Genomic DNA, 115343 nt, shown 5'->3' with positions numbered 1-115343 from the left:
CCGGGCCCGCGCCCGCCGCCGCCACCGCGGCTGAGCCCACCGCCCGCCCGGGTCCCGGGCGCTGTCGGCGGCGCGGATTAGGCTGAGAGCCCGTCCCTCGTCGGAGGGCCGGGCGACGAAGGGTGAGGGAGTGCCATGGCCGAATCCGAGCAGAGCCAGCGCAGGAGCCGTCGCGACGAGGTCGACGAGGAGCTCAGCGAGCTCCCGACCACCGACACGGCGAAGAAGGACGAGCTCGACGCCGACGTCGATTCCCTGCTCGACGAGATCGACGACGTGCTTGAGGTGAACGCCGAGGAGTTCGTCCGGTCGTTCGTCCAGAAGGGCGGCCAGTGACCGCCACCCGCGCGCACGGCTCCGGGGCCGGGCTGCCGGCCGCATTCCTGCGGGCCGGGTCGAGCTCGTTCACCGAGTTCGTCGCCGAGGTGTCACCCGAGGTGCTCCCCGGCCGCCGCCTGGCCGGCACGGTGCCCGGACCGGCCGCGACCGGCTCGGCCGGTGAGCTGAGCCCGCACGCCACCACGCTGATCGCCGCCAGCTACGACGGGGGCGTGCTGATGGCCGGGGACCGACGGGCCACGATGGGCAACCTGATCGCCCAGCGCGACATCGAGAAGGTCTTCCCGGCCGACGAGTACTCGATGATCGGTTTCGCCGGCACCGCCGGCATCGGCATCGAGATGACCGGGCTGTTCCAGGTCGAGCTCGAGCACTACGAGAAGATCGAGGGCGCTCCGCTGTCGCTCTCAGGCAAGGCCAACCGGCTGGCCACGATGATCCGCGGCAACCTCGGGCTGGCCCTGCAGGGGCTGGCGGCGGTGCCGCTGTTCGCCGGCTGGGACGAGGCCGAGGAGCGTGGCCGGATCTTCTCCTACGACGTGACCGGCGGCCGGTACGAGGAGCACCAGTTCTACTCGGTCGGCTCGGGCTCGATCTTCGCCCGCGGGGCACTGAAGAAGCTCTACCGGCCCGACTTCGACCTCGGTGCCGCCGCGGTCGCGGTGATCCAGGCGCTCTACGACGCCGCCGACGACGACTCGGCGACCGGCGGCCCGGACCTGACCCGGCGGATCTACCCGGTGATCCTGTCGGCCTCCGCCGCCGGGGTCGAGCGGATCGCCGAGGCCCAGGTCGCCCAGCTGGTCGAGGCGGTGGTGGCCGAGCGGATGGAGCGTCCGGACGGACCCCGCGCGCCGCTGCGCTGAGCGCGAGAGTCCGGAGCGGTGACGCCGTGAGCCTCGACGACCTCGACCACCGGTTGCTGACCCGCGCCGTCGAGCTGGCCGAGGAGGCGGTCGACGCCGGTGACGAGCCGTTCGGCTCGGTGCTGGCCGGCGCCGACGGGACGGTGCTGGCCGAGGACCGCAACCGGGTGGTCAGCACCGGCGACCCGACCGCTCACCCCGAGATCGCGCTGGCCCGCTGGGCCGCGCTGCACCTCGACGCGGACGCCCGGGCAGCCGCGACCGTCTACACCTCCGGGGAGCACTGCCCGATGTGCGCGGCCGCGCACGGCTGGGTCGGGCTCGCCCGGATCGTCTACGCCAGCTCGACCGCGCAGCTGCAGGCCTGGTCGCGGGCCTGGTCGGCCGGCGACGTGGCCGCCGAGGGCGTCCCGGTCGTCGTCCCGCTGCCGGTCCAGCAGGTCGCGCCGCGGGTCCGCGTCGAGGGTCCGGACGACCGGCTCGCGCCCCGCGTCCACGCCCTGCACGAGCGGTTCCGCCGCTCCTGAACCGGGCCCGGGCCGCGGACAGGTCGTCGGTGGAGTCGGTCCCAGGTGGTTGACTGGCCGCGTGAGCATGCCGTTCTACGTGGCCCCCGAGCAGCAGATGAAGGACCGGGCCGACTTCGCCCGCAAGGGCATCGCCCGGGGCCGGTCGGTGGTCGTGCTGCACTATGCCGACGGCATCCTCTTCGTCGCCGAGAACCGGTCGCAGGCGCTGCACAAGGTGAGCGAGATCTACGACCGGATCGGCTTCGCCGCGGTCGGCCGCTACAACGAGTTCGAGAACCTGCGGATCGCCGGCATCCGGCACGCCGACCTGCGCGGCTACAGCTACGACCGCCGCGACGTCACCGGCCGCGGGCTGGCCAACGCCTACGCCCAGCTGCTGGGCACGATCTTCTCCTCCGGCGGCGAGAAGCCCTACGAGGTCGAGCTGGTGGTGGCCGAGCTCGGCACCCGGCCGGCCGACGACCAGATCTACCGGCTCACCTACGACGGCTCGGTCGGCGACGAGGAGGACTTCGCCGTGATGGGCGGGTCGGCCGAGACCAGCGCCGCGGTGATCCGCGAGGGCTGGGTCGCGGGGCTCGACCTCGGCTCGGCGGTCCGGCTGGCCGTCCGCGGCCTCGCCTCCGACGGCGGTCCGTCGGTCCCCGCCCGCGAGCTCGGCACCGACGCCCTCGAGGTCGCGGTGCTCGACCGCACGCGGGCGCTGCCGCGCAAGTTCCGCCGGATCGCCGGCGAGCGGCTGGCCGCGCTGCTCGCCGACGACGGCGCCCCGACCGGCCCGGGGGAGCCCACGCCCGAGCCGCCCGCCGGGACCACCGGCGGTGGCGTCGCCGAGAAGACCCTCGACGAGGTGCCGCTGCCCGCTCCCCGTGAGGGTTCCAGTGAGCACGCCGGTGAGCACGCCGGTGAGGACGCCGGCGGGTCCGGCGACGGGTCGTGACCGTCTCGCCGGTGGTGCTGATCGGGGCCGGCCTGGTCGGCGCCTCGATCGGCTGCGCGCTCACCGAGGAGGGTCAGCAGGTCCACCTGCGGGACCTCAGCAGCTCCCACGCCCGGGTCGCGGCCGGGCTGGGGGCCGGCACGGTCGACGAGCCGGTGGCCGCCGACGTCCGGCTGGTGGTGGTCGCGGTCCCGCCGGCCGCGCTCGCCGAGGTGATCGCCGGCGCGCTCCGCGACTACCCGAACGCCACGGTCACCGACGTCGGCTCGGTCAAGGCGGGCGTCCTGCACCGGCTCTGGGAGAGCGTCGGCGACCGGGCGGTGCTCGAGCGCTACGTCGGCTCGCACCCGATGGCCGGTTCGCAGCGCACCGGCCCGGTGACCGCGCGCGCCGACCTGTTCGTCGACCGCACCTGGGTGATCACCCCGCACCGGCGTTCCGGCGAGGCCGGGATCGCCGCGGTCCGTGAGCTGGTCAAGCTCTGCCGGGCCCGCGAGGTGGTGCTCGACGTCGAGGAGCACGACGCAGCGGTGGCCCGGGTCTCGCACCTGCCGCACCTGATGTCGGTGCTGATGGCCGGCCGGTTGACCGAGGTGGAGCCCGAGCAGCTCCAGCTGGCGGGTCAGGGTCTCCGCGACGTGACCCGGATCGCGGGCAGCGACCCCGAGCTGTGGCAGCAGATCGTCGGCGCCAACGCGCACGCACTGCTGCCGGAGCTGCGGGCCGTCCAGCTCCGGCTCGACGACCTGATCAGCGCGGTGGAGACCGCCCAGCAGACCCCCGGGCGGACGGACGGGGTCCGGACCGAGCTCGAGCGCGGGCTCGCCGGCACCCGCCGGATCCCGGGCAAGCACGGGTCCGCCCCGCGCGACGACGCCCAGCTGGTGGTCGAGATCCCCGACTCCCCGGGTGCGCTCGGGCGGCTGTTCGCCGAGATCGGCGAGGCCGGGGTCAACGTCGAGGACATCGCCATCGAGCACGACCAGGTCCGCGAAGTCGGCTATCTGACCCTGGCGGTCCAGCCGACGTTGGCCGACGGTCTGGTGGCCACCATGCGTGACCGCGGCTGGGAGATCCGCCAGGCCCGCAGCGAGGTCTGAGCCACCCCACGGTCCGACCCATGGATTGGCTCGTGGACCGGCCTGTGGACCGGCCCACCGACCGCCTGACCGACCGCGGCGCTGTCGCGGGCCGGGGATGTCGGCCCGCTCGGCTAGCCTGTGGGGCGTGTCTGGGTCGGGAGAGCGTCTGGTGGTCGCCATCGACGGGCCGAGCGGCTCGGGCAAGTCGAGCACCGCGCGCGGCGTCGCCGAGCGGCTCGGGCTCGACTACCTCGACACCGGGGCCATGTACCGCGCCGCGACCTGGCTGGCCCTCCACGAGCAGGTCGACCGCACCGACCGGCACCGGGTCAGCGAGCTCGTCGCCCGCGCCCGGTTCGGCATCGACCTCGACCCGCGGACGGCGACGATCGCGGTCGACGGCGTCGACGTGACCACCGCGATCCGCGAACCGGCGGTGTCGGCGGCGGTCAGCTCGGTGGCCACCAACCTCGAGGTCCGGCACGACCTGGTCGCCCGGCAGCAGGCGCTGATCGCCGACTCGTCGCGCGGCATCGTGGTCGAGGGCCGCGACATCACCACCGTGGTCGCGCCCGACGCCCAGGTGCGGGTGCTGCTGGTGGCCGACCCGGCCGCCCGGGTGGCCCGCCGCCGCGCCGAGCTGGGTGAGACCGTCACCGCTGACGACGTCACCGACCAGGTGATCCGACGCGACGCCGACGACTCGACCGTCGCCGCGTTCACCGAGGCCGCGCCCGGGGTGACCGTGGTCGACTCGACCCACGCCGGGCTGGACGAGGTGATCGGCCGGATCTGCACGCTCGCCGAGCCGTACGCCCCCTCGGCGACCTAGACCCGACCGACCCGATCTCCCGCGACGAACGACCCACGTGAAGAAGCTGGTGGAACGACCCGTGCTCAGCATCGAACCAGGCCTGCCCCGGACCGGTGACCTGCCGCGCCCGCGGCACCCGTTGCTGACCCTGACCCGGCGGCCCGGCGGCTTCCTGCTCCGTCGCTACTGGGACATCCACGTCCACGGCCGCGACAAGGTCCCGAGCCACGGCCCGGCCATCCTCGCCGCCAACCACCTGGGCGCGCTCGACGGCCCGATCCTGGTCGCCGCCGCCCCGCGCCCGAGCTTCGCGCTGGCCAAGATCGAGCTGTTCCACGGCTGGGTCGGCCGGGCGCTGTTGTGGATCGGACAGATCCCGGTCAACCGCCGCGCCCTCGACGTCAGCGCGATCACCCGCGCGGTGCACCTGCTCCGCAACGGCCAGCTGCTGGCGGTCTTCCCCGAGGGCTACCGGGGGACCGGTGAGGTGAGCCACGCCCGCAACGGTGCCGCCTACCTGGCCATGGTCACCGGGGCGCCGGTCGTCCCGGTGGCGATGCTCGGCACCCGCGAGTCCGGGCAGAACGCGCACGGGGTGCCGCGCCGCGGCGCCGAGATGCACGTCGTGTTCGGCGACCCGCTGCACGTCGATCTGTCGCCCTGGCCGCGGCGCAAGAACGCGGTGGCGGTGCAGACCGAGCGGATCCGGGCGCACCTGGCCGAGCACGTCCGGGCCGCCCAGGAGCTCACCGGGTTCCCGCTCCCCGGACCGCCGCAGCCCCGCGAGGTGCCGCCGGCCGCCAACCGCGACACCGAGACCCCGCTCGACCTGGAGGCCCGCTGATGACCGACGACGTCGCCGGGCCGCCGGACCCCGACCTGAGCACCGACCCGGGCGCCGAGGGGGCGGCCACCCCGCCCGTGGTCGCCGTGGTCGGACGACCCAATGTCGGCAAGTCCACCCTGGTCAACCGGATCCTGGGTCGGCGCGAGGCCGTCGTCCAGGACGTGCCCGGGGTGACCCGGGACCGGGTGTCCTACGACGCCACCTGGAGCGGTCGCGACTTCGTGCTGGTCGACACCGGCGGCTGGGCGCCCGACGCGGAGGGGATGGCCGCCCAGATCGCCGAGCAGGCCGAGCTGGCCATCGCCACCGCCGACGCGGTGGTGTTCGTGGTCGACGCCACCGTCGGCACCCTGGACACCGACGAGGCCGTGGTCCGGGTGCTCCGCCGCAGCCGCAAGCCGGTGGTGCTGGCGGCCAACAAGGTCGACGACCAGCGCAGCGAGGCCGAGGCGGCGTCGATGTGGAACCTCGGGCTGGGGGAGCCGCACCCGGTCTCCGCGCTGCACGGACGGGGGAGCGGCGACCTGCTCGACGCGATCCTCGAGGCGCTGCCCGAGGCGCCGCGGAGCACCGAGCCGGTGGTCGGCGGGCCGCGCCGGGTGGCCATCGTCGGCCGGCCCAACGTCGGCAAGTCCAGCCTGCTCAACAAGGTCGCCGGGCGGCAGCGGTCGGTGGTCGACAACGCCGCCGGCACCACCGTCGACCCCGTCGACGAGCTGGTGGAGGTCGACGGGGTCGTCTACCGGTTCATCGACACCGCCGGGATCCGCCGCCGGGTCAAGGAGGCGTCCGGCCACGAGTACTACGCCAGCCTGCGGACCCAGGCGGCGATCGAGCGCGCCGAGGTCTGTGTGGTGGTGGTCGACGCCAGCGAGCCGCTGACCGAGCAGGACCTGCGGATCCTCACCAGCGTCGAGGAGACCGGCCGGGCGCTGCTGATCGCCTTCAACAAGTGGGACCTCACCGACGAGGAGCGGCGGCGCTACCTGGGCCGCGAGATGGAGCGCGACTTGGTGCAGTTCGGCTGGGCCGAGCACGTCAACATCTCGGCGCTGACCGGTCGGCACGTCGACCGGCTCGGTCCGGCGATCGAGCAAGCGCTGGCCGGCTGGGAGACCCGGGTCTCCACCGGCAAGCTCAACGCGTTCCTCGGCCGGCTGGTCGCGGCCCACCCGCACCCGGTGCGGGGCGGGAAGCAGCCCCGGATCCTCTTCGGCACCCAGGCGCAGACCGCGCCGCCGACGTTCGTGCTGTTCACCAGCGGGACGCTCGAGGCCGGCTACCTGCGGTTCGTCGAACGGCGGCTGCGCGAGGAGTTCGGCTTCGTCGGGTCGCCGGTGCACCTGCAGGTCCGGGCCCGCGAGAAGCGCCGCGGTAAGGCCTGACGCAGAAGCTTGGTAGAGTGCTCCGCCGGGCCGGGAGCAGCACGAACCGGCCCGTTCGGGCTGTGGCGCAGCTTGGTAGCGCACCTGACTGGGGGTCAGGGGGTCGCAGGTTCGAATCCTGTCAGCCCGACGACGTGTCACATCGAGAACGGGGGTGATCCGCACCGAGATCGGTGCGGGTCACCCCCGTTCTGCGTGTCCGGAGGGCTTCCTCTCAGCCACCGGGGCCGCGGCTCAGCGGTCGTACAGCGCGGGTGCGCAAACTCGTTGCTGCGGGTGACACCGGGTCGTCCGCGCCACGGGAACGGAGAACGCACGGTGAGACAGGTCGACCGGCACACGATCGTGCTCCGCGTGATCGCGGGAGTGCTGCTCGCCGGCTTCCTGGTGCTGGCCGGCGAGGTCGTCCGGCACCCGAACCAGTCGCTGCCCGGCGACGACGCCGTGGCCGGCTGGCTGACCGATCTCCGCTCTCCGGTGCTCACCGTGCTGTCCACGGTGATCACCTGGGTGGGCTGGCCGTGGACGCTGTTCGTGGTCGGCATCGTCACCGCGCTGGTGCTCTGGTGGCGGGGCTACGACGCCCGCCGGCTGCTGGTGATCATCGGCGCCTGGGCCGGCACCGCGGGCGCGGTGACCCTGCTCAAGGTGCTGGTCGCCCGCGAGCGGCCGTCGGCCGCCGGGGTGATCGGCACCCCGGCCTGGAACTACTCGTTCCCCTCCGGCCACACCACCGACAGTGCGGTGGTCTACGTGCTGATCGCGCTGGCGCTCGGCGCCGGGCTCCGCCGTCCGACCCGCACCGCGCGCACGCTGGTCGCCGTGCTCGCCGGGACGGTGGCGGTGCTCATCGCGCTGACCCGGGTCTATCTCGGCTACCACTGGTTCACCGACCTGGTCGGCGGCTGGCTGCTGGCCGGCGCGGTGCTGTGTCTGTGCGGATCCGCGCTCCGCGAGTGCCCCGGCCCCGAGTTCGGTCCGCCGCGACGGCTGGTCCGGGCCCGCCCGGCCCTGGCTCCGGCCCCGCTCGAACACCGGGCGCAGCCGGAGCCGCAGCGGGTCTACGCCCGCCATCCCTGAACCTCGGCCCCTCCGCGGTCCAAGGCCCGTCCCTGAGCCCGTCGGGGGCGCTTCGACAGGCTCAGCGTGCGCTTCGACAGGCTCAGCGTGCGCTTCGACAGTCTCAGTTCGCGGTGCAGCGTGCGGGTGCTCAGAGGTTCTTGCGGTAGGTCTGCCAGGTCGGGTGGTAACCGAGCTCCTCGTAGAGCGACCGGGCCGGATTGCCGTGACGGACGTTGAGGGTCAGCGCGCAGGCGCCCCGCTCGCGAGCCCAGGTCTCGGCGTCGTCCATCAACGCCCGGCCGACGCCCTGCCGCCGGACCCTCGCGTCGACCGCGACGTCGGACACGTAGACCAGCGGGCCGTCGAAGCGCTCGAGCCCGCCCTCCGGCGCGTCGCGGAGCACCGCGGTGAGGAAGCCCACCACCACGCCTTCGCGTTCGGCCACCCGACAGCGGGTCCTCCCGACCGCCTCGGTGTCCTGGTCGAGCAGCTCCGCGAACTGCCCACGCACCCATTCCCGGCTCGGCGCCGGACGCAGGTCGGCGAACCGTTCGACGTGGAAGGTGATCGACTGCAGCGCCAGCTCCGCGATCCGTTCGTCGTCGGCCCCGGCACGGTCGCGGATCGTCAGCGTGGTGGCCACCGCTCCATCGTGGACCCGACGTTAGGCTGAGCGGGCGTTCGAGCCGCGTGGCGCACCGCACGAGCACGGGATCGGTGGGGTGTGCGCGCACCAGGGGAGTCCGGCCGGGCCGGGCGACGGGCCGATGGCCGCGGAGAGAACCGGATCCCGCCGGTCACCGCGGTGGTGGTGGCGATCGCCGTCTACGCCCTGCTGCCGCAGCCGCTGCTCTTCGCGCCGCGCTTCATCGTGCCCGCCGTCGAGCTGGTGCTGCTCGTCGCGATGATGATCACCAACCCGCGCCGCGAGGTCGAACGCAGCCGGTGGTCGCGGCGGGCGTCGCTGGCCCTGGCAGCGGTGCTGATCGTCACCAACCTCAGCGCCCTCGGCCTGCTGCTGCACGCGCTGCTCCAGCCCCGGACCGGCGGGGCCCCGCTGCTGATCGGCGCCGCGCAGGTCTGGCTGACCAACGTGATCGGCTTCAGCCTGCTCTACTGGGAACTCGACCGCGGCGGTCCGGTCGCCCGGCGCTCGATCGCCCGTGCCTCGCTGCCGCCCGCCGACTGGCGCTTCTCCCAGGACGAGAACGACGACAACGTGGTGGAGGTGGCCCGCACCTCGAGCGCCCGGAGCGACTGGATCCCGGTCTACGTCGACTACCTCTACCTCTCGGTGACGAACTCGAGCGCCTTCAGCCCGACCGACACCATGCCGTTGAGCAGCCGGGCCAAGGCCCTGATGGCGTTGCAGGCCACCACCGCGTTGTTCGTCACCCTGATCCTGATCGCCCGGGCCGTCGGGTCGCTCGGAGGAGGATGATCACCGGACCGTCGGTGCCGGCACCGACGCCGGAGGCCGAGAGGAGCCCCATGGAGCAGCAGGCGGACGACGTCGACCCGCGTCGGCACCGTCGCCCCGACCCGGACGCGGACGCCGACCGCGACGACGGGCGGAACGAGACGCTGAGCGAGCGGAGCGACCGGAACTGGAACGAGATGCTCCAGGAGACCCGGATCGTGCAGACCGGCACCCAGATCCTCAGCGGCTTCCTGCTGACCATCGCTTTCCAGCCGCGGTTCTCGACGCTGACCACCTTCCAGCACGTCGTCTATCTGGCGCTGGTGGCCATCGCCACCCTGACGACGGCGATGGCGCTGACCCCGGTGGTGCTGCACCGCCGGCTGTTCCGCCGGCACCGCAAGCCCGAGGTGGTCCGGCTGGGGCACCGGTTCCTGGTGCTGGCGATGTCCGGGCTCGGTCTGGTGATGACCGGGACGGTGCTGTTGATCTTCGACGTCGCGGCCGGCCGGACCGCCGGTGCGGTCGCCGCGGTCGCCGTCGTGGTGCTGCTGCTGTCGCTGGCGGTCGGACCGGCGCGGGTGGTGCTCCGCGCCCCGGCCGCCGATCCGGAGGGCTAGCGGGTCAGGGGCCGGTGGTTCAGGGGCCGGTGGTTCAGGGGCCGACCGGGTTGGTCCGCAGGCTGCGCGGTTCGTCGGCGATCCGGACCGACACCGCGCCGTCGCGCTCGAGCACCGCGTAGCTCTGCTGCGGACGGGTGGCCGGGCCACGGACCACCGCGCCGTCGGTGGCGAAGACGCTCCGGTGCCACGGGCAGACCAGGCAGCCGTCGTCGAGCTCACCCTCGTGCAAGGGGGCGCCGCGATGGCTGCACCGGTCGGCCAGCGCGATCACCGTCCCGCCCGGGAGCCGGGTGAGCACCAGCGGCACCCCGCCGACGTCGGCCGCACGGAGCGCGCCCTCGGTGACGTCCTCGCTGCGCGCCACCTCGGTCCACTCCGCGGTGCTGTGCTGGAAGGCGGTGGTGTCGACGCCGACCCCGAGCGCGTAGGAGAGGTGCCCGCCGAGCCAGCCGCCGACCGAGACCGCGGTCGCCCCGACCAGTGACCAGAGCACGCCCTGGCCGTGGTGGCCGCGGCGCCGGGCCTGCCAGCTCAGCCCGAAGGCGAGCAGCGAGAGGCCGTTGGCGCCGGCGTGGACGAGCCCGACCCGCTGCTCGGCCCCGTTGGTGTAGGCCCAGTCCGACCCACCCGAGGCCATCGTCGGCAGGGCCGCGAGCAACCCGACCCCGACCAGTCGTCGGGCGCCGCGCCGGTCACCGGCCAGGTCGAACAGCAACGAGGCGCTCCAGGAGCCGATCGGCACCGCCACCAGCAACGGGTGCAGCGGGTGGCCGAGGAACGTCCCGCTGGCCAGGTTGCGCCACCAGGGCAGCTTCTCGCCGAGCTTCTTCTCCAGCGCCGCAACCGGCCCGGCGACGGTGTCGAGCGCCTCCGCGCGCTCGATCCGGCCGATCAGCGCGTCGAGCCGGCGGGTCAGCCCACCTCCCGCGGTCAGGTCCGGTCGGGTGCGTCCGGCCGTCGTGCTCTGGGCCATGCGGGTCCTCCTGGGGAACGGGGTCGGATGAGTTCGGTAAGCGGGCGAGGGCTGGTGCGGCGGAGCCCGGGACCCGGCCGTCCGTGACGGTCGGACCCGGGCTCACGCCGACGATCGGCGCGGCGACGGCCCCGGCGAGAACCGGGGCCGCCCCGCGTGCGTGGGCCGCCGGTCTCAGCTCCGGCGGACCTGCTGGGCCGAGTCCTGCGCCTGGTCGCGGACCTCGCCGGCGGCCTGCCGGCCGTCCTCCTTGACCGTCTGGACGGCGTCGGAGGCGGTCTCGCGGACCGAGGCGACCGCGTCCTGCGCCGGTTCGCGCAGGTTCTCCCCGGCCTCGCGGGCCACGTCGGCCACCTGCTGCTTGACCGGCTCGGCGGCGTCCTTGACCTTGGCGGCGGCCTGCTGCTCGGCCCGGCTCGCCGGGATCATTCCGCCCACCAGCAGCCCGACGCCGAAGGCGATCAGCCCGGCGGCCAGCGGGTTGCCCTGGGTGCGGGCCCGGGCCCGGCCGGGAACCGAGCCGACCCGGTCACCGAGGTCCGAGCCGTGGTCGGCCACGCCCATCACCTTCTCCCTCAGGTCGTCCTTGAGCCCGACCGCGGACTCCTTGACGCCCTCGACCTTGCGGCGCGCGATGTTCTTCGGGTTGGCCTGGTCGGTCAGCTCGTCGACGTCGCGACTCAGCTCCGCTCGGGTCCGCTCGATCTCGGCGCGGACGACCGCGGGATCCTGGCTCATCGGTTGACCTCTTCCTGTCCTTTGACCGCGTTGGGAATCTTGCTGAGCGTGTCGGTGGTGTCCGGCAGCCCGCGGATGCGGCGGAGCTCGGAGCGGCCGGCCAGGGCCAGCGCGAGAGCCACCACCGCCCAGACCAGCGCCACGATCAGCGCCGACCACTGGTTGCCGATGAACTGCCCGAGTCCCCACCAGGCGGACACGGAGACGAAGACGAGCAGCAGCACGCCGGCGATCGCGGCACCGGCGAACAGCCCGACGCCCTTGCCGGCCCGGCCCGCCGACTGGCGGGCCTCGGCCTTGGCCAGATCGACCTCCTGGCGCATCAGCCGGGACAGGTCCTGGCTGACGTCGCCGAGGAGCTCGCCGATCGATCGCTGCCGGCCCGGCTCGGGGCCGTCGGCGAGCGGCGAGGTCACGGCACCGTGGTCGCCGGGGCCGTACACCGGTCCGCTCATCGCCGCGGCTCGTTCCTGACCGGGTCGACGCCGGCCGTCCCCCCGGGGGCGGTCCCTCCGGGGACGGTGCCGGCCGGCCCGTAGACCGGGGCCGCCGCGCCGGGCACCACCTGCGGGGCCACCGGGTCGACGCCCGGTGCGGCGAGCGGGTCGTCGTAGGTCGGTCCGGCCCCGGTGCCGGAGGTCGGGACCTCCTCGAGCGAGGCCGACGGGCGGCTGGTGCCGAGGTCCGGGCCGGTGCCGCCGTTCGCGGAGTGCCGACCCGACTCGAGCACGGGGTCACCGCCCCGGGAGTCGGCGAAGAGCCCGCGCGCGAAACGTCCGGCGAGCACCCCGGCGCCGGCCGCGGCGGCCAGGAAGACCACCGGGCGCCGACGGGCGAAGTCCTCGACGGCGTGCAGCACGTCGCGCGGCTCGGACCGGCTCAGCCAGTCCGAGGCGCGCTCGCCGCGCTCGGCGAGCTGGTGCGCGAGATCGCTGACGGTGCCGGACGTGGCGTTGCCCGAGGCCAGCTGGCGCAGCTCGTCGGCGTAGCCGGAGATGCCGCCGGCGAGCCGCTGCTGCTGGCGGCCGGCCTGGTCGGACAGCTCCGAGCCGCTGCGCGACAGCAGCTCGCGCGAGCTGTCGCCGATCTCGCCGACGACGTTGCGCGCCTGCTCCTTGGCGGTTCCGGCCACGTCCTGCGCGGCCGAGGCGGCGGTGTCCTTGACCTCGGAGGCCTGGTGCTTCGCCTCGTCGGCCCTGCCACCGCCGTCCGAGCCGGAACCGGTGGTGCTGCCGGAACCGGTGATCCCGGTGGTGCTGCTGCTGGTGCTCGCGGTGCCGCCGAGGCCCTCACCGGCGCCGAGCACGGGCTCGGGCGGGGTGGCCACGGCACTCTCCGGCACGGGGTCCACGCCCTGGGCCGGACGCGGATCGGTGGGCCAGGCGTCGCCTGGTCCGTGGGTCGGGTGGGTCATGTCGTCCCCTCGTGTGGTTCGGCGCCCCCCGCTGTCCTGCTTACAGCGCCACGCCGAACATCGGACGGCCGACCGACGCCTCACGCCCGACACGTCGGCGCGGAACGCCCGGTCTCGGCTGCCCTGCCCAGCGGTTACCCACCGCCTCAGATCTCACACAGGTCGTTCTCACGGCTCCGGTCGTGCGCCCCGTGCACCCGCCCCGGGCTCAGCCGATCGGCGAGCGGAGCGCGGCGCTCGCGGCCGCCGCCACCCCGTGGGGCCACGGGTCGCCGTGCCCCGGGAGCAGCAGGTCGGCCCCGACGTCGGCCAGCCGGGCCACCGAGGCCCGCGCCGTCGCCACGACGGCGGTGGCCGCCGGCGCGACCAGCCGCGGGCCGGTGCGACCGGTGTACGGGTCGAGGGTCACCAGCGCGTCGCCCGAGACCAGCACCGACCGGTCCGGCAGCAGCAGCGCGCACTGACCGTCGGTGTGGCCCGGGAGGTGGAGCACCCGGGGACGTCCGGGCACCGGCAGCTCCGCGCCGTCCACGAGGTCGTGGTCGGCCGTCACGCCCGTCGTCCGCAGCGCGCCGGCGGCCACCATCGCGGCGAGCACCGGCCACGAGCGCGGCCGCCGGAGCGGGAAGGCTAGCCGGTTGCATTCGGGTCGGTAGCGGTACGGGTGCCGGGCCAGCCGCCGGTCGCCGGGGTGGACCCAGACCGGCAGCCACCGCCGGGCGACCAGCGAGGCGGCAAACCCGACGTGGTCGAAGTGGCCGTGGGTCAGCACCAGGGCGCGCAGGTCGCCGGGGGTGTGACCGGTCAGCTCGAGCGCGCGTTCCACCAGCGGCCAGCTCGAGGCGAAACAGGCGTCGACCAGCGTGACGCCGTCCTCGTCGGCCAGCAGGTAGCAGTTGGTGGCCGCGTGGGTCAGGGCGTGGACGCCGGGGGCGACGTCGAGCCGGATCCGGCTCCGGCGCAGCGGGCCGGGGATGTCCGATGAGCTCACCGGGACGTCGTACCCGCTGCGCCGGGCACCAACCGGGCGGCCGGTGCTGCGGACCAGCGACGGGGGATCAAGCCTGCCGGCCTCGCTGGGTGCCGGTCGGCGACACCGTTCTATCGAGGGGCCGGGACTGGATGTGTCGGCCGCGACCGATTACCGTCCTGTCCGGACGGAAACCGACCGCCGGCAGCGTCGGGAGCGTCCGACCGGTTCCGTTCAGCAGAGGGCGGGAGCGCCAGTAGCACTGCCGCCGGCCGACTCCATGACCCCAGTACGCCGTTTCAGCCACGAGACGAAGGACCCCGACGAGGGTCACGAGGTGCTCCGCGACCTTTACGCCGAGCACAAGGTGCGGCTGCGTCCCTCGGCCGAGCGGACGTTCGTGCTCCGCATCGACCTGGTGGCCTGCGGCACCTGCTCGATCGGCACCGTCTGGCACTCCGGGGACGCCCAGATCGACCTCGCGGCGGGGCTGCGCGCCACCAGCGTCACCTCGTTGCACCGGACCCCGCTCGCCCTCGAGCACCGCCAGCGTGCCCTGGCGCTCGCGCCGGGCCAGTCGGCGCTGCTGCCCGCCGGGGCTCCGCTGGCCGCCCACTGGCCGAGCCACGACGCCACCTCGGTCTCGCTGGACGACGAGCTGCTCCACCGCGACGCCGCCGCGCTGCTCGGGGACAGCCCGCTCGTGATCGACGTCGGTCCGCCGCGCTCGGCCGCCGCCGAGCTGCACTGGCGGCAGACGGTCTCCTTCGTCCGGGCCACGGCGCTCGGCCTCGAGCGCGCGCACACCGCCACCCCGCTGGCCGTCCGCAGTCTGCTGTCGCTGCTGAACAGTGCGCTGCTCGCCACCTTCCCGAACTCCGCGGACGCGGTCGGACGGCCCAGCGCGCCGGCTGCCGCGCCGTCGGCGGTGACGCGGGCCCAGGCGTTCATCGAGAGCGCTCCCGACCGGCCGCTCGACCTGGTCGACATCGCGGAGGCAGCGCGGGTCAGCCCGCGGACGCTGCAGGCGCTGTTCCGCCGACACACCGGGCACACCCCGACGGGCTACCTGCGCCGGGTCCGGCTCGACCACGCCCGCCACGAACTGCTGTTCTCCGACCGCCCGGTCACCGTCGGTCAGGTCGCGGCGCGCTGGGGATGGTCGAACGCCGGGAGGTTCGCGCAGGCCTACCGCGAGGCCTACGGGCTCAACCCCGCCGACGAGCTCCGCCGCAGCTGAGTCGCCGGGAACTGGGCCGACGGCGGTGGTCGTGCCGGGTGCCCGAAGCCGGGAGCTCCACGCTCGGTGATCGCTTCCGGGCGCGCCGTCCGGCTTATGCTCAGCCCGGGTCCGGCAGCAGGCCCGGCGCCGGTCGCACGCTCACCGAGCTCGTTCGACCGCGGTCCGTCGGCCCGGCTCGCCGACGACCTCCGCAGGGTCGGATCGCTCCGGACGCGTCGCTCCGGGTGCCCCCGTCGTCCTCACCACCGCACGCGATCGTCGTCGCGTTCGCGTCCGCTCGCGCGCACCTCCGCTCCGGCGGGCGCAGCGCGGACCGACGTCACCCGCTCTGGTGAGCACCCGACCGGCCGATCGTCGAGCCGGAGCCGCCGCCCGCTACGGGGTCTTCCTGGAACCGGTCGGCCGGTCGGGCCGCCAGCCCGGGTCCCTCCCGGTGCGCCTGAGCAGCGCCGCGAAGCGGTCGTCGGTGGGCTGTTCCGGGGTCAGCGGCGGGCCGAACACCCGCTCGGCGGGGAAGATCGTGAGGAACCGCTCGACCTGGTCGAGCATCGGCGGCTCGGGCGTGAACGACTGGCCGGTGGACACCGCCAGGTCCCAGCCGTGGACGGTGAGCTCCTCGCCCGCGACCACGGCGTTGTCGGCGGCGGACATCTCCACCCCTCCGGCCGACGCCCGTCCGTGCCAGGCCGTGTCGTCGGCCCAGGCTCGGGCCAGCTCGACGAGCTGGTCCGGGACCGCGGTCCGCCAGTCGGCGACCAGCGTGGTCGGCGGCTCCGGCGGCTGCTTCCGCGCGTTGGTCGTGAACACGGAGGCGAACTGGTGGACGTGGGCGAGCAGTCCGCCGACCGTCCAGTCACTGCACGGGGTCGGGTCGTCGAGCCGGTCGTCGGTCACGCCGGCGACGAGCGCGGCCAGGGTGCGGGCGGCCGGGCCGAGGTCGAACGCGGGCCGGTCGGCGGAGGTGGCGGGCATGGTGGGCTCCTCGGCGTGGTGGTGTCACCAGGTCAGACTCCGCCGGGCGGCCGAACTCACCGGGGCATCCGCCGGACCGGACCGGGCCGAAGGATCCCGGTGACCACCAGCGACCGCCCGCGCCGCCGTACCGCACCCCGGGAGGGCGCAGACCTCGGCCTGTTCGGCCCCGACTCGGTGACCTGGCGGATCCACAGCGACCCGGCGATGGCGGTGGCGGGCTACCGCGCGCTGCTGCTCCAGGCCACCCACCCGCTGGTGATGGCCGGCTTCGACGACAACTCCGACTTCCGGCAGGACCCGTGGGGACGGCTCCAGCGCACCGGCGAGTGGGTGGCCACGGTCACCTACGGCACCACCGAGCAGGCCGAGCGGGCCGGGGCGCGGCTGCGACGGCTGCACGCCTCGCTGGCCCCGGGCGTCGAGCCCGAGACCGGACTCAGCTACCGCGTCGACGACCCGGACCTGCTCCGCTGGGTGCACTGCACGGAGGTCGACTCGTTCCTCACCGTCTACCGCCGCTCCGGACCGAGACTGAGCACCGCGGACGCCGACCGCTACGTGGACGAGATGCGGACCAGCGCCCGGCTGGTCGGCCTCGACCCGGCGACCGTCCCGCACGACCTCGCCGGGCTGCGGACCTATCTGCGCGACGTCCGCCCGCAGCTCCGGCTGACCCGGGTGGCCCGGCGCAACGTGGTGTTCGGCTTCGTCCCGCCGATGCCCGGCTGGGTGCGGCTGGCCACCCCGGCGCGACCGGCCTGGATCGGGCTGATGACGTTGGCGCTGGCCCTGCTGCCGCCGTGGGCGCGCCGGCTCTACGGGCTGCCCGGGCTGCCGACCACCGACGTCGGTGCGGCCGGGATGAGCCGGATGCTCCGGCACGCGGTGCTGGCGCTGCCCGCGGACTGGCGGCGCAGCCCGGTCGAGCGCGAGGCGCGGCAGCGCGCGGCCGGCACCGTGCCGGCCGCGGCCTGAGGGGCCGGCGTGCCCGAGGGCCACACCCTGCACCGGCTGGCGCGGCGGCAGGACGCCGACTTCGCCGGGCGGCTGGTCAGCGTCAGCAGCCCGCAGGGCCGGTTCGCCGACGGGGCCGCTCTGGTCGACGGCCACCGGCTGACCGGGGTCACCGCCTACGGCAAGCACCTGTTCCAGCACTACGACGGCGGGTTGGTCACCCACGTCCACCTCGGGCTGTACGGGAAGTTCACCGCGGGGACGGGGGAGCCGCCCGAGCCGCGGGGCGCGCTGCGGATGCGGATCGAGACCGCGGATCACGACCAACCGGTGCGCTGGACCGACCTGCGCGGCGCGATCACCTGCGAGGTGCTGCCCGACCCGGACGGCCCTGCCGCGGTGGTGGCCAAGCTCGGGCCGGACCCGCTGCGCCGCGACCCGGGCGCTCAGGACCGGGCCTTCGAGCGGATCAACCGGTCGAGGACGTCGGTGGGCGCGCAGCTGATGGACCAGGCCCGGCTGGCCGGGGTCGGCAACGTCTACCGCGCCGAGATCCTGTTCCGGCACCGGATCAGCCCGTTCCGGCCGGGGCGCGGGGTCACCGCCGACGAGTGGTCCGAGCTCTGGCCCGACCTGGTGACGCTGATGCGGGCCGGGGTGCGGAGCGGGCGGATCGTCACCACCGACCCCGCCGACCGACCCGCGGGCCGGGTCCGTCGGGACACCGCGCACTACGTCTACCGCCGCGACGGCCTGCCCTGCCGGGTCTGCGGCACCACGATCAGCCGCGACCTGATGGCCGGCCGGAACCTGTTCTGGTGCCCCTCCTGCCAGCGCGACTGACGGACCCTCGGCGCGCGTTCCCGATCGCGGTGGTCATGGCGCTTCGACAGGCTCAGCGCGCGTTCCCGATCGTGGTGATCATGGCGCTTCGACAGGCTCAGCGCGCGTTCCCGATCATGGTGATCATGGCGCTTCGACAGGCTCAGCGCGCGTTCCCGACCACGGTGATCACGGCGCTTCGACAGGCTCAGCTCGCGTTCCCGATCACGGTGATCATGGCGCTTCGACAGACTCAGCGCGCGTGCCCGATCGTGGTGATCACGGCGCTTCGACAGGTTCAGCGCGCGTCCCCAGGGCTGGTGATCATGGTCGGTCGAGGAGGCCCTTCACCTTGGCGACCACGCTCTCGCGGACGCCTTCGGCGACGATGCCGAAGAAGGCCGGGTCGCCCCGGAACTCGGCCTTGGCGGTCTTGATCACCTGGTCCGCAGTCAGGTGCGGAGGGATCAGCGGGATGTCGGCGTCGACCACCGCGTCGATCACGAACGGCCGACGGGCGGCCATCGCGGCGTCGAGCACCTCGTCGATCCGGGTCGGGTCGTCCAGCCGCACGCCGTCGAGCCCGAGCTGTCGCGCCCAGTCGGCGTAGCGGACGTCGGGCAGGAACGACTGGTTGGGGTCCGGCTTCGCGCCGAGCATCGCCCGGGTCTCCCAGGTCACGTAGGACAGGTCGCGGTTGTTGAGCACCAGCACCACCAGCCGCGGGTCGGCCCACTGCTCCCAGTAGCGGCTGACCGTGATCAGCTCGTTGACGCCGTTCATCTGCATCGCGCCGTCGCCGATCATGGCCAGACAGGGCCGGTCGGGCTGGGCGAACTTGGCCGCGATCGCGTACGGCATCCCGCCGCCCATCGAGAGCAGCAGCCCGGCCAGACTGCCGAACTGGGTCGGGCGCAGCTCGAGGTCGCGCGCGTACCAGCTGGTCGCGGTGCCGCAGTCCACCGCGATCTGGTGGTCGTCGTCGAGCCGCCGGGACAGGCCGCGCACCACCGCCTCCGGGTTGACCGGTTTCGCCTTCGCCTCCGACCGGGCCTGCGAGTAGTCGTCCCAACGCTGCTTCCAGCCGGCGACCTGCGCCCGCCACCGGTCGCGCCCGCGGTCGGCCCCCGCCGTCCGGGCCCGGACCAGCGGGAGCAAGGCCTCCACGGTCGCGCGCAGGTCGCCGACCAGGTTGACCTCGGTCGGATAGCGCAGCCCGCACCGGCTGCCGTCGAGGTCGATCTGGACGGCCCGCGCCTGTCCGGGGGCGGGGTAGTACTCGCTGTAGGGCATGTTCGAGCCGAGCACCAGCAGGGTGTCGCAGTGCCGCATCAGGTCCCAGCTCGCGGTGGTGCCCAATAGCCCGATCGCGCCGGTCACCCACGGCAGCCGGTCGTCGAGCACCGGCTTGCCGAGCAGGGCCTTCGCCGCCCCGGCGCCGAGCAGGTCGGCCAGCGCGGTCACCTCCGCGGTGGCCCCGCGGGCCCCGATGCCCACCAGGAAGGCCACCCGTTCCCCGGCGGCCAGCACGTCGGCCGCCGCCTCGAGGTCGGCGGCCGGGGCCACCGTCACCGTGGTGCTCGGGGTCGGCGAGGTGTGGAAGTAGCCGTGCGCGTCCGGCTGGTCGACCATCGCGTCCTTCTCCTGGACGTCGCTGGGCAGGATCAGCACCGCGGGCGACCGGGTGGCCAGCGCCGACCGGCAGGCCCGGTCGACCATGTGCTTGACCTGCGACGGGTCGGTCACCGTCTGCAGGTAGGCAGCGCCGACGTCGGCGAACACCGACGCCAGGTCGACCTCCTGGTAGAAGTCGCCGCCGAGCGCGGTGACCGCGGTCTGGCCGAGCAGCGCCACCACCGGCACCCGGTCGAGCTTGGCGTCGTAGAGCCCGTTCAGCGCGTGCAGCGCACCCGGTCCGCTGGTCACCGCGCAGCAGCCGATCGGGCTGCCGCCGTACTTCACGTCGGCGGTCGCGGCGAACCCGGCGGTCTCCTCGTGCCGCACCTGGACGAAGGCGACGTCATCCGCGCGGGCGGCGACCGCGGCGAGCACGCCGCCGATGCCGTCGCCGGGATAGCCGTAGACGCGGTGCACGCCCCACTGGTGCAGGCGGTCGACCAGGTGCTCGGCGACGTTCATCGGACTCCTTCGGCAGGCGGTGCTCGGTCGGTGCTCGGCGCGTACTCGGTCGTCGGGACGCCGACGACCGGATCGCCGGCCCCGGCGGGGACTCCGTGCTGCTCAGGTCGTCCGCACCCATCCCAGCACCCGGCCACGGGCCGCGCGGTGGCGGGGCGGTCCGCGGGGCCCGTTCTAGGCTTCCGGTGCTGACGCGACGGCGGAGACGAGCCGTCGCCGAGCGACGGGAGGTGCGGCATGAGCGGGCAGCAGCCGACGGCGGAGGCCTCGGAACGGGTGGTCTCCCTGGTGCGGCGCTATCTCGACGACGTCGCCGCACGCACCCACCGGCGGCTCGGTGACGTGGCCGGTGTGGCGGTGACCATGGCGACCCGCGGCCAGGGTCCGGTGACCGCCGGGGCGAGCACGCCGCTGGCCCGGGAGGTCGACGCCATCCAGTACGCGATCGGTCACGGACCCTGTCTGCACGCCCTGGGTGGGGGAGGCGGGGACTACGTCGCCGACCTCGCGCGGGACGACCGCTGGGGCCGCTACGGCGAGCAGGCAGCGGCGGCAGGCGCCCGGTCGTGCGTGTCGGTGCCGGTCGAGGTGGAGGGCCGGGTGCTGGCGGTGGCCAAGGTCTACAGCGGCCGGGTGGACGGACTCGACCGCGACCAGCGCCGGGTGGCCGCCGAGCTGGCCGTCGAGATCGCCGGCGGCCTCGCCCTCGCCGAGACCCTGGAGGACACCGCGCTCGAACTCGACGACCGGGCCAGCGCCATGGACACCCGGCGGTCGATCGACCTGGCCATCGGGATGCTGATGGAACGGGTCGGCTGCGACGCCGACCAGGCGTTCGCCCTGCTGCGCAGCTATTCGCAGACCCGCAACGTCAAGCTCCGCACCGTCGCCGAGGAGCTGACCGGCGCCGGCGGATCGCCGACCGTCCCGGTCGCCGACGATGTCGCGCCGGCCGAGGCACCGTTCGCGCCGCGCGGCGCCCCGCCCCGCAGCTGAGCCGTCCGCCCCGCAGCTGAGCCGTCCGCCCCGCACGCGGCCGACCGCACGCTGACCAGCGGCGATGCCCGCTCCGCGCCGCCGGGCCAGCGCCCCGCACCGAAACTGTCGGTGCTGCGTGCTTGACTCGTTGTGCGGTTCAGCAGCGTGGGGAAGCCGTCCGACTGGCCTGCCCAGGAGCGACATGTACCCACGCACCATCCGACCGCGCACCCGGTTCACCGGGGTGCGGCCACCCGCACACCCGACCCTGCGTCCCGAGGCGATCCGATGAGCTCCGAGCTCGTCGTCCTGCCCGGCCGCACCGAACGACGCCGGAACCGGCGTCCGGGCGCGCCCGGTACCGCCCGCAGCGGCCGGACGAGCCACACCTCGCCCGATCAGGGCCCTCCCGGCAGGCCACCCGCCGACCTCGAGCAGACCCCGCTGGACCGGACAGGACTGGACCGGGCCCGGCTGCGCCACGACCGGCCGGTACGGCTGCCGGCCTCGCGCGGACCGGTGTCCGAGGCGCTGCTCGAGCTGCTCGACACCGACCCGGACCACGAGACGCCCGGCCGCGCCGGTGCTCACCCGGCCGGGCCGGACCAGGACCGGCTGCAATGGAGCGGTCCCGCCGTGGCGGCCCCCACCGACGACGACCTGCAGCTCGCGCTCTGGCTCAGCTACGAGCTCGGCTACCGCGGGCTGGCGGGCGTCGACGAGGGCTGGGAGCACCATCCGGTGCTGCTGGCGGCCCGGCGCGGCTGGGAGCGGGTGCTGCTCGACGGGCTCGAGCTGCTGACCGTCGACCGACTCGGACCGGCCGATCCCGAGCCGACCGCGGAGCAGGTGGTGGCCGCCCTCGAGACGCTGGCCGGGACCGAACGCGGACCGTCGCTGTCGGGGCACCTGATGCGCCAGGCGACCGTCCGGCAGTTCTCCGAGTTCCTCGTCCACCGTTCGCTCTACCACCTCAAGGAGGCCGACCCGCACACCTGGGGGATCCCGCGGCTGTCCGGCGCCGTCAAGGCGGCGATGATCACCATCCAGCTCGACGAGTACGGGCTCGGCGAGGTCCGCGCCATGCACGCCCAGCTGTTCCGCGACCTGATGCGCGACTGGCAGCTCGACGACCGCTACGGCGGCTACGTCGACGAGGTGCCCGCGGTGACGCTGCTGGCCAGCAACGTCATCTCGTTGTTCGGGCTGCACCGGCGCTGGCGGGGGGCGCTGACCGGCCACCTGGCGTTGTTCGAGATGACCTCCTCGACGCCGAACGCGCGGTACGCCCGCGGGCACCGGCGGCTCGGCGGCGGCCCGCGCGCGGCGGCGTTCTTCGACGAGCACGTGGTGGCTGACGCCGTCCACGAGCAGATCGCGGCGCACCGGCTGGCCGGCGGGCTGGCCCGCACCGAGCCGGAGCTCGGCGCCCAGATCGTCTTCGGCGCCCGCACGGTGGCGCTGGTCGACGACCTCTTCGCCGAGCACGTGCTCGGTGCCTGGGGCACCGGGCGGTCGAGCCTGCGGCGCCGGCTGGTCGAAGGGCGGTCGTGACCGGCCCGCTGCGCCGCGGCGAGGCGTCGATCACCGTCTGCCCGGACGGGCCGCTGCTCGTCCGCGGCGCCGTCCGGCTCGAGGACGCCGAGGGCACCGAGGTCGACCACGACCGCAACGTGATCGCGCTGTGCCGGTGCGGCCGCTCGGCCCGCAAACCGCTGTGCGACGGCTCGCACCGCGGATCGCGGTTCCGCGACCCGGCGGACGCCGACGGGATCGCCGCCGCGCTCGCCCAGCCCGGCGGCCCCGCCGACGACCCGCACTGAGGGCCCGGCCCGGGCTCCCCGGAGCGACGTCCGCCGCTGGCTAGGCTCGGCTCATGTCGTCCGTCGCCGCACTCCCGGGGTCGGGCCGCGCCGTCGGCCCGGGTCCGGCCGCGTGGCGCCGGTGACCGGGACGACCGTCCGCGCGACCCCTGGGCACTCGCATCCCGGGCGTCCGCAACCCGGGCGCTCGGACCCCGCGATCGAGCACGCCGGGAGCCAAGGGACCGGCCTGACCGGACGGCCGCTGGTGGTGGTGGCGCTCGCCCTCGGCGCCGGGCTGCTGCTCACCGAGCTCGACCAGTCGGTCTTCGCGGCCGCGCTGCCCACCCTGGTCGGTGAGCTCGGCGAGCTCGGCCAGCAGCTCTGGGTCGGCACCGGGTACGTCCTCGCGGGCGTGGTGCTGATGCCGGTGCTCGGCCGGCTCGGTGACCGGCTCGGCCGGCGCCCGGTCTTCGTCGCGGCCCTGCTGGTGTTCGTGCTCGGTTCGGTGGCCGGGGCGCTCGCCCCGTCGATGCCGGTGCTGATCGCCGCCCGGCTCGTGCAGGGCGCCGGCGGCGGCGGGCTGTTCGTCCTCGTCGAGGCGATCGTCGCCGACGTCGTCCCGCCCGCGCCGCGGACGCTGGTGCTCAGCGGGATCGGTGCGGTGTTCGCGGTCGCCGCCGTCGTCGGCCCGGTGCTCGGCGGCTGGCTGACCGGCAGCGTCGGCTGGCGCTGGGCGTTCTGGATGAACGTCCCGCTCGGCCTCGCCGCGGCCGCGCTGGCCTGGCGCTGGCTGCCGTCCCGCCGCGTGGCCCTCGCCGGTCCTCCCTCGGACGGTTCGGCACCGGGCGCTTCCGACCCGGTCGGGCGGCCGCGGCTCGACCTGGCCGGCGCGGGGCTGCTGCTGGTCGCCGTGGTCGCCGGCACCCTGCTGGTGGTCTGGGGTGGTCGCGACGGCTGGACGGCGCCGACCACGCTCGGACCGGCCGGGCTGCTGGTCGTGGCGGTGGTCGCGCTGGTGCCGGTCGAGCGGCGGGCCGCCGACCCGGTGCTCCCGGGGCGGCTGTTCCGGCGTCGCGGCTACCTGGTCGCGGTGCTGGCCGGCGCGGTGCTCGCGGTCGCCATGTTCGGCGTCATCGGCTATCTGCCCACCTATCTGCAGCTGGTGCACGGGCTGAGCCCGGTCGCCTCCGGGCTCTTCCTGCTCACCCTCGTCGCCGGCATCGGCGGTGCCACCGTGCTGGCCGGCCGGGTGGTCAGCCGCACCGGCCGGGCCGCGGCGTTCCCGGTGGTCGGCGGGACGCTGGTGGCGGTCGCGCTGGCCGCCGGCACCCGCTGGCGGGTGCAGACCGACCTGGTGGTCGTCGGCGCCTGCCTGCTCGTCCTCGGCGTCGGGATCGGCTGCGCCTGGGAGGTGCTGGTGGTGCTGGCCCAGGACGCGGCCGACCGCGCCGACGTCGGCGCGGCCACCGCGGTCAACGGTTTCGTCCGCGAGCTCGGGGTGCTGGCCGGGACCGCGCTGGTCGGCCGGCTGTTCACCGCCGGGCTGGTCGACCGGCTCGGCGCCATCGGCGGCCTGCCCACCGAGCTCACCCCGGCCTCGGTCGCCGGTCTCGACCCGGAGCTCCGGGCCCGGGTGGTGGCGGCCTACCACGACGCGTTCGTGCCGACCATGACCTGGCTGCTCCCGGTGGTGCTGGCCGCGACGGTGGCGCTGCTCTGGCTGCCGCGGACCCGCCTGAGCGGACGGACCGGCCCCGGCACGGCACCGGAGGCTGCGTCGTGACCGCCCTGCTCGGCGGCCGGGAACGCCTCGAGCCCGCGCTGGTCTCGGTGGTCATCCCCGCCCGGGACGAGGCCGCCACGCTGGCGGCCACGCTGGCCTCGGTGGCCGCGCAGCGCTACGCCGGGCCGGTCGAGGTGATCGTGGTCGACAACGCCAGTGCCGACGCCACCGCGAGCATCGCCCGCGACGCGGGGGCGCGGGTGGTGGCCGAGCCGCGGCCGGGCGTGTGCCGGGCGCGGCAGACCGGCGTCGAGGCCGCTCGCGGCGCCATCGTGGTCAGCACCGACGCCGACACGGTGCACCCGCCGGACTGGCTGAGCCGGCTGGTGGCGGGGTTCGGCGACCTGCGGGGCGGGTCGCCGACCGTCGCGGTGGCCGGTCCCTGCCGTTACCTCGACCCGCCGTGGTGGGCGGCGCTGTTCCCGCCGATCGGGTTCGCCCTGGTCCGGCTGGCCGCCGCGGTCACCGGTCGGGTCAGCTACCTCACCGCCACCAACGCGGCCTTCCTGGCCAGCGCCTTCCCCGGCTACGACGTCGCGCTCGAGCAGGGCGGCGACGAGGTCGACCTGCTCCGCCGGCTGCGTCAGGCCGGCCGGGTGCGCTGGGTCGGCGGCAACGCGGTGCTCACCTCGTCGCGGCGGCTTGAGGAGGGGTTGCTGCACACCGTGCTGGTCTCCTACGGCTACTACTACCTCGGCCAACGACTGTGGCGGCGGGTGCGACCCGACCACCGGGTCCGGGCCGCGCCGACCGTCCGCGCCGCCGACGCGGTGCGCAGCGCCGGACGCCGACGCCGCTGGCGGCTGGTCGCCGCGGCCGCCCTGCTGCTCGGCGCGCACGCCGGTCTGCGTCGGCAGCGACGCTCCGGAGCGGCCGGCCGCGGCCCGACGGGGGAGCGCTGATGGCCCGGGTGCTGGTGGTGGCCACCCCGATGCTCGGCCACCTGGGGCCGCTGCTGACCATCGGACGCCGGCTGGCCGCCGACCACGAGGTCGCGGTGCTGACCGGGACGACCATGCGCCCGCTGGTCGCGCAGGCCGGGCTGCGCTTCCTGCCGCTCCCGCCGGCCGCGGTGGGCTCGGTCCGGGACCGGCCGGTCCGGCGCGGGCAACCCCGGTGGGTGGCTGCCCGGCAGGAGATCATCGACCGGTTCATCGGCCCGCTCGGCGTCCAGGCGGAGGCGCTGCACGCCGAGCTGACCGTCGGCGGCCCGGATCTCGTGCTCGCCGACACCGCCTATCTCGGCGCGCTGCCGCTGCTGCTCGGCACCCCGCGCCACGCGCGGCCGCCGGTGGTCGGCCTCTCGGTGACCCCGCTGTCGCAGGTCAGCAGCGACGCGTCACCGTTCGGCACCGGGCTGCGGCACCGCGGTGATCCGCTGGCCCGGCAGCGCAACCGGCAGGTCAACTGGCTGCTGCACCGCGGCCCGCTACGGCCCGTCCAGGTCGCGCTGCGCGAGGCGCTGGCGCCGTGGCGGCTGCCCGCCGGCGGGCTCAACTACTTCGACGCCGCGAGCCGGTTCGACGCCACCTTCCAGCTCGGGCTGCCCGAGCTGGAGTACCCGCGCCGGCGGCTCCCGGACACCGTCCGCTGCCTCGGGCCGGTGCCCGCCTTCACCCCCGAGCGCGGGCTGCCCGACTGGTGGAGCCGGTTCACCACCCTGGCTGGGCAGCACCCGGTGGTGCACGTGACGCAGGGGACCGTCGACAACGACGACCTCGACCGGTTGGTGCTGCCGACGCTGCGGGTGCTGGCCCGCCGCGAGGTCGTCACGGTGGTGAGCACCGGGGCGGTCGATGGCCGGTCACCGGTCGCGGCCGCCGCCCAACTGGCCCGGCGGCTGGGCGGGACGCTGCCGCCGCGGGTCTTCGTCACCGACTTCGTCCCCTACGACCGGCTGCTGCCGCTGACCCGGCTGATGATCACCAACGGCGGGTGGGGCGGTGTCCAGCAGGCCGCCCGGCACGGGGTCCCGCTGATCGTCGCCGGATCGACCGAGGAGAAGCCCGAGGTGGCGGCCCGGGTGGCCTGGTCCGGGCTCGGGGTCGACCTGCGCACCGGGACGCCGTCGGCGGCGCGGCTGGCCCGCGCGGTCGGCCGGGTGCTCGACGGCGACCGGACGCTCCGGGTCGCCACCGCGCTCCGGGACGCCGCCGCGGCGCGTCCGGACCCGGTGGAGGCGGTGCTCGCCGGGCTCGGCGACGTCCTCGGCAGCCCGCAGCTGGCCCCCGAGCTCTCCTGACCCGGGCCCGACACGGTCGCCTGACCGGGCGCTCAGGTCCAGTAGAGCAGCGGGACCTCCGGGAACCGGGCGGCGAGCTCGGCGGTGAACCAGCCGCGGAGCCCGGCCATCACCTCGCGCGGGTAGACGTACTTGATCCCGCCGAACTTCGACCGCTTCGCGGTCCGGTCACGGGCCTCCATCTCGAGCTTGGTCCGCGGGTACCAGGACAGCAGCACGTCGCGGCTGCCGGGGGTGAACCGGTGGGTGATGATCTCGGCGGTCAGGTCGAGCCCGGGGACGCCCTCCACCGCGGCACCGACGTCGTCGAGCAGCGCCCCGTACGCCTGCTGCCAGTCGGGCACCGGCATCACCGGGGCGATGGTCAGACCGACCGGGTAGCCGGCCAGCGCGAGCCGCCGGAGCGCGGCCAGCCGCCCGGCGACCGGGGCGGTGCCGCCGTCGAAGCGCTCGGCCACCGGGGCCGCGTTGACGCTGAACCGGGCCCGGGTGCGGCCGCCGTGGTCGAGGCCGACCAGGTCGCTGACGTCGTCGTACTTGGTCGTGAACCGCAGCTGCACGTCGTTGCCCCAGGCGCCCGACCCGGCCCGGGCGACGGCCGTGGCCAGCGACCCGGTGAGCGGCTCGATCCCCAGCGGGTCGGTGTAGCAGGACAGCTCGAAGGTGGTGCCCTCATGAGCCCGGGTCGGGCTGGCGCTGGTCACCGTGCCCTGACCCAGCTTCGCCGGGATCTCGCCGAGCACCTCGTCGAGGTTGGCGTAGGCCCGGGTGACCGGCGGCCCGGTCAGCGAACCGGCCAGGTAGCAGTACTGGCAGTGAGCCGGGCAGCCCCGGGCCAGGTCGATCCGCCAGTCCGCGCTGGGCGGGATCGGCTGCGGTCGGCGGGCGCTCGGCGGCGCGACCACGACGGCCAGCGTCGACTTGGCCCGGGCGTAGGTCTCCCGGTCGGTGTCGCCGCGGAGCCCGGTCAGCCGGTCACCGGGCAGCAGCACGATCTCCGGCACCCCGGCCGCCTCGCAGCGTCGGAGGATCTCGGTGGCGTGCGGCTGCTCGGCCGCGGACCGGGTGACCAGCACCCGGCGCGGCGACCAGTGCCGCGGCCGGTGGTCGCTCACGACGCGGCCGCGAGCCGGCGGAAGCCCTCGTCGAGCCCGACCCGCGGCGTCCACCCGAGCAGCCGGCGGGTCTCGCGCTGGTCGAACCAGTGCGCGGTGCTGAGCTGCTCGACCAGGAACCGGGTCAGCGGCGGCTGGCCGTGGTCGTCCGAGCCGCCCGCACGGTGCCGCAGCGCCCACCCGCGTTCGACCAGCGACCCGGCCAGCCGGGCCGGCGGGACCGGCACCCGGCGGGTGGGTGCCGGCACGCCGTGCGCGGCGCAGATCGCGGCGATCAGCTCGGCGATCGGGCGGGGCTCGCCGTTGCTGACCACCAGGGCCAGGCCGTGGACGCCGTCGGGCGCGGTGACGTCGAGGGCGCGGACGAGCGCGTCGACCGCGTTCTCGAGCACGGTGGTGTCGACCAGCGCCGCCCCGGTGCCGATCACCGGCAGCCGGCCGGTCCGGGCCCGCAGCACGATCCGGGCGATCAGCTGCTCGTCGCCCGGGCCCCAGACCAGGTGCGGCCGGACGGCGGTGACGGCCAGCGCCGCGGAGTCGGCGGCCAGCGCGACCTGCTCGGCGAGCGCCTTGGAGCGGGCGTAGCCGCCGCGGACGTGGTCCGGGTCGGCGGGGGTCGCCCCGACCCCGACCAGCGACCGGCCGGCGTGCGCGACCGAGGGCGAGGAGACGTGCACCAGCCGACGGACGCCCGCGGCCCGGGCCGCCCCGACCACCAGCGAGGTCCCGGCGACGTTGGTCGCCACGAAGTCGTCCCACGCGCCGACCACGTCGACCTTCGCCGCCAGGTGGACGACCGCGTCCTGCCCGGCCACCGCCGACCCGACCGCCGCCGGGTCGGTGACGCTGCCGCGCACCTCGCTCACCCCGGTGATCCCGCTCGGCCGCCGCTGGAGGACGGTGACCCGGTCGCCCCGGTCACGGAGGGCGCGGGCGACGCCGCCACCGAGCAGACCGCTCGCCCCGGTCACCAGCACCCTCATCGTCGCGCCCTCGTCCTGTCGTCCTGTCCAGATCCTGTCGCTGCGGTCGGCCCCGGACCGAATACCCGGCCGGACGGGGTCTGACACCGTCGGCCGCCGGGTCGGGCGGGCTACCAGTCGAGCCGGGCGGAACCGCCGGCCAGCACCCGGTCGGCCCAGCGGGCCACCGCCGCCCGGTCGATCTTGGCCCGGTGCCGGACGTCGAGCGGCAGCCGGTCGACGACCAGCACGGCCGCGGGGACGCTCGGACCCGCCGCACGGGCGGCCCCGCGGACCGCCGTGGCGAGCGCGGGCGGCGCGAGCACGCCGCGCCGGGGCGGGTCGTCGGTGACGCGGACCACCGCGACCAGCTGCTGGGTGCCGGCCGGCCCGACCCCGACCACCGCCGCCTGCGCCACGCCGTCGAGCCGCTCGAGGGCCTGCTCGAGCCCGACCGGGGTGACCGGCCCGTCGGCGGTGGTGATCACGTGGGCCAGCCGGCCCTCGACCCAGAGCCGGCCGTCGGCGTCGAGGTGGCCGACGTCGCCGGTGCGGTGCCAGCCGGGCGGCTGCGCGGTGGCCGACTCCACCACCCACAGCCGGTCGTAGCGGCTCTTGCGGTGCGGCCCGCTGACCACGATCTCGCCGGTCACTTCCGGTTCGCCGGTCAGGTCGGCCTCGGTCAGGTCTGCTCCCGCCGCCGGTCGGCCGTCGGGGCCGAGCGGGGCGATCCGCACCCGGACCCTGGGCTGCGGGCGGCCGACCAGCACCCCGCGCCCGGGCCCGGCGGCCCAGATCTCCTCGGCGGTGACGTCGGTGACCGGGAGCATCTCGGTCATCCCGTAGGGCGCGTGCAGCTCGGCGTCGGGCAGCAGTGCGTGGACGCGGTGGAGCAGCGCGGCGCCGACCGGGGCGCCGGCGCTGAACACCCGGCGGAGGCCGGCCAGGGCGGCGCGACGTCCGGGGTCGAGCCGGTCGGCGGTGTCGACGACGGTGGTCAGCGCCGCCGGCGAGGCGAAGAGGACGGTGGCCCCGACCGCGGCGACGGCGTCGGCCAGCGCGGTGGCGGTCAGGGTGGACGGCCGGGTCGGGTCCATCGCCGGGACCACCACCGGCAGCCCGAGCGCGGGGCCGTAGAGCAGGAACGGGGCGAACGCGGCCACCAGCCGGTCCTGCGGTCTCCCGTCGTCCCCGGGTGGGGCGAGCAGGCCGGCGACCGCGTCGAGCTGGGCCTGCAGCCGCGACTCGCTGTAGACGACGCCCTTGGGGGCACCGGTGGCGCCGGAGGTGAAGAGCACGGCGGCCTCGGCCAGCGGTGCGTCCGCCCGCCCGTCGACGCCGGGGTCGAGCGCTTCCGTCGCGGCCGGCCGGTCGAGCAGCCGGTCCAGGCGGAGCCGACGGCCGGGGACCCGGAGCGCGCGGGCGGCAAGCAGCGTGGACCGGGTGCCGAGCACGGCGTCCGGGGCAGCCGACCGCAGCGCCGCGGAGAGCGCGCCGGCCCCGAGGTTGGCGTCGGTGACCACGACGGTGGCGCCGACCCGCCAGCAGCCGAAGACCGCGGTGGCGAGGTCGACCCCGGCGGGCACCAGCAGCGCGACCCGGGCGCCCGGGCCCACCCCGGCGGCGCGCAGTCCGGTGGCCAGCCGGTCGACCCGGTCGGCGAGCGCGTCGGTGCCCAGCGTCGTCCGGCCGCCGCGCGGGTGCACCACCACCAGCGCGTCGTCCCCTCCTGGACGGTCCGTGCGTCCGCCGGCGGGGACGGCTCCGGTGCGGACCGGCAGGGTGTAAAGCGGCGGGCGGTGCGGCGGGCGGTGTGGTGGGCGATGTGGTGATCCGGGGGGATCGGCGGGCCGCCGGTCGTCGTCGGTGGCTGCGAGCGAGCCGGGGCCGGTGACCCGGCGGAGCCACCGCCAGACCTGCTCGGCCAGGTCGGGGACGTCCTCGACGACCAGGTGCGAGGCGTCCGGGTAGCGGTGCAGCTCGGCCTGCGGGAGCCGGCGACGGAGGTCCGCCAGGTGGTAGGCGGTGAACACCGGGTCGCGGGCCCCCCACAGCAGCAGCGCGGGCACGTCGAGCCGGGTCAGCCCGTCGGCGACCGCGTCGAGGACCGGCCGGCTCGGGTGGTCGGGCTCGAGCGGGATGTCGGCGACGAAGTCGGTGACCGCGCTCCGGCGCGCGGCGCTGCGGTAGGGCGCGGCGAGGCCACGGCGCACCTCGCGGGGCAGACCCGACGAGAACGGGCCGGGCCGGGACAGCGCCGTCGCCCCGCGGACGAAGACCGGGGTGGTGCGGGTGACCAGCCCGAGCAGCGCCGAGGACCAGGCCAGCCGGATCAAGCCCGGTGCCGGCCGGTCGGGCTGGTGGACTGCGGTGTTGGTGATCACGAGCCCGAGCAGCCGGTCGGCCTCGCCGCGGTCGGCGAGCCGGCTGGCCCAGCCGAGGCCGACCGGACCGCCCCAGTCGTGCACCGCGAGCGCGACCGGACCAGTGACGCCGACGGCGGCGAGCACGCGGTCGAGGTCGTCGATCCGCCGACCGAGGGTCCGCGGCGCGGTCCGGTCGGAGTAGCCCATCCCGAGCTGGTCGACCGCGACCACCCGCCACCCGTCCGGGGCTGCGGCCAGCACCCGCCGCCACAGATAGCTCCAGGTCGGGTTGCCGTGGACGCAGACCAGCGTCGGCGTGTCCGGGTGCCCGGCGTCGGGGTGCGTGTCGAGCAGGTGCCACCGGCGTCCGTCCTCGGTGCGGACGAACCGGCTCCAGCGCCGCACCTCGGCGGGCAGGCCGGGGGCGGGGCGGGTCACCAGGTGAGTTCGACGAAGCTGGCGTTCAGCCCCGAGCCGATGCCCAGCAGCACCACCTGGTCGCCCGAGTGCAGGGCGTCGGCCTCCCGGGCCAGGGTGAAGGGGACCGACACCGGTCCCATGTTGCCGAAGCTGGGCAGGCTCAGCGGGAAGCGGTCGCGGTCGACCCCGATCCCGCGGGCGACCTCGCGGACGTGTGCGACCGACGTCTGGTGGGCGACGAACCGCGACGCGTCGGCCCAGGAGAACTCGGGCTTGGCGTCCTCCCACAGCCCGACGGCGAGCGCCACCCCGGCCTTGGACAGGGCGCGGATGTCGGTCCGCATCTGCTGCAGGTCGCCGACGCACAGGTCGTGGTGCTCGGTGGCCGCCTTGGTGACGCCACCGACCACCCGGTGGCCCTCGGGCCGGTCGTCGGCCGGGCCCAGCACGATCGCCGCCGCTCCCGAGCCCAGCGTCAGGGTGGCGAAGTGCTCGCGGATGTCCGCCGCGGTCGCGTCGTCGCCGGCCAGCCGTTCGAGGGTGCGTTCCTGGGTCTGCCGCGAGCCCTCGCCGGCCACGATCAGCGCGTACTGCAGCTGCCCGGAGTCGATCATGGTCCCGGCCAGGTGGATGGCGGTCAGGAAGCCGAGGCAGGCGTTGACCACGTCGAAGCTGATGGCGTGCGGGCGGAGTCCGAGCTGGTGGTGGATCGCGACCGCGGTCGACGGTTCGAGGTGCGAGCGCGACACCGAGGTGTTGATCAAGATCCCGACCTGGTCGGCGTGCACCCCGGCCTCGGCCAGCGCCTTGGCGCCGGCCATCGCGGCCGCGTCGGCGAACGAGACGTCGGTCGGCCACCAGCGCCGCTCGTGCACCCCGGCCAGCTTCTGCAGCAGACCAGGCCGCAGCCGGGTCCGCCGGTACGTCGGCGCCAGCCGGTCGTCGATCTCGGCGGAGGTCAGCACGAGAGGTGCCTCGACGGCGCTGATGGACAGCACGGCGGTGTTCCGGAGCCGGAAGGTGGCGCTGGTCATCTCGTCCTCTCGGGCCGCGCTGCGACCTGCCTGGTGCTGGGTGCAGCCTCCACCGTAGGGCCTCGGGCAATGCGGGCGGGCGGCCAGCCGGGTCGTGACTCAGCTGTCGGGGTCGGTCCGGGGTGCGGTGCGACCCGGCTCGGGGTGGTCCCCGGCGACCCGGGGCGGCACCGGGCCGGAGCGCACCGGTACGGCATACTCGGCGGCAGGTTCAGCACGAGCCCTCGGGTCACCCCGTAGACCGCCCCGGTCGGCCTCGCCCCCGGGACGCGGTGATCACCCGTCCGCGAGACCACCGTCCGCACCCCGCCTCCCGGTTCCCGGCCTGCCGTCGCGCCTCAGCGCGCCGGACGGGTCCCGGTAGGCCCCGGTGCGCGCGACGGACGGTCGCGCGGCGCTCCGCCGCCCCGGCGGAGGGAAGGAGGCAGCGATGCCGACGTCCACCCCCACCCGTTCCACGGCGGAGGCCGCCGCGGACGTCCCCGGCGGCGACGCCGACCGACCCCAGCAGGTCCCCGCCCGCGGCTGGCTGCAGATCGTCAAGCGCGGCTGGGCCGAGGCCAAGGCGGACAACGTGCCGCTGCTGGCCGCCGGCGTCGCGTTCTACACGTTCCTGTCCATCGTCCCCGCGCTGACCGCGGTGGTCTTCATCTACGGGCTGGTGGCCGACCCCGCGCAGATCGCCACCCAGGTGAACAGCCTCGGGACGGCGCTGCCGGGCGACGTCCGCAGCGTGCTGACCGACCAGCTGACCAGCCTCGCCTCGAACGGCACCGGGGCCGGCATCGGCGCGGTCGTCTCGGTGCTGCTGGCGCTGTGGAGCGCCTCGGGCGGGATGAACAACCTGATGACCGCGATCAGCCTGGCCTACGACGAGGAGGAAAAGCGCTCGTTCCTGGTCAAGCGTGGGCTGGCGCTGCTGCTCACGGTCGGCGGGATCGTGCTGATGGTGGTGGTGCTGGCGCTCATCGCCGCCCTCCCGCTGGTGCTGCGGATCGTCGACGACACCCTGGTCCGGGTGGCCCTGCAGGCTGCCCGCTACGTCCTGCTGGTCGTGGTGATCACCGTCGCGCTGGCCGTGCTCTACCGGTTCGCGCCCGACCGGGACGCGCCGAAGCTGCGCTGGGTGTCGGTCGGGGCCGGGGTGGCCACGCTGCTCTGGCTGGTCGCCTCGATCGGGTTCTCGCTCTATGCGGCGCACGGCAGCTACACCAAGTACGGCGCGCTGGCCAGCGTGGTGGTGCTGCTGTTCTGGCTGTGGATCACCGCCTACGCGATCCTGCTCGGCGCCGAGATCAACGCCGAGTCCGAGCAGCAGACGATCAAGGACACGACCCGCGGCCCGGCCGAACCGCTGGGGGAGCGCGACGCCGTCAAGGCCGACTCGGTGCCCGACGTCGGGCAGCGGGACGGCACCGGGCACGACACCACCGAAGAGCAGGACACCGGACAGCACGAGACCGAAGACCACGACACCGGGCAGCACGACACCAGCACCGACCGGAACAGGGAGCAGGCCATGACGCAGCACCGCGACGAGACGAGCACGAGGACCGGCGGCGAGCCCAGCGTGGCCGATCTGGTCCGGCAGCTGTCGGAGGACTCGAGCCGGCTGGTCCGCGGCGAGATCCAGCTGGCCAAGCTCGAGGTGATCGAACGGGCCAAGGGCCTCGGGGTCGGCGTGGGCGCGCTCGGCGCGGCCGGTGTGCTCGCCCTGTTCGGGCTCGGCGCGTTGATCGCCACCGCGATCCTCGCGCTCGCGCTGGTGCTGCCGGCCTGGCTGGCGGCGCTGATCGTCACGGTGGTGATCTTCGTCGTCGCCGGGATCGCTGCCCTGGTGGGGAAGAAGCGGGTGAGCGAGGCGGCCCCGCCGGTGCCCGAACGGGCCATCGCCCACGTCAAGCAGGACGTCGAGACGATCAAGGAGAGCGCACACCGATGAGCCAGCCCACCGAACGGCCGGACGCCGACCCGGCGAGCGAGACCGGCACCGAGACGTCCGACCTGTCGGCCGACGCCACGAAGCAGCAGCTCGAGCAGGACCTCGACCAGACCCGCGAGCGGATCGCCGAGACGGTCGAGCAGCTGGCGGCCAGGACCGACGTCAAGGCCCAGGCGGGAGCGGCGGCCGACCGGGCCCGCGAGAACGTCCGTGCGCAGGCCCGGCACGCCGAGGAGTTCGTCCGCACCCGGACCGCACCGGTCACAGCCCCGGTGGAGCGGCTGCCGCGCCCGGCGCGGCTCGCCCTCGCCGCGGTGGCGGTGCTCGTGCCGCTGGTGCTTGTCGTGGTCCGGGTCGTGGGCCGTCGGCGCCAGCGGCCGCGGGTCGGGCGCCGCCGTCCCTGACCGGACCTTGCGACGGTGCGGTCGACGACGCGACCATGATCACCGTCCGGACGTGACACGGCGCCGCCGCGGAAGCCCGCGACGGCGCCGTGCTGGTCGGAACGGTCGGCTCAGCCGGCCGAGGTGGTGGCCCGGCGCAGCGCGCGGACGACCTCGCGCTTGTCCAGGTCGAGCAGACCGGCCGGACCCCGCTGCTGCTCACCCTCGACGGCACCGAGCACCAGGCAGGTGCCGGTCAGCGCCGGGATGGCCCACTGCAGCGCCTTGAGCTGGCGCTGCGAGGCCTGCAGCGCCTCGGGGGCGTCGGCGTGCGGCTCGGTGGCGCCCTCGCCGCCCTCCTCCTGGTGCCGGGCGACCTCGGCCCCCAGCACGCCGGAGTAGGCGGTGACCGCGGCGGCGGCCGCGGTCAGCACCAGCTTGACCACGGTGACCGTGCCGGCCCCGCGCTGGCTGCGGACCCGCTTGCGGTTGGCCACCAGCAGGCCGATGCCGCCCACGGTGTGCGCGGCGACCGCGGCGATCTGCCACGGCGTCCACTTGGCCCAGCCGACCGAGGAGAGCCGGAGCCGCTCGGTCGAGTCGTGCGCCTCGGCGGTGCCGCCGTTGAGACCGACGGCGCCCATCAGGCCGCCGCCGAACCAGGCGGCCAGACCGACGTCGTGGAGCGATCGGACCAGGGTGTTGCGTTCGGGCATGTGTGTCCTCCCGGGACAGGGCCGCACCGGGCGCCCGGGACCCGCCGGGGACGACGGTCGGGCGCCGGTCGCGACGGCGACCGGTGGTGCGGTGTTGGATGACGGCCGTGCGGGAACAGGTGGTGCGGTGGGTGTCGACCGCAGCCGTCGCGGGCCCGTTTCTCGAGCGCGCTTCCACTGTAGCGACCGGTTCCGCGGCGTCGTGCGGGGCGGTGCGACCGGCGCCCCGACCGCGTCCGGTCGGGGACCGGTCACGGAACCGACACCTGCCTGTGATTCGTTGGGGCTCGTCCGGGGCCACGTCCGTCCGTTCGACCGCACGTCCGACCGAAGGAGAACCATGACCCAGCTGGCCAGCATGGGCGGCGACACCGCCGCCGACAACGAGGGCGGGCAGGGCGGTGAGACCGTCGCGCCGCAGCCCTACCGACTCGGTGACGTCGACGGCCCGCTCGACCGCGAGGCGCTGGAGCGGGTGGACGCCTGGTGGCGCGCCGCGAACTACCTCGCGGTCGGCCAGATCTACCTGCGGTCCAACCCGCTGCTCCGGACCCCGCTCGAGGCCGAGGACGTGAAGCCACGGCTGCTCGGCCACTTCGGCACCGTGCCGGGGCTCAACCTGGTCTACGCGCACGCCAACCGGCTGATCGTCGAGCGCGACCTCGACGCGGTCTTCGTGGCCGGGCCCGGGCACGGCGGCCCCGGCCCGAACGCCTGCGCCTGGCTCGAGGGGACCTACTCCGAGCTCTACAGCCACACCCCGCGCGACGCCGAGGGGATGGCCGCCTTCTTCGCGCAGTTCTCCTACCCCGGTGGGGTCCCGAGCCACTGCGCGCCGGAGACGCCGGGCAGTTTCCACGAGGGCGGTGAGCTGGGCTACTCGCTGCTGCACGCGTTCGGCGCGGTGCTCGACCGCCCGGAGACGGTGGCCTTCTGCGTGGTCGGCGACGGCGAGGCCGAGACCGGCCCGCTGGCCGGCAGCTGGCACGCCAACAAGTTCCTCAACGCCGGCCGCGACGGTGCGGTGCTGCCGATCCTCGCGCTCAACAGCTACAAGATCGCCAACCCGACCATCCTGGCCCGGATCCCCGCCGACGAGCTCGAGGCGCTGCTGGTCGGCTACGGCTACCAGCCGCACGTGGTCGAGGGCGACGACCCGGCCGCGGTCCACCAGCAGCTCGCCGCCACGATGACCGAGTGCCTGGACGCCATCGCCGCGATCCAGGCCGCGGCCCGCGGCGACCAGGACGCCGCCGCCGAGCGGCCGCGCTGGCCGATGATCATCCTCCGCACCCCGAAGGGCTGGACGTGCCCGCCGGTGGTCGACGGCCAGCAGGTCGAGGGCACCTTCCGGGCCCACCAGGTGCCGCTGCCCGCGGCCCGCACCGACGCCACCCACCGCAGCGTGCTCGAGGCGTGGCTGAAGTCGTACCGGCCGGAGGAGCTGTTCGACGAGCACGGCACCCCGGTGCCCGAGCTGCTCGCGCTGCCGCCGACCGGCGAGCGCCGGATGAGCGCGAACCCGGTGGCCAACGGCGGGGTGTTGCTCCGCGACCTGCGGCTGCCCGACTGGCGCGAGTTCTGCGTGCCGGTCGACCGGCCGGGCGCCACCGTGCACGAGGCCACCCGGGTGCTCGGCGGCTGGCTCAAGGAGGTGGTCCGGCTCAACCCGGAGAGCTTCCTCACCTTCGCGCCCGACGAGCTGGCCAGCAACCGGCTGCAGGACATCCTCGAGGTCACCGACCGCGACTGGCAGGCCGAGATCGGCGAGTTCGACGAGAAGCTCGGCGCCCGCGGCCGGGTGGTCGAGGTGCTCAGCGAGCACATGTGCCAGGGCCTGCTCGAGGGCTACCTCTTGTCCGGTCGGCACGGGCTGTTCACCTGCTACGAGGCGTTCATCCACATCGTCGACTCGATGTTCAACCAGCACGCCAAGTGGCTCCAGGCGAGCGCCGAGGTGCCCTGGCGGCGTCCGATCGCCAGCCTCAACTACCTGCTCAGCTCGCACGTCTGGCGCCAGGACCACAACGGGTTCACCCACCAGGATCCGGGGTTCCTCGACGTGGTGATGAACAAGAACCCGGAGATCGTCCGGGTCTACCTGCCGCCGGACGCGAACACCCTGCTCTCCACCTACGACCACTGCCTGCGGTCGCGGCACTACGTCAACGTGGTGGTGGCCGGCAAGCAGCCGCAGCAGGACTGGCTGGACGCCCAGGAGGCGGCGCTGCACTGCGCCCGCGGGGCCGGGATCTGGGACTGGGCCGGCAACCGGGACGAGATCGGGACCACCCCCGACGTCGTGCTCGGCTGCGCGGGGGAGATCCCGACCCTGGAGGTGCTGGCGGCCGCCTCGATCCTCCGCGAACGGCTGCCCGAGCTGCGGGTCCGGGTGGTCAACGTCGTCGACCTGATGCGGCTGCTGCCCGAGAGCGAGCACCCGCACGGGCTCTCCGACCGCGAGTTCACCACGCTGTTCACCGAGGAGGCGCCGGTGATCTTCGCCTTCCACGGCTACCCGTGGCTGGTGCACCGGCTCACCTACCGGCGGCCCAACCACGCCCAGCTGCACGTCCGCGGCTACAAGGAGCGCGGCACCACCACCACGCCGTTCGACATGGTGATGCTCAACGACCTCGACCGCTACCACCTGGTGGTCGACGTGATCGACCGGGTGCCCGGGCTCGGCACCCGGGCGGCCGGCCTGCGCCAGGAGATGCTCGACACCCGGATCCGGGCCCGCACCTGGACCCGCGAGCACGGCGTCGACCTGCCCGAGGTGGTCGACTGGAACTGGCCCGGCTGAACTCGCCGGTCGTCCGCCGTCCTCGGCGCCCGGGCTCGCTCAGGCGTCGAGGACGGCGGCGGCGACGTGCCGGTGCACCGACTCGACCAGCCCGAGCTGATCATGGGCGCGCGAGCGCAGCCGGGTCAGCACCGCCGGCTCGATCCGCCCGTCGACGGGGGAGCGCCCGTCGGTGGCGGTCAGCGCGTCGAGTCCGGCGACCCGCATCCGCATCGCGGCCAGCAGGTCCTCGAGCTCGTTCAGGTCGGCCAGCGGCGACCGGCTGAGCAGCTGCCCGTCCGGTCGGTGTCCGGCCAGCCGGTCCCCGGCGCGGGCCATCACCGACAGCGCCGGGTGCGGACCGACCTCGAGCCGGTCGAGCAGGCCGCGCAGCAGCGCGTGGTCCGCCGCGACGTCGTCGCTGAGCTGACGCAGCAGCGGACCGTGGGCGGTGTCGGCCTGGTGGTCGGCGGCCCGACGGAAGGCGTCGCTGCCGGCCCGGGCCAGCGCCTCGTGGCTCTGCAGGTAGGTCCCGAGCACGTCGTCCACGGCCCTTCGGTACCCCGCGGCCCGTCCCGCGAATCCCGCGACCGGACGGTCAGCCCTTGCGGCCGGTGGTGGCCAGCCCCTCGATGAAGTAGCGCTGGCCGAAGGCGAAGAGCACCAGCATCGGCAGGGTGACCAGCAGGCTGGCCACCATCACGTACTGGTAGTCGCCGTGTCCGCCGTTGCTCGGGTTGAAGGTGTTCATCGCGTACGCGATCCCGAGCGGCGCGGTGTAGTCCTTGACGTCGTTGCCGTTGAGGTAGATCAGCGCACCGGTGAAGTTGTTCCAGCTGGCCTGGAACTCGAACAGCAGGATGATCACGAACGAGGGCACCGACAGCGGCAGCGCGATCCGGGTGAACTGGGTCAGGTAGCCGGCTCCGTCGACCCGAGCGGCCTCGAACAGCTCTCGGGGCAGCCCGAGGAAGAACTGCCGCTGCAGGAAGATGTAGAACGCCGAGCCGAACAGGTTGGCCCCGAACAGCGGGAACCAGGTCCCGAGCGCGCCGAGGTACTTCCAGATCAGGTACTGGGGCACCATCGTCACCGCGCCGGGCAGCATCATGGTGGCCAGCACCAACCCGAACAGCAGCCGCCGACCGGGGAACCGGAAAAACGCGAACCCGTAGGCGACCAGCGAGCTGGAGATCGCCACCAGCACCGCTGCGGCCAGCGCGATGATCACGCTGTTCACCGACCAGTTGAGCAGCGGCAGCTGCTGCCAGACCTCGACGTAGTTGGCGGGGCTGAAGGTCTTCGGGATCAGGGCGTTGTCGAAGACCTCGGCCCGCGGCTTGAGGCTGGCGGCGATCAGCCAGGCGAACGGGTAGACGAACAGGCAGGCGAACCCGACCAGCAGCAGGGTGAGCAGCACCCGGGCCACCGTCGACCCGACCGGCCGCGGACCGCGGCGGCCCGACCGGACCGTCGTGGTGACCACCGGCCCGGTCAGCTGGGCGCCGGCCGGCGCCGCAGCGGCGGTCCGGCCCGCCGGGCGGACGATCGAGCTCATCGGACCTCCCCCTCGTAGTAGACGAACCGGTTGCCGACCCGCACCTGGATCACCGTGATGATCAGCACCAGCACGAACAGCACCCAGGCCATCGCCGCGGCGAAGCCGAAGTTGAACTGCTCGAAGGCCTGCCGGAACAGGTAGACGCCGTAGAAGAGCGCCGCGTCCGGGGTGGTGCCGGTGCCGGCCGGGCCGTAGAGCAGATAGGCCTGGTCGAACACCTGGAGCGCGGCGATGGTCAGCACCAGCACGTTGAAGAAGATCGCGCCGGAGATCATCGGCACGGTCACCGCGAAGAACTGGCGGACCGGCCCGGCGCCGTCGAGCGAGGCCACCTCGTACAGCTCACGCGGCACGTTCTTCAGCGCGGCCAGGAAGATCACCATCGTCCCGCTGACGCCCCAGAGGGTCATCAGCACGATCGACGGCTTGACCCAGTCGGGGTCGAGCAGCCACTGCGGACCCTGGATGCCCAAGATCGACAACCCCTTGTTGATCGCCCCGGTGTTGCCGTTGAGCAGCAGCAGGAAGATCGAGGCGGTGGCGACCGCCGGGGTCATCTTCGGCAGGTAGTAGATCGTCCGGAACACCCCGGCGCCGCGGCCGAGCCGGTGCAGCAGCCCGGCGAGCAGCAACGCCAGCACGATCTCCAGCGGGACGGCCAGCACGGCGTAGAACAGCGTGTTGGCCAGCGCGATCCGCACCTTCGGGTCGGCCACCAGGTTCTCGTAGTTGTCCAGCCCGGCCGGCACGGCCAGATCGGTGGCCAAGCTGTAGTGGCTGAACGAGATCACCAGGCTGTAGACCATCGCGCCGAGGGTGAAGACCAGGAACCCGACGATCCACGGGCTGATGAACAGGTAGCCCGCGAGCGCCTCGCGGCGGCGCATCCGGCTGCCCCGCCGCCGCGGCGGGACGGTCCGCCGGTCCGCACCGGTCGTCGGCCCCGCCGCCGTGCCCGTCCTCGTCCCCGCCGCCGTGCTCACCGTCGGCTCACTTCTTCGGCAGCTGGTCGTAGGCCCGGAGCGCGGCCGCCTGACCGTCGGCGAGCGCCTGCTGCGGGGTCTTGTCGCCGCGGAGCGCGGCCTCGATCGCGTTGGTCAGCTCGCTCTGGATCTGCGCGCCGACCGGCGAGGCGCCGAACGACTTCCCCGAGCCGACGATGTCGTAGTAGGTGGAGATCGTCTGGTCGAAGCCGGCGTTGCCCGACTTCTTCACGTACTGGCTGCGGAGCTGCTGGTCGGCCTGCGGCTGACCGGTGAACAGCCCGGTGTTGATCGCGCCGGGCGTCTTGGTCAGGGTCTGCGCCCGGGCCGCGCCGGCCGCCTTCCAGGCGTCCAGGCCGGTCAGCGCGAGCGCCCAGGCGCAGGCGGCGTCCTTGTTCTTGGCCGCGGTCGGGATCACGAACGCCTGGCCGGAGGCCACGGTGAACGGCTGGCCGTCGCTGCCGCGGAACGGCACCGCGCCGATCTGCACCTTGTCGACGTAGGGCGCGAGCACGTTGACGTACCACTGGGCGTCGACCTGCGCCGCCACCTGGTCCTTGACGAACTGGTTGCCCGCGCCGAAGGTGTCGAAGGCGTCGCTGAAGGACTTGATCTTGGCGTAGCCGCCCTGGGCGTCCTCGAGCTGCTTGAGCACCTCGATGCCCTTGACGTTGCTCGGGTCGTCGAGCGTCGGCTTGCCCTGGTCGTCGGCCAGCTTGCCGCCGTAGCCGAGGATCCACAGCCCGGGCTGGCCGGAGGCCACCGGGTCGAAGCCCAGTCGGCTCGGGTTGCCGCCCTTCTGCTGGTAGAGCTTCTTCGCGGTCGCCACCAGCTGGTCGGGCTTCGAGGTGTCGAAGTCGGCGTCGGTCAGCCCGGCCTGCTTGATCACCCGCTCGTTGAGGATGATCGCGGGCGGCTGGTAGAACTGCGGGACGCCCCAGATCTTGCCCTGGTAGGTGACGTCGTCGCGGACGGAGCCGTAGTAGGTCTTCGCCGGGTCCACCTGGTGCGCGGAGAAGCAGCCGTCGAGCGGCTGGATCAGGCCCTGGGCCGCGTAGCTGGCCACCGACTGGGCGCCCATCTGGACCACGTCGGGCACGTTGCCGCTGGCCACCCGGGTGACGAACTTCTGCGCGTCGAAGTCGGTCTGGTCGAGGGTGACGGTGACCCCGCCGAGCTGGCCCTTGGCGTAGGTCAGACGCGAGGTGCCGACGTCGTCGGCGTTGTTGAATCCCCATGCCCGCAGCGATCCCGAGGCCTGCGGGTTGAACGCTGGTGCGCTCGAGCCGGCGGCTCCCGGGTCGGACCCGGAGCTGCCGCAGGCGGCGGCGCCGATCAGGACGGACGCCGAGAGGGCGGCGAGGACGGAGGTGCGGACTCTGCGGATCACGGGAGCTCCGATGATCGTCGGCGAGTCGAGGTGCCGCTCGCCGCGTCGGCAGCACCCACGCCTTGAGTCGCTGCACCCGACGTTCCCCCGGTGCTGCCCGTCGCGGATGCGCTGCTCCGCGACGAATCCTGCAGCCGGGCGTTTCGGCCGGGTGGACGCAGGGTACCGCGCTTGCCGTGCGCGCGCTGATCTGGGACGTCCACGGCACCTACACCGACGCGCTGCTCGGCTGCGGGTTCGAGGTCTGCTTCCTCCGCTCGGACGGCCCTGGATCCTCAGAAGGGCAGGGATCCACACCGGGGCAGGGATCCGGGCAGACGTCGGACCGGCGCTTCCCCGGCTTCACCCGTCGGGCGGTCGCCGCCGGCGAGTCGGTCAGGTTCCTCACCCCGGCGCAGGCCCGCGACGACCCGCCCGACGTGGTGATCGCCCAGCGGGTCGACGAGGTCGCGGTGCTCGAGGAGCTGTTCGGCGACCGGTTGGGCCGTTCGGTGGGCGCCGTGTTCCTCGAGCACAACACGCCGCGCGCCGACGTCCCGGACAGTCGGCACCCGCTGGCCGACCGGGCGGGCTGGACGATCGTCCACGTCACCTGGTTCAACCAGCTGTTCTGGGACTGCGGGACGAGCCGGACCGTGGTGATCGAGCACGGCCTGCCCGATCCCGGGCTCCGCTACCGCGGCACCGAGGACCGACTGGCCTTCGTGGTCAACGAACCGGTGCGGCGGTGGCGGGTGACCGGCACCGACCTGCTGCCCTGGTTCGCCGCGCACCCGGTGGACGCGTTCGGGATCGACGGACAGCTGCTCCCCGACGTCCTGGGGGATCGGTGCCCACGGCTGGCCTTCGCGGGCAACCTGTCACCCGCCGAGCTGCGGGACGCGCTGGTCACCCGGCGCGCCTACCTGCACCTCAACCGCTGGACCTCGCTCGGGCTGTCCCTGATCGAGGCCATGCTGCTCGGGCTGCCGGCGGTCGTGCTCGAGACCACGGAGGCGGCCCGGGCGGTCCCCACCGGGGCCGGGGTCCGCTCGACCGACCCGCGCGAGCTCGTCGAGGGTGCCGCCCGGCTGCTGGCCGATCCCGCGCACGCCGCGGCCTGCGGCCGGCGGGCCCGCGCGCACGCCCTCGACCGCTACGGCTTCGACCGGTTCCGGGGGGACTGGCACCGGCTGCTCGCCGACGTCGCCTCGCACCCGCGCTGAGCCGGTCGAAGCGCACAACGCACGCTGAGCTTGTCGAAGCGCACGACGCCCTTCGACAGGCTCAGGGCACGGTGGTGCGGAGGCGCTCAGGGCACCGTGGTGCGGAACGCGCGCTGAGCCCGTCGAAGCGCACGAGCGGCCCTTCGACAGGCTCAGGGCACGGCGGTGCGGAGTGCGCTCAGGGGGTCGGCATGCCGCCGTTGACGTTGAGCGTCTCGCCGGTGACGTAGCCCGACTCGGCCGAGGCCAGGTAGACGTAGGCCGGGGCGATCTCGGCGGGCTGACCGGCGCGACCGATCGGGGTCTGCTGGCCGAACTCGGGCAGCGCCTCGGTGGGCTGACCGCCCGCGGTCTGCAACGGCGTCCAGAACGGGCCGGGCGCGACCACGTTGACCCGGATGCCCTGCGGGGCGACCTGCTGCGCCAGGGCCTTGCTGAAGGTGTTGATCGCCATCTTGGTGGTGGCGTAGTCGACCAGCGTCGGCGAGGGGCTGTAGGCCTGGATCGAGGAGGTGTTGATGATCGACGACCCCGCGGGCAGGTGCGGGAGGGCCTCCTGGACGATCCAGAACAGCGCGTAGACGTTGGTCTTGAAGGTCTCGTCGAACTGCTCGCTGGTGATGTCGGCCAACGACTCCTGGGTCTGCTGCTTGCCCGCGACGTTGGCGATCAGGTCCAGCCCGCCGAGCTCGTCGAGCGCGGTCCGGACCAGCCCGCGGGCGGTCTGCTCGTCGGCGATGTCCCCGGGCGCGAGGACGGCCTTGCGGCCGGCGTCGCGGACCAGCCCGGCGACCTCCTCGGCGTCCGCCTGCTCGCTGGGCAGGTAGGACAGCACCACGTCGGCGCCCTCGCGGGCGAAGGCGATCGCCGCCGCCCGGCCGATGCCGGAGTCGGCCCCGGTCACCAGCGCCTTCCGGCCGGCCAGCCGGTCGGTGCCGCGGTAGGTCTGCTCGCCGTGGTCGGGCTTGGGGTCGAGCTCACGGGCCAGCCCGGCGCCCTCCTGGTACTGCTCGTCGAAGCCGCCGGTGTGGTACTGGTCGACCGGGTTGGTGAAGGTGTACTGGTCGGTCATGATCGTCGTTCTCCCTGTGGGTGTGGGTTTCTGGAGACGTGCCCGGGACGGTGGGCCCGGTCAGCGCTGGAGCATCCGGTCCGAAGCGCGGTCGCCCAGCGTGGTCAGCCGGTCGACCAGGGCCCGGGTGCGCGACGGCATCCGGCGCCGGGCCTCGTGCCCCTCGACGGTGTCGCTGTGTCCGCCGGAGGCGTCCGGGAGCAGCCGGACGGTGAGCGCGAGGACGGCGGCGGTGAGCCGCGGCGACAGCCCGGCCACCCGGCCGGCGAGCTGGGTGAGCGGGGTCAGCCACAGCTCGGCCCGGCCCTGTCGGACGGCGCGGACGATCCGCCGGGCGGCCCGGCCGGCGTCCATCGACAGCCCGGGGACCGACGCCGCCGGGGCGAACCAGGCGAACTCCTCGCCCTGGGCGCCGACGAACTCGGCGTGCCGGTGCGAGCCGGTCCGCATCAGCCCGGGCACCACCGTGGTCACGGTGACGCCGGTGCCGGTCAGCTCGGTCCGCAGCCCGCGGGCGAACCCGACCGCGCCGAACTTGGCCGTCGAGTAGGGGAGCAGGTGCGGGGCGGCCACCAGCCCCCCGACCGAGGTGATCACCCCGATCCGGCCGTGTCCGCGTGCGCGCATCCCCGGCAGCACTGCGGCGGCGGTGTTGACCGGCCCCCAGAGCATGGTGTCGACGGCCTCGCGGAAGTGCTCGCGGCCGAGGGCCTCGAGCGGCCCGACCTGGATCACGCCGGCGACGCAGATCGCCAGTGCGACCGGACCGAGCCGCTCCTCGGTCGCGGCGACCGCCGCGGCCACCGCCTCGGCGTCGGCGACGTCGAGCGGGAAGGTCTCGATCCGGACCGACGGACGCCGGCCGACCAGGTCGTCTGCCGCCGCCCGCAGCTGCTCCGGGTCGCGGGCCGCGAGCGCGAGCGCCCAGCCCTGACCGGCGAGGTCGCGGGCCATGGCCAGACCGAGCCCGCGCGACCCGCCGACCAGCAGCGCCACCGGCGGGCGCGGTGTGTCGGCACGGTCGGCGCTCACGGCTTGAGGACCACCTTGATGCAGCCGTCCTGCTTGGCCTGGAAGGTCTTATAGGCCTCCGCGGCCTCGGCGAGCGGCGGCCGGTGGGTGGCCAGCGTCTCAGCACCGAGCGGGTCGCCGTCGGCCATCAGCACCGGCCAGATGTCGTCGATCCAGCGCTTGACGTGGCACTGGCCCATCCGGATGGTCAGCCCGCGGTCGAACATGGTCATCATCGGCAGCGGGTCGGCCTGGCCGCCGTACACCCCGCTGATCGACACCGTGCCGCCGCGGCGGACCGCCCGCATCGCGGTGTCGAGCGCGGCCGTCCGGTCGATCCCGGCGGCCTTGGTCAGCGGGGCGGCGACGGCGTCGGGCAGCAGCCCGACCGCGCCGATGGCCGCCGCCTTGAGCGGGGAGCCGTGCGCCTCCATCCCGACCGCCTCGACGATCCCGTCCGGTCCGCGGCCGCCGGTCAGCTCGAGCAGGGCCTCGGCCGGGTTGTCGGTGGTGGTGAGGTCGAGGGTCTCGATCCCGTGCTGCTGGGCCAGCGCCAGGCGCTCGGGGACGAGGTCGACGCCGATCACCCGGTGGCCCTGGTGCCGCGCGATCCGGGTGGCGAACTGGCCGACCGGACCGAGACCGAGCACCGCGACGGTGTCGCCGCCGGCCGGGTCGAGCCCCGCCCAGGCGACGCCCTGCCAGGCGGTCGGCAGGATGTCGGACAGGTAGAGGACGCGCTCGTCGGGGACGTCCTCGGGCACCACGATCGGCCCGAACTGGGCCTGCGGCACCCGCAGGTACTCGGCCTGACCGCCGGGGACCGAGCCGTAGAGCTCGGTGTAGCCGAAGAGCGCGGCGCCGCTGCCCTGCTCGCGGACCTGGGTGGTCTCGCACTGCGCGAAGAGCCCGCGGCTGCACATCCAGCAGTGCCCGCAGGAGATGTTGAACGGGACGACGACGCGGTCGCCGACCTTGAGCCGGCCGGCCTCGCTGCCCACGGCCTCGACCACGCCCATCGTCTCGTGGCCGAGGACGTCGCCCTTGTCGAGGAACGGCCCCAGCACCGAGTAGAGGTGCAGGTCCGAGCCGCAGATGGCGGTCGAGGTGACGCGGATGATCGCGTCGGTGGGCTCCTGGATGGTCGGGTCGGGGACCTCCTCGACGCTGACCTTCTCCTTGCCCTGCCAGGTGAGTGCTTTCACGGTGTCCTCTCCGGTCCGTCCGGCGGACGGGCGGGAGCACCGCCACCACGACCGGGAGCGGGGCGCCGGGGTGGCCGGTGCGCCCGGGGACGTCGCAGCCGGGTCGGCGCGACGGGGTCGGGTGGTGGGAGCTCCGGCGCCGTGGTGTCCGCGGCCCGGACCCGGACCGAGCAGGAACGCTCGGTCGGTCTTCAGGTGTCCGCGACGGGCTCGGCGGGCTGTGCCTCCATCCTGGCCCATGCCGGTCGGCGCCCGGTCGGCGGGACCCCCGACCGCCCCGAGCCGGGTCGCACCCTGCGTCCGCAGAGACGGGGGAGCGGGCCGGGGTCAGGGAGCCAGCGGGCGCCAGGGCGCGCGCGGGTCGGTCCCGCGGGCGCTCGCGCTGGTCTCGACGGCGTAGCGCGGGGCGCTCGGTTGATCGGCGCGCGGGGCGCTCGGTTGATCGGCGCGCGGGGCGCTCGGTTGATCGGCGCGCGGGCCCTCATCCGGGACGTCCGACGGCGGCACCCGGCCGAGGTAGCGGTGACCGGTCAGCCGGCACCAGGCGGGCAGGTCGATCGGGGCGACCGGGTCGGTGGTCTCGAGCACCACCCGGGTGCCGTCCGGCAGGTCGGCCACCGCGCGGGCCAGCAGGATCAGCAGCCGGGCGCAGCCGAGGTCGCCGCCGCGGAGCAACCAGCCGTCGGCGCCGAGCGACTCGAGCCGCCCAGGCTCCCCGTCCCGGCCGGCACCGCCGCCGGACCGGGGTGCGGCGGTACGCCGGTCGACGGGCTCAGGCATCGGTGGTCGGCGTCCCCTACGGTGAGTGCGGACAGGTCGCACGGCTGCGAAGGAGTTCCCATCATGACGCTCACCGAGCCGGTCGCCGCAGCGGCACCGCTGTTGGACGGTCCCGCGTTGTGGCCGGCCCAGGCCCACCTGCCCACCGTGCTCGGCCGCCAGGTGGTGATCGCACGCGGCGAGGGCAGCTACGTGATGACCACGGACGGACGCCGGCTGTTCGACGGCACCGCCGGGCTCTGGCACGCCAACGTCGGGCACGCGCACCCGGTGCTGGCCGAGGCCGCCCGCCGGCAGATGCTGACGCTCGAGACCTACCACATCTTCGCCCGGTTCGTGAACGACCAGGCTCTGGCACTGGGGGAGCGGCTGGCGGCGATCGCCCCGATCGCCCGGCCGAAGGTGATCTTGAACTCGGGCGGCTCGGACGCCATCGACGTGGCCTGCAAGCTGGCCCGCCGGCACTGGCAGCTGGCCGGCCGACCGGACAAGACGATCATCCTCAGCCGCGAGTTCTCCTACCACGGGCTGCACGCCTACGGCACCAGCATCGCGGGGCTCGACATGAACCGCGAGGGGTACGGCACCGACTCGCTGGTGCCGGAGACCGCACGGGTGCCGCTGCACGACGCCGACCAGGTGGCCAAGGTGATCGCCGAGCACGGCGCCGAGCGGATCGCCGCGATCGTCACCGAGCCGATCCAGGGGACGGGCGGGGTCAACCCGCCCCACGACGGCTACCTGACCGAGCTGCAGGAGCTCTGTCGCCAGCACGACATCCTCTTCGTGCTCGACGAGGTGATCACCGGGTTCGGGCGCACCGGGCAGATGTTCGCCGCGCAGCGCTACGGCCTGGACCCCGACCTGATCACCTTCGCCAAGGGCGTGACCTCGGGGTACGCGCCGCTCGGCGGGGTGCTGGTCGCCCCGCGGGTCTGGGAGGCGTTCTACCGCGACAGCCCGGACACCCCGGTGTTCCGGCACGGGGCCACCTACGCCGGGCACGCGACGGCGTGCGCCGTCGCGCTGGCCCACCTCGACCTGCTCGAGGCCGAGCGGCTGGTGCCGCGGGTCGCCGAGCTCGAGGGCCGGCTGCGCACCGAGCTGGACGCGCTGGCCGCGCGCCAGCCCGGGGTCGCCGAGGTGCGGGTGGCCGGTTTCCTCGGCGGGGTGGCGCTGGTCGACGAGATCGCGGCCACCGACGTGGCCGACGACCTGATCGAGCTCGGGTTCGTCAGCCGGCCGCTGCGCGGCAACACGCTGCAGCTCAGCCCGCCGTTCATCACCACGGACGCCGAGCTGGCCGCCTTCGTCGCCGCCGTCGACCAGGCCGTCTCGGCCCGGCTCGCCCGCGGCTGACCGGAGCCCAGGCGCGCGGCACGGGCTCCGCTCGCGGCAGCGGCTCAGAGGTCGGCGACCGCCGACCGCCAGATCTCGGCCAGCGCCCGGTGCCCGCGCGGCGTCGGGTGGACGCCGTCGGCGGCCAGCGTGGCCGTGCCCTCCTCGTGGGCGCGGGCGTTGAGCAGCTCGTCGGTGCGGATCAGCAGCGCGCCGTGGTCGGCGGCCAGGTCGCGGACCACCGCGATCTTGGGGTCGAGGTCCTCGCGCCAGGTGGCCTGGTCGGCGGTCACCGGCAGCAGGAACGGCTCCATCAGCACCACCCGCGCGGTGATCAGGTCGAGCTGCTCGAGCAGCCGGGCGTACCCGTCGTGGAAGTCGGCGGTCGTCGTCGGGTCGTCGGAGTCGTAGCGCCGCCAGGTGTCGTTGATCCCGATCATCACCGAGACCAGCTCCGGCCGGTGCGCGGCGACGTCGCGGTCGAGCCGGGCCAGCAGGTCCGGGAGCCGGTTGCCGCCGATCCCGGTGTTGACCACCGTGGCCCCGGCCAGGGCCGGGTCGGCGGCGAGCAACGCGACGTAGCCCTCGCCGAGTCCGCTCGGATCGGCGCTCCGGCCCGCGTCGGTGATGCTGTCGCCGGTGAACACCACGGTGCCTGAGATCGTCACCCGGCCACGCTAGACAACGCGACCTGAGTGCCCGGTCGCGGGCCGGGAGGTCGGGGCCGGGCTCGGCCGCACGGCGGCGGATCCCGGTGGACGGCGTCAGCGTGGGCCACCTACCCTCGGACCCGGCGACGCGGTGTGACCCACGCCACGCACCTGATCTGCCCCGCAACGCTTGGCCGGGGCGGTTGAATGGGACCAGCCGACCGGTGCGATCCCGGGCGCGCGGCGGGAGGAGGTGCCCGATGAGCCAGGTCATCATCTACAACCTCGACGGTGAGCTGCTCGGCACCGTCACCCTCAAGCACGCCATCAAGATGCTCTACCGGCAGGTCGCCCAGGTCCACGAGTCGGTGCCCGGCGAGATGTACGGGCCCTACCCGCGACCGCGCGCGGTGATGCTGCTGCACTACGTCTACGCCCGGTGGCGCTGGGAGCGGAAGGGCCGGGTGCCGTACTCCAAGCAGGGGGTGATGCGGCGCGACCGCCACCGCTGCGCCTACTGCGAGAAGCCGGCCACCACCGTCGACCACGTCATCCCGCGCTGTCAGGGCGGCAGCACCGACTGGCTCAACGTGGTGGCCGCCTGCGAGCGGTGCAACTGCGCCAAGGGCGGGCTGACCCCGGACCAGGCCGGCATCGCGCTGCGGCACCTGCCGTTCGTCCCGGTGTTCACCGACATCTGGGGACGCTGACCCCCGGGCGTCCGGCGCGCCTAGGGTGACCGGGTGCCGCCCGCCGACGCCCCCCGCGCCCACCCGGTGCTGGTGCTGCTCAACGGGCCACCCGGGTGCGGCAAGTCCACGCTGGCCACCCGGTACGCGGCCGACCACCCGCTGACCCTGGCTCTCGACATCGACCGGGTGCGGGCGATGCTCGGCGACTGGCGCCGGCACCCGACCGAGGCCGGGCTGGCCGCCCGCGAGCTGGCGCTGGTCGCTGCGCGGACGCACCTCCGCGCCGGGCACGACGTGGTCGTGCCGCAGCTGCTGGCCCGGCCCGACTTCCTGGTCCGGCTCGAGCGGCTGGCCGCCGAGGTCGGGGCGCCGTTCGTGGAGATCGTGCTGCTCGACACCCGCGAGGCGGCACGTCGCCGGTTCGTCGATCGGACCGCTCGGGCGGAGACCCGTGACCACGTCGAGGCGGCGGCCGCGCTCGACGCCGCCGGTGGACTGGACGAGCTCGACGCGATGTACGACCGGCTGGTGGCGATGCTGGCCGACCGCCCGGCCGCGCACCGCGTGCCGAGCGTCGAGGGCGACGTGGACGGCACCTATGCCGCGGTGCTGGCCGTCGTCCGGGACGCCGTCGCGGAGGCTGCTCGCCGGGACCGTCTCACCTGACGGACACCCGGGTTGCCCCGGCTGGGAACGCCTGGGTACCTTCAGCACCAGATTTTCCGGCGGGGGCCGTGGGTAGCAGTGGGGGCCCCTGTTCTGGAAGATCTTTTTTGTTTCTGGGGATCGATTCCGGGGTTGGAATCACCGGGGAAGTGTCCGCAAGGCGCGTCGAGGGAGCGCGCCACCCAACAGCCTTCCACTTCAGGAGTCCCTTCCGTGTCGACCCTCCGCTCCGTTCGTCGTCCCGTTTTCCCCCGTCGTCCCGCTCTCGCCCTGGTCGGTGGCACCGCTCTCCTCGGTACCGTCGCCGCCGGCCTGATCGGCGCGGCCCCGGCGCAGGCCGTCGCCTGGCCGGACAAGATCACCAACGTCTCGATCGTCTCGAGCTCGCCGGGCACCTTCACCGTCCGCTGGTCGCAGAGCGGCAAGAACACCACCGGCTACCGGCTCGAGACCGGGCTCAACCCGTTCAGCAAGACCAACAGCCAGATGCCCTACACCGGCCGGCACAGCCACGTCTTCCTGATCGACAAGAACGCCCGCTCGTTCACCTTCTCCGCCTCGCAGCTAGCCGCCGCCGGCGCGCCGTTCGGCAGCGGGAACCAGGTCTACTTCCGGCTCTCCGCGCTCAACAACACCCGCACCGGAACCCAGGCCCGCAACTGGGCCTACCTGCAGGCCGGCATCCCCCAGGCCCCGAGCTACCGCGGCGAGACCGTCCGGATCGGCACCTTCAACGTCCGCACCGCCACCGGCGCCGGCCGCGCCTGGCCCTCGCGGGTGGTCGACGTCGCCAAGCAGCTCCGCTACTACAACGCCGAGGTCTACGCGCTGCAGGAGCTCAACGTCGGCCGCGCCGACGGCAAGAGCGGCTCGCTCAACGGCACCCAGCGGCAGACCCAGAGCCTGGTCAGCCAGCTGAAGCGGACCGGCGCCGGCAAGTACCGGTTGGTCCGGACCACCCCGTACGTGTCGCCCGACGCCAAGGTCAACACCCAGGGGGAGCGGATCCTCTACGACAGCACCCGGATCCGGCTGCTCAGCAACTGCCCCGACACCCAGCCGCGGCACGGCTGGAACAGCTCCTGCAGCATCCGGCTGCCGATCCGGTCCAACGACCCCTCGACGATGACCCGCTTCGCCGGCTACGCCAAGTTCCAGGACAAGACCACCGGCAAGCAGTTCTGGTTCGTCTCGGTGCACCTGGACGACCGGCACACCGGCTCGGCGGCCAACCAGCGCTCGCTCAACGCGCTCCGCGGCGCCCAGATCGCCAAGGTGCAGAGCGTGATCAACGGCCTCAACACCCAGCACCTGCCGGTGATCATCGCGGGCGACTACAACGCCTGGCAGAACGACCGGGCCGGCGACGCCTCGCACGACGCCCTGGTCTCGGCCGGCTACACCGACAGCTACGCGGCCAGCAAGGTCGTCCGCGGCCAGTACGCGACCTTCAACGACTTCGCCACCACGGTGAAGCCCGGGGTCAACAACTTCGGCACCCGGCTGGACAAGATCATGTTCCGCGGGTTCACCGGGTCGGCGACCTGGAACAACGTCGTCAAGGTCACCGACACCCGGCGCGCCTCCGACCACAACCTGGTGGTCAGCGACCTGGTGTACTGACCGAACGATCACGGCCGGTCCGCGGACCGGCCGCCCGAGACGGATGGATGTGGATCCGGCCCGGTCGCCTCACCCCCCGGTGAGCGCGGCCGGGCCGGAGTCGCGTCGGATGTCGATCACGTGCCCGGTCTGGGCCGAGAGCAGCACGTCGAGCGAGCGGCGGGCCACCTCGGTCGAGCTCAGCAGCGTGCCCGCCGGCTCGTCGCCGAAGGCGCGCACCCGCATCGGGGTGGCGGTCCGCTCGGGGTTGACGCAGTTGACCCGCACCCCGCTGCCCGCCCACTCGTCGGCCAGCGCCTGGGTCAGGTTGACCACCGCCGCCTTGGCCGAGGAGTAGAGCGAGTAGCCGGACCGTCCGCGGGTGTAGGAGGAGGAGGTGAAGTAGAGCAGCGAGCCGCCGGTGGCCGCGAGGTGCGGGAAGAACTCCTGGCCGATGAAGATCGGGCCGAGATAGTTGATCTCCGTGGCGTTGTAGATCGTCTCCTCGCTGGTCTCGGCCAGCGCGCTGATCGGCAGCACCCCGGCGGTGTTGACCACGAAGTCGACCCGGCCGGTCTGGTCGAGCACGCTGCGGGCGGCCGCGGCGACGTCGGCCCGCTTCTCCACGTGGGTGTCGGTGGCCGAGCGCGAGAAGGTGAACACGGCGGCGCCGTGGCTCCGGGCCAGGGCGGCGATGTCGCCGCCGATCCCGTACGAGCCACCGAAGACGACCATCGTCCGTCCCGCGAGCGCCTCGGCGTACTGGGCGTCGGTCAGCGTGTCCGGCTGGTCGGCGGAGGTGAGCTGGAAGAGCTTGTCGGCGATGTAGACGTCGATCGGCTCGGTGACCTTCATGTTGCGCTCGTGTCCGGCGACCACCGCGATCGGGACCTCGGGCAGATAGCGCAGCACCACGGTGCAGTCGTCGGTGGCGGTGAACGAGGGGTCCTGGGCGGCCTTGGCGTAGGCGGCCCGGATCACCGAGAGCCGGAACGACTGCGGGGTCTGTCCGCGGCGCAGCAGCGGCCGGGCCAGCACGTCGGTCAACCGGGCGTCGATCGCGCCGTCCCCCGGAGCGCTCCCGGCCGGCTGGTCGACCTGGATGACGGTGTCGGCCGAGGGGATCGCGGTGTCGACGGCGGCGTAGCTCTGCAGCGCCTCGACGTTCGCGGCGATGATCGTCTGCGAGACCAGCGGCCGGACCGCGTCGTGGAGCACCACGTTGCAGTCCTCGTCGGGACCGAGCCCCTCGGCGATCGCGGCCAGCGCCGCCGCGGTGGTGTCGTTGCGGGTGCCGGCCCCCTCGAGGATCCGGCTCACCTTGGTGAAGCCCCCGGTGCGCACGATCGACCGGACCGGGTCGAGGTGACCCGGCGTCATCATGATCACGATCTCGTCGATCAGCGCCGAGGCGTGCAGCGCGGCCAGGGTGTGCTCGATGATCGGCTTGCCGGCGATCTTGATCAGCTGCTTGGGGATGTCCAGCCCGACCCGGGTGCCGGTGCCACCGGCCAGCACCACCGCGACGTTGCGCAGCCGGGGCGTGGTCGGGTCGGTGTCCTGCGAACTGCTCATCCGGCGAGCCTAGCGTCGGCGCCCGGCCCGGGCTGCGGCGCCGCGCGGCCCGCGTGGTCGTCCTGACCGTGGGCCCGGTCACCCATTAACCTCACGCGGGTGACGGAGGTGAGGAAGTCGGGTCGTGCGACCGCAGCGGACCCGGTCGGGGCGCTGACCCGCCGGGCCGTGGGTCTGGCCCGGCGCGGCTGGACGCGCGCCCCGGCCCCGGCCCGCCGAGTGGCCCGCGCGCTCGCGCGCCGCGCCGGGCTGCGCCGCGGCTCGCACGCTCCGCCGGCGGTCCGGCGCCCGCCGGCGCCGGCCGGCCGGCGGGCCCTGACCAGCCGGCTGCACTCTCTGGTCCTCCGACCCGACGGCCGGCTGGCTCTCGAGGGCTGGGCGTTCCGGCTCGGTGCCGACGACCCGCCGGGGACCGCGCTGGTCGCGGTCGGCCCGAAGGGGACCGCGCCGGTGCCGATCCCGCTCACCCGGGTCCCCCGTGAGGACGTCAACACCAGCGACGACGACCGCAACCGGGACCGGTCGGGCACGGCGTTCACCGCGGTCGTCGACCCGGCCGCGCTGGCCGACGCGGACCCCGAGGCCGATCACCAGTGGCGGATCGAGGTGGGGCTGCTCGCCCGCGCCGACGCGGACGCCGCGGGCTCGGGCCCGCAGCCGGAGCGGACCGAGCCGTTCGGCCGGGCGGACCGGTACGCCTCGACCGGACTGGTGAGTCCGGTGCGGCACGGCGACCGGGTGGTCAGTGTCCGGACCGGTGGACGCGAGGGCTTCGTGGTGCGGGTGGAACGGCCGGCGGTGCTGGTCGACCGGATCACCGACGACGGACCGGTGGTGGTGCACGTCCAGACCGCAGGCGGGTTCCGGCCCGTCCGCGCGCTGGCGGTCCGCGAGGACGAGCCACACGGCCGGGCCGACCACGTCCGGCTGGGGTACCGCCGGGGTCGGGTGCTGGTCGACCCGGCCCGGCTGGTGCCGGAGCCGAGTCGCTGGCGTCTCGAGCTGGTCGACGCGCTGGGCCGGCACCGGGTGGCCCGTTGGGCGTCGCCGGACGGGAACGCCGAGCTGCTGACCACCACCGGCGCCGGGACCACCCGCCTCGACACCGGCGACGACGCGGTGCTGCGGATCGAGCGCGGCACGGGCGCCGCGCTGGTCACCGACGTCCGGCTCGACGGTGCGGACGCAGCAGCCGAGCGGTTGCTGGTCCGGGTGAGCGGTCTCGGGAAGACGGTGCCGACTGCGGACGCGTTCCGCCTGGTCGGCCCGCGGCAGACCATCACCGCCGAGCGGGTCGACGTCGAGGACGCCCCGGGCGACCGTCCGGCCGGCGCGCTCACCGTGGCCTTCACCCTGCGCGCCGCGAGCGGTTTCGGCGGGCCGGTGCTGCCGCCCGGGACGGGGCGCTGGGAGCTGGAGGTCAGCCACCACGGCCGAGAGCCGGAGGGCGTCCGGTTGTCGCGTCGGCTGGCCGGCCGGCTGGGCGACTGGATGGTCGGCCCGTCGGTCCGGGTCCGCGCCGAGCGGACGGCGCAGGACGCCCTGGCGTTCCGGATCAGCCCGACCCGACCCGTCGGCGAGGCCGGCCGGTTCCGGGCGATCGAGCTGAGCAGAGCCAGCCGGACCGAGAGCCGGCTGCTGCTCGACGCGGTGCTGTTCGCCAGCTTCGACGGCCGCTCGGTGGGCGACAACCCGGCGGCGATCCGGCACGAGCTGGTCCGTCGCCGGCCCGACCTGACCGAGTACTGGGTGGTGGCCGAACACTCGGTGCCCGTCCCCGACGGGGCGGTGCCGGTGCTCGACCGCAGTCGCGAGTTCTACGAGCTCCGCAGCCGCGCTCGGTGGTTCGTGACCAACGCGTTCCCCGACGGGCAGTTCCTCCGCCGCGACGGCCAACGGGTGCTGCAGACCTGGCACGGCACCCCGCTCAAGCGGCTCGGCACCGACCGGATCGGGTTCGCGGACACGGACCAGCGCCGGCGGGCGCTGGCCGACCAGACCGCGCAGTGGAGCTGGTTGATCTCGCAGAACCCGCACAGCACCGAGGTGTTCCGCCGGGCCTACCTCTACGAGGGGACCGTCGCCGAGATCGGCTATCCCCGCAACGACGCGCTGACCCGGCCGCTCACCAAGGACGAGGACCGCGAGCTCCGGTCGCGGCTCGGGCTCGCGCCGGCGGAGCCGGTGGTGCTGTTCATGCCCACCTGGCGCGAGACCGGCGACGACGCCATCACGGGTCTCGACCTCGACTGGCTGGTCCGCGGTCTGGGCGGCGGGCACCGGGTGCTGGTCCGCGGACACGCGAACACGGTGGCCGCCGGGCGCGACGTGCGGGCCGACCGGGTGGTCGACGTGACGACCTATCCCGAGCTGTCGGACCTGCTGCGGTTGGCCGACGTGCTGGTCACCGACTACTCCTCGGTGATGTTCGACTACAGCGTGACCCGCCGGCCGATGGTCTTCTTCGTCCCCGACCTCGAGGCCTACGCCGGACGCGACCGCGGGGTCTACTTCGATCTGGCCGACCGCGCACCCGGTCCGCTGGTGACCAGCACCGACGCGGTGGTCGAGGAGATCCGCCGGGCCGCCGGTGGCGTCCCGCCCGAGCACGCCGAGGCCTACGCCCGGTGGGTGGCCGACTTCAACCCCTGGGACGACGGCGGCGCCTCCGCCCGGGCCGTCGACCTGCTGCTCGCCGACTGATCCTTGGTGCCCTGAGTCGAAGGGCGAGGGCGCTTCGACGAGCTCAGCGCACGGACACACCGCACCCTGAGCCTGTCGAAGGGCAGGAGCACGCGCTTCGACAAGCTCAGCGCACGTTGTTACCCAGGAGCGCGCTTCGACAAGCTCAGCGCACGTTCCGCACCAGGGTGCCCTGAGTGCACCACACCCACCGCGCCCTGAGCCTGTCGAAGGGCAGGAGCGCGCGCTTCGGCGAGCTCAGCGCACGTTGTTACCCAGGAGCGCTTCGACAAGCTCAGCGCACGTTCCTCGCGGGCTCAGCGGTCCCGGAGGAAGACCCGGTCGACCAGCCGTTCGGCGGCGTGGCCGTCGTCGAGGTCGGTGTAGGTCGTACGGAACCGCGCGTAGGCGTCGGCGTACTCGCTCCGGACGCCGTCCAGGTCGGCCAGCGCGGCGGCCACCTCGGCCGTGCTGACCAGCATCGGTCCGGGCGCGGTCGGCGCGTAGTCGAACAGGCTGCCCCGCGCGCTCTCGGTCCACAGCTTCAGGTCCGGCACCATGAACAGCATCGGCTTGCCGGTCAGGCTGTAGTCGAACCGTAGCGAGGAGTAGTCGAGGATCGCGCAGTCCGAGGCCAGGCAGAGGTCGTTGATGTCGGGGTAGTCGGTCACGTCGAGCACCGTGCCGCGCGACCCGACCCGACTGGCCACCCGGGCGTTGAAGGCGTGCCCGCGGACCAGGATCACCCAGTCGGGTCCGAGCTCGGCGGCCAGCCGCCGGGTGTCGAGGAAGTCGACCATCGGCGCCCGGACGTCGTTCTGCGCCAGGTGGTCGCGGAAGGTCGGGCCGTAGAGCACCACCTGCTGGTCGGGCCGGATCCCGAGCCGACGCCGGACGTCGTCGCGGATCGCGCCGGCCTCCGGGCTCTGCAGCACGTCGTTGCGCGGGTAACCGATCTCGAGCGCCTCGTTCGGGAAGCCGAACTCGCGGACCAGCGGCTCGGTGCCGTAGGTGGCGGGGGAGACCAGGTAGTCCCAGTCGGCGGCCCGCTCGAGGTAGGAGCGGATGTGCGCGACGTCGCGGTGCTGCCAGGCCCAGTGCGACTGCCCCATCTGCTTGAACGGGTAGCCGTGGAAGGTCTGGATCTGCACCTGGTGCGCGGGCTTCCGGTGGTAGATCGCCTGGTGCATGTTGTCCATGTAGAACTCGGCGTCGTGCAGCAGCCGGTACCACTCGGCGCTCTCGTGGATCACCGGGATGCCGCCCTCGGGGACGGCGACCGACCGGTCCTTGACCGCCCAGTAGAGGGTGTGGCCGGTGCCGCGACGGCGCAGCTCGCGGTGCACGGCCAGCGGGTTGCAGCTGCAGGTCTCCCCGAAGTACGACCGGAACAGCACCGCCCCGCGCTCGAACTCGGGGCTGGGGAGCCGTGCCGCCAACCGGTTCTGCAGCCGCTGCTGCGGCCGCGCACCCGCCTCGTCGACGGTCTGCGGCAGCACCAGCCGGAGCCGCAGGCCGAGCGGCGCCGCGGCCTGGAGCCGCCCCTGGACGTCCGGTCCGGTGACGTCGACCGGCAGCCGGGACTGGGCGGTCGAGGCCAGCTCGACCACGTAGGCCGAGTCGGCGTCGTCGGGATCGGCCGGGCTCACCCCGGCCGCCCGAATTGGCGACGACTCGGGCGCCGGGTCGACGGCCCGTGCCGCGAGCCGGTAGTCGCCGACCGGGAGCGGGCGGACGCCGGTCAGCCACGGATCGGCGGCCAGCGGCAGCTCGGCCTCGAAGCGGCCACCCGGTCCGGGCCGGACCACGGCCGTCGTCGCCGCGTACGGAGCGGCGAGCCGCAGCTCGACCGCGCCCGCGCCGCCGGTGACCACCCCGGACAGCCGGACCACGGTGGTGCCCGGCGCGCCGGCCCCCTCGACCTCTCCGGGCGTCCCGACCGGCGCCGGGACGACCACCGCGAGCTCCTCGACCAGCACCGTGCGGGGCTCGTCGACCACCACCAGGTCGCGGTCGACGCCCAGCCGGAGCCGGGTGCCGGACGCACCGAGGTCGGGAAGCACCGTCGGGTCGGGGACGGCGAGTGCGGTGCGGCGCCCGTCCAGCCCGACCACCCACACCGTCCAGAGCACCGGGCCGGCCCGCCGGACCTCGGGGACCTCGACCGCGGCGTCCGCGGTCTCACCCGGGTCGACCGGTCCGGCCGCCCGCCGGTCAGCGCGCCCGGGCGCCTCGGGGTCGGGCACCGTGACCGTGACCCGGGCGGCACCGTCCTCGAGCCGGACCGGCACCCGGACGGCCGGCGCCTCGCGGGCCGACCGGCCCAGCTCAACCTCACGCGGGACGAACCCGTCGGCGCCGCGCACCGCCAGCTCGAGCCGGCGGTCGGTCAGCACGGCGGACACCAGCGTGGCCAGCGTCGGCTCGACCCGGACCTCCAGCCCGTTGCGGTTGGTGAAGCTCAGCTCGGCGCGGCGACCGTCCGGCAGGAAGGTCCCCGGGAGCAGCCGGCTCCCGCCGGGGGTCTGCAGACCACGCAGCGTCCCCTCGCGGACGAAACCGGCCAGCTCGGTGCGCAGGTCGAGGCGCCAGCGGTCCACCGCGGTCCGCGCCGCCTCGCCGACCCCGGCGGTCGACCCCGGCAGGGCCGCGACGTCCACGGTCAGGGTGAAGCAGCAGTTCTCGTAGTCCGCGTAGCGGTGCCGGGTGGCGACGGTGACCGCCGGGTCCGGCGTCACGTCGGCCGGGAGCTCGACCGACGGGCGGCCCAGTTCCTTGTGGGTGGGCCCGACCGGCACCAGCACCGCCGTCTGGGTGACGGTGGGTGCGGCACCGTCGCCCGGCTGGTCGGCCGGGTCGAGCGGGTCGGGTGCGGCGGCGCTGACGTTGTCGACGTAGGACCAACCGCGCACCTCGAGCCGGCCGTCCTCCAGCCACCGCACCCCGGTGATGCCGGTGATCTGCCCGAGCTGGGTCTCGGTGAGCTCGAGCAGCGGGTCGTCCCAGGCCAGACCGAGCGCCTCGCGGGCGTCGAACTGGACGAACGCGCGGCCGTCGCGGACCAGGGTGGGGACGTTCTTCGGGTTGTCGTGGCCGAGCCCGACGAAGTCGATCGCCGCCTCGCGCTCGCCCTCGGTGACCAGCCGGATGGCCAGCCGGTGCTGGGCCGGGACCTGCGCCCAGACCTGCGGGTTGGCCTGCGCGACCAGTCGGCGCAACCCGTCGGTCAGCACCGCCCAGAACTCGTCGTCGGCGTGCTGGGCCGACTTGATCGACAGCGGGAAGTCGTTGCCGAGCAGCTGGGCCAGCCGGACGTCGTGGCCGAGGGTGGCTCCGGCCCGGGTCAGCTCGGCGAGCGAGTTGAAGGCGGCGTCGAGCCGGGCCCGCAGGTCGTCGATCGCGACCCGCTGCTGGGTGATCGAGGATCCGTCGTGCCGGATCCGCCAGTTGACCGTCACCTTGGCCAGCAGGTCGAAGTGGTCGGCCAGCGCGTAGGCCCGGGCCGAGACCGCCTGGTCCTCGTAGAGCACGCCCTCCGGGAAGCGGAAGTGGTGACGGTTCCAGAAGTCGCGGCGGTAGCACTTGGACCAGGCGACCGCGTTGACCAGGATGTCCGGCGACTCGGCCAGGGTCGTCGCGTACTTGGTGCGGCGGTGCGCAGCCCGGATCCAGGGCGCCGCGCCCCAGGTGCCGCCGGCGTTCATCCGCCGGTACGACGACACCGCGAAGTCCGAGCCGCTGCGGCGCAGCGCCCGCATGTAGCTGGCGATCGCGTCGAGCTCGAGCACGTCGTCGGAGTCGACGAACATCAGGAAGCGTCCGCGCGCCTTGGCCGCACCGACGTTGCGGGCCGCGCCGAGCCCGGCGTTCGCCTGCCGGATGATCTCGATCCGCGGGTCCCGGCCCGCGTAGGCGCGGAGCACGTCGATCGAGTCGTCCGGTGAGCCGTCGTCGACGCAGATGATCTGCAGCCGGCGGTAGGTCTGGCCGACGAGGCTGTCGAGGCACTCGGGCAGGAACGCCTCGACGTTGTAGACCGGTACGACGATGCTGACCAGCGGCTGGACGAACCGGGACTCGAAGGCCCGGCGGGCCAGCGGTAGCCCGGCCCGGCCGGCCCGGCGGACCACGTACTGCGCCCGCGGCGGCAGCCGGTTGACCCCGGTCTCGGAGAACTCGCGGGCCCGGTCGACGAGCGTGCGGACCAGCGAGGTCACGCCGTCGCCGTCCGGGCGGGTCTGACGGAGGGGCGCCCCGGCAGGACGGGTACGGCGGCCATCGGGCGGAACACGGCCCCGACCCTAACGCAGCGGTCCGCCGAGGACCGGGTGCCCGGCCGCCGGCTCAGTCGGCGGCTCAGTCGGCCGCTCAGTCGCCCGCTCAGTCGGCGGCTGGGGCGTCGCCGCGCGGGACGAACACCGCGTCGACGAGCCGGGCCGAGGCGTGCCCGTCCTCGAGCTCGAGGAACCGGGACCGGAAGTCGGCGTAGGCCGGGGCGTGCTCCTCGACCACCCGCGGCAGGTCGGCCAGCGCCTCGACCACCTCGTCGGTGGTCCGGACCAGCGGACCGGGTGCGCTGCCGGCGAAGTCGAACAGCCAGCCGCGGGTCTCCTCGTACAGGTCGAGGTCGGGGACGTGGAAGATCATCGGCTTGCCGGTGACCCCGAAGTCGAACCGGAGTGAGGAGTAGTCGGCGATCACCGCGTCGGCGGCCAGGTACAGGTCGGCCACCTCGGGGTAGTCGGTGACGTCGACGACGCGCTCGCGGTCGCCGACCCGGGCCGCCACCCGGGCGTTGAACGCGTGCCCGCGGACGAGCACCACCACGTCGGGCAGCGCGGCGGTCAGCCGGTCGAGGTCGAGGAAGTCGACCAGGGCCGCGGTGTGGCCGTCGGTGGACAGGTAGTCCCGGAAGGTCGGTGCGTAGAGCACGGCGCGCTGCCCGGGTTCGAGCCCGAGCGAGGAGCGGACGGCGGTGCGCAGCGGTCCGGCGTCGGCGGAGTTGAGGACGTCGTTGCGCGGGTAGCCGACCTCGAGCACCTCGCCGTCGTAGCCGAAGTCGCGCTGGAGCAGAGGCGTCGCGTAGCCGGCGGGGGAGACCAGGTAGTCCCACTCGGCGGCGCGTCGGGCGTAGGAGTCGATCCGTTCCTGCGACAGCCCGGTCTGGCGCCACAGCGGCAGGCCCATGGTCTTGAACGGGTAGCCGTGGAAGGTCTGCATCAGCACCTGGCCCGGGGTCTTGTGGTGCCACAGCGGCTGGAACATGTTGTCGAGGTAGTAGCGGGCGGTGGTGATCAGCTCGTACCAGGCGGTGCTGCCCCAGACCACCGGGATGCCGCCCTCGGGCACGGCGACCGACCCGTCGCGGACGCCCCAGAAGATGTCCAGGTCGGCGCCGCGGCGGAGCAGCTCGCGGTGCACCCCGACGCCGTTGCAGACCGCCTGCTCGCCGAAGTAGGAGTGGAACAGCACGGCCCGGCGCAGTGGCTGCGTCGCCCGGCCCGGTCCGTAGCGTTCGAGCAGCCGGCGCTGGGCGTGGTTGGTCGACTCCGCCGGCGCCAGCGGACGCTCGATCTTCACCTCGGGTGCGCCCCGCGGTGCCTGGGTGATCCGCACCCGCGGGAGCGGGACCGTCGCCTCCGGGGTGAGCGCCGCCTCGACGTCGGGCTCCTCGGCGCCGGGCTCGGCGGAGCGGACCGGCAGCGGCATCCCGGTCCGCAGGCCGGGGTCGACCCGGACCGGGACGCGGGTGCCATCGGCGTGCTCGGCCGCCAGCTGGTAGGTGCTCGACGGCAGCGCGAGGTCACCGAACCGCCAGCTCCGGCGGTGCAGGGGGACCTCGGCGGTCCATCCCCGGGCGTCGCGGACCAGCGGGACGGCGGCGCCGCGACCCTTGCTGTTGGCCAGGAAGGCGACTACGTCGTCGAGCGCGTCGGGACCAGCGAGGTCGGCCCCGGCGTCGAGACCGAGCCGGACCGGGAAGGACTCCGCGCCGGCCGTCCCGACGGCCTCGAGCACCAGCCCGGGGACGCGCTCGACCAGCCCGAACCGACCCCACCGGGTGGGGGCGGCGGCCAGCGTCCCGCGGACGCCGACGGCCGTCGTCTCGGTGGTCTCCGGGGCGAGGTGGCGGGCGTGCAGCCGGCGTCCCTTGCGGTCGAGCACCCGGATCCGCCAGCCGGTCAGGCCGGCCGGGGTGGGCGCCTCGGGCAGGGTCAGGGTGAACCGGGACCCGTCTTCCCCGGCGTCGAGCGCGGCGCGGACCGGGCCGACGCCGATCGCCGCCGGCCCGGTCGGGGTGGCCAGCACCGCCTCGAGGTCGTCGGGTCCGAGCTTGCCGAGGCTGCGGACGCGCCCGGACACGGTCCGGCCGGTGACGTCCACGTCGTCGATCTCGACCGGCAGCCGCTCGTAGCCGAGGGTGAGGGCGACGTGCTCGACCAGCTCGGCGCTCAGCACGCCGCGGGGCGCCGGCCCGGCGACGAGCGCCGCGGCGCCGGCCCGCTTGCTGACCTCGCTGACCGGCTCGGTCACCTCGAAGCCGGCCGCGCGCACGGTGAGCACGAGGTCGAAGGCGTCCCGGTCCTTCACGTCGAGGCCCGAGAGCCAGCGGCCGACCGGCAGCTCGACGTCGTAGCCCGCCCCCAGGTAGCCGGCGCTGCGGTCGTCGTTGGGCGGCGGCTGCACCGGGCGTTCGTGGCCCGGGCGCGACGGGTCGTCGGCGACCCGCAGCTCGGCGCCGGTGCGCCGGTGCACCAGCGCGACCTCGACCGCCACCGGGTGCTCGGTGGTGTCGACGTAACGGATCCCGGCCCAGCCGCGCAGCCGGAGCACCGCCTCCGCCGCCGGGTCGGGGCCCGCCGTCCCGCGGGACGGGGCGCCGTCGGGCGCCGACCAGGAGAGCTGGTGCAGGCTCTGGGTCAGCCGGAGCTGGCTGCGGTGCAGCGTGAAGAGCGAGTCGGGCAGCCCGAGCCCCGGGTCGCCCCGGAACGGCAGGTCGAGCAGCACCCCGTCCTCGACCACGCGGCTGGGGAACATCCAGAGCTTGTTCCCGGCCTGCTCGCCCCAGGCCTGGATCAGGTCCGGCCGGTCGCGCCGGGCGAACTCGATCAGCACCCGGCGGTGCGGCATGGTCTCGCGCCAGACGCCCGGCCCGGCGTCGTCGCTGAGCTCGACCACCGCCTCGCGCAGCCGCGACCAGTACGCCGGGTCGACGATGCTCGGGCTCTCCAGGTACCAGTGGAAGTGGACGTCGAACAGCGTCACCAGCCAGGCGTGGAAGACCACCTCCGGGACCGAGCGGCGCAGCGACTGCCAGCTGGCGTGCCAGGCGTCCACCCGGGCCTCGAGGTCGGCCAGGGTGGCGGTCTGCTGACTGATCGAGCTGCCGTCCTCGCGGCGGCGGTACTCGTAGACCACCTCGGGGACGACGGCGAGCGCGTCGGCCAGCCCGTACAGCTCGGTGATCAGCGGCTGGTCTTCGTAGGCGACGCCCTCGCGGAACCAGCGGTCCTGCTCGAGCCACCAGCTGCGCCGGAACAGCTTGCCGACCGAGTAGTTGTTGCGGACCAGGGCCGGGTGGTCGGCGATGGTGATGCCCCGGAGCTCACGGGCGTGCAGCACGTGCACCCAGCGCGGGGTCCAGCGCGACCTCTCGTCGAAACGGAGCAGGGCACCCACCACCAGCTGCTGGCCGCGGGCCCGGCCGAGCAGCTGGCGCAGCGCCTGCGGCGGCAGTAGGTCGTCGGAGTCGACGAAGGTCAGGAACCGTCCGCGGGCCCGGCGGACGCCGGTGTTGCGGGCCGCGCCGAGACCGGCGTTGGCCTGGCGGACGATCACCACGCGCGGGTCCTGCCGCGCGTGCCGCTGGGCGATGGCCAGCGAGCCGTCGGGGGAGCCGTCGTCGACGACCACGATCTCCAGGTCGGTCTCGGTCTGGGCGCGGATGCTGTGCAGGCACTCGTCGAGGTAGGCCTCGACGTTATAGATGGGGACGATCACGCTGACCTTGGGAGCGGGCAGCAGCACCGGGCGGCCGGCCACCCGGACCAGCCCGCGGTCGACCAGCCCGGCCAGCGTGCGGGCCCGCGGGTGCCGGCTGATCCGGCGGACCCGGGCGAGCACGGAGCGGACCACCGGCTGCCGGGCGAGACCGGCGGCCGGTCGGGCGCGGCCGGCCCCGCCTCGGCCGCTCGGTTCCCGCCCCGGAGCCGGTGCCGGTGTGGGCGTCCGGGTCGGGGTCGGCGCCGCGCTGCCTGGTGCCGGAGTGGTCGGCTCGGAGTCGGTCAACCGCCGTCCCTTCGTCTCGATCCGGTCGCCCCGGGTCCGGGGAGGTCGGCGCTGCAGCGCCGGAAAGCCGTTCGAGCATATCCACGGGAGCGCGGTCGGGTCGGCGCCTGCCGAGCCGGGCTGGCCTTCCTCTCATGGTTCGTCCCGGCTCCGCCTCATCGTTCGTCCCGGCTCCGCCGGTGGCCAGGCCCGGCCCTCGGACGCTCGCTGAGCCCCGGCGGTGGAACGGTCCTGGGACTCGGCCGCGTCCTCCGCTTAGGGTTCCGCGGTGGACAGCACCCGGCCGGACGTGAGCCCCGCTGCCCCGCCCGCCCGCCGGCTCGCGCTGGCCGCGTCGGCTGTGGCCGTCGGGGTGCTGGCGTTCCTGGTGCGGCTCGTCCCGGTGCTCCGCGGCCCCGGCGGGCTGACCGGCGTCTACGCCTACGACGACGGCGTCCACTTCGGTGCCGCGCTGGCCCTGGTCCAGGGTCGGCTGCCCTACCGCGACCTGCTGTTCCTGCAGCCGCCGGGGATCGTGCTCGCGCTCAGCCCGTTCGGGTGGCTCGCCCAGGCGGTCGGCGACCGCGAGGCGTTCGTCTGGGCCCGGCTGACCTGGATGCTGCTCGGCGCCCTGATCGCCGCGGGGGTCTGCCTGCTGCTCCGGCGCGCCGGCACGCCGGCGGCCCTGGCCGGCGGCGCCTTCTACGCCGTCTACTGGCCGTCCGTCGTCTCGGAGTGGACGACGATGCTCGAGGGACTGGCCAACGTCTTCGTGGTCGCCGCCCTCCTGCTGGCCGGGGTGGGCCGTCCCGCCGACCGCCGGGCGGGCCTGCCCGGACCCGCCACCGCGCTGCTCGCCGGGGTCTGTCTGGGGATCTGCACCGCCGTGAAGATCTGGGGCGTCCTCTTCGTGCTGGTGCTGGTCGGCTCGCTGGTCCTCCGGGCCCGGGCGGCCCGCGGCGCCGGGGCCGATCCCGGCGCCGGACGCCACGCGGGCGCGTGGTGCCTGCTCGGGGCGGCCGTCGGCGGGGCGGCCTGCGGCCTGCCGTTCCTGCTGGCCGCGCCGGCCGCGATGTGGCGGATGGTGGTCAGCGACCAGCTGGGCCGCCCGGCCGACCGCGGCCAACCGTTCGAACGGCTCGGGGTCTCGCTCGGGATGCCGGCCCGGCTGGTCGACGGGCCGTCCGCCGGGTGGCTGGTCGGCGGGGCCGGTCTGGTCGCGCTGGTGGTGCTGGTGCTGGCGGCGCGCGACCCGCGCTATCGCGTCGCTCCCGTGCTCGCGGCCGTCTTCGGGGTGCTGCTGGTCGCCGCCCCGTCCTTCTACCCGCACTACGCCGGGGTGCTCGGGGTGCCGCTGGCCGTGAGCCTGGGCGCGGCGCTCGGCGTGCTCCGGCCGCGACCGGGAACGGGCCGGAGGCGCCGGTCGGTCGCCCGGGCGGCGACCGCGGTGTTCGCGCTGGTCCTGGTCGGCGCGGTGGGCTGGACCGGGGTCACGCTGCGGACGAACGCCGCACCCGGTCCGGACACCCGGGTGGTGGACGCGCTCCGGTCGGCCCGCGGCTGCGTCACCGCGGACACCCCGGGACTGTTGATCCGGGCCGACGTGTTCAGCCGCAACCTCGACCGCGGCTGTCGGACGGTCGTCGACGTCACCGGGTACGCCTACGACCTCGACCCGGGCGGCGACGTCCCGCGGGTCGACAACCAGCGCTTCGCCGACGCCGTCCTCGGCTACCTGCGCAGCGGGGAGGTCACGGTGGTCAGTCGGCTCCGCCGCGGCGGCGACCTCTCCACGGCCCGCTGGCAGGTGATCGAGGACTGGCCGGTGGTGGTCCGGTCCGGGCGCTACGTCGTGCGGTCGCCGCGCTGAGCGACGGACCGGCCGGCGCAGATCCTCCCGCGGGGTGACGCGGCCGGTCCGGATCACCGCCCGCCCGCGGGCCGGCCGTTAGGGTCACGCCGTGCCCAGTCGTGCCGAGCCCGCCCGTCTCCCGGGGTCGGCGGCCGCACGTCCGGCGGCCGTCCGCGACCTCGGTCTCGACCTGCTGGTGGCGGCGCTGCTCGCGCTGGTCGCGGCGCTGGTGCTCGGTGCGGCACGGTCCGGTCGCGGCACCGCGGCCGCGGGGCTCCCGGGCCGCGCGGCGCTGGTGGTGCTGACCGCCGTCGCCGTCGTCGTGCTGGTCACCCTGGTGCTGCGCTGGCGGGCCGAGGTCCGCCGCGGATCGGGCACCGACCCGCTCGGGGTGTCGCCGCTGGCCCGGGGCACGCTGCTGCGCAGCGCCACCGTGCTGGTGGTGCTCTGCGGCTGGGCGGTGGACGCCGGCACCGCCCCGACCGACGCCCCGACCGACGCCATCAGCATCCTGGCCTGGGCCGGTCTGGCCGCGCTGGTGCTGACCGCGGCGATCGCCGCGGAGTCGTTCGTGCTGCGGCTGCTGCGGCTGCCGGTCCCGTTCGTCCATGGACTGCCGGGGGTCGACGGACCGCCGCCGGCCAGCAGGCTGGTGCCGTTCGTCGGGCTCGCCTCGGCCACCGCGACCGTGCTGGGGGCCCTGCTGGCCCTCGCGAGCGCTCCGGGCTGGAGCTGGCTGGTGCTCGCGGTGGTGGCCGAGTCCCCGGCGGTGCTGGTGGTGCTGCAGGCCCGCGCCCGCCGCCGGGCCGGTGCGGTCGCGCTCCGCCGGACGCCGGCGGCGCTGGCCGCCTGGGCGCCTGAGTTCGTGGTGTTCACCGCCCGGCCCGACGACGCCTCCTACCAGGTGACGATGTGGCTGCCCTATCTGCGCCGCACCGGTCGGCGGTTCGCGGTCATCACCCGCGACGCCCTCCCGGCCGAGGCGCTGGCCGCGCTGCCGGCCCTCGAAGGCGTCCCGGTGGTGTGCTGCCGGACCACCGCCGACCTCGAGGCCGCCCTGGTCCCGTCGCTGCGGGCGGCGTTCTACGTCAACGCGTCCTCCGGGAACGGGGCGCTGACCCGCTATCGGCACCTGCGGCACGTCTACCTTGGCCACGGTGACTCCGACAAGCCCCCGTCGTACAACCCGACGCACGCGATGTTCGACCTGGTCTTCGCCGCCGGGCCGGCGGCGATCCGGCGCTACGCCGAGCACGGGGTCCGGATCGACCCGGACAAGTTACGGGTGGTGGGCCGACCGCAGGTCGAGGCGGTGGAGCCGCCGCGCCGTCCGGCCCCCGGACCGGAGGACGCCGGGCTGCTGGTCCCGGTGGTGCTCTACGCGCCGACCTGGCGCGGGCACGTCAGCGAGACGGCGCTGTCCTCGCTCGACCGGGGTGAGGCGGTCGTCGAGGCGCTGCTGGCCCGCGGCGCGACGGTGGTCTTCCGGCCGCACCCGTTCAGCTACGACTTCGCCGAGGACGCCGCGACCGTCGCCCGGATCCACCGGCTGCTGGCCGCCGACGCCGACCGCACCGGCCGCGCCCACCTGTGGGGGGCAGCGGCCGAGACCGAGCGGACCGCGCTCGACTGCATGAACGTCTCCGACGCGATGGTCTCCGACGTCTCGAGCGTGGTGTCGGACTACCTGTTCTCGGGCAAGCCGTTCGCGATGATCGCCCCGCGGACGCTGACCGAGGTCGCCCCCGATCACCACGGCGGGCCGCCCGGGGTCGACCCCGGCGCTGACCCGCAGCAGCCGGTCGACCCGTTCGTGGCGGCCTACCCGATCGCCCGCGCCGCCTACCGGGTGGACGCCGGTCTGGAACAGCTGGGCGCGGCCCTCGGCGCGATGCTCGGCCCCGACCCGCTGGCCCCGGCCCGGACCGCGCTGCGGACCGACTACCTGGGGGAGGCGGCCACCGGACCCGACGGCGCGCCTGCGCCGGGCCCGCGGTACGCCCAGACCTTCGTCGACGCGGTGCTGGCCGTGCTCGACACCCCCGGTGACCGCAGCCAGGAGGTGGCCGAATCCGACGACGGGTCGATCCGGCTCGGCCGCGACACCGTCCGGCGTCACCTGGTGGTGCTGGCCCGCACCATGGCCGGGCTGCTGACCGGGATCACCGCGCTCGTGGCCGGGCTGCTCGCCGGGCTGCTGGCCGGTCCAGCCGACGGCGCCGGCGGCACCGGCGGTGCGGCCGGTGCCGCTTGGACCGTGTCGGTGGTGGCCGCCGTGCTGACCGTGGCCCTGACCGCCTCCGGTCTGCTGCCGCCGCTCGCCGCCGCGCTCGCCGACCGGACCGAGGGGGGCCCGGACCGCCCGACCGACCGGCTGACCGTCCTCGACGCGCCGCGGGCCGCGCTGGCCCTGACGGTCGCCGCCGCGCTGATCGGCAGCGGGGCCCCGGCGGCGGTGGTGACCGCCGGACTGCTGCTGGTCCTGCTGCTGCCCGCCGTGACCGTGGAGACCGGGGCGGTGGCTCTGCTCGGGGCGCCCGGCGTCCGCGCGCTCGGGCTGCCCGAGCTCCGGGTGCCCGAGATCGACCGCCGCCGGCAGCTGACCACGCCCCTGGTCGGTCTGGCCGCGCTCGCGGTGGCCGGACTGCTGGTCGCGGTGATGCCGGCCGCGCTCACCCCGGTGGTGCTGCTGCCGGCCGCGGCGGCGGCGGTGGCCGCGGCCCTGCTGGCGCTGGCGGCCACCCGACGGGCCCGCCGGGCGGTGGCCGCCGAGGCCGCGTTGCCGGCCGTGCTGGCCGACCGGGGCCCGCGGTTCTGCGTCTACTTCGGCTCCGGCGTCGGCGTCGGCTACCAGCTCGGCATGTGGCTGCCGTGGTTCGACCGGATCGGAGAGCCCTACCTGATCGTCTGCCGGACCGCACCGGTGCTCGACGAGCTCGGCCGGATGCTCGCGGCCCGCGGACCCGGCGCGCCGGAGGTGCCGGTGCTGCTGCGCGAGACGTTCGGCAGCGTCGAGACGATCATGGTCCCGTCGCTGACCACGGCGTTCTACGTCAACAACGCGGTCCGCAACACCCACCTGGTCGAGCGCCGCGAGCTCACCCACGTCTGGCTCAACCACGGTGACTCCGAGAAGCCCGCCTGCTACAACCCGGTGCACGCGATCTACGACCTGATCTTCGCTGCCGGGCAGGCTGGGGTCGACCGGTACGCCCGGCACGGCGTCCGGATCCCGGCCGAGAAGTTCGTGATCACCGGGCGACCGCAGGTCGCGGCGATCGAGCCCGGCCGTCCGCACGACGGCCCGCCGGTCGTGCTGTACGCGCCGACCTGGCAGGGCCCGTACGCCGACAGTCGGCTCTACTCGCTGCCGCAGGGGGCGCGGATCGTCGAGGCGCTGCTGGCCCGCGGCGCGACCGTGGTCTTCCGCCCGCACCCGTTCAACCGGCGCTACGACGAGCCGCGGGCCATGATCACCGCGATCGAGCAGCAGCTGACCGCCGACCGGGCCGCCACCGGACGTCCGCACCGGTTCGGCTCCGACGCCGAGACCGCGCTGTCGGTCGAGGACTGCTTCAACCTGTCCGACGCGATGATCACCGACGTCTCGGCGGTGATCTCGGACTACCTGCAGTCGGGCAAGCCGTACGCCGTGGTGGCGGTGGGCCGCACCCGCGAGCAGCTGCTCACCGAGGCCCCGGCCGCGGCGGCCGGGGCGGTGATCGACGAGCACCTGGCCGACCTCGAGGCGGTGCTCGACGAGCTGCTCGACCACCCGGTCGGGACGGACCCGCGGGCCGCCGACCGGGAGGCGATGCGGAGCTACTACCTGGGCGACCTCGGCACCGGCCCGGCCTACGCCGAGGTGTTCCTCGACGCGGCCCGGTCGGTGATCGCGCGGTCGCCGGCGGGGACGGTCGCGCACGACCGGTCCCGCGCGGCCGACGAGGGAGGTCAGCAGTGAGGGGCGCGGCCCTCGCCGTCGCGCGCGGCCTGCTGCCCGAGCTGCTCGCGGCGCTGACGGCCGCGCTCGCGGTGGTGCTGGCGGCGCGGCTCGGCACGGCCGAGCCCGCGGGTCCGGGGGCCGCCGCGGTGATCGTCGGCGCGCCGGCCGCGATGATGATCGTGCTGACCAGCGCGGTGCACGGGCGGCTCCGTCCGACCCGTCGGCCAAACGCGGTGCAGCTCCCGGGGTTCGCCGCGGGACGGCCCGGGATCGGGACGCTTACGGCGCGGGTGCTCGGCTGGCTGGCCGTGCTGCTGGTCGCGGTGACCCTGCTGCTCGGCCTCGGTCCGGTGGCGGTGGCGGTGGCGGTGCTGGCGGCGCTCGGCGGCCTGCTGCTGGTGCTCACCGATCTGCGGGCCCGCCGCGCCGTGCCGGCCCGCCGGGCGGCGCTGACCTGGGCGCTCACGGCCTACGCGCCGGAGTTCGTCGTCTACACCGCCCGGCGCAACGACGCCTCCTACCAGCTGCGGATGTGGCTGCCCCAGCTGGAGAAGCTCGGCCGCCGCTACGTGGTTATGGTCCGCGACCCGGCCGCCGTCGAGTGGGCCCGGACGACGACCGCCGCACCGGTGGTCTGTGCGCCCGCGGTGGTCGACCTCGACGCGATCGCCGCCCTCGCCGGTGACCGTGCGGCGGTGCCGAGCCTGCGAGCCGCGTTCTACGTCAACGGGGTCAGCGAGAACGTCCAGTTCGTCAACTACCGGGCGCTCACCCACGTCTACCTCGGTCACGGCGACTCCGACAAGGAGCTGTCCGCGCACCCGATGCACGCGATGTTCGACCGGGTGTTCGTCGCCGGACCGGCCGCGCGCGACCGGTACCCCGCGGCCCGGGTGTCGATCCCGCCCGACCGGTTCGTCGAGGTCGGGCGCCCGCAGCTGGCCGGGCTGGCCGGGGCGGGGGAGCGGCCTCCGGGCCGGGGCTGGCGGGTGCTGCTGGCCCCCACCTGGCGCGGCTACAACGCGCGGACCCGGCTCGGCTCGCTGGCCGCCTGCCCGGCGCTGGCCCGGCTGCTCGTCGCGGCGGGGGCCGCGGTGGTCTTCCGGCCGCACCCGTTCAGCTGGCAGGGCGGCGACCGCCGGCTGATCGCCGAGGTCGACGCGGTGCTGGCCGCCGACGCCGGCCGCGGCCACGCGTCCGCCGTCGCGACCCGGTCGTGGACCACCGCGGAGTGCTTCGACGCCGCCGACGCGATGATCACCGACGTCGGCAGCATGCTGGTCGACTTCTTCGCGACCCGGAAGCCGTACGCGGTGGTGCTGCCCGCCGGGGTGGACGCGGCGACCCTGGCCGAGCGCTACCCGAGCACCGCGGCGGCCTACTCGGTCGACCCGACCGCCCTCGGTGGTGCGGGCGGCTCGGGGGACGCGGTCGGCCGCCCGCCGCCGTGGCTGGCCGCGCTGCGACCGGACGCGTCCGAGACCGACGACCCGTTGCGCGCCGCCCGGGCCGCCCTGACCCGGCACTACCTCGGCGACCGGCCGCGCGACGACCGACCCTTCCTGGACGCGGTCCGCGCCGTGCTCGAGCGGGGCCCCGCGTCCCCTTCCTGACCGGCGTTCCCGGGGCTCGCGCAGGTGTGCACGGAATGCCGATCAGTTCTGCAGCCAACGCCGAGAACGCCCCGCCGGCGATCCGTAGTGTTCTGGGTGTCAGGAACGGAGCAGGTGGCCCCCGACGCCGAGACCGGACCCGACACCCGCAACACCCGAGAACTCACGACGCCCGCCGATCGCCGCGGTGGCCCCCGACACCGCCGCGATCACCCGGACGTCCCGCGTCACCCACAACCCCCCACACAGCTCCGCAGGACCAGAGCAACGCTCCGACCGGACCGGCCGCGTCGACCTCATCCCCAGGGTCGTCGCGGCCGGTCCGTCTGTGCGCGCTTCGGACGGGCTCAGGCCCTAGAGAGGCTCAGGAGACGGTCAGCGACCGGCGAGCGCGGCCAGCACCCGTTCGGCGCTGCTGCCCAGCCCGAGCCGCTCGGTCAGCCCCGCGAAGACCCGCGGATGGGCCGGCGCGGTGGGCAGCCGCAGGTCGTCGGTGCCCACCGAGAGGTCGATGTCCCGGGCCACCGCGACCACCGTCGGCGCCACCGCCAGGTAGTCGATGGCCGCACCGAGCTTGGCCCGGACCGAGCCGCTGATGGGGGAGTCCGGCCGGCTCGCGGCCGCGAGGATCCCCTCGAGGTCGCCGTGCCGGTCGACCAGACCGGCCGCCGTCTTCTCGCCGACCCCGGCCACCCCGGGCAGCCCGTCGGACGGGTCGCCCTTGAGCACGGCGTAGTCGACGTAGCGGGCCGGGTCCACCCCGAAGCGCTGCCGCACCCACGCGGCGTCGACCCGCTCGTGCTTGCCCACCCCGCGGGCGATGTAGAGCACCCGGATCCCGCGGTCGTCGTCGACCAGCTGGAACAGGTCGCGGTCGCCGGTCACCACGTCGACCGGCATCGTCGCCGACGTCCGTTCGGCGAGCGTGCCGATCACGTCGTCGGCCTCGTAGCCGTCGGCGCCGACCACCGCGATGCCCAGGGCGTCGAGCACCTCGACGATCAGCGGCACCTGGACGGCGAGCGCGTCGGGCGCGTCCTCGGTGGTGGTGTCGGCCGAGGTCGACATCTCGCTGATCCCGCTGCCACCCGGCTCGGCGACCCGGTGCGCCTTGTACTGCGGCACCAGGTCCACCCGCCAGGCGGGTCGCCAGTCGTTGTCCCAGCAGCAGACCAGGTGCGTCGGGTGGTACTCACCGACCAGCCGGGCGATGAAGTCGAGCAGACCGCGCACGGCGTTGACCGGCGTGCCGTCCGGCGCCCGCATCGTGTCGGGTACGCCGAAGAAGGCGCGAAAGTAGAGCGACGCGGTGTCCAGAAGCATCAATCGTCCGTTCGACACGGGCCGATCCTGGCACGATTGCGGGATGGAGTCCCTCGACCGGCAGATCCTTGCGCTGCTGGCCCACGACGGCCGGATGTCCTACACCGACATCGGCCGCGAGACCGGGCTTTCCACCTCCGCGGCCCAGCAGCGGGTCCGCCGGCTCGAGCAGCGCGGCGTGATCAAGGGCTACCGCGCGGTGATCGACCCGGCCTCGATCGGCGCCATGCTGACCGCCTTCGTCCAGATCCAGCCCTTCGCCGCCGACCAGCCCGACGACACGCCCGAGCTGGTCTCGCACATCCCGCAGATCGTCAGTTGCTACTCGGTGGCTGGTGAGACCAGCTACCTGCTCAAGGTGCAGGCCGGCAACACCGTCGAGCTCGAGCACCTGCTAGCCGAGATCCGCGCCGCAGGCAAGGTCTCGACCAACACCACCGTGGTGCTCTCGATCCCCTACGAGGAGCGCTCGATGCTGCCCGAGCCGCACAGCGCGCGGCTGAGCAACGGCCGTGCGACGGAGGCCGAACCGGACGTCGCTGGGTAGGCTCGCGCGGTGTCCACCACCGCTCCGACCTCCGCGCAGACCGTGGCGCCGGAGGGCGACCGGGCGGAGCCGCCCGCGCCGATCGGACGCGGGAGCCGCCGCGGACGCCGCCGGGAGCGCCGTCGGCTGCGGAACGAGCGCTGGACCGAACCCCGCCGACGGGGCTGGCTCCGGCTGCTGCTGACGCTGGCCTCGGGTCTCGCGGTCGGACTGAGCTGGGAGCCCTACGGGCTGTGGCCGCTGCTGTTCCCGGGGGTCGCCGGCCTCACCCTCGCGGTGGCCGGTGCGCGGCCGCGTCGCGCGTTCGGTCTGGGCTACCTGTTCGGTCTGGTCATGCTGGTGCTGGCCATCGGCTGGATCCACGTCCTCGGGGTGCCGGTCGCGGTCGCCCTGATCGCCTTCGAGGCGCTGTTCTTCGCCCTGCTCGGGCTGGCTCTGACCCTGGTCAGCCGGCTGCGGGCGGTCACCCGCTTCTCGCTGTGGCCGGTCGGGGCCGCGGCCGCCTGGGTGCTGGTGGAGTTCGGTTACGCGCGGTTCCCGTTCGGCGGCTTCGGGTGGACGCGGATCGCCTACCCGGTGGTCGACACCCCGCTGGCCGGCTACCTGCCGTTCGTCGGGGTGGCCGGGGTGAGCTTCCTGACCGCCCTGCTCGGGCAGCTGCTGGCCTGGGTCCTGCTCCGCTGGCTGCCCTGGGGACGCCGCCAGCCGAGCCGACGGACGGGCCGGGGAACCCTCGGCGCGCTCGGCGCGGCCGTGCTGGTCGCCGCGGTCGTGGTCGGCGTCGGGGTGCCGCTGCGGGGCTGGGAGCCCGAGCCGGCCGCCGGCACCCAGGGCAGCGTCAACGTCGGCATCGTGCAGGGCAACGTGCCCGGCCGCGGGATCGAGGCCATGGGCCGGGCGCGGACGGTGACCCTCAACCACCTCAGCCAGACCGTCGACCTGGCCACGGACGTCCGGCTCGGCCGGATGCCGCGTCCCGACTTCATCCTCTGGCCGGAGAACTCCACCGACATCGACCCCACCGAGGACGCGCAGACCCGGCTGGTGGTCGACGCGGCCGCCCGGATCGCGGGCGTCCCGATCATGGTCGGCGCGGTGATGGACGGCCCCGGGCCGGACGAACGGCAGACGTCGGCGCTGTTCTGGCAGCCCGGCGGCACCATCACCGGCCGCTACGACAAGCGCAACCTGGTGCCGTTCGGCGAGTGGATCCCGTTCCGCGACCAGCTGCTGCCGCTGATCCCGATGCTCAAGCTGGTCGGCGCCCAGTCGGTCCCGGGCACCCGGCCCGGGGTGATGCGGGTGACCGTGCCCACCGCCGACGGCGGCACCCGTCCGTTGGCCGTCGGGGACGTGATCTGCTTCGAGCTCGCCTACGACGCCACCGTGCACCAGGCGATCACCGCCGGCGCGCAGGTGCTGATGGTGCAGAGCAACAACGCCACCTACGGCGGCACCGGGCAGATCGAGCAACAGTTCGCGATCACCCGGACCCGGGCGATGGAGACCCGGCGCGAGATCGCGGTGGCCACCACCAACAGCGTGTCGGGCTTCATCGACCGGGACGGCACGGTGGTCTGGCGCTCCCAGCAGTTCACCCACGCCGACCGGGTGGTGACGATGCCGCTGCGGTCGGCGATCACCCCCGCGGTGCGCTGGGGGAGCTGGATCGACGACGGGCTCGCGCTGGTCGGGCTGCTCGCCGCGCTGGTCGGCGCCGGCGCCGCGGTGCTGGTCCGCCGCCGCACGGCCGGTCGGCTGGCCACGGACCACCGGACGGGCCAGGATGGTCCGACATCGCAGCGGCCGGACGCGCAGCCGGCCACGGAGAGGCAGGGCGCGTGACCGAGCTGGGCCGGATCCTGGTGATCATCCCGACCTACAACGAGGTCGAGAACGTCGAGCGGATCACCGGGCGGGTGCGGACCGCCGTGCCGCAGGCCGACGTGCTGATCGCCGACGACAACTCGCCGGACGGCACCGGCGAGCTCGCCGACAAGCTGGCCGCCGAGGACGACCACCTGCACGTGATGCACCGGCGTGGCAAACAGGGCCTCGGTGCCGCCTACCTGGCCGGTTTCGACTGGGGACTCGAGCGCGGCTACGACGTGCTGGTCGAGATGGACGCGGACGGATCGCACCAGCCCGAGCAGCTGCCGCGGATGCTCGACGCGCTCAGCGGCGCCGACGGCGGACCGGGTGCCGACCTGGTGCTCGGCTCGCGCTGGGTCCGCGGCGGCGCGGTGGTCAACTGGCCGAAGTCGCGCGAGGCGCTGTCGCGCGGCGGCAGCCTGTGGACGCGACTGGCGCTGGGCATCCACACCCGCGACGCGACCGGCGGCTACCGGGCGTTCCGGCGGCGGACGCTGCTCGGGCTCGGGCTCGACGACGTCGCCTCGGCGGGCTACTGCTTCCAGGTCGACCTGCTGTGGCGGGCGCTCAAGGCCGGCTTCAGTGTGGTCGAGGTGCCGATCACCTTCGTCGAGCGCGAGTACGGCAACTCCAAGATGAGCCAGCGGATCGTCGTCGAGGCGCTGCTGCGGACCACGCTGTGGGGCATCGAGTACCGCGGCCAGCAGCTGCGCGGGCTGCTCGGCCGGTCGCGCAAGCAGGTCGCCGGGTCCTGACCAAGATCCGCTTCCGTTCCACGCCCGGCCCGTCGGCGCGGGCCGGGAAACCAGGGAACGATCAGGGCTGCGGCCAGCCGGCGTTCCTTGGGCGACCGCCCGGGCTGCGGGACCATGGGAGACGTGAACACCTCGGTGAGACCGCGCGGCGGGATCGGCTTCCTGCTCCTCGTCGCCGTGCTGGTGGCGCTCCCGTTCGTCGAGATCTGGCTGCTGATCCAGGTCGGGCAGGCGATCGGCGTCGGGTGGACGCTGCTGATCCTGGTGGTCGAGGCGGTGTTCGGGGCCTGGCTGACCAAGCGCGAGGGCCGGGCCGCCTGGCGCGCGCTCAACGTCTCGGTCGCCGAGGGCCGGATGCCGACCCGTGAGCTCACCGACGCCGCGCTGGTGCTGGTCGGCGGCCTGCTGCTGATCGTCCCCGGCTTCGTCACCGACGTGTTCGGGCTGATCTGCCTGATCCCGTTCACCCGGCCGCTGGCCCGCTGGGCGCTGGGCCTGGTGCTGGCGCGGCGGCTGGCCCGGTTCGAGTCCGGTCTGATGGTGCCGCCGGGATTCGCCGGACGACGCGACGGTGCCGACCACGTGGTGATCGAGGGTGAGGTGGTCGAGCCGGGGTCCGGCGACCCGCGCCGGGAGGACCCGCTGGTCATCCGGGGCGAGCTCGGCGACGCCGGCCGACCCTGACACGCGAAAAGCCCCACCGGTGCCACAGCCCGGTGGGGCTTCGTCGTGCGGAGCGCCGGTCACCTCCAGGGCGACCGGCGCGCGGTCAGGCGCTCTTCTTCGAGCCTCCGCTGGAGCGGTAGTTCGGCCCCATCGCGCCGGAGCGCAACAGGTCCAGCCGCTCGGCGAGCAGTTCCTCGAGCTCGGCGATCGACCGGCGCTCACGCAGCATGTCCCAGTGCGTGCGGACCGGCTTCTCCTCCTTGGCCTGCGGGCGCTCGGTGTCCGAGCGGAGCGTCTCCGCTCCGCACCGCGGGCACTCCCACAGCGAGGGGATCTCGGCTTCCTCGGCGAAGGTCAGCGTGAACGTGTGCCCCTTCGGGCAGTTGTAACGGATCTCACGACGAGCGGCGAACTCGACTCCGGCCTCGTCCTCGAAGCTCTTGGCGCCCAGCCCCGTTCCCTTGAGCGAACGATCTGCCATGGCGTACACCCTTCCCACGTGTCGACTACAGGGTCCAACTCCTGATGCCCCCGAAATGTTCCGCCGACGACCAGCCTGGAGCCTCAGGACGGCGGCGGAGACTGGATCCGGTGTGGCGACCGGACCTTGAGCAGCGCCAGTAGGCCCCCCAGCAAGACCAGCGCGATCCCGACGATACCGATCCGGTCGGTGAACAGACCGGAGAACAGCGCGAACAACGCCGGAGCGAGGAACGATACCGCCCGGCCGGTGGTGGCGTACAAGCCGAACATCTGGCCCTCCCGTCCGCGCGGGGCGATCCGGGCCAGGAAGGCCCGCGAGCTCGCCTGGGCCGGCCCGACCCACAGGCAGAGGATCAGCCCGAAGATCCAGAACATCGTGGTGCCCTCGGCGAACAGCAGGATCGTCGCGGTCACGATCAGCCCGACCAGCGAGAGGGTGATCACCCGTTTCGGCCCGATGACGTCCTCGACCCGGCCCAGCACCAGCGCGCCCGCGGCGGCCACCAGGTTGGCCACGATCCCGAAGATCAGCACCGTGCTCTGGGCCATCCCGTAGACGCTGACCGCCAGGATGGCGCCGAAGCTGAACACGGCGGCCAGCCCGTCGCGGTAGAGCGCGCTGGCGATCAGGAAGTAGACGGAGTTGCGATCGGCCCGCCAGAGCGCCCGGACGTCGCGGAACAGCACGCGGTAGCTGGCGATCAGCCCGACCCGCCGGGTCTTCGGTCCCGCCGGCACCTCGGGCACCGCGAACAGCACCGGGAGCGCGAACAGCGCGAACCAGACCGCGGAGAAGACGGCGACCATCCGGAACCGCAGCCCGCCCTCGGAGGTGACCCCGAACCAGCCCACGTCCGGGGCGATGAACCCGACGTAGAGGATCAGCAGCAGGAAGATGCCGCCCGCGTACCCCATCGCCCAGCCGAACCCGGAGACCCGGCCCAGCGTCGCCGGCGTGGAGACCTGCGGCAGCATCGCGTTGTAGGAGACCCCGGCGAACTCGATGAAGATCGCCCCGGTGGCCATCAGGACCAGCCCGATCCAGAGGTACGAGGGCTCGTTGCGGACGCTGAACAGCGCCAGCATGACGATCACCACCAGCCCGGTCCAGACGGCGAGCGAGCGGCGGCGGTGCCCGCCGGCGTCGGCCCGCTGCCCGGTCACCGAGGCGAGCAGCGCGATCAGGACGCCGGCGCAGGCGTTGGAGATGCCGAGCCAGGTGTCGCCGCTGAGACCGAGCGGCCGCGCCTCGCCGACCACACCGCGGACGAGGTAGGGGCCGAAGACGAACGAGGTGATCACCGCGTTGAACGCCGAGCTGCCCCAGTCCCAGGAGGCCCAGGCGACCACGGTGCGGCGACGGACCCGGGCGACCGGACCGCCGGCTCCCGGACGTTCGGGCAGCGTGGGTTCGATCTTGACCGCGCTCACCGGGCGGCTCCCGCCTGCTCGTCGCCGGCCCACAACCCGCGGGCGGTCAGCACGTCCTTGAGGGTGTCGGGCCGGTCGGTGAAGATCCCGTCGACCCCGAGGTCGCAGAGCCGCTCGATCTCGGCGCGGTCGTCGACCGTCCAGACGTGCACCTGCTTCCCGGCCCGGTGCACCGCCCGGATCAGCCCGGGGGTGAGGATGCGGACCCGGCGTCCGCCGACGGTGTGGTGGGTGGGCAGCTGGAGGGCCGGCGCGGGGGTGTTGATCAAGCGGGTGAGCGCGGGCGCGAGCCGGTTCCACAACACCCCGCGGCTGGTCGCGGCCGACGCCACGCCGGGAAGCAGCCGTCGCAGCCGGTGCAGCCGGGCCGGGCTGAACGAGCTCACACAGACCCGTTCGGAGGCCTCGTGCTCGGCGATGGTCCGGGCCAGCAGGTCGACGCTGCCGTCGGCCTTGGCGTCGACGTTGAACCGCGCTCGCGGATGGGCCTCGAGCAGCTCGGCGAAGGTCGGGATCGCGTCCCGGTCACCGATCCGCACCTCGGCCAGCTCGGCGGAGGTGAGGTCGGCGATGAGTCCCGGCCGGTCGGCGACCCGGTCGAGCCGGTCGTCGTGGAAGGCGACGAGGACGCCGTCGGCGGTCCGGTGCACGTCGGTCTCCAGATAGCGATAGCCGAGCGCGACCGCCTGGTCGAAGGCGTGCCGGGTGTTCTCGCGGCCGACGTTCGGGCCGTACGCCGCGCCGCCCCGGTGGGCGAAGGCGAGGAAGGGTGCGTCGAAGAAGACGAAGTCGCCGGCCCGCATGGCGGCATTATGGCCAGCCGGGGCGACGGATCGGGGACGCGCGGCGGCATCCGCCGGGCCCGCCCGAGCGCACGGCCGCGGGCGGTCAGACCGCGGGCAGCGCCCGGAGCCAGCCGTTCACGGGTTCGGGCACCCAGCCGGGCACCCCGGCCACGACCAGGGCGCCCCACCCGGCGCCGAGGACGACCAGCACGATGCCGCCGATGATCGCCACCTTGCGGCGACGGCTGAGCCGGCCGAACCAGTGCACGGCGGCCTTGAACCGCTGCATCAGCCGGTGCGCCCAGATGAACTCGCTGGCCCAGACGGCCAGACCGAGCAGCACCAGCGGGATGCCTCCGGGGCCGGGCAGCGGACCGGTGACCAGCCCGGCCACGATCAGCAGCAGACCGGCCATGCCGATCAGGAAGCGGTAGACCACCCGCATCCGCGGGTCGGCGCGGACCTTGCGCCGCCAGTGCCAGCGGTCGTGGCGCTGGCGTTCGCGGAGCAGGTGCTCGTTCTCGCGGCGGCGGTGGAACCGGCGGCGTTCGCGCGGGCTGGCGTCCGGCGGCAGCGGTTCGGTCAGAACGTCGGCGGAGAACGCGGTGGCGGCCTCGGCGGCGGTCAGGTGGGGGACGCCCTGCGGCGCGTGGTCGGCGCGGCCGTTCCGGTGACCCGGGGCCGACTGGTGCGGCGGGTGCCGTCGGCCGTGGGTCGCCGGGGCCCGGGTGGACGCACCCCCGCCCGGCGGCGGGCTGTCCTCGGCCGGCGCGGGCATGGCACCCATGCTAGGAGCCCGGGCAACTCCCGGCCCGGGGTCGCGGACGACCCCGCCGACGCACGCTGAGCCCGTCGAAGCGCCTGCCGGACGCTGAGCCCGTCGAAGCGCCGTCCGCACGCTGAGCCCATCGAAGCGCCGTCCGCACGCTGAGCCTGTCGAAGCGCCCACGCACGCCCCTCGAAGCGCCCACGCACGCTGAGCCTGTCGAAGCGCCCACCGCGCTGAGCCTGTCGAAGCGCCCACCGCGCTGAGCCTGTCGAAGCGCCCGTCCGCGCGCTGAGCCCGTCGAAGCGCCGCGGACCACAGGACGCCCTTTGACAAGCTCGGGGCGCCCGTGATGCCACCTCAGAGCTGGTGGCGACGACGCCAGGTGGCGGCGGCGAGGGTGCGGATCAGGGCGTGGCCACGCTTGTTGCCGGCCTCGATCGCGGGCTGGTGCTCGGGGGCGTCGGGGTCGGCTCCGGTGGGCAGGTCGGCCCAGGCCCCGCTGGTCAGCACCACCAGCGTGAACGGAGGGGCGTCGTCCGGGCGGACCAGCGCGGCGTCGTGGACCGCGTCGCTGACCCAGCCGTTCTTGTGGGCGACCCAGGTGCCGGGCGGGAGACCCGGGCGGACGTCGGTGTCGACCTCGTTGGCGGCCAGCACGTCCAGCAGCTCGGCGCAGGTGTCCGGGGCGGCCGCGGTCCCGCGCTCGAGCGACCACAGCGTCGCGGCGAGCCCGGCCGCGGTCACCCGGTTGGAGTGCCCGTCGCCCTGAGCACCGAAGTCGCCGATCGTCCGGCCGACCTGCACCCCGTCCGCGCGGCAGGCCGTGATCGCCTCGGCCACCGGGTCGAAGCCGACCTGCTCGAGCACCAGGTCGGTGGCGAGGTTGGAGGACCGGACGACCATCCGCCGGCAGAGCCAGCCGAGCGGCGCGGTGCCGCCGAGCCGGTCCCAGACCTGCGGGTCGGAGTCGTCGGCCGGGTCGAGCGCGAACCGCCCGGAGCCGAGCGAGGCGAAGTCGTTGTGGACGCGCATCTCGGCGTCCAGGTCGAGCTGCCCGCGGTCGCGCTGCCGGTAGGCGGCGACCAGCACCGGCAGCTTCATGGTGCTCGCGGCGTAGTGCGGGCGGAGCGGTTCGCGCTCGAGCACCGGTCCGTCCGGGGTCCGCACCTCGACCGAGACGTCGACCGCCCGACCGCCGCAGTGCTCGTCGATCAGTCGGGCGACCTCGTCGCGCAGCCGGGGTTCTTCGGACACGCGCCCAGCTTCGCAGCCGCGGCCACCGGACCGCGACGCGAGACCACCCCGCGACGAGAGAATGGCGCGGTGACCAGCATCCTGTCGATCCAGTCCTCGGTGGCCTACGGGCACGTCGGGAACAGTGCGGCGACGTTCCCGCTGATGCGACGGGGCGTCGAGGTCTGGCCGGTGATCACCGTGCACTTCTCCAACCACACCGGCTATGGCGCCTGGCGAGGGCCGATGCTCGGCGCCGACGACGTCCTCGACGTGGTCACCGGAATCGACGAGCGCGGCGTGCTCGGCCGCTGCGACGCGGTGCTCAGCGGCTACCAGGGCGCGCCCGAGGTGAGCGCGGCGATCCTGGCCGCGGTCGACCTGGTCAAGCGGCGCAACCCGGCCGCGATCTACTGCTGCGACCCGGTGATCGGCGACGACGACCGCGGCGTCTACGTCCGGCCCGAGCTGGCTCCGTTGATCAAGGACCGGGTGCTGCCCGCCGCGCAGGTGGTGACGCCCAACCAGTTCGAGCTGGAGTACCTGACCGACCACCCGGTGACCACGCTGGCCGACGTCCTCGCCGCGGCCGCGGAGCTGCGGCGTCGCGGTCCGCGGACCGTGTTGGTGACCAGCGTCCGGCACGAGCAGACGCCCGCGGACCAGGTGGAGATGGTGGCCGTCGACGACACCGGCGCCTGGGCGGTCCGCACCCCGCTGCTGCCGCGGACCTTCAACGGGACGGGCGACCTCACCGCGGCGATGTTCCTGGCCGCGCTGCTCGACGGCGTCGGCCTGGCCGAGGCGCTGGCCCGGACGGCGGCGATCGTCTACGGCGTGCTCGACGCCACCTGGGCCGCCGACGCCCGCGAGCTCCAGCTGGTCGCGGCCCAGGACCAGCTCGTCGCGCCGACGCGGACCTTCGAGGTGACCGCGCTGGGCTGAACCGCGGACGCGGACGCACGACGGGGGTGATCGGCACCGTCCTCGGTGCCGATCACCCCCGTTGCCGTGGTCCGTGGGTGGTGGGCCGGGTTCAGTCCCGGAACACCTCGATGTTGGCGCCGACCGCGTTGAGCCGGTTGGCCAGGTCCTCGTAGCCGCGGTTGATCACGTAGACGTCGCGGAGCACCGACTCGCCGCGGGCGGCGAGCATCCCGAGCAGGATGCAGACCGCCGGCCGCAGCGCCGGCGGACAGACCACGTGCTGGCCGCGCCAGCGGGTCGGGCCCTCGACGATCACCCGGTGCGGGTCGAGCAGCTGCACCCGGGCACCGAGCCGGTTGAGCTCGGTGAGGTAGATCGCCCGGTTCTCGTAGACCCAGTCGTGGATGATCGTCTTGCCCTCGGCGGTCGCCGCGATCACCGCGAAGAACGGCAGGTTGTCGATGTTGAGCCCGGGGAACGGCATCGGGTGGATCTTGTCGATCGGGGCCCGCAGCACCGACGGCCGCACCGTCAGGTCGACCAGCCGGGTCAGCCCGTTCTCGGCGGTGTACTCGTCGCTGAGGTCGAAGTCGAGACCCATCTCCTCGAGGATCGACAGCTCGATCTCGAGGAACTCGATCGGTGCCCGCTGGATGGTCAGCTCCGACTCGGTGACGATGGCCGCGGTGATCAGGCTCATCGCCTCGATCGGGTCCTCGCTCGGGGCGTAGGTGACGTCGGCGCGGATCTCCTCGACCCCGTGCACCTTGAGCGTGGTGGTGCCGACGCCCTCGATCTGCACGCCCAGCGCCATCAGGAAGGCGCACAGGTCCTGCACCATGTAGTTGGGGCTGGCGTTGCGGAGCACCGTGGTGCCCGGCGTCATCGCCGCGGCGAGCAGGGCGTTCTCGGTGACGGTGTCGCCGCGCTCGGTGAGGGTGATCGGCCGGGTCGGCTCGACGTCGGCGTCGACCGTGCAGTGGTAGTAGCCGTCGGTGGCCAGCACCGACAGCCCGAACCGGCGCAGCACCTGCAGGTGCGGCTCGATGGTGCGCGCACCGAGGTCGCAGCCGCCGGCGTAGGGGAGCCGGAAGTCGGCGTAGGCGTGCAGCAGCGGCCCGAGGAACATGATCACGCTGCGGGTGCGGCGGGCCGCCTCGACGTCCATCGCGGCGAGGTCGAGCTCGGCCGGCCGGGTGATCGTGAGGTCGGCGCGGTCCTCGGACCAGGTGGCCCGGACGCCGATCGAGGTGAGCACCTCGAGGATCCGGTTGACCTCCTCGATCCGGGCGATCCCGCGGAGCACGGTGGTGCCCTGGTTGAGCAAGCTGGCGCAGAGCAGCGCGACCGCGGCGTTCTTGCTCGACCGGACCGGGATCGACCCGCTGAGCTTGGCCCCACCCTGCACCCGCAGGTGGGTCGGGCCGGCGCCGCCGACGGACAGGATGGGGCTGTCGAGCGCCCGGGCGATCCGGTTGACCATGTCGACGCTGATGTTCTGGTTGCCGGCCTCGATCCGGTGGACCGCGCTTTGACTGGTCCCGAGCCGGGTGGCAAGTTGGATCTGCGTCAGCCCACGGTGCTTGCGCGCATCACGGATCAGGCCGCCGATGTGGTCGAGACTGGTTTCGGTCACGGCGACGACGATAACTCAGATCCGAGATATTCCGGCATCGATCCGCGTGTCGCAGCCCGCCCGATCGACCTCAGGCGCCACAGCGACACCATCAGCCCCATCGGTATGCGGCTGGTGAGCAGCGTCACAACGGGCGGCCGCCGCGCGTCGGCCGCGCGGACGGATCGGCGGCCGTGCTCACTACAGTTGCCCCATGACGCATTTTGATGTCGTGGTGCTCGGGGCCGGACCCGGCGGGTACGTGGCCGCGATCCGAGCCGCTCAGCTGGGGCTGAAGACGGCCATCGTCGAGGAGAAGTACTGGGGCGGGGTCTGCCTCAACGTCGGCTGCATCCCGTCGAAGGCGCTGCTGCGCAACGCGGAGCTCAGCCACATCTTCACCCACGACGCGAAGACCTACGGCATCAACGGCGACGTCACCTTCGACTTCGGCGCGGCCTGGAAGCGGAGCCGCGGGGTCGCCGACCGGATGGTCAAGGGCGTCCACTTCCTGATGAAGAAGAACAAGATCACCGAGATCAACGGCTGGGGCACGTTCACCGACGCGCACACGCTCCAGATCAAGGGCAAGGACGAGGGTGAGGTCACCTTCGACCACTGCATCATCGCGGTGGGCGCGACCACCAAGCTGCTGCCCGGCACCAGGCTGAGCGACAAGGTGGTCACCTACGAGGAGCAGATCATGACCGATCAGCTCCCGGGGTCGATCATCATCGCCGGCGCCGGCGCGATCGGTGTCGAGTTCGGCTACGTGATGGCCAACTACGGCGTCGACGTGACCATCGTGGAGTTCCTCGACCGGCTGGTCCCGCTCGAGGAGCCGGAGATCAGCGCCGAGCTGGCCAAGGCCTACAAGAAGCTCGGCATCACGGTGATGACCTCCACCAAGGTCGAGTCGATCGACGACAGCGGCGACACGGTCAAGGTCACCGTCTCCCCGGCCCAGGGTGGCGACTCTCAGGTGCTCGAGGCCGACAAGGTGATGGAGGCGATCGGCTTCGGCCCGCGCGTCGAGGGCTACGGCCTGGAGGCCACCGGGGTGAAGCTGACCGAGCGCGGCGCGATCGAGATCGACGACTACATGCGCACCTCGGTGCCGAACATCTACGCGATCGGCGACGTCACCGCGAAGCTGATGCTGGCCCACAACGCCGAGGCGATGGGGCTGGTCGCCGCCGAGACGATCGCCGGCGCCGAGACGATGGCGATCGACTACCGGATGGTGCCGCGGGCGACCTACTGCCAGCCGCAGATCGGCTCGTTCGGGATGACCGAGGCGCAGGCCAAGGACGCCGGCTACGACGTCACCACGGCCAAGTTCCCGTTCACCGCGAACGGCAAGGCGCACGGCCTGGGCGACGCGACCGGCTTCGTCAAGATCGTCGCGGACGCCAAGTACGGCGAGATCCTCGGCGCCCACATGATCGGCCCGGACGTCACCGAGCTGCTGCCCGAGCTGACCCTGGCCCAGCAGTGGGACCTCACCGCCCACGAGGTGGCCCGCAACATCCACGCCCACCCGACTTTGTCCGAGGCACTGAAGGAGGCCGCCCACGGCGTCGGCGGCCACATGATCAACTTCTGATCCACCGGGCTCCGCCCTTCGACAGGCTCAGCGCACGCGGAACGCGCTGAGCCCGTCAGAGCTCCCGGTGTGAACGCACGCTGAGCCTGTCGAAGCGTCGTGGATTGCCCGGGACGCGCGCTGAGCTCGTCGGAGCGCCGCTCGGGCGTCAGCTCGAGTCCCGGACGACGAGCTCGGTCTGCAGGATGCAGGCCCGGTCGGCGGGCGGCTCGTCGGCGAGCAGCCCGAGCAGGTAGTCGGCCATCGTCGCGCCCATCCGTTCCGACGGTTGCCGCACGGTGGTCAGCGCGACCTCGCCCGCGATGGCCGCCGGGCTGTCGTCATAGCCGACCAGGGCGAGGTCGTCGGGCACCCGCAGACCGCGGTCGAGCACGGCGCTGAGCACGCCCGCGGCCATCAGGTCGTTGGCCACGAAGATCGCGTCGAGCTCGGGGTGCCGGTCGAGCAGCATCCGGGCGGCCCGCGCCCCGCCGGGGAGGGTGAAGTCGCCCGCCACCCGCGCGCGGTCATCGAGGCCGGCCGCAGCCATCGCGTCGCGCCAGCCGGTCAGCCGGTCCGCGGCGGCCGGCATGTCGGCCGGGCCGGTCACCGTGCCGATCCGGCGTCGGCCACGGTCGATCAGGTGCCGGGTCGCCACCCCGGCGCCCGCGACGTTGTCGACGTCGACGTAGTAGCAGTCGCGCAGCGCGTCGAGGTACGGCCGGCCGCCGAGCACCAGCGGCACCGAGTCGGCGACCCCCGCCAGGTGCGTGTCGCCGCTGTGGTGCGAGACCACGAACGCCCCGTCGACGTTGCCGCCCTGCAGATAGCGCAGGGTCTTGTGGTCCGGGTCGGCCGAGGCCACCAGCAGGTTGAGGATGTAGTCGCTGTCGTCGAGACGCCGGGTGATGCCCCGGGTGATCGCCGCGAAGTACGGGTCGCCGAAGAACCGGCTGGTGTCCTCGGGGACGATCAGGGCCAGGGCATAGGTGTGCCGGCCGGCCAGCGACCGGGCGGCCCGGTTGGGCACGTAGTTGAGCGCGCGGATCGCGTCGCGCACCTGTCGGGCCACGTCGGGGCGGACCTTGGGGGAGCCGTTGACCACCCGGGACACGGTGGCCCGGCTGACGCCGGCGGCCTCGGCGACCATCTCCAGCGTCGGCGCCCCCGGGCGACCGTTCGTCCCGGGTCCCCGACGGCCGCCGACGTGCGCGGAGCCCTCCATGCGGCTGAGGCTAACGCCCGTCGGGCAGCCGACGGGTGGCGATCACCTCGGCGTAGCGGCGGGCGCTGCGCTTGGGGGTCCGGCGCTGGGTGTCGTAGTCGACCCGCACCAGCCCGAACCGCTTGGCGTAGCCCCAGGCCCACTCGAAGTTGTCCAGCAGCGACCAGTAGAAGTAGCCGTGCACCGGCACGCCGGCCTCGATCACCCCGGCGACGGCGTCGAGGTGGGCGAGCAGGAACGCCTCGCGGTCGCCGTCCTCGACCTGCCCGTCGGGCCCGACCCGGTCGTCCATCGCGGCGCCGTTCTCGGTCACCCACAGGGCGATCCCGGCGGGTCCGGTGTAGTCGGTGTGCAGCCGGGTGAGCAAGGCCGCGAGCCCGTCGGGCTGGATCTCCCAGCCCATCGCCGTGGTCGGCAGACCCTGCGAATGGCTGAAGACCTCGGCGGCCGGGAACGGGGACCGGGTCTGCCGGTCGGTGGGTGCCTCCCCACCGAACGGCTCGGCCGGCGGACGGGTGCTGACCGACTCGCCGTGGTAGTAGTTCACGCCGAGCGCGTCGATCGGGGTCGAGATGACCGCCAGATCGCCGTCCCGGACCACCCGCTCGAGCCCCAGCCCGTCGAGGTCGGCGAGGACGTCCTCGGGGTAGGCGCCGCGGACGATCGGGTCGAGGAAGAAGCGGTTCATCTGGCCGTCGATCCGTCGGGCGGCGTCCCGGTCGTCCTCCGAGCCGGGGTCGAGCGGCTCGGCGACGGTGAAGTTGAGGGTGCAGCCGAGGGTGAGGTCGGCGCGCTGCTCGCGGAGCGCCTGGACGGCGAGCCCGTGGCCGAGCATCAGGTGGTGGCCGGCGGCGAGTGCTGCGTCGGTCTCCTGTCGTCCGGGGGCGTGGGCGCCGGCCAGGTAGCCGAGGAACGCCGCGCACCACGGCTCGTTCAGGGTGGTCCAGACGTCGACCCGGTCGCCGAGCGCGGCGTTGACGTCGAGCGCGTAGTCGCGGAACCGTTCGGCGGTGTCCCGGGCCGCCCAGCCGCCCTGTTCCTCGATCGCCTGCGGCAGGTCCCAGTGGTAGAGGGTCAGCCAGGGCCGGATGCCGTGCGCGAGCAGCTCGTCGACGAGCCGCCGGTAGAAGTCGAGCCCGCGCTGGTTGACCGGGCCGCCGTCGGGCCGGATCCGCGCCCACGACGTCGAGAACCGGTAGGACTGGACGCCGAGCTCGGCCATCAGCGCCACGTCCTCGGCGTAGCGGTGGTAGTGGTCGCAGGCCACCGAGCCGTCGTCGCCGTTGATCACCGCGCCCGGTACCCGGCAGAACGCGTCCCAGATCGAGTCGGTGCGACCGTCGGTGTGCGAGGCGCCCTCGATCTGGAAGGCGGCGGTGGCGACCCCGAAGGTGAGGTCGGCGGGGAACGCACGGGCGGTGGACGTCCGGGCCGGTGTGGACACGCGGGTCACCCTTCGCTGGTCGGGGGTGACACCGGTGGTCGGCGTCGACCCGTGGCTGCGCCCTCCGTCCGTTCGGCCGGCGCACGCCGACAGCCCCGGTGGTCGCGCTCTCATCGTCGCGTCGCGCGTCCCCCCGGCGTCCCCGACGCGGCGCTCATCCTGCCAGACCGGCCCACCGGCGAACCGCGTCCCGGATCGACCGGCACCGAGTCCGACCGGTCTGGCGCCCGTCGGGCGACCCCGGCGAGAATGCCGCCATGACGCCGACCGTGCACCTGACCGGGGACGAGCGGGTCGACGACCTGCTCTCGTCCGACCCGAACGCGCTGCTGATCGGGATGGTGCTCGACCAGCAGGTGCCGATGGAGAAGGCGTTCAGCGGCCCGCGGGTGATCGCGGACCGGATGGGCGGGCGGTTCGACGTCGGCGCCATCGCCGCGATGCCGGTCGACGACTTCGTCGCCGTCTGCAGCGAGCGACCGGCGGTGCACCGGTTCCCGGGGTCGATGGGCAAGCGGGTCCACGAGGTCTGCCGGGCGTTGGTCGACGACTGGGACGGCGACGCGTCGCGGCTGTGGGGTTCCGCCGGCACCGGGGCCGAGCTGAAGAAGCTGATCTCCGACCTGCCCGGCTTCGGCCCGGCCAAGGCCGCGATCATGGTCGCCCTGCTCGGCAAGCGCTACGGCGTGACGCCGGAGGGCTGGCGCGAGGCGGCCGGCGACTTCGGCGAGAGCGGGGTGTTCCGCTCGGTCGCCGACGTGGTCGACCAGACCTCGCTGCAGAAGGTCCGCGAGACCAAGAAGGCGGTCAAGGCGCAGGCCCGCGCCGCCGCCGACGGGTGAGCCTCGGTTCGGCGACCGCAACAGGCTTGATACCGGGCCGAAACCCAGGCCGGTCGTGATCGCGACACGCTGAGGCCGCGGCGTCCTCCCGGTGCTCCCGCACCGGTGCCCTCCGGCGTCGCGCCGAGCGCGGGAGGCGATCATGAGCCAGGACACCACCGAAGCGATCCGGGACGCCGACGTCGGCCCGGTGCCGGGCGGCGACGAGGGTCTCCGGACCACCGCGGCGAAGGAGACGCTCGAGGACTACACCCTCCGCTTCGCCCCGCGGCACTTCCGGCGCTGGGGCACCGGGGTGGTGGCCGTCTCGGCGCTCGGCGGGATCGCCTACCTGGCCGACTTCGCCATCGGGGCGAACATCGGCATCTCCTACGGGACCACCAACGCACTCTGGGGGATCGCCGTCTTCGCGGTGGTGATCTTCGCCACCGGCTTCCCGCTGGCCTACTACGCCGCCCGCTACAACCTGGACCTCGACCTGATCACCCGGGGCAGCGGCTTCGGCTACTACGGCTCGGTGGTCAGCAACATCATCTTCGCCACCTTCACCTTCATCTTCTTCGCGCTCGAGGGGTCGATCATGGCCCAGGGGCTCTTCCTGGGCCTGGGCGTCCCGCTCTGGGCCGGGTACGCCGTGTCGACCCTGGTGATCTTCCCGCTGGTGATCTACGGGATGAAGGTGCTGAGCAAGCTGCAGCTGTGGACCACGCCGCTCTGGCTGGTGCTGATGGTCATCCCGTTCGTCTACCTGCTGGTCAGCCACCCCGACTCCGTGGCCACCTTCTTCGCCTACCAGGGCGAGAACGGGCAGGGCCGTGCCGACCTCGGTTCGGTGATGCTGGCCGCCGGGGTCTGCCTGTCGCTGATCGCCCAGATCGCCGAGCAGATCGACTATCTGCGGTTCATGCCGGCGCGGACGGCGGAGAACCGCCGACGCTGGTGGCGTGCAGTGATCATCGCCGGACCCGGCTGGGTGGTGTTCGGGGCGATCAAGCAGGTGATCGGTCTGTTCCTGGCCGTCTACATCATCGCCAACGTCGCCGACGGGGCGACGGTGGCGAACCAGCCGGTGCACCAGTTCCTGGAGATCTACCGGGACCTGCTGCCTGCGCCGGTGGCCCTGGCGCTGGCCGTCGCGCTGGTGGTGATCAGCCAGGTCAAGATCAACGTCACCAACGCCTACTCCGGGTCGCTGGCCTGGACCAACAGCTTCACCCGGATCAGCAAGCGCTACCCGGGCCGGATCGTCTTCCTGGCGTTCAACCTGCTGGTCGCCCTGGTGCTGATGGAGGCGAACATGTTCGACTTCCTCAACACCATCCTCGGCTTCTACGCCAACTGCGGCATGTCGTGGGTGGTGGCGGTCGCCTCCGACATCGCGATCAACAAGTACCTGCTCAAGCTGTCACCGAAGCGGCCCGAGTTCCGCCGCGGGATGCTGTACGGGTTCAACCCGGTCGGGTTCGGCTCCCTGATCATCTCGGCCGGGCTGTCGATCGTGGTCTTCTTCGGCGGCTTCGGCGCCACCCTGCAGCCGTTCAGCCCGTTGGTGGCCATCGGGCTGGCCGCCGTGCTGCCGCCGGTGATCGCCCTGGCCACCCGGGGCCGCTGGTACCTGCGACGCACCGACGACGGCCTCGACCTGCCGATGGACGACGCCGACGGCAACCCCTCGGACGTCGAGCTCACCTGCCACGTCTGTCGGCAGTCCTTCGAGCGGCCCGACGTCACCGCCTGCCTGACCCACGACGCGGTGGTCTGCTCGCTCTGCCTGAGCACCGACAGCGTCAAGGACCACGTGCTGCCGGCCCAGCCTGTGGCCTGACCCGCCCGGGGGCTCGCCCGTCGAACCGGTCAACCCGATCGTCGGGAGGTGGCACGCGTCCGGCTCCGGACTGGTAGAACGACCCCGTGGCCGACGGGGGAGCGGGGGGCGTGGCGGATGCGGACGCGGCGGCGGACGACGGTCCGGCCGACCGGCTGGAGGACCGCGCCGAGGAGGCCGGCGAACGGGCCGAGCACCTGCAGCAGAAGCGGTGGTACCGGGTGCTGGTGGCGATCGGCCTGGTCAGTTTCGGGGTCGTCCACCTGCTGATCGCGGCGATCGCCGTCCAGGTCGCCTGGACCGGCGGGGGCGGCCAGGCCTCGAGCCAGGGCGCGCTCCGGGAGGTCGCCCGGACGCCGGTGGGGCTGCCGATCCTGCTGGTGATCGTGGTCGGGATGGTGCCACTGGCCCTGTGGCAGCTGACCCAGGCGCTGTCCGGCTACGACGAGCTCGAGGACGGCAAGCCGCTCGGGCGGCGGAACCGGCGGCGGCTGGCCTCGGCCGGGCGGGCGGTCGTCTACCTGGCGCTGGCGGTCAGCGCGGCCAAGGTCGCCGCCGGCGCCCGCGGCTCGTCCGACGAGGAACGCACCTGGACCGGTCGGCTGCTCGGGCTGCCGGCGGGTCAGGTGCTGGTGCTGGTGGTCGCGGCCGCGGTCGTCGCCGTCGGGGTGGCGCTGATCGTCAAGGGCGTCCGCCGCAAGTTCACCGACGACCTGAGCGGCGGCGTCCGACCGGCCCTCGTCCGGCTCGGGCAGGTCGGCCACGTCACCAAGGGCCTCGCGCTGGCGGCGGTCGGCGGGCTGTTCGCCTGGGCCGCGGTGACCCACGACGCCCGCAAGGCCGGCGGGATGGACCAGGCGCTGTCGGTCGTCCGGCGCTCACCGTTCGGCGACGTGCTGCTGACGGTGATCGCGGTCGGGATCGCCTGCTTCGGGCTCTACTGCTTCGTCTGGGCGCGGCACCCGCGCCGCGACTAGCGGGTGTAGCCGGGGCGGAACAGGTAGGAGATGTAGACGGTGGCGCCGGCGATGTAGAGCACGCCGAAGAAGATGTGCACCGCGGCCACCTTGAGCTCGCCCAGGGTGATCTGGAGCAGCACGCCGACCACCAGCAGCACGGCGGCCACCACCGACCAGCGCGGTCCGCCGGAGCGGACGTAGACCACGGCCACCACCAGCATCACCACGGCGACGACGGCCATCGCCATCCCGCCGATCTCGTGGACGTGCTTGAAGCCCTTGCCGCCGGTCAGGAAGGCCGCGGCCCAGCCGGCCTGGCCGATGGCGAAGGCCAGGAAGATCGTGGCCACCGTCTGCAGGGCGATCAGCTGCGGGCTGCGCCGCCGGGTCGTCGCGGGAGAAGCTGCGCTCACCCGACGAGTCTTGCACGGCGGGCTCCGGAGTTCGGCCGACGCGCAGCTCGCACGCCGACCGGCGCCCAAGCCGCCTGTCAGGATGGGTCGGTGAGCGACACGGACCTCGACACGGACCTGAGCGGGCGGCACGCGCTGGTGACCGGGGCGGCCAGCGGCATCGGGGCGGCGGTGGCCCGCGAGCTGGCCGGGCGTGGTGCTCGGCTGACCCTGGCCGACCGCGACGGCGACCGGCTGGCCGCGCTGGCCGCCGAGGTGGGGGCCACGCCGTGGGTGGTGGACCTGAGCGATCTCGACGCCCTCGGCACGCTCCGGCTCGACGTCGACGTGCTCGTCAACAACGCGGGCATCCAGCACGTCAGCCCGATCGAGGAGTTCGAGCCGGCACGGTTCCGGACCATCGTGGCGATCATGCTCGAGGCGCCGTTCCTGCTCATCCGGGCCGCGCTGCCGCACATGTACGCCCGCGGCTGGGGGCGGGTGGTGAACGTGTCCTCGGCCCACGGGCTGCGCGCCTCGGCCTACAAGGCGGCCTACGTCGCCGCCAAGCACGGCCTCGAGGGGCTGTCCAAGGTCACCGCGCTCGAGGGCGGCCCGCACGGCGTGACCTCCAACTGCGTCAACCCCGGCTACGTCCGGACCCCGCTGGTCGAGCGGCAGGTGGCCGACCAGGCCCGGACCCACGGCATCGGCGAGGACGAGGTGCTCGAGTCGATCATGCTCACCCACAGCGCGGTGAAGCGGCTGACCGAGCCCGAGGAGGTGGCCGGGCTGGTCGGCTACCTGGTGGGGGAGCGGGCCGCGATGATCACCGGCGCCAGCTACACCATCGACGGCGGCTGGACCGCCCAGTAGCCCCAGGCGCCCCGCTCCCGGGTGCTCAGCCGGCGGGGGAGAGCGCCTGGAAGAGCAGGTGGTCCTGCCAGCGGCCGTCGATCAGCAGGTACTGCGGGGCACGGCCGATCCGGACGAACCCGTTGCGGGCCAGCACCCGCTGCGAGGCGTGGTTGTGCGCCAGCGTGCCCGCCTCGACCCGGTGCAGCGCGAGCGGACCGAACGCGTGCGCCAGCGCCTCGCCGACCGCCGCGGTGGCGAGGCCGCGCCCGTTGGCCGCCTGCGCCACCCAGTAGCCGAGCCGGGCGGAGCGGAACACGCCGTGCTCGATCGCCACCAGGTTGAGCCGGCCGACCACCGAGCCGTCGTCGTCGAGCACCACGAACGGCACGCCGACGCCGGACGCGTACCGCTCGAGCGCCTGCCGGGCCACGGTGCGCTGGCCGTCCTCGGTGAACCAGCCGGCGGCCCGCCGCGGCTCCCAGGGCGCCAGGAAGTCGCGGTTGGCCACCAGCAGGCGGGTCAGCGCGGGCACGTCGTCGGGGTCGAGCAGCCGGAGGCGGGGCACCGCGCCAGCCTGCCCGACGCCGCGCGGCTCCCGCAGGTCGGAGGGGTTGGGCCGGCGCCCCGGGTCGGCTACGGTCGGCGGGTGGCTGAGCCGATCCTGACGGCCGAGCGCCGCGACCCGAGCCGTGCGCACGACGTGCTCCGGGTGCGCGGGGCCCGCGAGAACAACCTCAAGGACGTCGACCTCGAGCTGCCGAAGCGGCAGCTGACCGTGTTCACCGGGGTGTCCGGCTCCGGGAAGAGCTCGCTGGTCTTCGACACCATCGCCGCCGAGTCCCAGCGGCTGATCAACGAGACCTACAGCAGCTTCGTCCAGGGTTTCATGCCCACCCTGGCCCGGCCCGACGTCGACGTGCTCGAGGGCCTCACCACCGCGATCATCGTCGACCAACAGCGGATCGGCTCCGACCCGCGGTCCACGGTGGGCACGGCCACCGACGCCAACGCGATGCTGCGGATCCTGTTCAGCCGGCTGGGGGAGCCGCACATCGGGTCGGCCCGGGCGTTCTCGTTCAACGTGGCCTCGATCAGCGGGGCCGGCGCGGTCAGCGTCGAGAAGGGCGGCCGGACCGTCAGGGAACGGCGCAGCTTCAGCGTCCAGGGCGGGATGTGCCCGCGGTGCGAGGGCCGCGGCACGGTCAACGACATCGACCTGACCCAGCTCTACGACGCCTCCAAGTCGCTCGACGAGGGCGCGCTCCTCGTTCCGGGCTACAGCATGGAGGGCTGGTACGGCCGGATCTACCGTGGCTCGGGGTTCTTCGACCCGGCCAAGCCGATCCGGGACTTCACCGCGCGCGAGCTGGCCGACCTGCTGCACAAGGAGCCGACCAAGATCAAGGTCGACGGGATCAACCTCACCTACGAGGGGCTGATCCCCAAGATCACCAAGTCGATGCTCAGCCGGGACGTCGACACCCTGCAGCCGCACATCCGTGCGTTCGTCGAGCGGGCGGTCACCTTCACCACCTGCCCGGACTGCGCGGGCACCCGGCTCAACGCGGTGGCCCGGTCCTCGCGGATCGGCGGCACCAACATCGCCGAGGCCTGCGCGATGCAGATCTCCGACCTGGCCGGCTGGGTCCGGGGGATCGGCGACCCGTCCGTCGCCCCGCTGGTCACCGCGCTGGCCGACACCCTGGACTCGTTCGTCGAGATCGGCCTGGGCTACCTGAGCCTGGACCGGCCGACCGGCACGCTGTCCGGCGGTGAGGCGCAGCGGACGAAGATGATCAGGCACCTGGGCTCGCCGCTGACCGACATCAGCTACGTCTTCGACGAGCCCACCATCGGGCTGCACCCGCACGACATCGACCGGATGAACGACCTGCTGCTCCGGCTGCGGGACAAGGGCAACACCGTGCTGGTGGTCGAGCACAAGCCCGAGGTGATCGCGGTCGCCGACCACGTCGTCGACCTCGGCCCCGGGGCGGGCACCGCGGGCGGGGAGATCGTCTACCAGGGCAGCGTCGAGGGCCTCCGGGCCAGCGGCACGCTGACCGGGCGGCACCTCGAGGACCGGCACCGGATCAAGGACACGGTGCGCGAGCCGACCGGCGCGCTGCAGATCCGCGGCGCCGACCTGCACAACCTCCGCGACGTCGACGTCGACCTGCCGCTGGGCGTGCTGGTGGTGCTGACCGGGGTGGCCGGGTCGGGCAAGAGCTCGCTGGTGGCCGGCTCGGTGGCCGGTCGCGACGGGGTCGCGATGGTCGACCAGATGCCGATCCGCGGGTCGCGCCGGAGCAACCCCTGCACCTACACCGGGATGCTCGACCCGGTCCGCAAGGCCTTCGCCAAGGCCAACGGGGTCAAACCGGCGCTGTTCAGCGCGAACTCCGAGGGCGCCTGCCCGAACTGCAACGGCGCCGGTGTCGTCTACACCGACCTGGCCATGATGGCCGGCGTGGCCAGCCCGTGCGAGGTCTGCGAGGGCCGCCGGTTCTCCGCCGACGTGCTCGAGTACCGGCTGGGCGAGCGCCCCGACGGCGGCGGCAAGGACATCAGCGAGGTGCTGGCCATGCCCGTCACCGAGGCCGCGGCCTTCTTCGGCGCGGAGGGCTCGTCGGTGCCCGCGGCGCACCGGATCCTGCGCCGGCTGGTCGACGTCGGGCTCGGCTACCTGACCCTGGGGCAGCCGCTGACCACGCTGTCCGGTGGCGAGCGCCAGCGGCTCAAGCTGGCCGTCCAGCTCGGCGAGAAGGCCGACCTGCTGGTGCTCGACGAGCCCACCACCGGTCTGCACCTGGCCGACGTCGAGCAGCTGCTCGGGCTGCTCGACCGGCTGGTCGACGGCGGCCGGTCGGTGATCGTCATCGAGCACCACCAAGCGGTGATGGCACACGCCGACTGGATCGTCGACCTCGGCCCGGGCGCCGGTCACGACGGCGGCACCGTGGTGTTCACCGGCACGCCCGCCGAGCTCGTCGCACGGCGCTCGACGCTCACCGGCGAGCACCTCGCCCGCTACGTCGGTGCCTGAGGACGTGGAGCCGGGGGAAGGGGGCCGGGGGAGCCGCCGGCCGACACCGGGGCGGGTCGAGGACCCGTGCTGATCGAGGCCGGCGACCCGGTCACCGTCCCCGAACAGGACACGGCGGCAGTCCGGTTCGGGGCGGAACCGCTCCCGGGCGGCGGGGTCGGTCGCCGACTGCTCTGGCTGGAGGAGGACCCGGCCTTCGAGCTGTCGTTCTGGTGCGGCACCTGCGCGCTGTTGTTCCGTCGGCTGGAGGGAGCCAGGTCGACGGTGTCGTTGTCGGCGTTGGCCGACCGGCTGACGACCGGGCTGGACCGGATCGACCCGGAGGTGGTCGACCGGTTCACGGCGGTGCTGGCCGCTGACGTCTACCGGCCACTCCTGTTCGAGCTGTCGCCGGCGCTGGTGGCCCCGGGACGGCCGGGGGACTACTTCAGCGAGGAGCAGGTGGCCACCTGGGGACTGTCCCCGTTCTGGGGACTGCCCGAGTACCCGGCGACGCCGTACTACCGGGCCGGTCCGCCGACCCGCCTCTCGCCCACCGCTCGCCTGTTCGAATTCGTGGTGCCGATGGTGCCGCCGTTCTGGAACACCCGGGCCCGGGTCGACGAGCTCGTCGCACGGTTGACCGGACCGCCGGGTGGCTCGTCGGTGCCGACGGCGGTGGCCGTCTCGGTGCTCGACGTCTGCCAGCCGGCCACCGCGGGCAGCGCCGACTACGAGGCGCACTGGGGTCTGGTGCATTTCCTGCTCGACGGTCACCACAAGCTCGAGGCGGCCGTGACGTCGGGCCGGCCGGTCCGGCTGCTGTCGTTGCTGGCCACCGGGGCGAGCCTGGCGAGCCCCGCGGACCTGCAGCGTCTGGTCGACGTCCTGGGTGCTCGGAGCGGTGTCGGGGATCCGGCCGGGTAGACGCGGTCACTTCCCTGACACGCGCTCCCGTGGTTGTCCGATAAGCGACATTATGTCAGGTAGCGCGCGGAGAGGGTGCGGGCAACCCCTTCCCCGAGCCGCTCAGCCCTGCCGCGAGACCTTGTGCTGAGCGGCCTGCGCACGCGGGCGGACGGTCAGCCGGTCGATGTCGACGTGCCGCGGCAGCGAGGCGATCCAGCGGATCGTCTCGGCGACGTCCTCGGCGACCAGCGGCTCGGCGACACCCTCGTAAACCTTCGCCGCACGTTCGGCGTCGCCGTCGTACCGGGTCAGCGCGAACTCCTCGGTCCGGACCATCCCCGGCGCGACGTCGTGCACCCGGACCGGCTGGTCGACCAACTCGAGCCGCATCGCCCCGGCGACCATCCGCTCGGCCGCCTTGGCCCCGCAGTAACCGGCCCCGCCCTCGTAGGGTCCGTCGGCGGCGGTCGAGGTGACGAAGACGATCTGCCCGGTGTTGGCGATCAGCCTGGGCAACAGCGCCTGGGTGACCCGGGTGGCCCCGATGACGTTGGTCGCGTACATCCGCTCCCACTGCCCGAGGTCGGCCTCGGCCACCGGCTCCTGGCCGAACGCGCCGCCGGCGTTGTTGACCAGCAGGCTGACCTCCTGCGGCACGTCGTCCACGAAGGCCCGCACCGAGGTCGGGTCGGTGACGTCGAGCTCGGCGGCCACCCCGTCGATCTCGGAAGCCAGCTCCCGGATCCGGTCGACCCGGCGGGCCGCGCAGACCACGGTCCAGCCGTCCCCGGCCAGGGCCCGCGCGGTCGCCGCGCCGATCCCGCTGCTCGCTCCGGTCACCACGGCCGTCCTCGTCGCGCTCACGGCCCCATCCTCGCGGCTCCGCCGACCGGCACCTCGACCGGGTTCGGCTCCGCGGTGCCGCGCCGTAGGGCGCGACGCCGGAGCCGACGGCCCCGCCACCACGGCGCCAGCCGCTCGAGCGGCGCGAAGGCCAGCCAGCACACCACGGTGGGCAGGAAGTGGATGCCGAGCAGGGCGAAGGTGAAGGCGTGGAAACCGAGCCAGAACACCGCCGCGGCGAGCAGCGCTCTCCCCCGCAGCCACAAGATCACCGGCGAGCAGGTCTCGGCGATGATCGACAACCACTGCATGCCGCGCAGCAGCTCGGGGTGCGGCAGCAGCCACAGCCCCAGCTGGTGCGGCCGGCGGACGATCGCCCAGGTCAGGATCGCGCTCTCCGGCCAGGTGCGGTAGCTCCAGTCGCCGTTCCTGATCTTGTTCAGCGCGGACAGCACGTAGGTGCTGACCACCGCGATCTGGATGCACCGCAGCACCCAGCCCGCGGCCACCGAGGTGGTGCTGCTCCGCCACCGCCCGGCCGCCGGTCCGACGGTGGGCAGCAGCCAGACCGCGACCACCAGTGCCAGATGATCATGGTCGACCTTGCCGTAGCTGAAGCCGATGGTCAGCCACCAGGTGAACGCGGCGGCCAGCGTCCAGCCGGCCAGCCGCGGCAGCCGGTTGGCGATCCCCAGCAGGGCGCTGACCCAGATCACCGCGTACAGGGCCCAGGCCAGGGCCGGGCTCGGCGCCGGCAGGTGCAGCCAGCCGGCCACGGTGAGCGGCCGGTAGAGGTCGGGGTGCAGGCTGAGCGACGGCGGGTCGGTGACCATCAGGTGGACGTCGAGCAGCACGAAGATCGCGATCACGCTGCGCAGCACCGCGATCCGGGCCTCGGGCAGCTCGGGCGCGAACCAGCGGGTCACCGCGCCCATCAGCGGTCGACCTTCCAGCTGGCCAGCGTGACCGTGCGGACCGGCTGCCAGGTCCGGTCGGACAGCCGGTGCCACTCCTGGCACAGCCAGAGCTCGGTCAGCGGTGGCTCGGTCGGGTGCCGGCGGGCCCAGCCCTGCTGGACGGCGCGGAGCAGCTCGGGCCGGGCCTCGATCTGCGGGATCTGCGCCTCGACATCGGCCCGCCGGATGCCCGACGACCACGGGTTGAGCTCGAGGTCAATCCGGCGCCCGTCGGCCAGCCGGCCCTCGACCCGGGTGATCGCCACCTCGGAGTCGGGGGCCGGGGCGAACGCGTACTGCGACATCGGACCGAACGGCCACGCCGCGTCGGTCATCCGGAGGGTGCCGTTGACCAGCAGCACCACCACGACCACCGAGACCGCGACCCGCCAGGCCACGCCCGAGCGGCGGATCGGACGGGTGGTCACCGACTCATGCTCGGCGGGCGTGCCGGGGCTGTCAACGACCGCGGCCAGCACGGCGTCGCCGGCTCAGGGGAAGGCGACCAGCGAGTGCCGGAGCGCCAGCACCAGCCGCTGGGCGGCGGACGGGCGCCGCTCCCCCAGCAGCGTCCGGCTGGCGAAGAACGCGCGGGCGTCCTGGGCGAACTCGCTCCGGTCGGTGCTCAGGTCGCGGAAGCCCATCGACCAGTCGGCGAACTGGCGGCGGCTGACCGGGCCGGCGGCGACCACCGCGACCTCGCGATGCCGGGGATCCTGGGCGATCACCTCGTAGAGTGCCTCGACGGTCGGCTGGTCGCCCTCGAGCACCTGCATGATGTGCCCGCCCTCGTAGAGCAGCGCCCCGGTCACCCCGAGTTCCTCGTTGTGGGCCCGGCAGACCCGGAGCAGGTCGGCCAGCTGGGCGGGCGTCAGGGGCGTCGTCGCCCGGCTGACGTACGTGAGGTCGTACGGCACCCGGCCAGTATCGACGCCGATCCAAAGCCGGACGATGCGATCCCGCCACGACACGACCCCTGATCGCGCGCGGAGCGGCCCGATCCGCTAGGAACGGGGCATGACCGACGCCAACCCGGCTGCCTCACAGCCGCTGCGCAGCAGCCAGTGGTACGGCCCGGACGACCGCAACGGCTACATCCACCGGGCCTGGATGCGCCGCGGGGTGCCCGGGGACGCCTTCGGGCGGCCGCAGATCGCCATCGCCGACACGGCCTCGGACCTGACCCCGTGCAACGCCCACCTCACTGAGGTGTCGCGGTCGGTGGCCGACGGGGTGATCGCGGCGGGCGGGGTGCCGCTGCACCTGCCGGTGATGAGCCTCGGGGAGACCAACGTCCGGCCGACCGCCATGCTCTGGCGCAACCTGGCCGCGATGTCGATCGAGGAGATGCTGCGGGCCAACCCGATCGACGGCGTGGTGCTGCTCGGCGGCTGCGACAAGACGATCCCGGCGCTGCTGATGGCCGCCGCCTCGGTCGACCTGCCGGCGGTGGTGGTCCCGGGCGGGCCGATGCTCACCGGCACCTTCCGCGGCCGCCCGCTGGGGTGCGGGACCGACGTCTGGCGGCTCAGCGAGGAGGTGCGGGCCGGCACCCTGACCGCGGCCGAGTTCACCCGGTCGGAGTCGGCGATGATCCGCAGCCGCGGACACTGCAACACCATGGGCACCGCCTCGACCATGGGGCTGCTCGCCGAGGCGCTGGGGATGGTGCTGCCCGGGCTGGCCGGGACGCCGGCCCCGGACAGCCGGCTGCTCGTGGGCGCCCACGCCACCGGCCGGCTGGCCGTCGAGCTGGTGGCCGCCGACCGTCGGCCGAGCGGCGTGCTGACCCGGGCCTCGTTCGCCAACGCGATCGTCGCCCTGGCCGCGCTCGGCGGGTCGACCAACGCCGTCGTCCACCTGCTGGCCGTCGCCGGCCGGCTCGGCGTCGACCTCCGGCTCGAGGACTTCGACGCCCTCGGGTCGCGGGTGCCCTGCCTGGTCGACCTGCAACCGGCCGGCCGGTTCCTGATGGAGGACCTGCACCGGGCCGGTGGGCTGGCCGCCGTCCTCACCGAGATTTGCGACCTGCTCGACCCGGCGGCCCTGACCGTGACCGGCCGCACCCTGGTCGACGAGCTCGACGCCGCCCGGGCCGCGATCTTCGACCCCGAGGTGATCAGGCCGCGCACCGACCCGCTGGTGGCCGAGGGCGGGATCGCCGTGCTGCACGGCAACCTGTGCCCGACGGGCGCGGTGATCAAGCCCGCCGCCGCCTCGCCGTCCCTGCTCCAGCACCGCGGCCGCGCGGTGGTCTTCGACAGCATCGAGGACGCCCACGCCCGGATCGACGACCCCGACCTCGAGGTCGACGCCGACTCGGTGCTGGTGCTCCGCGGCTGCGGCCCGCGCGGCTACCCGGGGATGCCCGAGGTCGCGAACCTGCCGCTCCCGCGGAAGCTGCTGGCCACCGGCGTCCGGGACATGGTGCGGGTCTGCGACGGCCGGATGAGCGGTACCGCCTACGGGACGGTGGTGCTGCACGTCACCCCGGAGGCGGCGGCCGGCGGCCCGCTGGCCCTGGTGCGGACCGGAGACCCGGTCGTCCTCGACGTACCCGGTCGGCGGCTGGACGTGGACCTACCGGCCACCGAGCTCGCGGCCCGGTCGCCGGCGGCGGCGAGCGTCGCGGCGTACGCCCGGCCGACCCGCGGCTGGGAACAGCTCTACGTCGAGCACGTCCAGCAGGCCGACCGCGGTGCCGACCTGGACTTCCTGGTCGGGTCGAGCGGGTCGGCGGTGGTCCGCGAGTCGCACTGATCACGCCGTGGCGATCACCCGCCGCGGTCAGCCGTGGTGATCATCAGCACCGGTCGCCGGCGATGGTGATCTTGCTCGGGTCGCCCGGGCGGGACGCCGCTCGGCCGCCGATGATCTTCCCCCGCGCCCGGTCGCGCCCTACTCTGAGCCCGTGTCGACCCACCCCTCGCTGGACGCGCGGTCGTCCGGGCTGCCGCTGCGCGGCACCGGGGTGGGCCTCCGACCGGTGCTCGACCTCGACGGTGACCGGACCGTCGCGCTGCACGTCGAGGACGGCGCGGGCGGGCCGGTCACGCCGGACCGGCTGCGCCGGCTGACCACCGTGCTGGCCGCCGCCGGGCTCGACGCCCTGCCGCTGGTGGTCCGCTGCGCGCTCGGTGATGTGCCCCGGCTGCCCCGCCCGGTCGACGACCGCCCGCGGATCGCCCTCGTCGGTGCGGACGGCCTGCTCGACCACCCGTCGGCCACCACCCGCCGGGTGGAGGCCGCCCGGAGCCGCGGCTGGGAGCTCGGGCTCTCCGGCGTGGCGGCCGACCCGGCGAGCGTGGCCGCCGTGTCGATCTTCGAACCGGCACTGGTGCTGCTGGCCGACGGCGTCGACGTCGACGGGGTGGACGCGCTCGCCGTCGAGACCGTCCGGGCGACCTCGCGGCTCAGCCAGACCAACCAGGGAGCGGTGCTGGTCGACTGCCCGCCCGACCGGCACACCGACGCCTCGGCGCTCGGCGCCTCGCTGGTGCTCGGCGCCCCCTGGGAACGGGTGACCGAGCACACGGTCCCGGCCGGGCTGACCTTCGAACTGTTCCTGGCCCCGCCGCGGCCGAGCCCCGGGACCGGCATCCACGAGCTCGCCGCGCAGCGCTACACGCCGCGGCGCAGCCGCAAGCCGTTCCTCACCGCGCTGAGCCGGCACCTCGAGGCCGAGGCCGAGCACAGCGGACCCTCGACGGTCGTGCTCGCCGCCTTCCAGCGCACCCGGCACATCACCGGTCCGACGGTCGAGCGCTACCGCCGGCTGACCGGGACGGCGGCGCTGGTGGTGATGGCGGCCCGCGGCCTGGAGGGTGCGCCGCTGCCGGGCGTCCGGTCGGTCGACCTGCCGGCCCGCGACCCGCTCACCCGGGAGTGGGTGCTGGTGGTGCTCGGGCCCAGCCACGCCAGCCTGCTCTCGGCCCGCGAACGGCCGGACCAGGACCCCGCGCTGCCGGAGGCCGACCGTGAGTTCGACTTCGTGCTCAGCTCGGACCGCGACCTGGCCGGCCACGCCGCGCGGAGCCTGCTCACCCGGCTCTGAGGACAGCAGGTCCGCACGGCGCTCCGCCGGTCAGGAGGCGGCGCGCCGCTCGTAGGCGGCCTGGCGCTGCTGCGCCGCCCGGATCCGGTCGAGGTCGAGCTTGAGGCTGCGGTCGAACCGGTAGATCCCGTTCTCCTCCTGGAAGACGTCGGTCAGCTGGGTGTAGCAGTAGCCGAACATCCGCGGGTCGTCGAGCAGGGCGTCCACCAGCCCGGCGAACCGGCGGTAGAACTCCTCCTCGTCGGCCACCCGCTGCCCGTAGCCCCACGAGTCGCGGTGGTCGGTGCCCTCCTTGGCCAGCGCGTCCGGGTTCCACCAGATGCCCCCGAACTCGCTGACGAAGTAGGGCTGACCGACGTACGGCAGCGAGAACTCCCCGCGGTCGCTCCGGTTGGCGAAGGGCCGCCCCTCGGCCAGACCGGCCTGGTTCGCCGCGAACCGGGCCGGGTCCTGCTCGTAGTCGTGGCTGTCCCAGACGTCGGTCTCGAGCACCCGGTGCGCGTAGCCGGACGCGTCGAGCACCGGCCGGGTCGGGTCGGAGGCTTTGGTCGCCCAGAACATCGCCCGGGTGACGTCGTCGAGCTGGGTGTAGTGGTCGTCGATCACCTGGTGGGTCTCGTTGAGCGGGCACCAGCCGACGATCGCCGGGTGGTTGCGGTCGCGCCGGACCGCTTCGATCCACTGGTTGACGAACGCGGCGGTCGGGTGCTGGTTGCGGGTCGGGTCGCCGCCGACGTTGGCGCCCCAGTCGCCGAACTCGCCCCAGACCAGGTAGCCGAGCCGGTCGGCGTGGTAGAGGAAGCGCTCCTCGAACACCTTCTGGTGCAACCGGGCGCCGTTGAAGCCGGCGGCCAGCGACCGCTCGATGTCGGCGCGCAGCTCGTCGTCGCTCGGCGCGGTCATGATCCCGGTCGGCCAGTAGCCCTGGTCGAGCACCAGCCGCTGGAAGACCCGCTCGCCGTTGATCGTCACCGCCTGCCCGTCGACGGCCACCGAGCGCAGCGCGGTGTAGCTGGCCACCTCGTCGACCACCGCGCCGTCGGCGTCGTGCAGCCGCAGCGTGAGGTCGTACAGGTGCGGGTCACCCGGGGCCCACAGCCGGCGACGGTCCTCGGGAACGGCCAGGGTGACCGTCGGCGTCCGGTCGAGGTCGACCCGGACGGCGCCGGTGACGATCTCCCCCTGCGCGTCGGCGAGGGTCGCCGAGGCCGTCCAGCCGGAGCGGTTGCCGGTCACCGGCAGCTCGACGACGATCTCCCCCGCGGCGACGTTCGGCCGGACGGCCCCGGCCAGCAGCCGGGTCTGCGGCACCGCCTCGAGCCAGACGGTCTGCCAGATGCCCGTGGTGCGGGTGTAGTCGCAGTCGTGGTTGGCGTACTCGCGCGACTGCTTGCCCCGGGCCTGGATCCCGTGCCGGCTGTCCCGGGCGCGGACGACCACCACCGCGCGGTGGTCGCCGTCGAGCTGGTCGGTGATGTCCGCCTCGAAGCCGGTGAACCCGCCGCGGTGCCGCACGACCTCGACGTCGTTGACCCAGACGGTCGCGTCGTGGTCCACGGCGGCGAAGTGCAGCAGCACCCGTCGGCCCGCCCAGTCGGCCGGGACCTCGATGGTCCGGCGGTACCAGACGGCCTCGTGGAAGTCGACGTCGGCGACCCCGGACAGCTCGCTCTCGGGGCAGAACGGCACGGTGATCTCGCCGGCCAGCTCGCGGGTCCGGAGACCGCGTTCGAGCCCGCTGTCGCCGCGGTCGGTCTCGAACTGCCAGGTGCCGTTGAGGTTGAGCCAGTCGGTGCGGACGAACTGCGGGCGCGGGTGCTCGGGTCGCGGCTGCGTGGACGGGGCCATGCCGGGTGTCTCCTCGGTGAGTGGGTCGTGTGCGGGCGGGACGCGGGGCAGCGCCGACGGGTGCATGTCCGGGGGAGGACGCTACCGAAGCGGCGCGCAGCGGTGCACCGGGGCGGACCGACCGGCGTTCATGCTCACACGGCCCGCTCCCCGCTGCTCCCCCGCCCCCTCACACTCCCCTCGTCCCGACGGGCTGCGGCCGGCCCGCCCGCCGTCCTAGGCTGCGGCATGGCCTACGACCGCGCGCTGGCCGGCCGGCTCCGGGCGCTGCTCGACGACCGCGGCGACCTCACCGAGAAGGCGATGTTCGGCGGGCTGGCGTTCCTGCTCGACGGCCGGATGGCGGTGGCCGCCGGGTCGGACGGCGGGCTGATGGTCCGCTGTGCCGCCGCGGACACCGACGCGCTCGCCGCCCGCCCGCACGCCGCGCCGATGATCATGCGCGGCCGCCCGATGCGCGGCTGGCTGCGGGTCGCGCCCGCCGGGGTCGCGACCGAGGCCGCCCTGGCCGCCTGGGTCGCGGAGGGCGTCCGCGCGGCCGACGCCCTCGCCGACCGGCCGGACTGAGCCCGGCCCGGGACGGCCTCCGGTGGGCGCCCACCGTGATCGAGCCGACGGTGATAGAGATGGATCGTTCGGCTATCCGATCCGTCGTCGCCCCGGAGGTGCACCGTGCCGCAGACCGTGCTCGAGAACACCCCGGCCGCCCGGCTCGACCGGTTGCCGGTGCTCGGTTGGCACCGGGGGTTGACCGTGCTGGTGGGGCTGGGGTCGTTCTTCGACCTCTACGAGGTCTTCCTCGGCGGGGTGCTGGCCGCCGTGCTGGCCGAGCGCTGGCACCTCGACGCGACCGGCAAGGCGCTGGTGATCGGCTCGGCGTTCGCCGGCATGTTCGTCGGCGCCAACCTGATGTCGGCGCTGGCCGACCGGATCGGCCGCCGCCGGGTCTTCATGATCAACCTGGCCGGCTACTCGCTGCTGTCGGTGGTCGCGGCGTTCTCGCCGAACCTCGGCTTCTTCGTCGTGGTGCGGTTCCTCTGCGGGATCGGCATCGGCTCCGAGCTGGTGCTGGTCGACACCTACCTGGCCGAGTTCCTGCCGCGCGCCGTCCGCGGCCGCTACATCTCCTGGGCCTACGTGGTCGGCTTCCTCGGCGTCCCGGTGGCGGCGTTGTTCGGCGCCCGGGCGGTGGCCAAGCAGCAGATCCTCGGCCTCGAGGGCTGGCGGTGGCTGCTGATCGCGGGCGGGCTCGGGGCGCTGGTGGTGCTGCTGGTGCGTCGTCGGTTGCCGGAGTCTCCCCGCTGGCTGCTCACCCACGGCCGCGCCGCCGAGGCGGAGACGGTGGTCGCCGGGCTCGAGCGACGGGCGGGCGTGACCACGCCGGCCGCGCCGCCGCCGGCGGTCGCCGCCGCGACCGAGCCCGAGCGCCGGGTGCCGGTGCGGTCCCTGTTCGGACCGGACCACCGGCGCCGCACGGTCATGCTGATGATCCTCAACATCCTGCAGACCGTCGGCTACTACGGCTTCGGGACCCTGGCGCCGCTGGTGCTGACCGCCAAGGGCTACACCGTGACCAGCTCGCTCGGCTACTCCGCGCTGGCCTTCTGCGGCTACCCGCTGGGCGCGCTGCTGGCGGTGCCGATCATGGAACGCTTCGAGCGCAAGCGCTTGATCATCGGCGCGGTGATCGCCATCGCGGCCTTCGGGCTGGTGTTCGGGTTCGCGGGGAACGTGGTGCTGATCGTGCTGGCCGGGTTCCTGCTGACCGTGTCCAGCAATGTGTTCTCGAACGCGTACCACACCTATCAGGCCGAGATCTTCCCGACCGCGGTCCGCTCCACCGGGGTCGGCATGTGCTACTCGCTGTCCCGGGCTGTGTCGGCCCTGCTGCCCTTCCTGGCCGTTCCCGCGCTCGAGCGGTTCGGACCGGTCGCGGTGTTCAGCGGGTCAGCGGTGATCATGGTGCTGCTCTGCCTCGACGTCGGGCTGCTCGGCCCGCGCACCACCGGGCGGAGCCTCGAGGCCGTCTCCGGCGACGACTGAGCGCGCCGACGACCGAGCCGCTGACGACCGAGCCCCGGGCCGGTGGGCTCGCTACCCTGCGCGGATGAGCTGGCTGCACGCCGTTCTCGACCTGCCGCGCGACGATCCGCGCAGCGCGGCCGCCGTCTCCTTCTGGGAGCGGGTGGTCGGGTGGCCACTCGGGCCGCCCGCGCCGCACCGTCCCGAGCTCGCCGACTTCGTCCCGCCGGACGGACAGCCCTCGCTGCACCGGCAGCTGGTCGACGGGCCCGCCGGCGTCCACCTCGACCTCGAGGTCGACGACGTCGACGCCCAGACGGGCCGGCTGGCCGCGCTGGGCGCGGGCGCGGTGAGCCGCACCGACGACCGGCGCGCCCTGCTCTCCCCCGGCGGCCTCCCGTTCTGCCTGGTGCCCGTCGTCCCGGGTGCCGTGGTCCCCGGTCCGACCACGGTGGGCGACCCGGTGGGCCACCGGGTACGGCTGGTCCAGGTGTGCATCGACCTGCCGGAGGACCGGGTGGAGGCCGAGCTCGGCTTCTGGCGTGCGGCGCTCGGCGGCCTCGGCGACCGCGGGCGGTGGGGCCGCTCGGACAGCCCGGAGTTCCTGGTGAAGTGGCACGACGCGCGCGGTCCGGACGAGACCGGGTCGCCGCTCCAGCTGCTGTTCCGGCGGCTCGGCGAAGCCACCGGACCGGTCCGCGCCCATCTCGACCTCGGCGCCGACGACCTCGACGCCGAGGCGGCCCGGCTGCGGCGGCTCGGGGCTCTCCCCCTCCACGACGGCGACGGCTTCCGTGCGTTCACCGACCCGGCCGGGCTGGCCTTCTGCGCCACCGCCAACCCGCCCGACGTCATCGCGCCGCGCCCGATCGGTCCGCCGGCCGACGGCTGGGACCGAGCGCGACCGGCGGGGACGCGGCTGTGGCCGGCGGCCCGGTCAGCCGACGTGGACGTGCGGCCGGCGGGACCGGTCCGGCTCCGCCCGGCGCAGCACCTCGCGCATGGTCGGGGCGACCTCACCGGCCCCGAAGAGCAGGAACCGGAGCAGGTTGGTGACGGGGTTGCCCTCGGTCCACTCGAAGTAGATGTGCGGCCGGCGGCCGGTGCGGTCGCGGATCAGCAGCATCAGGGCGGCCAGCGCGTTCGGCACCGCGGCGTGCTCCATGGTCAGCACCCGGTACTTGCCGTGCAGCACCTGCCCGTGGACCTTGAGGTTGGTGGCGAAGTCGGAGGCGTCGCGGATGGTCACCTCGACGAAGATGATGTCCTGCTCGTCCTGCAGGTCGTTGTCGCGGACGGCCTGCCGGATCTTCTCCCGGTACTCGGCGGCGTCGCGCGGCCCCGGCTCGTTGGCCAGCAGCCGGATGGTCCGGCGGGCGCACTCGCGGACGAACCGCTCGGCCATCTCGTCCAGCTCGACCGAGCTGACCCGGAGCTCGAAGGCGCGCTGCAGCCGCGAGACGAACGACACCAACAGGATGGCGGCGATGAAGATCGCCCCGATCTTGACGCCGTCCGGGCGCTCGATGATGTTGTCGATGGTGGTGTAGACGAAGATCACCGACACCACGCCGAAGGCGATCATCCGCTTCTTCTGACCGGCCCGGCGGCAGACCAGGGTGACCGCGACCGCGGCCGAGGTGATGAGCACCAGCACCCCGGTGGCGTAGGCACCGCCCTGGGCGTCCACGTCGGCGTTGAAGATCCAGGTGATCAGGAACGCCGCACCGGTCAGCACCAGCACCAGCGGACGGACCGCCCGCGTCCAGTCCGGCGCCATGCCGTAGCGGGGCAGGTAGCGCGGGATCAGGTTGAGCATGCCGGCCATCGCCGAGGCGCCGGCGAACCAGAGGATCGCGATGGTGGAGACGTCGTACACCGAGCCGAAGACCGGGCCGAGGTAGAGGTGGGCGAGGTAGGCCAGGGCCCGGCCGTTGGCCGGACCGCCGGACTGGAAGTCGGCGGCGGGGATGAGCAGCGTAGTGACGAAGCTGCTGGTCACCAGGAAGCAGCTCATGGTGATCGCGGCCGCGGTGAGCAACCGCTTGGCACCGCGGATCCGACCGACCGGGTCGGTGGTCCGGCCTTCCTCGTCGACCCGGTCGTCCTCGTGCGGGTCGCCCTGGATGTGCGGCATCACCGCGACACCGGTCTCGAAACCGGACAGGCCGAGGGCCAGCTTGGGGAAGACGATCAGCGCGATGGCCACCACCATCAACGGGTTGCCGTGCTGGGTGGTGAGCGCGTTCAGCCAGTCGACGGTGTGCAGCGGGGTGCGGAACGCCTCGAACAGGCCGACCGCGATGACCACCACGTTGAGCCCGAGGTAGGCGCCGACCAGCACCACCGCGATCCCGATCGCCTCGGTGAAGCCCTTGAGGAAGACCGCGCCGAGGATGGCCAGCAGGACCAGCGTGATGATCACGTTGTGGCCGTAGGTGACCGGCCGGAGCAGCGGGTTCTCCACCAGGTGGGCGGAGGCGTCGGCCGCCGACAGCGTCATGGTGATCAGGAAGTCGGTGGCGGCGAAGCCGAGCAGCACCAGCACAAAGAGCTTGCTCCACCAGAACGAGAGGACCCGCTCGAGGATGGCGATCGAGCCCTCGCCGTGCGGGCTCTCCTCCGCGACCCGTCGGTAGACCGGCAGCGCGCCGAGCAGGGTCAGCGCGACCAGCACCAGGGTGGCGATCGGCGAGATCGCCCCGGCGGCGAGCGCGGCGATACCCGGCTGGTAGCCGAGGGTGGAGAAGTAGTCGACCCCGGTGAGGCACATGACCTTCCACCAGGCGTGCTTGCGCTCGCGCTGCTCCGGCGCGGCGTGCGGGCCCGGGTGACCGGTGCCGGTCTCGCGCAGGCCGTGCAGGAGCCACTGGCCGAGGGGGCCGCGGGCGGACGACCGGTCGCGGGTCAGGGTCTGGGAGGACACGGTCACCGGACGCTACTCCCCCGGGCGTCCAGGACGGCCGATCCACGCCCGGAGCCGACCATCCCGTCGGACGCGACCGAACCGGCCGACCCGCGACGCCCGATCCGGTCGTGCACGAGCGCGGCACCGGCCTGCTCGGCCAGCGCGACCGCGACCCGGCGCTCGTCGAGCCCGGGCTTGCGCACGTGGGTGGCCGCGGTGATCAGGAAGCAGCCCTCGGCTCCGGCCGGGAGCACGATCTCATCGTCGGTCGGCAGGCCGTCACGGCTCACGTCGAGGGCCTGCCCGGAGCTCCGGACCACGCCGTCGGAACCGAGCACCGGGCGGTCGGCCGGGACCTCGGCGCTGTAGCGGCAGCGGTCGGCGCCGAGCACCTCGGCGATCCGCGCCGCCACCCGCTCGGCCATCACCGGTGCCGGGGTGTCGTCGGCGAGCGCGGCGGCGGTGTCGAGCACACCGACCAGGTAGCCGTACTGGCGGCTCCCGCGGTCCTGCTGTCGGCGTCCCCAGAGCGCCAGCTCGGTGACCACGACGCCGATGACCAGCAGCAGCACCGTGGTCTCGACGTCGGACCGGTCGACGATGGCGAGGTCGAGGAAGGGACGGGTCAGGAAGAAGTCGTAGCCGACCGCTGCCGCCAGGGCGGCGACCAGCCCCGGGCCGCGGAGCCCGGTGGAGGCGGCGGCGAGCACCAGCAGCACCAGCACCAGCGCTGCGTCGGTGCGGGTGAGCGCGGTCGGGAAACGGCTCACCACCAGGCAGACGGCCAGCGGCAGCACGACCGCCGCCAGCAGGAGGGCAGCGCGATGCCGCCGGAGGACCCCGTTCACGCCCCCATCGCACGCCTCCCGGCCCGCCGGGGCAACCGTCTTGACGCGTTCTTGACGGCCCCGTGCGCGGCGCTCTCTTCGGCCCTCCTCAGGACAGCGCTTGCCCCGGCGAATAGCTACGAGGTGCGAAAAAAGCAGCGATGGGTCAGGATGACCGGCATGCGCGGTTTCCCCCCGGCCCGCCGCCGCTTCGCGGCCGCCTCCACCTTGCCCCTCGTGCTCACCCTCGGTCTCGGCTCCGCCGTGGTCGCCACCGACACCGCCGACGCCGCGGCGTCGGGCTGCCAGGCCATGACGAGCCCGATCTACTACCGGGTGAACCCGAAGGGCAGCGGTCTGCTGACGCCGTGGTCGACGGAGGCGTCGCGTGCCTCGCGCTACGGCTTCAGCGACTCGCTGGGTGCCCCGATCCTCGCCTCGACCCGCCCGGCCGCCGGCCTGACGGCGGTGCACCGGATGTACCGTCGCGCGAACGGCGACTTCGCGTTCGCCGTCGGCGACACCGACCGTTCCCGCCTCAAGCAGGCCGGCTACGTGGACAGCGGCAACGTCTTCTACGCGCTCACCTCGCCCAGCAGCGGCTGCACCCAGCGGGTCGAGCGGTTCGCCAAGGGCGGCTACCACCAGGTCACCGCGGGCAGCCGTACCGCCGGGTCGTTGTCGGCCGCGCACTGGACCAGCGACAAGGTCGCGTTCTACGCACCGACCTCGAACCCGGCTCCGACGGTGCCCCCGCCCACCGGTTCGGCGGGCGGCTGGACCACCCCGCCGCTCACCGGCACGGGCGCGTCCAACACCGACGGGGTCTTCACCATCGCCGTGCTGCCCGACACCCAGCAGGAGGTGTTCGGCAACAGCACCCGGTTCGCCGACCGGAACCGCTGGATCGTCGCGAACCGGAAGAAGTACGACATCCGCTACGTCACCCAGGTCGGCGACCTGGTCAACTGGGACACCCCGAACCACGACCAGTACGCCAACGCGAGCAGCGCGATGAGCGTGCTGGAGAAGGCCGGCGTCCCGTGGTCCCCCACCATCGGCAACCACGACAGCGAGGCGACCTGTCAGGGCGGGTCGGCCTGCCCCGGCCAGAAGACCTGGGTCACCATGCGCGACACCCACACCTTCAACCGCTACTTCCCGGTGAAGCGGTTCCGGGCGATGAAGGGCGAGTTCGAGGCGGGCAAGGTCGACAACAGCTGGTCGAGCTTCAGCGCCGAGGGCCGCACCTTCATGGTGATGAACCTCGAGCTGTGGCCGCGCCCGGCCGTGGTGGCCTGGGCCAACAAGGTGGTCAAGGCGCACCCGCACGACAACGTGATCGTGGTGACGCACTCCTATCTGACCGGCAACGGGGGCATCTTCACCAAGTCGGAGTACGGCTCGACGTCGCCCGAGTACCTGTGGAAGAACTTCGTGTCCAAGAACCCCAACGTGAAGCTCGTGCTGTCGGGCCACGTCGGCAGTGCCGCCTCGCGGATCGACCCCCGGGGCAAGAACCCGGTGGTCAGCTATCTGCAGTGCTTCCACGACATCCGCCGCAACCCCACCCGGCTGATCACGGTCAACGTCAAGGCCGGGACGCTGCGCGGGCAGGTGTACTACCCCAGCACCAAGCAGTGGCTGCCGTCGGCGGACAAGACCTACAGGGGCCTGGTCTGGGTCAAGTGACTCAGCCCTCGGTCCGCAGCCGGTGCCGCCAGCACCGGGTGCGGTAGGGGATCTCGACGATGCCGCTCTCGCGGGCGGCCGGGTGGGTCCGGGCCAGCCGGTCGACCCGGTCGAGCAGGCGCGTTCGCGCGTCCTCGTCGAGGTCGATGACGTAGCTGCGCGACGCCACCAGGTCGACCAGCAGCCCGGCGGTCAGCCGGTGGGTCCAGGTCGCCTCGAAGAACTCGCCGGGCGCGAAGGGTGACCCGGCGACGGTCGACGGGTCGGTGTGGCTGAAGCCGGTGTCGTCCCCACCGCCCAGCACGGTGGCCAGCTCGGCGGCGAAGTCGGTGCTGGTCTCGCGGAGGTTCCAGACCAGGGCGAGCACGCCGTCCGGCCGCAGCACTCGGGCCATCTCGGCCACGGCGGGTGCGGGGTCGACCCAGTGCCAGGACTGCGCGGCGACGACCAGATCGACGGCGGCGTCCGGCAGACCGGTCGCCTCCGCCCGGCCGACGACGGCCTCCGCCTCGGGCACCGCCGCGCGCAGCTGGTCGAGCATCTCCGGCGACGGGTCGACGGCGCGGACGGCGAGCCCGCGGTCGACCAGCGCACGGGTCAGCTTCCCGGTGCCGGCGCCCAGGTCGCAGATCGTGCGCGCGTCCGCGACCAGCCAGTCGACCGCCGCGTCGGGATAGCCGGGTCGGCTGCGGGCGTACCGGTCGGCCGCACGGCCGAAGGTGGCCGCGTGCCGCTCCCGCCGGTCGTCCGGCCACGACGCCGGCCCCGGTGCAGGTCCCGAGGCCGGTCCCGGCCCGTCCGTTCCGCTCATGACCGCGCACGCTACCGGCCGCATCCGCGGTCGCCGGGGTCACCTAATCTCCACCCGTGCCCGAAACCGACAACCGTCCCGACCCGGCCCGCTGGCGAGCGCTGGCCGTCTGCCTGGTCGCGGGCGGGATGACGCTGCTCGACGTCAGCATCGTCAACGTCGCGCTGCCCACGCTGCGGACCGGGCTCAAGGCCAACGACAGCGACATCCAGTGGATCGTCGCCGGCTACGCGCTGGCCTTCGGGATGGCCCTGGTCCCCTCGGGCCGGCTCGGTGACGCGCGCAGCCGCCGGGGCGTCTTCATCGCCGGCGTCGCGCTGTTCACCCTGGCGAGCGCGGCCTCCGGAGCCGCACCCGCCCCGATCTACCTCTCCATCGCCCGGGTGCTCCAGGGCATCGGCGGGGGGATGATCTCGCCCCAGGTCTCGGGCTTCATCCAGAACCTCTTTCGCGGCCCCGAACGCGGCCGCGCCTTCGGGCTGTTCGGCGCGACCATCGGCGTCTCGACGGCGATCGGCCCGCTGCTCGGCGGTCTGCTGGTCAACCTGGGCGGGCCAGACTTCGGCTGGCGGCTGGTCTTCTACGTCAACGTCCCGGTCGGCATCGTGCTGGTGCTGCTCGCGCTGCGCTATCTGCCGAGCGGCTCGGCCGGTCGCAAGCAGTCGCTCGACCCCTTCGGCATCCTGCTGTTCGCCGCCTCGATCCTGCTGGTGCTCTATCCACTGGTCGAGGGCGGACAGGGTGCTCCGCTGTCCGACCGCCCGTGGTGGCTGCTGATCCCCGCGGTCGCGCTGCTGCTCGGCTTCTGGCTGTGGGAGCGCTTCTGGCAGCGCCGCGGCAACGCGACCCTGATCGACCTGTCGCTGCTCAAGGTGTCGTCCTACATGAGTGGCCTCACGCTGGGCACCTTCTACTTCGCCGGCTTCACCTCGATCTTCCTGGTCATCACCCTCTACCTCCAGCAGGGGTTGAAATACTCCGCGCTCGAGGCCGGAGCCACCCAGATGTCGTTCGCGGTCGGCTCGGCGATCTCGGCCTGGCTCGGCGGTCGGCTGGTGCAGCGGATGGGCCGCCTGCTGGTGGTGCTGGGGCTGGTCGGGGTGAGCGTCGGGTTGATCGCGGTCGACCTGCTGGTCCCCCACCTGAACGGCCTG

General features: G+C 74.0%; 95 protein-coding genes, 1 tRNA gene and 1 pseudogene (2 of these 97 cut by a window edge). 53 read left to right on the top strand and 44 right to left on the bottom strand.

Annotated features, from left to right (window positions below; translation table 11 throughout):
- The 11 genes from FHX74_RS13335 to FHX74_RS13285 form a co-directional block, all read left to right on the top strand.
- Window positions 1-34: the 3' end of a hypothetical protein gene (locus FHX74_RS13335; RefSeq protein ID WP_182560670.1), read on the top strand. It extends 557 nt beyond the left edge of the window; only the last 34 of its 591 coding nucleotides appear in the window; its start codon lies beyond the left edge, outside the window; its stop codon occupies window positions 32-34.
- A gap of 101 nt (window positions 35-135) precedes the next feature.
- Entirely contained in the window at window positions 136-336 is a 201-nt protein-coding gene (locus FHX74_RS13330) for a ubiquitin-like protein Pup (protein WP_182560669.1), read from the top strand.
- A complete protein-coding gene (prcB, locus tag FHX74_RS13325) occupies window positions 333-1205 on the top strand; it encodes a proteasome subunit beta (RefSeq protein WP_182560668.1) in 873 nt (290 codons plus the stop codon). The genes FHX74_RS13330 and prcB overlap by 4 nt, the downstream gene beginning before the upstream one ends.
- Window positions 1206-1231: 26 nt before the next feature.
- Window positions 1232-1732, top strand: coding sequence for a nucleoside deaminase (locus FHX74_RS13320; RefSeq protein WP_182560667.1), 501 nt, complete (start codon window positions 1232-1234; stop codon window positions 1730-1732).
- Window positions 1733-1799: 67 nt separating this feature from the next.
- Window positions 1800-2675 carry a proteasome subunit alpha gene (prcA, locus tag FHX74_RS13315; RefSeq protein WP_220483971.1) on the top strand — a complete coding sequence of 292 codons (876 nt, stop codon included), beginning with the start codon at window positions 1800-1802 and terminating at the stop codon, window positions 2673-2675.
- Window positions 2672-3775 carry a prephenate dehydrogenase gene (locus FHX74_RS13310; RefSeq protein ID WP_182560665.1) on the top strand — a complete coding sequence of 368 codons (1104 nt, stop codon included), beginning with the start codon at window positions 2672-2674 and terminating at the stop codon, window positions 3773-3775. Before prcA ends, FHX74_RS13310 begins: the two co-directional genes overlap by 4 nt.
- Window positions 3776-3872: 97 nt before the next feature.
- A complete protein-coding gene (cmk, locus tag FHX74_RS13305) occupies window positions 3873-4589 on the top strand; it encodes a (d)CMP kinase (protein WP_182560664.1) in 717 nt (238 codons plus the stop codon).
- Window positions 4590-4626: 37 nt separating this feature from the next.
- Window positions 4627-5415: a lysophospholipid acyltransferase family protein gene (locus FHX74_RS13300; RefSeq protein ID WP_182560663.1), complete on the top strand. Its 789-nt coding sequence runs from the start codon at window positions 4627-4629 to the stop codon at window positions 5413-5415.
- Complete coding sequence (gene der / locus FHX74_RS13295) at window positions 5415-6803, top strand: ribosome biogenesis GTPase Der (RefSeq protein WP_182560662.1); 1389 nt, start codon at window positions 5415-5417, stop codon at window positions 6801-6803. The genes FHX74_RS13300 and der overlap by 1 nt, the downstream gene beginning before the upstream one ends.
- A gap of 56 nt (window positions 6804-6859) precedes the next feature.
- Window positions 6860-6933, top strand: a tRNA-Pro gene (locus FHX74_RS13290).
- 188 nt (window positions 6934-7121) lie between these two features.
- A complete protein-coding gene (locus FHX74_RS13285) occupies window positions 7122-7883 on the top strand; it encodes a phosphatase PAP2 family protein (protein ID WP_182560661.1) in 762 nt (253 codons plus the stop codon).
- A 130-nt stretch (window positions 7884-8013) separates the two neighbouring features.
- On the opposite strand, the gene FHX74_RS13280 is transcribed toward FHX74_RS13285, so the two are convergent.
- A complete protein-coding gene (locus FHX74_RS13280; protein ID WP_182560660.1) occupies window positions 8014-8508 on the bottom strand; it encodes a GNAT family N-acetyltransferase in 495 nt (164 codons plus the stop codon).
- 81 nt (window positions 8509-8589) lie between these two features.
- On the opposite strand from FHX74_RS13280, the gene FHX74_RS13275 reads away from it, so the two are divergent.
- Window positions 8590-9306, top strand: a complete 717-nt coding sequence (locus FHX74_RS13275; RefSeq protein WP_182560659.1) for a hypothetical protein — start codon at window positions 8590-8592, stop codon at window positions 9304-9306.
- A 50-nt stretch (window positions 9307-9356) separates the two neighbouring features.
- Window positions 9357-9905: a DUF6328 family protein gene (locus FHX74_RS13270; protein WP_220483914.1), complete on the top strand. Its 549-nt coding sequence runs from the start codon at window positions 9357-9359 to the stop codon at window positions 9903-9905.
- 34 nt (window positions 9906-9939) lie between these two features.
- On the opposite strand, the gene FHX74_RS13265 is transcribed toward FHX74_RS13270, so the two are convergent.
- From FHX74_RS13265 to FHX74_RS13245, 5 genes are all read right to left on the bottom strand, one after another.
- A complete protein-coding gene (locus FHX74_RS13265) occupies window positions 9940-10881 on the bottom strand; it encodes a Rieske 2Fe-2S domain-containing protein (RefSeq protein ID WP_182560658.1) in 942 nt (313 codons plus the stop codon).
- Between the two features lie 174 nt (window positions 10882-11055).
- Window positions 11056-11619 (bottom strand): DUF3618 domain-containing protein, encoded by a 564-nt coding sequence (locus FHX74_RS13260; protein WP_182560657.1) that lies wholly within the window; start codon window positions 11617-11619, stop codon window positions 11056-11058.
- Window positions 11616-12074, bottom strand: coding sequence for a phage holin family protein (locus FHX74_RS13255; protein ID WP_182560656.1), 459 nt, complete (start codon window positions 12072-12074; stop codon window positions 11616-11618). Before FHX74_RS13255 ends, FHX74_RS13260 begins: the two co-directional genes overlap by 4 nt.
- A complete protein-coding gene (locus FHX74_RS13250) occupies window positions 12071-13033 on the bottom strand; it encodes a hypothetical protein (RefSeq protein ID WP_182560655.1) in 963 nt (320 codons plus the stop codon). The genes FHX74_RS13255 and FHX74_RS13250 overlap by 4 nt, the downstream gene beginning before the upstream one ends.
- A gap of 208 nt (window positions 13034-13241) precedes the next feature.
- Window positions 13242-14024, bottom strand: coding sequence for an MBL fold metallo-hydrolase (locus tag FHX74_RS13245; protein WP_220483913.1), 783 nt, complete (start codon window positions 14022-14024; stop codon window positions 13242-13244).
- 259 nt (window positions 14025-14283) lie between these two features.
- Here FHX74_RS13245 and FHX74_RS13240 point away from each other — a divergent pair, with 259 nt between their 5' ends.
- The gene (locus FHX74_RS13240) at window positions 14284-15243 is read left to right on the top strand and encodes an AraC family transcriptional regulator (protein WP_182560654.1); all 960 of its coding nucleotides are present in this window, start codon (window positions 14284-14286) and stop codon (window positions 15241-15243) included.
- A gap of 378 nt (window positions 15244-15621) precedes the next feature.
- On the opposite strand, the gene FHX74_RS13235 is transcribed toward FHX74_RS13240, so the two are convergent.
- Window positions 15622-16218 carry a TIGR03086 family metal-binding protein gene (locus FHX74_RS13235; protein ID WP_182560653.1) on the bottom strand — a complete coding sequence of 199 codons (597 nt, stop codon included), beginning with the start codon at window positions 16216-16218 and terminating at the stop codon, window positions 15622-15624.
- A 99-nt stretch (window positions 16219-16317) separates the two neighbouring features.
- Here FHX74_RS13235 and FHX74_RS13230 point away from each other — a divergent pair, with 99 nt between their 5' ends.
- The gene (locus FHX74_RS13230; RefSeq protein ID WP_220483912.1) at window positions 16318-17196 is read left to right on the top strand and encodes an oxygenase MpaB family protein; all 879 of its coding nucleotides are present in this window, start codon (window positions 16318-16320) and stop codon (window positions 17194-17196) included.
- A 9-nt stretch (window positions 17197-17205) separates the two neighbouring features.
- Window positions 17206-18018, top strand: coding sequence for an Fpg/Nei family DNA glycosylase (locus FHX74_RS13225; protein WP_182560652.1), 813 nt, complete (start codon window positions 17206-17208; stop codon window positions 18016-18018).
- A gap of 303 nt (window positions 18019-18321) precedes the next feature.
- Here FHX74_RS13225 and FHX74_RS13220 read toward each other — a convergent pair whose 3' ends face one another.
- On the bottom strand, window positions 18322-20136 hold the full coding sequence (locus FHX74_RS13220) for a thiamine pyrophosphate-requiring protein (protein ID WP_182560651.1): 1815 nt from the start codon (window positions 20134-20136) through the stop codon (window positions 18322-18324).
- A gap of 237 nt (window positions 20137-20373) precedes the next feature.
- Here FHX74_RS13220 and FHX74_RS13215 point away from each other — a divergent pair, with 237 nt between their 5' ends.
- From FHX74_RS13215 to FHX74_RS13190, 6 genes are all read left to right on the top strand, one after another.
- Window positions 20374-21132 carry a GAF and ANTAR domain-containing protein gene (locus FHX74_RS13215; protein WP_182560650.1) on the top strand — a complete coding sequence of 253 codons (759 nt, stop codon included), beginning with the start codon at window positions 20374-20376 and terminating at the stop codon, window positions 21130-21132.
- 270 nt (window positions 21133-21402) lie between these two features.
- Window positions 21403-22668 carry an iron-containing redox enzyme family protein gene (locus FHX74_RS13210; protein WP_182560649.1) on the top strand — a complete coding sequence of 422 codons (1266 nt, stop codon included), beginning with the start codon at window positions 21403-21405 and terminating at the stop codon, window positions 22666-22668.
- Window positions 22665-22937 carry a CDGSH iron-sulfur domain-containing protein gene (locus tag FHX74_RS13205; protein ID WP_328823812.1) on the top strand — a complete coding sequence of 91 codons (273 nt, stop codon included), beginning with the start codon at window positions 22665-22667 and terminating at the stop codon, window positions 22935-22937. Before FHX74_RS13210 ends, FHX74_RS13205 begins: the two co-directional genes overlap by 4 nt.
- Window positions 22938-23058: 121 nt before the next feature.
- Window positions 23059-24702, top strand: a complete 1644-nt coding sequence (locus FHX74_RS13200; RefSeq protein ID WP_182560648.1) for an MFS transporter — start codon at window positions 23059-23061, stop codon at window positions 24700-24702.
- Window positions 24699-25604, top strand: a complete 906-nt coding sequence (locus FHX74_RS13195) for a glycosyltransferase family 2 protein (RefSeq protein WP_182560647.1) — start codon at window positions 24699-24701, stop codon at window positions 25602-25604. Before FHX74_RS13200 ends, FHX74_RS13195 begins: the two co-directional genes overlap by 4 nt.
- A complete protein-coding gene (locus FHX74_RS13190; RefSeq protein WP_182560646.1) occupies window positions 25604-26944 on the top strand; it encodes a glycosyltransferase in 1341 nt (446 codons plus the stop codon). Before FHX74_RS13195 ends, FHX74_RS13190 begins: the two co-directional genes overlap by 1 nt.
- 32 nt (window positions 26945-26976) lie before the next feature.
- Here the strand turns inward: FHX74_RS13190 and FHX74_RS13185 are convergent, their stop codons facing one another.
- From FHX74_RS13185 to FHX74_RS13170, 4 genes are all read right to left on the bottom strand, one after another.
- Window positions 26977-28059 (bottom strand): spore photoproduct lyase family protein, encoded by a 1083-nt coding sequence (locus tag FHX74_RS13185; RefSeq protein ID WP_182560645.1) that lies wholly within the window; start codon window positions 28057-28059, stop codon window positions 26977-26979.
- Complete coding sequence (locus tag FHX74_RS13180; RefSeq protein WP_182560644.1) at window positions 28056-29042, bottom strand: NAD-dependent epimerase/dehydratase family protein; 987 nt, start codon at window positions 29040-29042, stop codon at window positions 28056-28058. The genes FHX74_RS13185 and FHX74_RS13180 overlap by 4 nt, the downstream gene beginning before the upstream one ends.
- 110 nt (window positions 29043-29152) lie before the next feature.
- Entirely contained in the window at window positions 29153-31825 is a 2673-nt protein-coding gene (locus tag FHX74_RS13175) for an alpha/beta fold hydrolase (RefSeq protein WP_182560643.1), read from the bottom strand.
- Window positions 31822-32841 (bottom strand): 3-oxoacyl-ACP synthase III, encoded by a 1020-nt coding sequence (locus tag FHX74_RS13170; RefSeq protein WP_182560642.1) that lies wholly within the window; start codon window positions 32839-32841, stop codon window positions 31822-31824. Before FHX74_RS13170 ends, FHX74_RS13175 begins: the two co-directional genes overlap by 4 nt.
- Before the next feature lie 430 nt (window positions 32842-33271).
- Between FHX74_RS13170 and FHX74_RS20385 the strand changes: the two genes are divergently transcribed.
- Window positions 33272-34783 carry a YhjD/YihY/BrkB family envelope integrity protein gene (locus FHX74_RS20385; RefSeq protein WP_182560641.1) on the top strand — a complete coding sequence of 504 codons (1512 nt, stop codon included), beginning with the start codon at window positions 33272-33274 and terminating at the stop codon, window positions 34781-34783.
- Window positions 34780-35187: a DUF3618 domain-containing protein gene (locus FHX74_RS13160; protein WP_182560640.1), complete on the top strand. Its 408-nt coding sequence runs from the start codon at window positions 34780-34782 to the stop codon at window positions 35185-35187. Before FHX74_RS20385 ends, FHX74_RS13160 begins: the two co-directional genes overlap by 4 nt.
- A gap of 110 nt (window positions 35188-35297) precedes the next feature.
- On the opposite strand, the gene FHX74_RS13155 is transcribed toward FHX74_RS13160, so the two are convergent.
- Window positions 35298-35882, bottom strand: a complete 585-nt coding sequence (locus FHX74_RS13155) for a hypothetical protein (protein WP_182560639.1) — start codon at window positions 35880-35882, stop codon at window positions 35298-35300.
- 340 nt (window positions 35883-36222) lie between these two features.
- Here FHX74_RS13155 and FHX74_RS13150 point away from each other — a divergent pair, with 340 nt between their 5' ends.
- Window positions 36223-38688, top strand: a complete 2466-nt coding sequence (locus FHX74_RS13150; RefSeq protein ID WP_182560638.1) for a phosphoketolase family protein — start codon at window positions 36223-36225, stop codon at window positions 38686-38688.
- Window positions 38689-38727: 39 nt separating this feature from the next.
- Here FHX74_RS13150 and FHX74_RS13145 read toward each other — a convergent pair whose 3' ends face one another.
- Genes FHX74_RS13145 through FHX74_RS13130 form a run of 4 tightly spaced genes read right to left on the bottom strand, consistent with a single transcriptional unit; the run spans window position 38728 to window position 42601 of the window.
- The gene (locus FHX74_RS13145) at window positions 38728-39216 is read right to left on the bottom strand and encodes a hypothetical protein (protein ID WP_182560637.1); all 489 of its coding nucleotides are present in this window, start codon (window positions 39214-39216) and stop codon (window positions 38728-38730) included.
- A 49-nt stretch (window positions 39217-39265) separates the two neighbouring features.
- A complete protein-coding gene (locus FHX74_RS13140) occupies window positions 39266-40225 on the bottom strand; it encodes a carbohydrate ABC transporter permease (RefSeq protein ID WP_182560636.1) in 960 nt (319 codons plus the stop codon).
- Window positions 40222-41211 carry a carbohydrate ABC transporter permease gene (locus FHX74_RS13135; RefSeq protein ID WP_328823811.1) on the bottom strand — a complete coding sequence of 330 codons (990 nt, stop codon included), beginning with the start codon at window positions 41209-41211 and terminating at the stop codon, window positions 40222-40224. Before FHX74_RS13135 ends, FHX74_RS13140 begins: the two co-directional genes overlap by 4 nt.
- Before the next feature lie 7 nt (window positions 41212-41218).
- A complete protein-coding gene (locus tag FHX74_RS13130) occupies window positions 41219-42601 on the bottom strand; it encodes a type 2 periplasmic-binding domain-containing protein (RefSeq protein WP_182560635.1) in 1383 nt (460 codons plus the stop codon).
- 176 nt (window positions 42602-42777) lie between these two features.
- Between FHX74_RS13130 and FHX74_RS13125 the strand changes: the two genes are divergently transcribed.
- On the top strand, window positions 42778-43806 hold the full coding sequence (locus FHX74_RS13125) for a glycosyltransferase (protein ID WP_182560634.1): 1029 nt from the start codon (window positions 42778-42780) through the stop codon (window positions 43804-43806).
- 178 nt (window positions 43807-43984) lie between these two features.
- Here the strand turns inward: FHX74_RS13125 and FHX74_RS13120 are convergent, their stop codons facing one another.
- The 4 genes from FHX74_RS13120 to FHX74_RS13105 all read right to left on the bottom strand — a co-directional run bounded on the left by FHX74_RS13120 (window position 43985) and on the right by FHX74_RS13105 (window position 47874).
- Window positions 43985-44878: an SDR family oxidoreductase gene (locus tag FHX74_RS13120; RefSeq protein ID WP_182560633.1), complete on the bottom strand. Its 894-nt coding sequence runs from the start codon at window positions 44876-44878 to the stop codon at window positions 43985-43987.
- A gap of 60 nt (window positions 44879-44938) precedes the next feature.
- A complete protein-coding gene (locus FHX74_RS13115; protein WP_220483911.1) occupies window positions 44939-45910 on the bottom strand; it encodes an SDR family NAD(P)-dependent oxidoreductase in 972 nt (323 codons plus the stop codon).
- A complete protein-coding gene (locus tag FHX74_RS13110) occupies window positions 45907-47094 on the bottom strand; it encodes a zinc-dependent alcohol dehydrogenase (protein WP_182560632.1) in 1188 nt (395 codons plus the stop codon). The genes FHX74_RS13115 and FHX74_RS13110 overlap by 4 nt, the downstream gene beginning before the upstream one ends.
- Window positions 47095-47421: 327 nt before the next feature.
- The gene (locus FHX74_RS13105) at window positions 47422-47874 is read right to left on the bottom strand and encodes a sulfurtransferase TusA family protein (RefSeq protein WP_220483909.1); all 453 of its coding nucleotides are present in this window, start codon (window positions 47872-47874) and stop codon (window positions 47422-47424) included.
- Window positions 47875-47937: 63 nt separating this feature from the next.
- On the opposite strand from FHX74_RS13105, the gene FHX74_RS13100 reads away from it, so the two are divergent.
- Window positions 47938-49233, top strand: a complete 1296-nt coding sequence (locus tag FHX74_RS13100) for an aminotransferase family protein (RefSeq protein WP_182560631.1) — start codon at window positions 47938-47940, stop codon at window positions 49231-49233.
- A gap of 44 nt (window positions 49234-49277) precedes the next feature.
- On the opposite strand, the gene FHX74_RS13095 is transcribed toward FHX74_RS13100, so the two are convergent.
- Window positions 49278-49880, bottom strand: coding sequence for an SGNH/GDSL hydrolase family protein (locus FHX74_RS13095; protein WP_182560630.1), 603 nt, complete (start codon window positions 49878-49880; stop codon window positions 49278-49280).
- Window positions 49881-50122: 242 nt separating this feature from the next.
- Here FHX74_RS13095 and FHX74_RS13090 point away from each other — a divergent pair, with 242 nt between their 5' ends.
- The 3 genes from FHX74_RS13090 (at window position 50123) to FHX74_RS13080 (ending at window position 52843) form a co-directional block, all read left to right on the top strand.
- On the top strand, window positions 50123-50572 hold the full coding sequence (locus FHX74_RS13090) for an HNH endonuclease (RefSeq protein WP_182560629.1): 450 nt from the start codon (window positions 50123-50125) through the stop codon (window positions 50570-50572).
- 33 nt (window positions 50573-50605) lie between these two features.
- Window positions 50606-51220, top strand: a complete 615-nt coding sequence (locus FHX74_RS13085; RefSeq protein WP_182560628.1) for an AAA family ATPase — start codon at window positions 50606-50608, stop codon at window positions 51218-51220.
- Between the two features lie 213 nt (window positions 51221-51433).
- Window positions 51434-52843, top strand: coding sequence for an endonuclease/exonuclease/phosphatase family protein (locus tag FHX74_RS13080; RefSeq protein WP_182560627.1), 1410 nt, complete (start codon window positions 51434-51436; stop codon window positions 52841-52843).
- 69 nt (window positions 52844-52912) lie between these two features.
- On the opposite strand, the gene FHX74_RS13075 is transcribed toward FHX74_RS13080, so the two are convergent.
- Entirely contained in the window at window positions 52913-54397 is a 1485-nt protein-coding gene (locus FHX74_RS13075; protein WP_182560626.1) for a bifunctional cytidylyltransferase/SDR family oxidoreductase, read from the bottom strand.
- A gap of 99 nt (window positions 54398-54496) precedes the next feature.
- On the opposite strand from FHX74_RS13075, the gene FHX74_RS21145 reads away from it, so the two are divergent.
- The gene (locus FHX74_RS21145; RefSeq protein WP_182560625.1) at window positions 54497-57100 is read left to right on the top strand and encodes a CDP-glycerol glycerophosphotransferase family protein; all 2604 of its coding nucleotides are present in this window, start codon (window positions 54497-54499) and stop codon (window positions 57098-57100) included.
- 296 nt (window positions 57101-57396) lie between these two features.
- On the opposite strand, the gene FHX74_RS13065 is transcribed toward FHX74_RS21145, so the two are convergent.
- Complete coding sequence (locus FHX74_RS13065; RefSeq protein WP_182560624.1) at window positions 57397-61296, bottom strand: CDP-glycerol glycerophosphotransferase family protein; 3900 nt, start codon at window positions 61294-61296, stop codon at window positions 57397-57399.
- 163 nt (window positions 61297-61459) lie between these two features.
- Window positions 61460-65368: a bifunctional glycosyltransferase/CDP-glycerol:glycerophosphate glycerophosphotransferase gene (locus FHX74_RS13060; protein ID WP_182560623.1), complete on the bottom strand. Its 3909-nt coding sequence runs from the start codon at window positions 65366-65368 to the stop codon at window positions 61460-61462.
- Window positions 65369-65636: 268 nt separating this feature from the next.
- Here FHX74_RS13060 and FHX74_RS13055 point away from each other — a divergent pair, with 268 nt between their 5' ends.
- The 3 genes from FHX74_RS13055 (at window position 65637) to FHX74_RS21140 (ending at window position 72758) form a co-directional block, all read left to right on the top strand.
- Window positions 65637-67217, top strand: coding sequence for a glycosyltransferase 87 family protein (locus tag FHX74_RS13055; RefSeq protein ID WP_182560622.1), 1581 nt, complete (start codon window positions 65637-65639; stop codon window positions 67215-67217).
- A gap of 91 nt (window positions 67218-67308) precedes the next feature.
- Window positions 67309-71163 (top strand): CDP-glycerol glycerophosphotransferase family protein, encoded by a 3855-nt coding sequence (locus tag FHX74_RS13050; RefSeq protein ID WP_182560621.1) that lies wholly within the window; start codon window positions 67309-67311, stop codon window positions 71161-71163.
- Window positions 71160-72758, top strand: coding sequence for a CDP-glycerol glycerophosphotransferase family protein (locus FHX74_RS21140; RefSeq protein ID WP_182560620.1), 1599 nt, complete (start codon window positions 71160-71162; stop codon window positions 72756-72758). The genes FHX74_RS13050 and FHX74_RS21140 overlap by 4 nt, the downstream gene beginning before the upstream one ends.
- Before the next feature lie 375 nt (window positions 72759-73133).
- Here the strand turns inward: FHX74_RS21140 and FHX74_RS13040 are convergent, their stop codons facing one another.
- Complete coding sequence (locus FHX74_RS13040) at window positions 73134-74081, bottom strand: 5'-3' exonuclease (RefSeq protein WP_182560619.1); 948 nt, start codon at window positions 74079-74081, stop codon at window positions 73134-73136.
- Window positions 74082-74124: 43 nt separating this feature from the next.
- On the opposite strand from FHX74_RS13040, the gene FHX74_RS13035 reads away from it, so the two are divergent.
- The 4 genes from FHX74_RS13035 to FHX74_RS13020 all read left to right on the top strand — a co-directional run bounded on the left by FHX74_RS13035 (window position 74125) and on the right by FHX74_RS13020 (window position 77939).
- The gene (locus FHX74_RS13035) at window positions 74125-74628 is read left to right on the top strand and encodes an Lrp/AsnC family transcriptional regulator (RefSeq protein ID WP_182560618.1); all 504 of its coding nucleotides are present in this window, start codon (window positions 74125-74127) and stop codon (window positions 74626-74628) included.
- 9 nt (window positions 74629-74637) lie between these two features.
- On the top strand, window positions 74638-76473 hold the full coding sequence (lnt, locus tag FHX74_RS13030; RefSeq protein ID WP_328823810.1) for an apolipoprotein N-acyltransferase: 1836 nt from the start codon (window positions 74638-74640) through the stop codon (window positions 76471-76473).
- On the top strand, window positions 76470-77255 hold the full coding sequence (locus tag FHX74_RS13025; protein WP_328823809.1) for a polyprenol monophosphomannose synthase: 786 nt from the start codon (window positions 76470-76472) through the stop codon (window positions 77253-77255). Before lnt ends, FHX74_RS13025 begins: the two co-directional genes overlap by 4 nt.
- Before the next feature lie 123 nt (window positions 77256-77378).
- Complete coding sequence (locus tag FHX74_RS13020) at window positions 77379-77939, top strand: FxsA family protein (RefSeq protein WP_328823808.1); 561 nt, start codon at window positions 77379-77381, stop codon at window positions 77937-77939.
- 85 nt (window positions 77940-78024) lie between these two features.
- Here the strand turns inward: FHX74_RS13020 and FHX74_RS13015 are convergent, their stop codons facing one another.
- The 5 genes from FHX74_RS13015 to FHX74_RS12995 form a co-directional block, all read right to left on the bottom strand.
- A complete protein-coding gene (locus tag FHX74_RS13015) occupies window positions 78025-78402 on the bottom strand; it encodes an RNA polymerase-binding protein RbpA (RefSeq protein ID WP_182560616.1) in 378 nt (125 codons plus the stop codon).
- Window positions 78403-78485: 83 nt separating this feature from the next.
- Window positions 78486-79835 carry an MFS transporter gene (locus FHX74_RS13010; protein WP_328823807.1) on the bottom strand — a complete coding sequence of 450 codons (1350 nt, stop codon included), beginning with the start codon at window positions 79833-79835 and terminating at the stop codon, window positions 78486-78488.
- Window positions 79832-80638 (bottom strand): glycerophosphodiester phosphodiesterase family protein, encoded by an 807-nt coding sequence (locus tag FHX74_RS13005; RefSeq protein WP_182560615.1) that lies wholly within the window; start codon window positions 80636-80638, stop codon window positions 79832-79834. The genes FHX74_RS13010 and FHX74_RS13005 overlap by 4 nt, the downstream gene beginning before the upstream one ends.
- A gap of 85 nt (window positions 80639-80723) precedes the next feature.
- Entirely contained in the window at window positions 80724-81398 is a 675-nt protein-coding gene (locus tag FHX74_RS13000; RefSeq protein WP_182560614.1) for a PGPGW domain-containing protein, read from the bottom strand.
- A 348-nt stretch (window positions 81399-81746) separates the two neighbouring features.
- Window positions 81747-82643, bottom strand: coding sequence for a serine hydrolase (locus FHX74_RS12995; RefSeq protein ID WP_182560613.1), 897 nt, complete (start codon window positions 82641-82643; stop codon window positions 81747-81749).
- A gap of 69 nt (window positions 82644-82712) precedes the next feature.
- Between FHX74_RS12995 and pdxY the strand changes: the two genes are divergently transcribed.
- Complete coding sequence (pdxY, locus tag FHX74_RS12990) at window positions 82713-83567, top strand: pyridoxal kinase PdxY (RefSeq protein WP_182560612.1); 855 nt, start codon at window positions 82713-82715, stop codon at window positions 83565-83567.
- A gap of 91 nt (window positions 83568-83658) precedes the next feature.
- Here the strand turns inward: pdxY and FHX74_RS12985 are convergent, their stop codons facing one another.
- Complete coding sequence (locus FHX74_RS12985) at window positions 83659-85185, bottom strand: helix-turn-helix domain-containing protein (RefSeq protein ID WP_182560611.1); 1527 nt, start codon at window positions 85183-85185, stop codon at window positions 83659-83661.
- Window positions 85186-85378: 193 nt separating this feature from the next.
- On the opposite strand from FHX74_RS12985, the gene lpdA reads away from it, so the two are divergent.
- Window positions 85379-86770 carry a dihydrolipoyl dehydrogenase gene (gene lpdA, locus FHX74_RS12980; RefSeq protein WP_182560610.1) on the top strand — a complete coding sequence of 464 codons (1392 nt, stop codon included), beginning with the start codon at window positions 85379-85381 and terminating at the stop codon, window positions 86768-86770.
- 148 nt (window positions 86771-86918) lie between these two features.
- Here the strand turns inward: lpdA and FHX74_RS12975 are convergent, their stop codons facing one another.
- Window positions 86919-87974 (bottom strand): LacI family DNA-binding transcriptional regulator, encoded by a 1056-nt coding sequence (locus FHX74_RS12975; protein ID WP_182560609.1) that lies wholly within the window; start codon window positions 87972-87974, stop codon window positions 86919-86921.
- Between the two features lie 10 nt (window positions 87975-87984).
- On the bottom strand, window positions 87985-89418 hold the full coding sequence (locus tag FHX74_RS12970) for a GH1 family beta-glucosidase (RefSeq protein ID WP_328823806.1): 1434 nt from the start codon (window positions 89416-89418) through the stop codon (window positions 87985-87987).
- A gap of 257 nt (window positions 89419-89675) precedes the next feature.
- Between FHX74_RS12970 and FHX74_RS12965 the strand changes: the two genes are divergently transcribed.
- The 3 genes from FHX74_RS12965 to FHX74_RS12955 all read left to right on the top strand — a co-directional run bounded on the left by FHX74_RS12965 (window position 89676) and on the right by FHX74_RS12955 (window position 93062).
- Complete coding sequence (locus FHX74_RS12965; RefSeq protein ID WP_182560607.1) at window positions 89676-90260, top strand: HhH-GPD-type base excision DNA repair protein; 585 nt, start codon at window positions 89676-89678, stop codon at window positions 90258-90260.
- Window positions 90261-90402: 142 nt separating this feature from the next.
- Window positions 90403-92085, top strand: coding sequence for a purine-cytosine permease family protein (locus FHX74_RS12960; RefSeq protein ID WP_235970689.1), 1683 nt, complete (start codon window positions 90403-90405; stop codon window positions 92083-92085).
- Window positions 92086-92171: 86 nt separating this feature from the next.
- Window positions 92172-93062 carry a DUF1206 domain-containing protein gene (locus FHX74_RS12955; RefSeq protein ID WP_182560606.1) on the top strand — a complete coding sequence of 297 codons (891 nt, stop codon included), beginning with the start codon at window positions 92172-92174 and terminating at the stop codon, window positions 93060-93062.
- On the opposite strand, the gene FHX74_RS12950 is transcribed toward FHX74_RS12955, so the two are convergent.
- Entirely contained in the window at window positions 93059-93457 is a 399-nt protein-coding gene (locus FHX74_RS12950; protein WP_182560605.1) for a hypothetical protein, read from the bottom strand. The genes FHX74_RS12955 and FHX74_RS12950 overlap by 4 nt on opposite strands.
- Before the next feature lie 90 nt (window positions 93458-93547).
- Between FHX74_RS12950 and FHX74_RS12945 the strand changes: the two genes are divergently transcribed.
- The gene (locus FHX74_RS12945) at window positions 93548-94312 is read left to right on the top strand and encodes a 3-hydroxybutyrate dehydrogenase (RefSeq protein ID WP_182560604.1); all 765 of its coding nucleotides are present in this window, start codon (window positions 93548-93550) and stop codon (window positions 94310-94312) included.
- 25 nt (window positions 94313-94337) lie between these two features.
- Here the strand turns inward: FHX74_RS12945 and FHX74_RS12940 are convergent, their stop codons facing one another.
- Window positions 94338-94859, bottom strand: a complete 522-nt coding sequence (locus FHX74_RS12940) for a GNAT family N-acetyltransferase (protein ID WP_182560603.1) — start codon at window positions 94857-94859, stop codon at window positions 94338-94340.
- Window positions 94860-94940: 81 nt separating this feature from the next.
- On the opposite strand from FHX74_RS12940, the gene FHX74_RS12935 reads away from it, so the two are divergent.
- A complete protein-coding gene (locus FHX74_RS12935) occupies window positions 94941-97340 on the top strand; it encodes an ATP-binding cassette domain-containing protein (RefSeq protein ID WP_182560602.1) in 2400 nt (799 codons plus the stop codon).
- A 66-nt stretch (window positions 97341-97406) separates the two neighbouring features.
- The gene (locus FHX74_RS12930) at window positions 97407-98246 is read left to right on the top strand and encodes a hypothetical protein (RefSeq protein ID WP_182560601.1); all 840 of its coding nucleotides are present in this window, start codon (window positions 97407-97409) and stop codon (window positions 98244-98246) included.
- 102 nt (window positions 98247-98348) lie between these two features.
- Here the strand turns inward: FHX74_RS12930 and FHX74_RS12925 are convergent, their stop codons facing one another.
- The 4 genes from FHX74_RS12925 to FHX74_RS12910 form a co-directional block, all read right to left on the bottom strand.
- On the bottom strand, window positions 98349-99092 hold the full coding sequence (locus tag FHX74_RS12925) for an SDR family NAD(P)-dependent oxidoreductase (protein ID WP_182560600.1): 744 nt from the start codon (window positions 99090-99092) through the stop codon (window positions 98349-98351).
- A complete protein-coding gene (locus FHX74_RS20370) occupies window positions 99089-100006 on the bottom strand; it encodes a hypothetical protein (protein WP_182560599.1) in 918 nt (305 codons plus the stop codon). Before FHX74_RS20370 ends, FHX74_RS12925 begins: the two co-directional genes overlap by 4 nt.
- On the bottom strand, window positions 100006-100455 hold the full coding sequence (locus FHX74_RS12915; RefSeq protein WP_182560598.1) for a hypothetical protein: 450 nt from the start codon (window positions 100453-100455) through the stop codon (window positions 100006-100008). Before FHX74_RS12915 ends, FHX74_RS20370 begins: the two co-directional genes overlap by 1 nt.
- 63 nt (window positions 100456-100518) lie before the next feature.
- A complete protein-coding gene (locus FHX74_RS12910) occupies window positions 100519-100944 on the bottom strand; it encodes a BLUF domain-containing protein (protein WP_182560597.1) in 426 nt (141 codons plus the stop codon).
- A 100-nt stretch (window positions 100945-101044) separates the two neighbouring features.
- Between FHX74_RS12910 and FHX74_RS12905 the strand changes: the two genes are divergently transcribed.
- Both FHX74_RS12905 and FHX74_RS21135 read left to right on the top strand, forming a co-directional pair.
- On the top strand, window positions 101045-102787 hold the full coding sequence (locus tag FHX74_RS12905) for a dihydroxy-acid dehydratase (protein WP_182560596.1): 1743 nt from the start codon (window positions 101045-101047) through the stop codon (window positions 102785-102787).
- Window positions 102788-102938: 151 nt separating this feature from the next.
- On the top strand, window positions 102939-104081 hold the full coding sequence (locus tag FHX74_RS21135; RefSeq protein WP_182560595.1) for a DICT sensory domain-containing protein: 1143 nt from the start codon (window positions 102939-102941) through the stop codon (window positions 104079-104081).
- 30 nt (window positions 104082-104111) lie between these two features.
- Here the strand turns inward: FHX74_RS21135 and FHX74_RS12895 are convergent, their stop codons facing one another.
- The gene (locus FHX74_RS12895; RefSeq protein ID WP_182560594.1) at window positions 104112-105929 is read right to left on the bottom strand and encodes a glycoside hydrolase family 2 protein; all 1818 of its coding nucleotides are present in this window, start codon (window positions 105927-105929) and stop codon (window positions 104112-104114) included.
- A 228-nt stretch (window positions 105930-106157) separates the two neighbouring features.
- Here FHX74_RS12895 and FHX74_RS12890 point away from each other — a divergent pair, with 228 nt between their 5' ends.
- The 3 genes and pseudogenes from FHX74_RS12890 to FHX74_RS21310 all read left to right on the top strand — a co-directional run.
- Complete coding sequence (locus FHX74_RS12890) at window positions 106158-106496, top strand: TfoX/Sxy family protein (protein ID WP_182560593.1); 339 nt, start codon at window positions 106158-106160, stop codon at window positions 106494-106496.
- Between the two features lie 105 nt (window positions 106497-106601).
- A complete protein-coding gene (locus FHX74_RS12885) occupies window positions 106602-107972 on the top strand; it encodes an MFS transporter (RefSeq protein WP_182560592.1) in 1371 nt (456 codons plus the stop codon).
- 64 nt (window positions 107973-108036) lie between these two features.
- Window positions 108037-108771, top strand: a pseudogene (locus FHX74_RS21310) (VOC family protein); the annotation flags it as partial.
- A 117-nt stretch (window positions 108772-108888) separates the two neighbouring features.
- Here FHX74_RS21310 and FHX74_RS12875 read toward each other — a convergent pair.
- Entirely contained in the window at window positions 108889-110883 is a 1995-nt protein-coding gene (locus FHX74_RS12875; RefSeq protein WP_328823805.1) for an APC family permease, read from the bottom strand.
- Window positions 110880-111707 carry a DUF4118 domain-containing protein gene (locus tag FHX74_RS12870; RefSeq protein WP_182560591.1) on the bottom strand — a complete coding sequence of 276 codons (828 nt, stop codon included), beginning with the start codon at window positions 111705-111707 and terminating at the stop codon, window positions 110880-110882. Before FHX74_RS12870 ends, FHX74_RS12875 begins: the two co-directional genes overlap by 4 nt.
- Window positions 111708-111866: 159 nt before the next feature.
- Between FHX74_RS12870 and FHX74_RS12865 the strand changes: the two genes are divergently transcribed.
- Window positions 111867-113378 carry a metallophosphoesterase gene (locus FHX74_RS12865; protein ID WP_182560590.1) on the top strand — a complete coding sequence of 504 codons (1512 nt, stop codon included), beginning with the start codon at window positions 111867-111869 and terminating at the stop codon, window positions 113376-113378.
- A gap of 1 nt (window position 113379) precedes the next feature.
- Here FHX74_RS12865 and FHX74_RS12860 read toward each other — a convergent pair whose 3' ends face one another.
- The gene (locus FHX74_RS12860; protein WP_182560589.1) at window positions 113380-114189 is read right to left on the bottom strand and encodes a class I SAM-dependent methyltransferase; all 810 of its coding nucleotides are present in this window, start codon (window positions 114187-114189) and stop codon (window positions 113380-113382) included.
- 56 nt (window positions 114190-114245) lie between these two features.
- On the opposite strand from FHX74_RS12860, the gene FHX74_RS12855 reads away from it, so the two are divergent.
- Window positions 114246-115343 carry the 5' portion of an MFS transporter gene (locus tag FHX74_RS12855; protein WP_220483908.1) on the top strand. Its footprint extends 390 nt past the window's final position, so 1098 of the gene's 1488 nt are visible here — the first part of the coding sequence; its start codon is at window positions 114246-114248; its stop codon lies beyond the right edge, outside the window.

This window comes from Microlunatus kandeliicorticis, from assembly GCF_014137855.1.
In the GTDB taxonomy this organism is placed as follows: Bacteria; Actinomycetota; Actinomycetes; order Propionibacteriales; family Propionibacteriaceae; genus Microlunatus; species Microlunatus kandeliicorticis.
This window is presented reverse-complemented; position numbering and strand designations above follow the sequence as displayed.

Bases quoted from the DNA above. Each gene is read 5' to 3' on its own strand.
- FHX74_RS13100 (WP_182560631.1), top strand. From the start codon at position 47,938: ATGACGCTCACCGAGCCGGTCGCCGCAGCGGCACCGCTGTTGGACGGT.
- FHX74_RS13215 (WP_182560650.1), top strand. From the start codon at position 20,374: ATGAGCGGGCAGCAGCCGACGGCGGAGGCCTCGGAACGGGTGGTCTCC.
- FHX74_RS13190 (WP_182560646.1), top strand. From the start codon at position 25,604: ATGGCCCGGGTGCTGGTGGTGGCCACCCCGATGCTCGGCCACCTGGGG.
- FHX74_RS13220 (WP_182560651.1), bottom strand. From the start codon at position 20,136: ATGAACGTCGCCGAGCACCTGGTCGACCGCCTGCACCAGTGGGGCGTG.
- FHX74_RS12975 (WP_182560609.1), bottom strand. From the start codon at position 87,974: ATGGAGGGCTCCGCGCACGTCGGCGGCCGTCGGGGACCCGGGACGAAC.
- FHX74_RS12890 (WP_182560593.1), top strand. From the start codon at position 106,158: ATGGCCTACGACCGCGCGCTGGCCGGCCGGCTCCGGGCGCTGCTCGAC.
- FHX74_RS12895 (WP_182560594.1), bottom strand. From the start codon at position 105,929: ATGGCCCCGTCCACGCAGCCGCGACCCGAGCACCCGCGCCCGCAGTTC.
- FHX74_RS13005 (WP_182560615.1), bottom strand. From the start codon at position 80,638: ATGCGGGCCGGCGACTTCGTCTTCTTCGACGCACCCTTCCTCGCCTTC.
- cmk (WP_182560664.1), top strand. From the start codon at position 3,873: ATGTCGGCCCGCTCGGCTAGCCTGTGGGGCGTGTCTGGGTCGGGAGAG.
- FHX74_RS13150 (WP_182560638.1), top strand. From the start codon at position 36,223: ATGACCCAGCTGGCCAGCATGGGCGGCGACACCGCCGCCGACAACGAG.
- FHX74_RS13140 (WP_182560636.1), bottom strand. From the start codon at position 40,225: ATGAGCTCGATCGTCCGCCCGGCGGGCCGGACCGCCGCTGCGGCGCCG.
- FHX74_RS13120 (WP_182560633.1), bottom strand. From the start codon at position 44,878: ATGACCGACCAGTACACCTTCACCAACCCGGTCGACCAGTACCACACC.
- FHX74_RS13210 (WP_182560649.1), top strand. From the start codon at position 21,403: ATGAGCTCCGAGCTCGTCGTCCTGCCCGGCCGCACCGAACGACGCCGG.
- FHX74_RS12865 (WP_182560590.1), top strand. From the start codon at position 111,867: ATGCGCGGTTTCCCCCCGGCCCGCCGCCGCTTCGCGGCCGCCTCCACC.
- FHX74_RS13170 (WP_182560642.1), bottom strand. From the start codon at position 32,841: ATGACCAGCGCCACCTTCCGGCTCCGGAACACCGCCGTGCTGTCCATC.
- FHX74_RS13240 (WP_182560654.1), top strand. From the start codon at position 14,284: ATGACCCCAGTACGCCGTTTCAGCCACGAGACGAAGGACCCCGACGAG.
- FHX74_RS12860 (WP_182560589.1), bottom strand. From the start codon at position 114,189: ATGAGCGGAACGGACGGGCCGGGACCGGCCTCGGGACCTGCACCGGGG.
- FHX74_RS13265 (WP_182560658.1), bottom strand. From the start codon at position 10,881: ATGGCCCAGAGCACGACGGCCGGACGCACCCGACCGGACCTGACCGCG.
- FHX74_RS13015 (WP_182560616.1), bottom strand. From the start codon at position 78,402: ATGGCAGATCGTTCGCTCAAGGGAACGGGGCTGGGCGCCAAGAGCTTC.
- FHX74_RS20385 (WP_182560641.1), top strand. From the start codon at position 33,272: ATGCCGACGTCCACCCCCACCCGTTCCACGGCGGAGGCCGCCGCGGAC.
- FHX74_RS13000 (WP_182560614.1), bottom strand. From the start codon at position 81,398: ATGCCCGCGCCGGCCGAGGACAGCCCGCCGCCGGGCGGGGGTGCGTCC.
- FHX74_RS13075 (WP_182560626.1), bottom strand. From the start codon at position 54,397: ATGAGCAGTTCGCAGGACACCGACCCGACCACGCCCCGGCTGCGCAAC.
- FHX74_RS13270 (WP_220483914.1), top strand. From the start codon at position 9,357: ATGGAGCAGCAGGCGGACGACGTCGACCCGCGTCGGCACCGTCGCCCC.
- lpdA (WP_182560610.1), top strand. From the start codon at position 85,379: ATGACGCATTTTGATGTCGTGGTGCTCGGGGCCGGACCCGGCGGGTAC.
- prcA (WP_220483971.1), top strand. From the start codon at position 1,800: ATGCCGTTCTACGTGGCCCCCGAGCAGCAGATGAAGGACCGGGCCGAC.
- FHX74_RS13040 (WP_182560619.1), bottom strand. From the start codon at position 74,081: ATGCTTCTGGACACCGCGTCGCTCTACTTTCGCGCCTTCTTCGGCGTA.
- FHX74_RS13260 (WP_182560657.1), bottom strand. From the start codon at position 11,619: ATGAGCCAGGATCCCGCGGTCGTCCGCGCCGAGATCGAGCGGACCCGA.
- FHX74_RS13035 (WP_182560618.1), top strand. From the start codon at position 74,125: ATGGAGTCCCTCGACCGGCAGATCCTTGCGCTGCTGGCCCACGACGGC.
- FHX74_RS13250 (WP_182560655.1), bottom strand. From the start codon at position 13,033: ATGACCCACCCGACCCACGGACCAGGCGACGCCTGGCCCACCGATCCG.
- der (WP_182560662.1), top strand. From the start codon at position 5,415: ATGACCGACGACGTCGCCGGGCCGCCGGACCCCGACCTGAGCACCGAC.
- FHX74_RS13235 (WP_182560653.1), bottom strand. From the start codon at position 16,218: ATGCCCGCCACCTCCGCCGACCGGCCCGCGTTCGACCTCGGCCCGGCC.
- FHX74_RS13255 (WP_182560656.1), bottom strand. From the start codon at position 12,074: ATGAGCGGACCGGTGTACGGCCCCGGCGACCACGGTGCCGTGACCTCG.
- FHX74_RS13180 (WP_182560644.1), bottom strand. From the start codon at position 29,042: ATGAGGGTGCTGGTGACCGGGGCGAGCGGTCTGCTCGGTGGCGGCGTC.
- FHX74_RS12965 (WP_182560607.1), top strand. From the start codon at position 89,676: ATGACGCCGACCGTGCACCTGACCGGGGACGAGCGGGTCGACGACCTG.
- FHX74_RS13160 (WP_182560640.1), top strand. From the start codon at position 34,780: ATGAGCCAGCCCACCGAACGGCCGGACGCCGACCCGGCGAGCGAGACC.
- FHX74_RS13330 (WP_182560669.1), top strand. From the start codon at position 136: ATGGCCGAATCCGAGCAGAGCCAGCGCAGGAGCCGTCGCGACGAGGTC.
- FHX74_RS20370 (WP_182560599.1), bottom strand. From the start codon at position 100,006: ATGGGCGCGGTGACCCGCTGGTTCGCGCCCGAGCTGCCCGAGGCCCGG.
- FHX74_RS12905 (WP_182560596.1), top strand. From the start codon at position 101,045: ATGACCGACGCCAACCCGGCTGCCTCACAGCCGCTGCGCAGCAGCCAG.
- FHX74_RS13155 (WP_182560639.1), bottom strand. From the start codon at position 35,882: ATGCCCGAACGCAACACCCTGGTCCGATCGCTCCACGACGTCGGTCTG.
- FHX74_RS13090 (WP_182560629.1), top strand. From the start codon at position 50,123: ATGAGCCAGGTCATCATCTACAACCTCGACGGTGAGCTGCTCGGCACC.
- FHX74_RS13105 (WP_220483909.1), bottom strand. From the start codon at position 47,874: ATGCCTGAGCCCGTCGACCGGCGTACCGCCGCACCCCGGTCCGGCGGC.
- FHX74_RS12960 (WP_235970689.1), top strand. From the start codon at position 90,403: ATGAGCCAGGACACCACCGAAGCGATCCGGGACGCCGACGTCGGCCCG.